General features: G+C 45.3%; 111 protein-coding genes, 15 tRNA genes, 2 rRNA genes and 4 pseudogenes (2 of these 132 cut by a window edge). 105 read left to right on the top strand and 27 right to left on the bottom strand.

The genetic code is table 11. The features are described 5' to 3' along the window. Nucleotides 1-394 carry the end of an ABC-F family ATP-binding cassette domain-containing protein gene (locus MKY16_RS20655; protein WP_013311942.1) on the top strand. The gene continues 1,235 nt to the left of window position 1, outside the view, so the window shows 394 of its 1,629 coding nt (coding positions 1,236-1,629); the start codon falls outside the window, past its left edge; the stop codon is at nucleotides 392-394. A gap of 182 nt (nucleotides 395-576) precedes the next feature. On the opposite strand, the gene MKY16_RS20650 is transcribed toward MKY16_RS20655, so the two are convergent. After that, nucleotides 577-762, bottom strand: coding sequence for a hypothetical protein (locus MKY16_RS20650; protein ID WP_029517162.1), 186 nt, complete (start codon nucleotides 760-762; stop codon nucleotides 577-579). 454 nt (nucleotides 763-1,216) lie between these two features. On the opposite strand from MKY16_RS20650, the gene MKY16_RS20645 reads away from it, so the two are divergent. Further along, on the top strand, nucleotides 1,217-2,086 hold the full coding sequence (locus MKY16_RS20645; RefSeq protein ID WP_029517164.1) for a cation diffusion facilitator family transporter: 870 nt from the start codon (nucleotides 1,217-1,219) through the stop codon (nucleotides 2,084-2,086). Between the two features lie 191 nt (nucleotides 2,087-2,277). Then, the gene (locus tag MKY16_RS20640; RefSeq protein WP_340933169.1) at nucleotides 2,278-3,444 is read left to right on the top strand and encodes a C40 family peptidase; all 1,167 of its coding nucleotides are present in this window, start codon (nucleotides 2,278-2,280) and stop codon (nucleotides 3,442-3,444) included. Between the two features lie 126 nt (nucleotides 3,445-3,570). Here the strand turns inward: MKY16_RS20640 and MKY16_RS20635 are convergent, their stop codons facing one another. Then, nucleotides 3,571-3,738, bottom strand: coding sequence for a DUF1328 domain-containing protein (locus tag MKY16_RS20635; RefSeq protein WP_029517166.1), 168 nt, complete (start codon nucleotides 3,736-3,738; stop codon nucleotides 3,571-3,573). Between the two features lie 260 nt (nucleotides 3,739-3,998). Between MKY16_RS20635 and MKY16_RS20630 the strand changes: the two genes are divergently transcribed. The 11 genes from MKY16_RS20630 (at nucleotide 3,999) to MKY16_RS20580 (ending at nucleotide 16,045) form a co-directional block, all read left to right on the top strand. After that, nucleotides 3,999-4,520, top strand: a complete 522-nt coding sequence (locus MKY16_RS20630) for a DUF948 domain-containing protein (protein ID WP_029517167.1) — start codon at nucleotides 3,999-4,001, stop codon at nucleotides 4,518-4,520. A 51-nt stretch (nucleotides 4,521-4,571) separates the two neighbouring features. Further along, complete coding sequence (locus MKY16_RS20625) at nucleotides 4,572-5,090, top strand: hypothetical protein (protein ID WP_029517168.1); 519 nt, start codon at nucleotides 4,572-4,574, stop codon at nucleotides 5,088-5,090. 96 nt (nucleotides 5,091-5,186) lie between these two features. After that, nucleotides 5,187-5,528, top strand: a complete 342-nt coding sequence (locus tag MKY16_RS20620; RefSeq protein ID WP_023990277.1) for a general stress protein — start codon at nucleotides 5,187-5,189, stop codon at nucleotides 5,526-5,528. A gap of 234 nt (nucleotides 5,529-5,762) precedes the next feature. Further along, nucleotides 5,763-6,944 carry a PP2C family protein-serine/threonine phosphatase gene (locus MKY16_RS20615; RefSeq protein WP_029517169.1) on the top strand — a complete coding sequence of 394 codons (1,182 nt, stop codon included), beginning with the start codon at nucleotides 5,763-5,765 and terminating at the stop codon, nucleotides 6,942-6,944. Continuing rightward, entirely contained in the window at nucleotides 6,928-10,647 is a 3,720-nt protein-coding gene (locus MKY16_RS20610) for a response regulator (protein ID WP_029517170.1), read from the top strand. Before MKY16_RS20615 ends, MKY16_RS20610 begins: the two co-directional genes overlap by 17 nt. Nucleotides 10,648-10,726: 79 nt before the next feature. Beyond that, complete coding sequence (locus MKY16_RS20605; protein ID WP_029517171.1) at nucleotides 10,727-11,596, top strand: CheR family methyltransferase; 870 nt, start codon at nucleotides 10,727-10,729, stop codon at nucleotides 11,594-11,596. A gap of 19 nt (nucleotides 11,597-11,615) precedes the next feature. Then, a complete protein-coding gene (locus tag MKY16_RS20600; protein ID WP_029517172.1) occupies nucleotides 11,616-13,286 on the top strand; it encodes a response regulator in 1,671 nt (556 codons plus the stop codon). A gap of 99 nt (nucleotides 13,287-13,385) precedes the next feature. Next, nucleotides 13,386-13,724, top strand: coding sequence for an STAS domain-containing protein (locus MKY16_RS20595; protein WP_023990272.1), 339 nt, complete (start codon nucleotides 13,386-13,388; stop codon nucleotides 13,722-13,724). Nucleotides 13,725-13,742: 18 nt separating this feature from the next. Next, nucleotides 13,743-14,195 carry an anti-sigma B factor RsbW gene (rsbW, locus tag MKY16_RS20590; RefSeq protein ID WP_013311930.1) on the top strand — a complete coding sequence of 151 codons (453 nt, stop codon included), beginning with the start codon at nucleotides 13,743-13,745 and terminating at the stop codon, nucleotides 14,193-14,195. Beyond that, nucleotides 14,192-14,965, top strand: coding sequence for a sigma-70 family RNA polymerase sigma factor (locus tag MKY16_RS20585; RefSeq protein WP_013311929.1), 774 nt, complete (start codon nucleotides 14,192-14,194; stop codon nucleotides 14,963-14,965). The genes rsbW and MKY16_RS20585 overlap by 4 nt, the downstream gene beginning before the upstream one ends. A gap of 120 nt (nucleotides 14,966-15,085) precedes the next feature. Then, nucleotides 15,086-16,045, top strand: a complete 960-nt coding sequence (locus tag MKY16_RS20580) for a magnesium transporter CorA family protein (RefSeq protein ID WP_029517173.1) — start codon at nucleotides 15,086-15,088, stop codon at nucleotides 16,043-16,045. Nucleotides 16,046-16,159: 114 nt separating this feature from the next. On the opposite strand, the gene MKY16_RS20575 is transcribed toward MKY16_RS20580, so the two are convergent. The 4 genes from MKY16_RS20575 to MKY16_RS20560 form a co-directional block, all read right to left on the bottom strand. After that, nucleotides 16,160-16,636, bottom strand: coding sequence for a DUF5665 domain-containing protein (locus MKY16_RS20575; RefSeq protein WP_049816975.1), 477 nt, complete (start codon nucleotides 16,634-16,636; stop codon nucleotides 16,160-16,162). A gap of 95 nt (nucleotides 16,637-16,731) precedes the next feature. Continuing rightward, entirely contained in the window at nucleotides 16,732-17,133 is a 402-nt protein-coding gene (locus MKY16_RS20570; RefSeq protein ID WP_340956819.1) for a YtxH domain-containing protein, read from the bottom strand. Between the two features lie 41 nt (nucleotides 17,134-17,174). Beyond that, nucleotides 17,175-17,432 (bottom strand): GlsB/YeaQ/YmgE family stress response membrane protein, encoded by a 258-nt coding sequence (locus MKY16_RS20565; protein WP_069011991.1) that lies wholly within the window; start codon nucleotides 17,430-17,432, stop codon nucleotides 17,175-17,177. Between the two features lie 135 nt (nucleotides 17,433-17,567). Further along, a complete protein-coding gene (locus MKY16_RS20560; protein ID WP_069011993.1) occupies nucleotides 17,568-18,272 on the bottom strand; it encodes a phosphatase PAP2 family protein in 705 nt (234 codons plus the stop codon). Between the two features lie 231 nt (nucleotides 18,273-18,503). Between MKY16_RS20560 and MKY16_RS20555 the strand changes: the two genes are divergently transcribed. Next, nucleotides 18,504-19,223, top strand: coding sequence for a pirin family protein (locus MKY16_RS20555; RefSeq protein WP_340886368.1), 720 nt, complete (start codon nucleotides 18,504-18,506; stop codon nucleotides 19,221-19,223). A gap of 192 nt (nucleotides 19,224-19,415) precedes the next feature. Here the strand turns inward: MKY16_RS20555 and MKY16_RS20550 are convergent, their stop codons facing one another. Further along, nucleotides 19,416-19,643, bottom strand: coding sequence for a DUF1128 domain-containing protein (locus MKY16_RS20550; RefSeq protein ID WP_029517178.1), 228 nt, complete (start codon nucleotides 19,641-19,643; stop codon nucleotides 19,416-19,418). A gap of 120 nt (nucleotides 19,644-19,763) precedes the next feature. Between MKY16_RS20550 and yyaC the strand changes: the two genes are divergently transcribed. Both yyaC and MKY16_RS20540 read left to right on the top strand, forming a co-directional pair. After that, complete coding sequence (yyaC, locus tag MKY16_RS20545) at nucleotides 19,764-20,354, top strand: spore protease YyaC (protein ID WP_049816976.1); 591 nt, start codon at nucleotides 19,764-19,766, stop codon at nucleotides 20,352-20,354. Between the two features lie 88 nt (nucleotides 20,355-20,442). Next, nucleotides 20,443-21,237, top strand: a complete 795-nt coding sequence (locus MKY16_RS20540) for an alpha/beta fold hydrolase (RefSeq protein WP_340956816.1) — start codon at nucleotides 20,443-20,445, stop codon at nucleotides 21,235-21,237. Nucleotides 21,238-21,391: 154 nt separating this feature from the next. Here MKY16_RS20540 and MKY16_RS20535 read toward each other — a convergent pair whose 3' ends face one another. Continuing rightward, nucleotides 21,392-21,958 (bottom strand): pyridoxamine 5'-phosphate oxidase family protein, encoded by a 567-nt coding sequence (locus tag MKY16_RS20535; RefSeq protein WP_069011999.1) that lies wholly within the window; start codon nucleotides 21,956-21,958, stop codon nucleotides 21,392-21,394. A 394-nt stretch (nucleotides 21,959-22,352) separates the two neighbouring features. Between MKY16_RS20535 and MKY16_RS20530 the strand changes: the two genes are divergently transcribed. Both MKY16_RS20530 and MKY16_RS20525 read left to right on the top strand, forming a co-directional pair. After that, nucleotides 22,353-23,009, top strand: coding sequence for a DUF6483 family protein (locus tag MKY16_RS20530; RefSeq protein WP_069012001.1), 657 nt, complete (start codon nucleotides 22,353-22,355; stop codon nucleotides 23,007-23,009). Next, nucleotides 22,996-24,210: a class I SAM-dependent methyltransferase gene (locus MKY16_RS20525; RefSeq protein ID WP_340956814.1), complete on the top strand. Its 1,215-nt coding sequence runs from the start codon at nucleotides 22,996-22,998 to the stop codon at nucleotides 24,208-24,210. Before MKY16_RS20530 ends, MKY16_RS20525 begins: the two co-directional genes overlap by 14 nt. 80 nt (nucleotides 24,211-24,290) lie before the next feature. On the opposite strand, the gene MKY16_RS20520 is transcribed toward MKY16_RS20525, so the two are convergent. Next, complete coding sequence (locus MKY16_RS20520; RefSeq protein ID WP_340956812.1) at nucleotides 24,291-24,614, bottom strand: dehydrogenase; 324 nt, start codon at nucleotides 24,612-24,614, stop codon at nucleotides 24,291-24,293. A gap of 145 nt (nucleotides 24,615-24,759) precedes the next feature. Here MKY16_RS20520 and MKY16_RS20515 point away from each other — a divergent pair, with 145 nt between their 5' ends. From MKY16_RS20515 to MKY16_RS20360, 32 genes are all read left to right on the top strand, one after another. Beyond that, nucleotides 24,760-25,374: a DedA family protein gene (locus tag MKY16_RS20515; RefSeq protein ID WP_029517185.1), complete on the top strand. Its 615-nt coding sequence runs from the start codon at nucleotides 24,760-24,762 to the stop codon at nucleotides 25,372-25,374. Nucleotide 25,375: 1 nt separating this feature from the next. Next, nucleotides 25,376-25,945, top strand: a complete 570-nt coding sequence (locus tag MKY16_RS20510) for a thioredoxin family protein (RefSeq protein ID WP_340956809.1) — start codon at nucleotides 25,376-25,378, stop codon at nucleotides 25,943-25,945. Nucleotides 25,946-25,948: 3 nt separating this feature from the next. Next, entirely contained in the window at nucleotides 25,949-26,578 is a 630-nt protein-coding gene (locus MKY16_RS20505) for an MBL fold metallo-hydrolase (protein ID WP_069012005.1), read from the top strand. A 241-nt stretch (nucleotides 26,579-26,819) separates the two neighbouring features. After that, a complete protein-coding gene (locus MKY16_RS20500) occupies nucleotides 26,820-27,029 on the top strand; it encodes a hypothetical protein (protein ID WP_069012007.1) in 210 nt (69 codons plus the stop codon). 80 nt (nucleotides 27,030-27,109) lie between these two features. Next, a complete protein-coding gene (locus MKY16_RS20495) occupies nucleotides 27,110-27,496 on the top strand; it encodes a hypothetical protein (RefSeq protein WP_025675434.1) in 387 nt (128 codons plus the stop codon). A gap of 304 nt (nucleotides 27,497-27,800) precedes the next feature. Next, nucleotides 27,801-28,088: an Asp-tRNA(Asn)/Glu-tRNA(Gln) amidotransferase subunit GatC gene (gene gatC, locus MKY16_RS20490; RefSeq protein WP_013311910.1), complete on the top strand. Its 288-nt coding sequence runs from the start codon at nucleotides 27,801-27,803 to the stop codon at nucleotides 28,086-28,088. A gap of 27 nt (nucleotides 28,089-28,115) precedes the next feature. Next, nucleotides 28,116-29,573 carry an Asp-tRNA(Asn)/Glu-tRNA(Gln) amidotransferase subunit GatA gene (gatA, locus tag MKY16_RS20485; RefSeq protein ID WP_023990257.1) on the top strand — a complete coding sequence of 486 codons (1,458 nt, stop codon included), beginning with the start codon at nucleotides 28,116-28,118 and terminating at the stop codon, nucleotides 29,571-29,573. Nucleotides 29,574-29,599: 26 nt separating this feature from the next. Further along, nucleotides 29,600-31,045, top strand: coding sequence for an Asp-tRNA(Asn)/Glu-tRNA(Gln) amidotransferase subunit GatB (gene gatB, locus MKY16_RS20480; protein WP_069012008.1), 1,446 nt, complete (start codon nucleotides 29,600-29,602; stop codon nucleotides 31,043-31,045). A gap of 129 nt (nucleotides 31,046-31,174) precedes the next feature. Then, nucleotides 31,175-31,636: a GNAT family N-acetyltransferase gene (locus MKY16_RS20475; RefSeq protein ID WP_029517189.1), complete on the top strand. Its 462-nt coding sequence runs from the start codon at nucleotides 31,175-31,177 to the stop codon at nucleotides 31,634-31,636. Between the two features lie 95 nt (nucleotides 31,637-31,731). After that, entirely contained in the window at nucleotides 31,732-32,445 is a 714-nt protein-coding gene (locus MKY16_RS20470) for an MgtC/SapB family protein (protein ID WP_029517190.1), read from the top strand. 83 nt (nucleotides 32,446-32,528) lie between these two features. Continuing rightward, nucleotides 32,529-33,182 (top strand): hypothetical protein, encoded by a 654-nt coding sequence (locus MKY16_RS20465; protein WP_029517191.1) that lies wholly within the window; start codon nucleotides 32,529-32,531, stop codon nucleotides 33,180-33,182. A gap of 7 nt (nucleotides 33,183-33,189) precedes the next feature. Continuing rightward, nucleotides 33,190-34,593: a DUF4097 family beta strand repeat-containing protein gene (locus MKY16_RS20460; protein ID WP_029517192.1), complete on the top strand. Its 1,404-nt coding sequence runs from the start codon at nucleotides 33,190-33,192 to the stop codon at nucleotides 34,591-34,593. Between the two features lie 108 nt (nucleotides 34,594-34,701). Next, entirely contained in the window at nucleotides 34,702-35,133 is a 432-nt protein-coding gene (locus tag MKY16_RS20455; RefSeq protein ID WP_029517193.1) for a Fur family transcriptional regulator, read from the top strand. A 184-nt stretch (nucleotides 35,134-35,317) separates the two neighbouring features. After that, complete coding sequence (locus MKY16_RS20450) at nucleotides 35,318-37,036, top strand: glycosyl hydrolase family 18 protein (RefSeq protein WP_069012010.1); 1,719 nt, start codon at nucleotides 35,318-35,320, stop codon at nucleotides 37,034-37,036. A 112-nt stretch (nucleotides 37,037-37,148) separates the two neighbouring features. Next, complete coding sequence (locus MKY16_RS20445; protein ID WP_029517195.1) at nucleotides 37,149-38,027, top strand: nucleotidyltransferase-like protein; 879 nt, start codon at nucleotides 37,149-37,151, stop codon at nucleotides 38,025-38,027. A 455-nt stretch (nucleotides 38,028-38,482) separates the two neighbouring features. Then, nucleotides 38,483-40,038: ribosomal RNA gene (locus tag MKY16_RS20440) — 16S ribosomal RNA — on the top strand. Between the two features lie 353 nt (nucleotides 40,039-40,391). After that, nucleotides 40,392-43,339, top strand: a 23S ribosomal RNA gene (locus MKY16_RS20435). Together the 16S and 23S rRNA genes with 15 tRNA genes alongside form the textbook arrangement of a ribosomal RNA operon. 65 nt (nucleotides 43,340-43,404) lie before the next feature. Continuing rightward, nucleotides 43,405-43,480: transfer RNA gene (locus MKY16_RS20430), tRNA-Asn, on the top strand. A 3-nt stretch (nucleotides 43,481-43,483) separates the two neighbouring features. Continuing rightward, nucleotides 43,484-43,575 (top strand) — tRNA-Ser (locus MKY16_RS20425). A gap of 17 nt (nucleotides 43,576-43,592) precedes the next feature. Further along, nucleotides 43,593-43,664, top strand: a tRNA-Glu gene (locus MKY16_RS20420). A 69-nt stretch (nucleotides 43,665-43,733) separates the two neighbouring features. Further along, nucleotides 43,734-43,809 (top strand) — tRNA-Val (locus tag MKY16_RS20415). 26 nt (nucleotides 43,810-43,835) lie between these two features. Beyond that, a tRNA-Met gene (locus MKY16_RS20410) sits at nucleotides 43,836-43,912 on the top strand. Between the two features lie 14 nt (nucleotides 43,913-43,926). Continuing rightward, nucleotides 43,927-44,003: transfer RNA gene (locus MKY16_RS20405), tRNA-Asp, on the top strand. Nucleotides 44,004-44,040: 37 nt separating this feature from the next. Next, nucleotides 44,041-44,113 (top strand) — tRNA-Phe (locus MKY16_RS20400). A 22-nt stretch (nucleotides 44,114-44,135) separates the two neighbouring features. Beyond that, a tRNA-Thr gene (locus MKY16_RS20395) sits at nucleotides 44,136-44,211 on the top strand. 5 nt (nucleotides 44,212-44,216) lie between these two features. Beyond that, a tRNA-Tyr gene (locus MKY16_RS20390) sits at nucleotides 44,217-44,302 on the top strand. A gap of 7 nt (nucleotides 44,303-44,309) precedes the next feature. Then, nucleotides 44,310-44,383: transfer RNA gene (locus MKY16_RS20385), tRNA-Trp, on the top strand. Nucleotides 44,384-44,400: 17 nt separating this feature from the next. Further along, nucleotides 44,401-44,473, top strand: a tRNA-His gene (locus tag MKY16_RS20380). A 10-nt stretch (nucleotides 44,474-44,483) separates the two neighbouring features. After that, a tRNA-Gln gene (locus MKY16_RS20375) sits at nucleotides 44,484-44,558 on the top strand. 7 nt (nucleotides 44,559-44,565) lie between these two features. Next, nucleotides 44,566-44,637, top strand: a tRNA-Gly gene (locus MKY16_RS20370). 12 nt (nucleotides 44,638-44,649) lie between these two features. Further along, a tRNA-Cys gene (locus tag MKY16_RS20365) sits at nucleotides 44,650-44,724 on the top strand. A gap of 11 nt (nucleotides 44,725-44,735) precedes the next feature. Then, nucleotides 44,736-44,814, top strand: a tRNA-Leu gene (locus MKY16_RS20360). A gap of 862 nt (nucleotides 44,815-45,676) precedes the next feature. Here MKY16_RS20360 and MKY16_RS20355 read toward each other — a convergent pair. Continuing rightward, complete coding sequence (locus MKY16_RS20355; RefSeq protein ID WP_340956806.1) at nucleotides 45,677-45,892, bottom strand: hypothetical protein; 216 nt, start codon at nucleotides 45,890-45,892, stop codon at nucleotides 45,677-45,679. A 217-nt stretch (nucleotides 45,893-46,109) separates the two neighbouring features. Here MKY16_RS20355 and MKY16_RS20350 point away from each other — a divergent pair, with 217 nt between their 5' ends. The 14 genes from MKY16_RS20350 (at nucleotide 46,110) to MKY16_RS20285 (ending at nucleotide 57,945) form a co-directional block, all read left to right on the top strand. Beyond that, nucleotides 46,110-46,631 carry a MarR family transcriptional regulator gene (locus tag MKY16_RS20350; RefSeq protein WP_340956803.1) on the top strand — a complete coding sequence of 174 codons (522 nt, stop codon included), beginning with the start codon at nucleotides 46,110-46,112 and terminating at the stop codon, nucleotides 46,629-46,631. Then, nucleotides 46,612-47,388 (top strand): Fe-S cluster assembly ATPase SufC, encoded by a 777-nt coding sequence (gene sufC / locus MKY16_RS20345; protein WP_029518161.1) that lies wholly within the window; start codon nucleotides 46,612-46,614, stop codon nucleotides 47,386-47,388. The genes MKY16_RS20350 and sufC overlap by 20 nt, the downstream gene beginning before the upstream one ends. Before the next feature lie 47 nt (nucleotides 47,389-47,435). Next, nucleotides 47,436-48,719 carry a Fe-S cluster assembly protein SufD gene (gene sufD, locus MKY16_RS20340; RefSeq protein ID WP_340957608.1) on the top strand — a complete coding sequence of 428 codons (1,284 nt, stop codon included), beginning with the start codon at nucleotides 47,436-47,438 and terminating at the stop codon, nucleotides 48,717-48,719. A gap of 43 nt (nucleotides 48,720-48,762) precedes the next feature. After that, nucleotides 48,763-50,160 (top strand): Fe-S cluster assembly protein SufB, encoded by a 1,398-nt coding sequence (gene sufB / locus MKY16_RS20335; protein ID WP_165148429.1) that lies wholly within the window; start codon nucleotides 48,763-48,765, stop codon nucleotides 50,158-50,160. Nucleotides 50,161-50,474: 314 nt separating this feature from the next. Then, nucleotides 50,475-50,714: a NifU family protein gene (locus tag MKY16_RS20330; RefSeq protein WP_013373004.1), complete on the top strand. Its 240-nt coding sequence runs from the start codon at nucleotides 50,475-50,477 to the stop codon at nucleotides 50,712-50,714. A gap of 383 nt (nucleotides 50,715-51,097) precedes the next feature. Continuing rightward, on the top strand, nucleotides 51,098-51,649 hold the full coding sequence (locus MKY16_RS20325; protein WP_029518165.1) for a TetR/AcrR family transcriptional regulator: 552 nt from the start codon (nucleotides 51,098-51,100) through the stop codon (nucleotides 51,647-51,649). Nucleotides 51,650-51,778: 129 nt separating this feature from the next. Next, nucleotides 51,779-53,029: an MFS transporter gene (locus tag MKY16_RS20320; RefSeq protein ID WP_340957605.1), complete on the top strand. Its 1,251-nt coding sequence runs from the start codon at nucleotides 51,779-51,781 to the stop codon at nucleotides 53,027-53,029. A 127-nt stretch (nucleotides 53,030-53,156) separates the two neighbouring features. Then, nucleotides 53,157-53,468, top strand: coding sequence for a LiaF transmembrane domain-containing protein (locus MKY16_RS20315; protein WP_013311898.1), 312 nt, complete (start codon nucleotides 53,157-53,159; stop codon nucleotides 53,466-53,468). A gap of 84 nt (nucleotides 53,469-53,552) precedes the next feature. Then, entirely contained in the window at nucleotides 53,553-54,224 is a 672-nt protein-coding gene (locus MKY16_RS20310) for a PspA/IM30 family protein (RefSeq protein ID WP_013311897.1), read from the top strand. Nucleotides 54,225-54,231: 7 nt separating this feature from the next. After that, nucleotides 54,232-54,720, top strand: a complete 489-nt coding sequence (locus tag MKY16_RS20305) for a PspC domain-containing protein (RefSeq protein ID WP_165148435.1) — start codon at nucleotides 54,232-54,234, stop codon at nucleotides 54,718-54,720. After that, nucleotides 54,720-55,424, top strand: coding sequence for a PspA/IM30 family protein (locus tag MKY16_RS20300; RefSeq protein WP_013311895.1), 705 nt, complete (start codon nucleotides 54,720-54,722; stop codon nucleotides 55,422-55,424). The genes MKY16_RS20305 and MKY16_RS20300 overlap by 1 nt, the downstream gene beginning before the upstream one ends. A gap of 149 nt (nucleotides 55,425-55,573) precedes the next feature. After that, nucleotides 55,574-56,221 (top strand): cell wall-active antibiotics response protein LiaF, encoded by a 648-nt coding sequence (gene liaF, locus MKY16_RS20295; RefSeq protein ID WP_165148438.1) that lies wholly within the window; start codon nucleotides 55,574-55,576, stop codon nucleotides 56,219-56,221. A gap of 16 nt (nucleotides 56,222-56,237) precedes the next feature. Continuing rightward, nucleotides 56,238-57,317 carry a sensor histidine kinase gene (locus MKY16_RS20290; protein WP_165148441.1) on the top strand — a complete coding sequence of 360 codons (1,080 nt, stop codon included), beginning with the start codon at nucleotides 56,238-56,240 and terminating at the stop codon, nucleotides 57,315-57,317. After that, nucleotides 57,295-57,945, top strand: coding sequence for a response regulator (locus MKY16_RS20285; RefSeq protein ID WP_013372995.1), 651 nt, complete (start codon nucleotides 57,295-57,297; stop codon nucleotides 57,943-57,945). Before MKY16_RS20290 ends, MKY16_RS20285 begins: the two co-directional genes overlap by 23 nt. Nucleotides 57,946-58,020: 75 nt before the next feature. Here the strand turns inward: MKY16_RS20285 and MKY16_RS20280 are convergent, their stop codons facing one another. Further along, a complete protein-coding gene (locus MKY16_RS20280; protein ID WP_340956800.1) occupies nucleotides 58,021-58,485 on the bottom strand; it encodes a hypothetical protein in 465 nt (154 codons plus the stop codon). A gap of 247 nt (nucleotides 58,486-58,732) precedes the next feature. On the opposite strand from MKY16_RS20280, the gene MKY16_RS20275 reads away from it, so the two are divergent. The 3 genes from MKY16_RS20275 to MKY16_RS20265 all read left to right on the top strand — a co-directional run bounded on the left by MKY16_RS20275 (nucleotide 58,733) and on the right by MKY16_RS20265 (nucleotide 63,129). Then, complete coding sequence (locus MKY16_RS20275) at nucleotides 58,733-59,497, top strand: YwmB family TATA-box binding protein (protein ID WP_069012592.1); 765 nt, start codon at nucleotides 58,733-58,735, stop codon at nucleotides 59,495-59,497. A gap of 187 nt (nucleotides 59,498-59,684) precedes the next feature. Further along, complete coding sequence (gene zwf, locus MKY16_RS20270) at nucleotides 59,685-61,241, top strand: glucose-6-phosphate dehydrogenase (RefSeq protein ID WP_029518173.1); 1,557 nt, start codon at nucleotides 59,685-59,687, stop codon at nucleotides 61,239-61,241. Between the two features lie 307 nt (nucleotides 61,242-61,548). Next, on the top strand, nucleotides 61,549-63,129 hold the full coding sequence (locus tag MKY16_RS20265; RefSeq protein WP_029518174.1) for a peptide chain release factor 3: 1,581 nt from the start codon (nucleotides 61,549-61,551) through the stop codon (nucleotides 63,127-63,129). 151 nt (nucleotides 63,130-63,280) lie between these two features. Here MKY16_RS20265 and MKY16_RS20260 read toward each other — a convergent pair whose 3' ends face one another. Next, nucleotides 63,281-63,514: a small acid-soluble spore protein SspI gene (locus tag MKY16_RS20260; protein ID WP_016819939.1), complete on the bottom strand. Its 234-nt coding sequence runs from the start codon at nucleotides 63,512-63,514 to the stop codon at nucleotides 63,281-63,283. A gap of 160 nt (nucleotides 63,515-63,674) precedes the next feature. Between MKY16_RS20260 and MKY16_RS20255 the strand changes: the two are divergent. Together MKY16_RS20255 and MKY16_RS20250 are read left to right on the top strand one after the other, a co-directional pair. Further along, nucleotides 63,675-64,340, top strand: a pseudogene (locus MKY16_RS20255) (potassium channel family protein); the annotation flags it as partial. A gap of 77 nt (nucleotides 64,341-64,417) precedes the next feature. Next, complete coding sequence (locus tag MKY16_RS20250; protein ID WP_340956799.1) at nucleotides 64,418-65,206, top strand: TrmH family RNA methyltransferase; 789 nt, start codon at nucleotides 64,418-64,420, stop codon at nucleotides 65,204-65,206. A 903-nt stretch (nucleotides 65,207-66,109) separates the two neighbouring features. On the opposite strand, the gene MKY16_RS20245 is transcribed toward MKY16_RS20250, so the two are convergent. After that, entirely contained in the window at nucleotides 66,110-67,051 is a 942-nt protein-coding gene (locus MKY16_RS20245) for a zinc-binding dehydrogenase (protein ID WP_029518176.1), read from the bottom strand. Between the two features lie 121 nt (nucleotides 67,052-67,172). On the opposite strand from MKY16_RS20245, the gene MKY16_RS20240 reads away from it, so the two are divergent. The 8 genes and pseudogenes from MKY16_RS20240 (at nucleotide 67,173) to MKY16_RS20210 (ending at nucleotide 72,206) form a co-directional block, all read left to right on the top strand. After that, on the top strand, nucleotides 67,173-68,051 hold the full coding sequence (locus MKY16_RS20240) for a hypothetical protein (protein WP_340956796.1): 879 nt from the start codon (nucleotides 67,173-67,175) through the stop codon (nucleotides 68,049-68,051). Nucleotides 68,052-69,335: 1,284 nt separating this feature from the next. Continuing rightward, nucleotides 69,336-70,377 (top strand): annotated as a pseudogene (locus tag MKY16_RS20235) (IS3 family transposase); the annotation flags it as partial. A 34-nt stretch (nucleotides 70,378-70,411) separates the two neighbouring features. Further along, entirely contained in the window at nucleotides 70,412-70,792 is a 381-nt protein-coding gene (locus MKY16_RS20230; RefSeq protein ID WP_029518179.1) for a hypothetical protein, read from the top strand. Between the two features lie 209 nt (nucleotides 70,793-71,001). After that, complete coding sequence (locus MKY16_RS20225) at nucleotides 71,002-71,175, top strand: DUF2281 domain-containing protein (RefSeq protein WP_080658656.1); 174 nt, start codon at nucleotides 71,002-71,004, stop codon at nucleotides 71,173-71,175. Continuing rightward, entirely contained in the window at nucleotides 71,172-71,360 is a 189-nt protein-coding gene (locus MKY16_RS20220) for a hypothetical protein (RefSeq protein WP_204366477.1), read from the top strand. Before MKY16_RS20225 ends, MKY16_RS20220 begins: the two co-directional genes overlap by 4 nt. Next, nucleotides 71,339-71,389 (top strand): annotated as a pseudogene (locus tag MKY16_RS26160) (hypothetical protein); the annotation flags it as partial. The gene MKY16_RS20220 and the pseudogene MKY16_RS26160, both read left to right, overlap by 22 nt. Nucleotides 71,390-71,410: 21 nt before the next feature. Next, on the top strand, nucleotides 71,411-71,548 hold the full coding sequence (locus MKY16_RS20215; RefSeq protein WP_340933144.1) for a hypothetical protein: 138 nt from the start codon (nucleotides 71,411-71,413) through the stop codon (nucleotides 71,546-71,548). Nucleotides 71,549-71,726: 178 nt separating this feature from the next. Then, nucleotides 71,727-72,206, top strand: coding sequence for a DinB family protein (locus tag MKY16_RS20210; RefSeq protein ID WP_069012594.1), 480 nt, complete (start codon nucleotides 71,727-71,729; stop codon nucleotides 72,204-72,206). A 172-nt stretch (nucleotides 72,207-72,378) separates the two neighbouring features. Here the strand turns inward: MKY16_RS20210 and MKY16_RS20205 are convergent, their stop codons facing one another. Further along, a complete protein-coding gene (locus tag MKY16_RS20205; RefSeq protein WP_029518181.1) occupies nucleotides 72,379-73,692 on the bottom strand; it encodes a hypothetical protein in 1,314 nt (437 codons plus the stop codon). A gap of 224 nt (nucleotides 73,693-73,916) precedes the next feature. Between MKY16_RS20205 and MKY16_RS20200 the strand changes: the two genes are divergently transcribed. The 14 genes from MKY16_RS20200 to yunB all read left to right on the top strand — a co-directional run bounded on the left by MKY16_RS20200 (nucleotide 73,917) and on the right by yunB (nucleotide 89,875). Continuing rightward, on the top strand, nucleotides 73,917-75,143 hold the full coding sequence (locus MKY16_RS20200; RefSeq protein ID WP_069012662.1) for a M20 metallopeptidase family protein: 1,227 nt from the start codon (nucleotides 73,917-73,919) through the stop codon (nucleotides 75,141-75,143). 28 nt (nucleotides 75,144-75,171) lie between these two features. Beyond that, complete coding sequence (locus tag MKY16_RS20195) at nucleotides 75,172-76,011, top strand: enoyl-CoA hydratase/isomerase family protein (protein WP_029518183.1); 840 nt, start codon at nucleotides 75,172-75,174, stop codon at nucleotides 76,009-76,011. Between the two features lie 1,010 nt (nucleotides 76,012-77,021). Next, entirely contained in the window at nucleotides 77,022-77,123 is a 102-nt protein-coding gene (locus tag MKY16_RS20190; RefSeq protein WP_081317620.1) for a transposase, read from the top strand. 887 nt (nucleotides 77,124-78,010) lie between these two features. Beyond that, nucleotides 78,011-79,450, top strand: a complete 1,440-nt coding sequence (locus tag MKY16_RS20185) for a 6-phospho-beta-glucosidase (protein ID WP_340956793.1) — start codon at nucleotides 78,011-78,013, stop codon at nucleotides 79,448-79,450. 276 nt (nucleotides 79,451-79,726) lie between these two features. Then, a complete protein-coding gene (gene licT, locus MKY16_RS20180) occupies nucleotides 79,727-80,557 on the top strand; it encodes a BglG family transcription antiterminator LicT (RefSeq protein WP_029518185.1) in 831 nt (276 codons plus the stop codon). A 251-nt stretch (nucleotides 80,558-80,808) separates the two neighbouring features. Then, nucleotides 80,809-82,698, top strand: coding sequence for a beta-glucoside-specific PTS transporter subunit IIABC (locus tag MKY16_RS20175; RefSeq protein WP_029518186.1), 1,890 nt, complete (start codon nucleotides 80,809-80,811; stop codon nucleotides 82,696-82,698). A 220-nt stretch (nucleotides 82,699-82,918) separates the two neighbouring features. Beyond that, nucleotides 82,919-84,409, top strand: coding sequence for an alanine/glycine:cation symporter family protein (locus MKY16_RS20170; RefSeq protein ID WP_029518187.1), 1,491 nt, complete (start codon nucleotides 82,919-82,921; stop codon nucleotides 84,407-84,409). A gap of 184 nt (nucleotides 84,410-84,593) precedes the next feature. Next, nucleotides 84,594-85,163 carry a bifunctional transcriptional activator/DNA repair enzyme AdaA gene (locus MKY16_RS20165; protein ID WP_340956792.1) on the top strand — a complete coding sequence of 190 codons (570 nt, stop codon included), beginning with the start codon at nucleotides 84,594-84,596 and terminating at the stop codon, nucleotides 85,161-85,163. Between the two features lie 16 nt (nucleotides 85,164-85,179). Further along, nucleotides 85,180-85,722, top strand: coding sequence for a methylated-DNA--[protein]-cysteine S-methyltransferase (locus MKY16_RS20160; RefSeq protein ID WP_029518188.1), 543 nt, complete (start codon nucleotides 85,180-85,182; stop codon nucleotides 85,720-85,722). Then, the gene (locus tag MKY16_RS20155; RefSeq protein WP_165148462.1) at nucleotides 85,712-86,527 is read left to right on the top strand and encodes an SPL family radical SAM protein; all 816 of its coding nucleotides are present in this window, start codon (nucleotides 85,712-85,714) and stop codon (nucleotides 86,525-86,527) included. Before MKY16_RS20160 ends, MKY16_RS20155 begins: the two co-directional genes overlap by 11 nt. A 63-nt stretch (nucleotides 86,528-86,590) precedes the next feature. After that, on the top strand, nucleotides 86,591-87,208 hold the full coding sequence (locus tag MKY16_RS20150) for a DNA-3-methyladenine glycosylase family protein (RefSeq protein WP_340956791.1): 618 nt from the start codon (nucleotides 86,591-86,593) through the stop codon (nucleotides 87,206-87,208). Nucleotides 87,209-87,227: 19 nt separating this feature from the next. After that, a complete protein-coding gene (locus MKY16_RS20145) occupies nucleotides 87,228-87,917 on the top strand; it encodes a DNA alkylation repair protein (RefSeq protein ID WP_340956790.1) in 690 nt (229 codons plus the stop codon). An 89-nt stretch (nucleotides 87,918-88,006) separates the two neighbouring features. After that, nucleotides 88,007-88,939 (top strand): aldo/keto reductase, encoded by a 933-nt coding sequence (locus MKY16_RS20140; protein WP_029518192.1) that lies wholly within the window; start codon nucleotides 88,007-88,009, stop codon nucleotides 88,937-88,939. A 126-nt stretch (nucleotides 88,940-89,065) separates the two neighbouring features. After that, complete coding sequence (gene yunB, locus MKY16_RS20135; RefSeq protein WP_165148474.1) at nucleotides 89,066-89,875, top strand: sporulation protein YunB; 810 nt, start codon at nucleotides 89,066-89,068, stop codon at nucleotides 89,873-89,875. 146 nt (nucleotides 89,876-90,021) lie between these two features. Here the strand turns inward: yunB and MKY16_RS20130 are convergent. Then, nucleotides 90,022-91,382 (bottom strand): IS1182 family transposase gene (locus MKY16_RS20130; protein ID WP_340954273.1). Its coding sequence is split into 2 segments (ribosomal slippage): nucleotides 90,022-90,815 and nucleotides 90,815-91,382, totalling 1,362 coding nucleotides; the frame shifts between segments, so codons are not numbered across the junction. Between the two features lie 116 nt (nucleotides 91,383-91,498). After that, complete coding sequence (locus MKY16_RS20125; protein ID WP_340956786.1) at nucleotides 91,499-92,605, bottom strand: M23 family metallopeptidase; 1,107 nt, start codon at nucleotides 92,603-92,605, stop codon at nucleotides 91,499-91,501. 246 nt (nucleotides 92,606-92,851) lie between these two features. On the opposite strand from MKY16_RS20125, the gene lipA reads away from it, so the two are divergent. Further along, nucleotides 92,852-93,754, top strand: coding sequence for a lipoyl synthase (gene lipA / locus MKY16_RS20120; RefSeq protein ID WP_029518195.1), 903 nt, complete (start codon nucleotides 92,852-92,854; stop codon nucleotides 93,752-93,754). A 24-nt stretch (nucleotides 93,755-93,778) separates the two neighbouring features. After that, the gene (locus tag MKY16_RS20115) at nucleotides 93,779-94,693 is read left to right on the top strand and encodes a YutD-like domain-containing protein (RefSeq protein WP_340956784.1); all 915 of its coding nucleotides are present in this window, start codon (nucleotides 93,779-93,781) and stop codon (nucleotides 94,691-94,693) included. Nucleotides 94,694-94,751: 58 nt separating this feature from the next. Here the strand turns inward: MKY16_RS20115 and MKY16_RS20110 are convergent, their stop codons facing one another. Both MKY16_RS20110 and ylbJ read right to left on the bottom strand, forming a co-directional pair. Next, nucleotides 94,752-95,555 carry an NAD kinase gene (locus MKY16_RS20110; protein WP_013372943.1) on the bottom strand — a complete coding sequence of 268 codons (804 nt, stop codon included), beginning with the start codon at nucleotides 95,553-95,555 and terminating at the stop codon, nucleotides 94,752-94,754. A gap of 66 nt (nucleotides 95,556-95,621) precedes the next feature. Beyond that, entirely contained in the window at nucleotides 95,622-96,917 is a 1,296-nt protein-coding gene (ylbJ, locus tag MKY16_RS20105; RefSeq protein ID WP_340956782.1) for a sporulation integral membrane protein YlbJ, read from the bottom strand. Nucleotides 96,918-97,328: 411 nt separating this feature from the next. On the opposite strand from ylbJ, the gene MKY16_RS20100 reads away from it, so the two are divergent. Continuing rightward, nucleotides 97,329-97,706: a globin domain-containing protein gene (locus MKY16_RS20100; RefSeq protein ID WP_029518198.1), complete on the top strand. Its 378-nt coding sequence runs from the start codon at nucleotides 97,329-97,331 to the stop codon at nucleotides 97,704-97,706. 21 nt (nucleotides 97,707-97,727) lie between these two features. Further along, a complete protein-coding gene (locus MKY16_RS20095; protein ID WP_340956780.1) occupies nucleotides 97,728-98,459 on the top strand; it encodes a DUF2225 domain-containing protein in 732 nt (243 codons plus the stop codon). Between the two features lie 88 nt (nucleotides 98,460-98,547). On the opposite strand, the gene MKY16_RS20090 is transcribed toward MKY16_RS20095, so the two are convergent. Together MKY16_RS20090 and MKY16_RS20085 are read right to left on the bottom strand one after the other, a co-directional pair. Beyond that, nucleotides 98,548-98,784, bottom strand: a complete 237-nt coding sequence (locus MKY16_RS20090; RefSeq protein ID WP_029518200.1) for a hypothetical protein — start codon at nucleotides 98,782-98,784, stop codon at nucleotides 98,548-98,550. Further along, nucleotides 98,781-98,951, bottom strand: a complete 171-nt coding sequence (locus tag MKY16_RS20085; protein ID WP_014277894.1) for a YycC family protein — start codon at nucleotides 98,949-98,951, stop codon at nucleotides 98,781-98,783. The genes MKY16_RS20090 and MKY16_RS20085 overlap by 4 nt, the downstream gene beginning before the upstream one ends. Before the next feature lie 97 nt (nucleotides 98,952-99,048). Between MKY16_RS20085 and MKY16_RS20080 the strand changes: the two genes are divergently transcribed. Together MKY16_RS20080 and MKY16_RS20075 are read left to right on the top strand one after the other, a co-directional pair. Further along, complete coding sequence (locus MKY16_RS20080; protein ID WP_340956779.1) at nucleotides 99,049-100,836, top strand: M3 family oligoendopeptidase; 1,788 nt, start codon at nucleotides 99,049-99,051, stop codon at nucleotides 100,834-100,836. Between the two features lie 261 nt (nucleotides 100,837-101,097). Continuing rightward, nucleotides 101,098-101,499, top strand: a complete 402-nt coding sequence (locus tag MKY16_RS20075) for a hypothetical protein (protein ID WP_013311862.1) — start codon at nucleotides 101,098-101,100, stop codon at nucleotides 101,497-101,499. 144 nt (nucleotides 101,500-101,643) lie between these two features. Here MKY16_RS20075 and MKY16_RS20070 read toward each other — a convergent pair whose 3' ends face one another. Both MKY16_RS20070 and MKY16_RS20065 read right to left on the bottom strand, forming a co-directional pair. After that, entirely contained in the window at nucleotides 101,644-101,880 is a 237-nt protein-coding gene (locus MKY16_RS20070) for an alpha/beta-type small acid-soluble spore protein (RefSeq protein WP_013311861.1), read from the bottom strand. A 90-nt stretch (nucleotides 101,881-101,970) separates the two neighbouring features. Then, entirely contained in the window at nucleotides 101,971-102,936 is a 966-nt protein-coding gene (locus MKY16_RS20065; protein WP_340956778.1) for an aldose 1-epimerase, read from the bottom strand. A 453-nt stretch (nucleotides 102,937-103,389) separates the two neighbouring features. On the opposite strand from MKY16_RS20065, the gene trpS reads away from it, so the two are divergent. After that, complete coding sequence (gene trpS, locus MKY16_RS20060) at nucleotides 103,390-104,379, top strand: tryptophan--tRNA ligase (RefSeq protein ID WP_029518204.1); 990 nt, start codon at nucleotides 103,390-103,392, stop codon at nucleotides 104,377-104,379. Between the two features lie 43 nt (nucleotides 104,380-104,422). Here the strand turns inward: trpS and MKY16_RS20055 are convergent, their stop codons facing one another. Then, complete coding sequence (locus MKY16_RS20055) at nucleotides 104,423-104,590, bottom strand: hypothetical protein (protein ID WP_007431986.1); 168 nt, start codon at nucleotides 104,588-104,590, stop codon at nucleotides 104,423-104,425. A 121-nt stretch (nucleotides 104,591-104,711) separates the two neighbouring features. Between MKY16_RS20055 and MKY16_RS20050 the strand changes: the two genes are divergently transcribed. Next, the gene (locus MKY16_RS20050; RefSeq protein WP_013311857.1) at nucleotides 104,712-104,933 is read left to right on the top strand and encodes an alpha/beta-type small acid-soluble spore protein; all 222 of its coding nucleotides are present in this window, start codon (nucleotides 104,712-104,714) and stop codon (nucleotides 104,931-104,933) included. 255 nt (nucleotides 104,934-105,188) lie between these two features. Here the strand turns inward: MKY16_RS20050 and MKY16_RS20045 are convergent, their stop codons facing one another. Further along, nucleotides 105,189-106,172 carry a metal-dependent hydrolase gene (locus MKY16_RS20045; RefSeq protein WP_029518205.1) on the bottom strand — a complete coding sequence of 328 codons (984 nt, stop codon included), beginning with the start codon at nucleotides 106,170-106,172 and terminating at the stop codon, nucleotides 105,189-105,191. A 203-nt stretch (nucleotides 106,173-106,375) separates the two neighbouring features. On the opposite strand from MKY16_RS20045, the gene cyoE reads away from it, so the two are divergent. Then, entirely contained in the window at nucleotides 106,376-107,320 is a 945-nt protein-coding gene (gene cyoE / locus MKY16_RS20040; RefSeq protein ID WP_013311855.1) for a heme o synthase, read from the top strand. 89 nt (nucleotides 107,321-107,409) lie between these two features. On the opposite strand, the gene MKY16_RS20035 is transcribed toward cyoE, so the two are convergent. From MKY16_RS20035 to MKY16_RS20025, 3 genes and pseudogenes are all read right to left on the bottom strand, one after another. Then, nucleotides 107,410-107,754 (bottom strand): toprim domain-containing protein, encoded by a 345-nt coding sequence (locus MKY16_RS20035; RefSeq protein ID WP_029518206.1) that lies wholly within the window; start codon nucleotides 107,752-107,754, stop codon nucleotides 107,410-107,412. Between the two features lie 166 nt (nucleotides 107,755-107,920). Then, nucleotides 107,921-107,989: pseudogene (locus MKY16_RS20030) on the bottom strand (YjcZ family sporulation protein); the annotation flags it as partial. A gap of 184 nt (nucleotides 107,990-108,173) precedes the next feature. Then, complete coding sequence (locus tag MKY16_RS20025; protein ID WP_029518208.1) at nucleotides 108,174-109,343, bottom strand: MFS transporter; 1,170 nt, start codon at nucleotides 109,341-109,343, stop codon at nucleotides 108,174-108,176. Between the two features lie 223 nt (nucleotides 109,344-109,566). On the opposite strand from MKY16_RS20025, the gene MKY16_RS20020 reads away from it, so the two are divergent. From MKY16_RS20020 to MKY16_RS20005, 4 genes are all read left to right on the top strand, one after another. Then, the gene (locus tag MKY16_RS20020) at nucleotides 109,567-110,049 is read left to right on the top strand and encodes a hypothetical protein (RefSeq protein ID WP_029518209.1); all 483 of its coding nucleotides are present in this window, start codon (nucleotides 109,567-109,569) and stop codon (nucleotides 110,047-110,049) included. Nucleotides 110,050-110,065: 16 nt separating this feature from the next. Further along, nucleotides 110,066-111,217, top strand: a complete 1,152-nt coding sequence (locus MKY16_RS20015) for a transglutaminase domain-containing protein (RefSeq protein ID WP_318627989.1) — start codon at nucleotides 110,066-110,068, stop codon at nucleotides 111,215-111,217. A 20-nt stretch (nucleotides 111,218-111,237) separates the two neighbouring features. After that, nucleotides 111,238-113,319, top strand: a complete 2,082-nt coding sequence (locus tag MKY16_RS20010) for a peptidoglycan D,D-transpeptidase FtsI family protein (protein WP_340956776.1) — start codon at nucleotides 111,238-111,240, stop codon at nucleotides 113,317-113,319. 180 nt (nucleotides 113,320-113,499) lie between these two features. Next, on the top strand, nucleotides 113,500-115,343 hold the 5' portion of the coding sequence (locus MKY16_RS20005) for a peptidoglycan D,D-transpeptidase FtsI family protein (RefSeq protein WP_340956775.1). 235 nt of this gene lie beyond the right edge of the window; the window shows 1,844 of its 2,079 coding nt (coding positions 1-1,844); it begins with the start codon at nucleotides 113,500-113,502; the stop codon falls past the right edge of the window.

Below are 115,343 nucleotides of genomic sequence, written 5' to 3'. Positions count from 1 at the left end.
TCAGGACGAAACGTTCCTGCGTGGCTTCTTGGGACGTATGCTTTTCTCTGGTGAAGAAGCACTTAAGAAAGCAAGTGTACTGTCCGGGGGCGAAAAGGTTCGCTGTATGCTGGCGAAAATGATGCTGAACGGTGCCAATGTGCTGTTGCTGGAAGAACCGACCAACCACTTGGATTTGGAGTCCATTACAGCGCTGAACAATGGTCTGATTGATTTTGACGGTACTATATTGTTCACATCTCATGACCATCAGTTTATTCAAACGATTGCGAACCGCATTGTGGAAATTACACCAAACGGCGTAATCGACCGTACGATGAGCTATGATGAATACTTGGAAAATGAAGAAATCGCGAAATTGCGTGAACGTATGTATCCGGTAGAAATCGGCTAAAATTCCAACCGGCTATCTTCAACAACTAGATAAACGAAAGAGGAGCTCCTTTAGGCCATTGAGATGGCAGGGAGACTCCTCTTTTTCGTTTTTGTGCCATGCCCATAGCTTACTTGGCTCTGGCCGTGAGGTAAGATAGACCTCGCCAGACCTTTGGTACCCTATAAAGGCTATGAGGTGGCTTATGATCCGCCTGTACGACGGCGTTGGTTGTTCGGCTTCTTCGTATTTTGGCTTTTAAGTGTTTTGGTGGAACCGCCTTGAAAGCCGCCCTGCTGTGAAGCGCCGGACTGCTGTTTTTTTTGTGCCAGCTTTTCCCGAATGGCATCTGCGAGATTAACTTTACGTGGTTCATTGGCATCGCTCATGAATAAATTCCTCCTGTTGCCGCCAGATTCATGTCAATCATGTTGGATTGAAGAAAAACGCGGCTGTGTCCTCATTTTATACGTTTTTAAAAGAAGGGACAAGGGCAACAATGATAACACCCATCTGGGGTGGGGCGGGAGAGAAAACGTCTGTTTTTTGTGTGAAGGAAAAAATGTTTTGTGTAACCTACAGGAATGGGGCCTGGCAATACTTTTTCGTTGTTCCTACAGCGATGCAGAGCGGAAAGACTGTTTCTCTAGACCCACACAAAGTTCGTCTGCTATCCTGAAAATAACAGTTACCCAAAGGTGAATTGTTATTTTCAGGATAGCTACGCTGCTTGTTTGAAAAGTTAATGTTGAGGGTTCAAGGCAGCGATGCTGCTATTTTTATTTTTGGGCCCGGTGAGGTCGTTCTGCTGGGAACTATATATTTGAAGGAGTGTCCTACGTTGTGGTAAATGTCTATGATGAAATCCGAAAAGGTGAGCGTGGGGCGTGGGTAAGCATTGCTGCTTATCTCTTGCTGTCCGCCTTTAAGCTGATTAGCGGGTATATATTTGCTTCTAGCGCATTGCGGGCGGATGGCTTCAATAATGTCACCGATATTGTAGTGTCGGTTGCTGTACTGGTTGGACTGAGAATTTCCCAAAAGCCACCGGACTCTGATCATGCCTATGGACATTTTCGGGCAGAAACGATCGCGGCGCTGCTGGCGTCCTTTATTATGGCTGTCGTCGGTTTGCAGGTGCTTATTGATGGGATCGGCAGCATTTTCAAGGGCGGAAAGCAAATACCGGATATCACCTCCGCGGGTGTAGCTGTGATTTGTGCCGTGATTATGCTGGGAGTGTACTTGTACAATAACAGGCTGGCACGGCAAATTAACAATAAGGCTTTGCTGGCAGCGGCCAAGGATAATCTATCGGATGCACTTGTCAGTGTTGGGGCAGCAGTTGGCATTATCGGCGCACAGTTCGGGCTACCCTGGCTGGATACTGTAGCTGCGATCGCGGTAGGATGTATCATTTGCAAAACAGCGTGGGATATTTTTAAGGATTCCACACACAGCTTGACCGATGGATTTGATGAGCAAGAACTGTCTGACTTACGAAGTACGATTGCCCGTATACCTGGAGTAGAGGGGATTCGGGACGTTAAGGCACGTGTACACGGCAATCATGCACTAGTGGATGTGGTCATTGAGGTGAATCCGCAACTCAGCCTGATTGAAGGGCATCGGATCAGCGACCGGATTGAGGAGCGCCTACAAGAGGTTCATAATACGATGCATGTCCATGTCCATGTAGAACCCAAATTATAGATTAATTATTAAATAGTTAGTATTAAAAGTGACTTTAGACCTATATGTAAAAGGCGTATACGCTTCCTTTTGTGACGTTTGGATTATATCTCTCTTCCTGCTGCTTTTACTATAATGAAGGCATGTCCGGCTATATTCGTCGGAATTGGATATGCTCTTCAAATTCGTAAAAACAGCCAGGAGGTGCAACATTGAGAAGACGCGTGATGGGAATGCTCATGACGTCAGCCGCGCTGTTGACAGCAATTCATGTGGCGCCGGGTCAGGTTGACGCAGCGGCATCAACAGCATCCACGGGACAGAAGGCGGTTATTCAGGCGGCTGTAAAGCTTAGATCCGGTCCTTCGACTACAGGGGATGTAGTCAGCTTTATGAAGCAGGGAGAGGCCGTAACGGTATTGGAGAAAACCAACAGCTATTGGTATAAGATCAAGACTTCTGATGGAGTAACCGGATACACTAGCAGCTCCGACAAGTACATAAAAGTTGGCGCTACCAGCGTCGCTGCTGCTGTCACCCCGTCTACCACTCGTAAATCGGAAGCCACAGAGTCAGTTAAAAATGTTTCAGCTAAAGAGGCTGTGGCCTCAGTGAATAGTTCTGCCGGTCAAACGAAAGCTACGATTCAAACGTCCGTTCGTTTGCGGGCGGAGGCATCCACTTCTTCCGAGGTCTTGGGCTATTTGAATGCAGGGGATGTCGTTACGATTACCGATCCAAGTAATGCCTATTGGTTCAAGGTTACCAATGCTGGTGGTACGGTGGGTTACGTCAGCTCGTCTCCACAGTATATTCGTATTGGTGAGGGCGTTGTTGTGCAGCAGCCTGTGTCTGCTCCGGTGACAACCACTCCTGATACTACTGCAATACCTGTGACAGCCTCTCCTGCGTCAACTATGAGCATATTTTCCAGTGATGCAGCGGCTGCAATAGAGCAGGTTATTAACACGGGGATGACTTATCTCGGAACTCCATATGAATATGGTTCGGATCGTAGCAGTACGGCTACTTTTGATTGCTCGGCATTTACCCGTCAAATTTTCCGTCAGGCTGTAGGTATCCAGCTTCCGGCAGATTCTCGTTCACAGGGTGAGTGGATCAAGCAAAACAGTCAGCCGAATACGGACATGACTACGCTGAAGCGTGGCGATTTGCTCTTCTTTACAAATTATAATGCATCTTCCGGGGCGTACACGTCCTTGGATAACTCCTCCCAAACGATTACACACGTAGCTGTATATTTGGGAGACAACAAGCTTCTCCATACGTTTTCTGTAGCGGGTGGCGGTGTAAAAGTTACGGATTTCAGCAAGCCTTGGCAGGACCGTTTCCTGTTTGGGGGCAGCGTGATTCAATAAAAGCGCCGCTAACTGTTAAAAAGCTGCATCAAAAAAGGATGTTCCACAGCCCTGTTGACCAGGGTGGGAACATCCTTTTTTTATAGACATTTAGAATATTGCTTTTGTGCAGCTAGCATCCGATAACTATGAAACCCGTTTTCTTCTGGTGAAGAGTGAAATGACGAACAACACCAGAAATATCACAAATAATATTTTAGCGATTGTAGCAGCTACGGACACGACGATACCAAAAAAACCTAAGATACCGGCGATCACAGCAAAAATTAAGAATAAAGCGGACCATTTTAGCATGTTCTGTATCCTCCTTTAATTGTATATAATGTGGCATACTCACGCCCCGATAGAGCATGGTTGCAGATGATGGAGACTTCTATAGAATATTCGTGTCTGTGCCATCGTTATACGTTGTTTTAAACGGTGTGAGAGTCCGTGAATCATAACGTTTGGAGCGGAGAAGAAGCCAGCCTGGACGTTGTTTCGTGTCTGAATCTAAAGGGTAACTATGCAGTAATCATAAACATCATCGTGAAAGACGAAAGAGAGGTTACGCTATGTTAACACAGGTCAGCATTTTTATTATTGCTATCGCATTTGCAGTTCTCGTTATTTTCCTCATTAAAACGTTGAAAGCAGCACAAGGCTCTTTGGATAAGGTGACTCAAACCTTGCAGGATGTACAAAAAACGATTGATGAACTGAGTTATGAAGTAAAACAAACGGTTCGACATGCGAATGACATCACCGCAGATGTTGATCATAAATTGAAGCAAGTGGAGCCAGTGATGGAATCGGTTAGAAATTTGGGGGAGGTACTCAGCGAAGTGACGTTGGCTGCCAAGCAGGCTTCAACAGCGTTAATGACACGGTTTCAGAAATCGCATAGCGCTGCGAGTAATACTTCCAGAACGGATAACGCGATCAAGGCAACGACATCGAATAGACCTTTGACCGCAACGGAGCGGACGGTTCAGAGCTACAATGCGACTTATGAGGAGCCTGCGGCCAAGCCAGGTAAAAACTGGTTGGGTTATGTAGACATCGCTGCTGGGGTGTGGCAGAAAATGCGTCAGTAGCATAGTGGCTGAACCGTAAACTACAGGAAATTCATTGAAAGGGTGAGATTTATGATGAAGACGTTATTACTAGCTGCTGGTTTGCTCACTCCCTTTTCCGGACAGGATACGGTTCAGCAAACCGTTTCCCCGCAAATAGCGGGACATGTGGTTAGGACTGTGCAGACGATACCCGCTCCACATGCTGTACCAGCAGATTTTCATACCTTAAATGGCATATCTTTGGATGATACACGTGCTGATGTATTGAAAAAGCTGGGCAAGCCACAGCGAGTCAAAAAGGATAAGTTGCTGCTTTCTACAGAATACCAATATCCAGATGTTGTGGTAGGTATGCGTGAGGACGTCGTTTCTTATGTGCATGTAGATCCTGCTGCCGGTCGAATCAAGGTGAATGATAAGTGGCTGCCGCTGCAACGGAAAACGCTCGATCAGGCGCTGGGTGGCTCGCAATTCACGGCGGAAGACGGAGAGGTATATGTACGCGGACAACGTGCAATCAAAGTGTTTATGGATGAGACGTCTGATAAACCTAAGTATGTTGAGTTTTTTGATGAAACGGAATGGTAATTGATTTTTTTAAGGCATGACATAACATGGAAGTTTCAAATGGATATGTGAAGTGTAATAGTCAGAGAAGTCAATCCTTAAAGGAGCGTGAGAAACATGAATCAGACCAATCATAAATCTTATGCCAAAGTGGTAGATAACGGTGTACAAGCCGTTGAAGCAGTAAATGAGTTGCGTAACACAGGCTATCGTTATGAGGATGTGTTCGTGCTCGCTCATGATCAGGATCGGACAGATCGTATTGCCGATACGGTGGATGCCAAGGAAATCGGGATTAAGGAAGAGGGCGTTTTCGATTCATTAGCCAACTTGTTCCGTTCCCGCGGCGATGAGCTTCGCGCTAAAATTACTTCCTTGGGATTTACAGATACGGAAGCTGACTTTTATGAAAAAGAACTGGATCAGGGGAAAGTGCTGGTCATTGCTAAAAAAGCGTGATATCGCTGTTCACTATAAGAGCAGCGTGACATTAGATTCGAAAAAGAGGAAGTTGACCGCAGCACAAGTGTTTCGCGGGTCCTCCAAAAACATAGATAAGGAATGGGGTTCAGCCTCATTCCTTATCTATGTTTTTGGAATGCCTTCTTACGGAAACACTACTACTAATCAACAAGGGTGTTGCCGTTTAAGTAGGTATAGTATAATACATGAGTTACAGATAAGGAGAAGCCAATGAGAATTCTAATTGTTGACGATAACCCGACGAATATCATTATTATTCGTGAGATACTAAAAAAAGAAAATTATCGGGATGTGATCTCTGCTAACTCGGCCGCAGAAATGTTAGAGCATCTGGGAATAGGCGATCGTACCATTAGTCTCAGGCCCCGTCCTTCAGATATTGATCTGGTGCTGCTGGATATGATGATGCCTGAAATGGACGGCATTGAAGCTTGCAGTATTGTGCAGGAATATGAGCATTTAAAAGATATCCCGATTATTATGGTAACGGCTGTAGGTGATTCTAAAAAATTGGCTGAAGCTCTGGATGTGGGAGCCGTCGATTACGTCACGAAGCCGATCAACAAGGTAGAGCTAATGGCGCGAATCCGATCTGCCTTGCGTCTCAAATTGGAGAAGGACTGGCATAAGGATCGGGATCAGCGAATTCAGGATGAGTTGAAGCTGGCCGCGATGGTGCAGCAAGCGGTACTTAGTCCTGCCATTCAGGACCCGGTGCTGCAAGTAAATGCGCTCTATCAGCCTTCCTTTGAACTGGCAGGGGATTTATATTCTTGGTATCCGTTAGGGGAGGGGCGATATGCCATCATTTTGCTGGATATGATGGGACATGGCATTTCTTCTTCGCTGTTCTGCATGTTCATTGCATCTGTACTTAAGGACACGGTGACCACGTATGTGGAGCCTGAGAAGGTCATACAAGAGCTGAATCGTCGTTTTAATCAACTGGATCTGGGCAAACAGCTGGTACAGTATTATTTTACGGCGATTTATATGGTGATTGATACCCGTGCACGGCGAATTGACTATGTAAATGCGGGACATCCTCCCGGTTTGCTGTTCAACCAGGATGGTAGCATTACCAAATTTGACCGTGCATGCAGCCCGGTTGGTTTATTTGATAAGATTGATGCAGAAATGCACACGATTCATTATGAAGGAACAGGGCATATCGCTTTGTATACGGATGGCTTGCTGGAGGCGGTGGAAGGTGAATATGAGGAGCAGTTGGAGTATCTGACTGAGTGTCTGCGTAAATATGAGCAATGGAATGAAGAAGCGATGCTGGATGCTTTTTTTCGTAAAGAGGCGCCACAAGATCGTGATGATGATAAATGCCTGATCTGGATTTCGTTGAAAGAGGGAGAGAGCTTGCATGAAAATCAGAAATAAACTGCTGATTGGCTTTGGATCGCTTATGGCGATCCTCCTTGTGCTGACACTAATCAGCTATGACCGGATGGGGAGCCTGAATGAGCAGTTGAATCAGGTTTATCAGGATCGATATATGAAAGTCCGGAAAACAACAGCTATTCGCGGGCAGGTGAACGATATGGCCAAAGTGATGGCCAATCTGATCTTGAATCCAGGTTCCTCCGTTAGTGAGGCCAAACGCGAGCTGGACGATATTTCGGCTACTGGAACGAAAGTGCTGGCTAGTCTGCAAACGAATTCCGGCACCAGTGAAGAGCAACAGCAGGTTGATCGGGTAGCCGTCGCGTGGAATGAATTTTTAAGTTACGAACAAAGACTGGTCTCTTTGTTGGGGCAAGATCGTATTGATGAGGCTAACGCTTTCCGCAATAGTACTGGTTTGCCTGCCCAAGAGGAGGCGATGGATAGTATTAATGCCCTTGCCGTTTTTCAGGATCGGGAAATTGATAGCGACATGAAGCAAGCTAATTTGGCGTATGAAGAATCTGTGCAGATTACCACAATTCTGATGGCCGCCGGCCTGATCATGGGCTTACTGGTTATTTTGTGGGTGCTCCCAAGTATTGCCAAAGGTCTAAATGTCGTGAATCTCATGATTAATGGTTTTGGCAAGGGAAAGTACAGGGCCATCAGCCGAATGAGTGTTGCCTCCAAAGATGAAATCGGTGAGGTCGCTCGTGTATTTCAACAAATGGCCGGAGACTTGGAAGAAAAGCGGAAATTTGAACATTCCGTTCTTCAAACGCAGAAGGACCAAACTTGGCTTAATGCCAATACTGCTCGGGTGACTGAGTTGTTCCGTGGCGTAAATTCACTGGAGCAAGTTGCTCAGATGTTCATTAGTGAGTTTACGCCCATCTTGGGAGGCAGTTATGGAGCCATCTATTTGCAAGGAAAAGATGTAGAAGACAACCGATTTAAGTTATACGGCTCCTATGCAAAGGTGACTGGCGAAAATTCGATTAGAGACGTTATCCAGGTAGGCGAAGGGTTGCTCGGACAATGTGTTTTGGATCGTAAGCCGATCTTGATTACAGAGGCTCCTGACGGATATTTGTCCATAGGCTCTGCCTTAGGAGAAAGTAAGCCAGTGGGAATTATGATTTTCCCTATTTTGTTCGAAGATGAGTGCATCGGTGCTATAGAAATAGCGTCACTGGATCGCTTCAGTGATCTGGAAACGAAGCTGTTTGCTCAATTAGTAGAGAGCATGGGGATTATTCTGAACAATATCAAGGGACGGATGCGTGTAGAGCAATTGCTGCGCGAGTCCCAGGCACTTACTGAGGAATTGCAATGCCAGTCCGAGGAGCTACAAACTCAGCAAGAGGAACTCAAGCGCTCCAACGAAAATTTGGAGGAGCAAACAGAGGAACTCAAGCGTTCAGAGGAATTGTTACAGCGTCAACAAGAAGAATTGGAGCATTTTAATACTGAACTAATTGCCAAAACCAGAGCGCTAGAAGAACAGGTACGAGAAGTGGAAGAAAAGAACGACGAGATTGAACATGCACGAGCTCAGTTGGAACAACAGGCCATGCAGCTAGGAATCACAAGCAAATACAAATCCGAGTTTTTGGCCAATATGTCTCATGAGCTGCGTACTCCGCTAAATAGCTTGCTCATTCTTTCTCAGCTCTTGTCTGAGAACAAGGAGGGCAATCTCAAGCCGAAGCAGGTGGAATATGCACAAACCATTTATATGTCAGGCGCGGATTTGCTGAAAATGATTGATGAAATTCTGGATTTATCCAAAGTGGACGCTGGAAAAATGGATATTAACCATGAAGCGGTCCACTTGAAGGAACTGGAACTGTTTGTGGAGCAGAATTTTGCTCCGGTCGCAGCCCAACGTGGGCTTCAACTGCATACCGAGATCGAAGAGAACTTGCCAGATGCCATTATCAGTGACGGTTATCGTCTCAAACAAATTTTACGTAATTTGTTGTCCAATGCATTCAAGTTCACCACGGAAGGATCTATTCGTTTCAGTGTATCTCGGGCAAATGGAGAACAGCTTCCGGGTCTGCTAAATCCACGAAGATCCTATCTGGCTCTATCTGTGCATGATACGGGCATTGGGATTGCTTCCGATAAAACGGATCTGATCTTCGAAGCCTTCCAGCAGGTAGACGGTACAACCAGCCGGAAATATGGGGGGACAGGACTAGGTCTGTCAATCAGCCGCGAGCTTTCCAGATTGTTGGGCGGTGTGATTACGGTGGAATCCGAGCAGGGACAGGGCAGTTGCTTCACACTGTATTTGCCGGAACAAACGCCTACGGCTGAGGATATGGATTCTCATTCGAGAGAGGAATTTAACGGTACGGATGTGAATTCGAATTTTGAGAATGTTGCAGCCTCGGCAGAAACGGACCTTCCCATGATTATGCCTGCTAAACAGTTGCCATTATATCAGATACCTTCGAAAAACAAAGCGGAGGACATTATACATCCAGGGGACGACCGAAACGAGATTACCTCGCAGGATAAAGTGCTGCTGATTATTGAGGATGATATTAATTTTGCTAATATTTTGTACGATATGGCTCGTAGCCGGGGCTTTAAGGCACTGATCGCTCTCCAAGGAGACGATGGGCTCAACATGGCTCAGTCTTATTTGCCGGACGCTATTATATTAGATATTCAATTACCTGTGATGGATGGCTGGTCCATTTTAGGCGAGCTAAAAGGAAATTCATCGACACGTCATATTCCAGTGCATGTTATTTCAGTCATAGATGATGTGAAGCAGGGCTTAATGATGGGCGCGATTGCCTATCTCAAAAAGCCTTCCTCGAAGGAAAGTCTGGATAAGGCATTTTCACATATAAAATCGTATACAGACCAAATGGTCAAACGTCTTCTTGTGGTTGAAGATGACGATAATCAGCGTAAATCCATTATTGAGCTGATCGATCATGATGATGTTGCCATTACGGCGGTATCGACAGGTCAGGAAGCACTGAATGAGCTGGCCACTCAGCGGTATGACTGCATGGTACTGGATCTGATGCTGAGCGACATGACTGGTTTTGAGCTGCTGGATCGTATTCGAGAGAACGAGCAGCTAGCTGATCTGCCGATCATTATTTATACAGGCAAAGATCTGGATAACAAAGAAGAAACGCAACTTCGCAAATATGCAGAGTCTATTATTATTAAAGATGTTAAATCGCCGGAACGGCTTTTGGACGAAACAACGCTGTTCTTGCATCGTGTAGAGGCGAATCTTCCTGAGGACAAACGCAAAATTTTGCAAAAGCTATACAACAAGGAAGAGCTGTTTGAAGGTAAAAAAATATTGTTGGTAGACGATGATATTCGCAATGTATTTGCTCTGTCCAGTGTGCTGGAAAGCTATCGTATGGATGTTACCTTTGCGGAAAATGGAAGAGAAGCACTGGAACTGCTGGAACAGACACCTGATTTTGATCTGGTGCTGATGGATATGATGATGCCGGAAATGGATGGATATGAAGCGATGCGACGTATCCGGCTAATGCCACAATTCGAGAAGATGCCTATTATTGCCCTGACAGCCAAGGCCATGAAGGATGATCGTTCCAAGTGTATTGAGGCAGGCGCTTCCGATTATGTGAAAAAACCGATTCAAACCGAACAACTTTTATCATTAATGCGGGTGTGGTTGTATTCGTAACCCAAAAAAATGGGTAATATAAATCGACACATGATGGGAGCGGCACAGGCAAAACCTATTTAGGAATTGGAGAGAGATTATGACATCTAAGGATATGGCGGATAATGCTGCTAATGAAGTGAAATCGAATGATGCCGAGCGGGAATTGATTGAGATTGAGCTGTTGCTGGAAGGTATACATCGGCTGTACGGCTACGATTTCCGTAACTACGCTCTGCCTTCGATTAAGCGGCGTGTTTATTATCATGCGCAGTCCGAGAATGTAAGCACGATATCAGGACTTCAGGAGAAGGTGCTGCATGATCGCAGCGCCTTCGATAGGCTGGTACAGAGCCTTTCCATTCCGGTGACCGAGATGTTCCGTGACCCGGAGCTGTTTCTGAATTTCAGACAGAAAATCATTCCTATTTTGCGAACGTATCCGTATATTCGAATATGGCATGCAGGTTGCTCCACGGGTGAGGAAGTATATTCTATGGCGATCTTGCTGCATGAGGAAGGCTTATATGATAAGGCCCGCATTTATGCGACGGATATGAATAACCTGTCTTTACAGCAGGCGAAGGAAGGCGTATACGGGATCGACCGAATGAAGCTGTATACCAAAAATTATTTGGAGTCCGGGGGCACACAATCGTTCTCTGAATATTATACAGCCAAGTATGATTCAGTGATGTTTCATCCTTTTTTACGGAAAAATATTATTTTTGCGGAGCACAACTTAGCGACAGACCGGTCCTTTAACGAGTTCAATGTTATTTTTTGCCGGAATGTCATGATCTATTTTAACGACGAACTTCGCAACCATGTACATGGGTTGTTTTATGATAGCTTGAGTCATTTTGGCGTGTTGGTGCTTGGGGCCAAGGAATCCATACATTTTACCGATTATAGTGATTCCTACGAGCCGCTGGACCGGATAGAAAAAATATACCGGAAGATTAAATAGAGATGCTTAGGAGGATTCCATGGGGCTTCATGAACCGATTCATATATTGCTGGTAGATGACAGACCTGAGAACCTGCTCGCTCTTGAGGCGGTGCTGGAGAGTGAACAATATAATCTGGTAAAGGCCACATCCGGGGAAGAAGCGCTGCGATGTCTATTAAAAGATGAATTTGCACTCGTAGTCCTGGATGTGCAGATGCCGGGTATGGATGGTATTGAGACCGCAAAGCTAATCAAGGCCAGAGAGAAAACGAAGGATATTCCGATTATCTTCATTTCAGCTAACAGCAAGGAAGCGGAGCATTTATTTGCGGGATATTCAGCAGGCGGTATTGATTATATGGTTAAGCCGTTCATCCCTCAAATTCTCAAGTCCAAAATTGAAGGTTTCGTGCAAATGTATCTGACAAATAAGCGTTTGAAGACACAGTCCCATCTGCTTCATCAGAAGACCCAGCAGCTGGAGAAGATGAACAGCGAACTGATTGCCGCCAAGGAGGCAGCGGAGATTGCTGCCAATGCCAAAACGGAATTTCTGGCGATGATGAGCCATGAGATCCGCACACCTATGAACGGCGTCATTGGAATGATTGATTTGCTGATGGAGACGGAGCTGCAAAGCGACCAACAGGAATATGCCGATATCATCCGTCGTAGTGCAGATGCACTGGTAGCAGTCATTAATGATATTCTGGACTTCACTAAGCTGGAGTCAGGCAAAATGGAGGTAGAGGAATATCCTTTTGATCTGGTTTCCTGTATCAAGGAAGTTTTCAGCCTATTTACGGTAGAAGTGAACCGAAAGAACTTGGAACTGGTTTATTTTCTCGATGAACAGATGCCTCCTGTGTTATATGGAGATATGGGAAGATTGCGTCAAGTACTGATTAACCTGATATCCAATGCTGTCAAATTTACAGACCGGGGCGGGGTGTATGTTTTCGCATCTGTCAAAGAGCAAAGCGATAATGGACTTACCGTTGAGTTTTCTGTGAAGGATACAGGCATTGGTATTGATCCGGCTAAGGTTGGAAGGTTGTTTCAGCCCTTTTCCCAACTGGATTCTTCAATGACACGTAAATATGGTGGAACCGGGTTAGGACTCGCCATTTGTAAAACCTTAGTGAATATGATGGGCGGAGATATCCGTGTAGATACGAGCGGAGAACAGGGCGTGACGTTTCATTTCACAATGAAGCTTGGCTTTGCTCAGGAAAATGAACTGGAGGGAGAGTCCAGCCACGATTGGGAAATTCCACATCAGGAATCTCCAAGTCGTAGACCTGTACTGGTCGTTGATGATCATCCGATTAACCAGAAGCTGATGGTTAATATACTGGATAAGCTCGGACTGGCTTCAGATGTGGCAGCAGATGGACAGCAGGCGCTTGATATGGTCACGGCTAATCAGGACTATGACTATATCTTTATGGACTTGCAGATGCCTGTGATGGACGGTCTGGAGTGTACGGGTAGAGTGCGTGAACAATTGGCGGGAAGATCGCAACCTGCCATTATCGCCATGACGGCTAACGTCATGGAGGGTATTCAGCCTCGATGTATTGAAGCGGGGATGAACGATTATATTAGTAAGCCCGTTAAAATCAGCAGTGTAAAACAGGCATTGCTACGGCATTCTCCGGACCATTTTCCAATGCAACCGGGTAAAGATCAGATCAATGAAGCTTAGATGGTGGCATTTGGTAGTGTTTAAAAAGTTATACCGTGATTCAAACGCTCGTATAATGGGTTAGTATGTAGGGAAATCTTTTTTTGGGAGAGTAGGCCTATGAATACAAATAAAAATGAGAAGTTTAATGCAATTACGGAAACAACCGATGGCGTAAATACCGTTTATCTGAGTGGAGAGTTGGATCTTTCGGTAGCACCTGATTTTCGTCTGGTGATGGAGCCTTTGGTGGGGGAATCCAGCCAAGATTTGATTATTAACTTGAGAGACCTTAAATACATTGACAGCACAGGTATTGGAATCTTGTTATCCATTTTAAAAGCAAGGCATGGGATGGAGTCTCGCTTTGCTGTTCAAGAGGTACCGCCTCAAATTCAAAAGCTATTTGATATGACTGGTATTGCCAAATTCTTTGTCCCCCAGGAGAATTCCCAATAGGAAAGGAAAGAAAAAGAAATGAACGCTCAAATTCAAAAAGTAGTTCTTAATTTGCCGGCAACTGCTGACTTTGTTGATATTGTAAGATTAAATTTATACGGTATTGCCGCGAAAATGGGATTCTCTTATGAGGATATTGAAGACATGAAAGTGGCTGTATCGGAAGCCTGTAATAACTCTGTCCTTTATGCATATGGTCATGAGGGGGGAGTCGTGGAAGTGACATTCGAATTTGATGAAGTTTCGCTGTCCATTCGTGTCAAAGATGAAGGGGAGAGCTTTGAACGCGTGGAGGACCCGTCCCGTATCGCATCCTTGCATGACAAGGAGTTGAATGATGCACAGATAGGCGGATTAGGCTTTTATCTCATGCAGGCGCTTATGGACGATGTCCATATCTTGAATGAGACAGGAAAAGGCACCGAAGTGGTGCTGGTAAAGCGCTTGACCAGAAGTGAGGAAAGAGTATGAATGAAAAGGTAACTCCCCCGGAGTCGATGGATGAAGCCGTTGGTCTAATCTGGGAGTACCAGCAAACCAAGGATAACGAGATTGCTACCGTGCTGATCCGCAAGTATGAGCCGATGGTCAAGATGGCTGCCGGGAAAATCTCCCGTAACCGTCCGGACTTATACGAGGATTTATATCAGACCGGTCAGATGGCTTTGATACGTCTGCTTCAGCAATACGATATCAGCTTGGGTATCCCATTTGAACCGTACGCTATGAAAAGTATGCTGGGACATATGAAAAATTATTTGCGCGACAAATCCTGGTACATCCAGGTTCCTCGCCGCATTAAGGAAAAGGGTGCGCTTGTTCAACATGCTATTGATGAACTGACCGTTAAGTTGGAACGCTCACCCAATGTGGACGAGATTGCGACCTATTTGGATCTAACCGTGGAAGAAACGATCGAGGTGCTTGCTGGTCGTGAGTGCTATCACTATGTTTCACTGGACTCGCCTTTATCCCAGGAAGAGAGTGCAGCTACGTTAGGCGAGCTCATTAGCTCGGATGCTAACGATTATGACACTGTGGAAAAACGAATGGATTTGCAGCAGGCTTTAAGCCAACTGAAGGAGCAGGAACAGAAGGTGCTTCTTCTGGCATTTCAGGACGGTCAATCTCAACGTGCGATTGCCCAGACGTTGGGCGTATCACAGATGAGCGTTTCCCGTATTCAGAAGCGGGCTACGGAAAAGCTGAAGCAGATTATGTCTAATTCCTCTATTTCATGAGAAAAACGCGGAATTCTTGGTTTAACATATTTGATGTCACATCGTAAGGACACGTTATTCCGATATGGGAAACGTGTCCTTTTTATAAAGCGAAAAAGGTTGGGAGGAAGGTTGGAATCCATGACAGCATTTGAACAGATTTCTTCCTTTCGTGGAGGATGGGAATGGTGGGACATCAGTGCTGGGAATTGGCAAGATTCGGTCATACAGCACTTGAAGGAGAAGCTCCCAGAAGCCGCAGAATGGCTGGACAAGGTAGAGGACATTCCATCCAGCTTTATATCTGTGCGCTTTCCAGATGGCAATCAGCCCTTAATGTACGGGTCGCTGATCTACTCCGTTCAAGAGGAAATCGATAGTCAACGCAATTGCAACAAGTTTTATTTTCTGGTTCTAAACCAGAAGTTGGTGACGTTAAATTTGGATCAAAATACCCGTGAAATTATGCACACCGCGGAACGCCAAAAAATGCTGGAACAGTGTGAGGATGCAGCTGACGGCATGTTTGTATTGGCGAGAGCCGTGCTTCATTATTTTCATACAGGTATGGATAAGTTCGAGATCAACCTGAGAAGACTGGAAGAGGACATGGAGAAAAGAAATGCCCGTACACTGATGGATTCTATATTGAATGCACGTTTCGAGCTGTTGTATTGGAGCAATATGTTCATTCCTTTTTCAGAGCTGGTAACGGCTTCTCGGGAGGCATATTTGGATAAACTGGAGGAGAATCGCTTTTTTAAGCAGTTACTTTACCGTGTGACTCGGATGGAAGGACTTTTCCTGCATTATGAAAAGGAAATCGACACCCTGATCTCTATTGACGAGGCCATTTCCGCTTTTAGGGGCAATGAGATTACGAAGACGCTCACCATTGTGACCGCCGTTTTTACACCTGCCACTGTAGTGGGGGCCATTTGGGGCATGAACTTTGAAAATCTGCCTTGGATTAAAACAGGCTGGGGTTTTACCGCCGTGATTATTGCCACATTGCTAAGTATGGCGGGAATGTACGGCTGGCTGATGATGAAGGGGTGGACAGGTGACTTATTGAAAACTAACAAGCGCAACAAATTGTAGCGGCTGATTACGGCTGTTATAATTTACAAATAAAAAACGATCCATCGTAACAGGAGGCTCTTTGGGGAGTCTATATCGGTTACGATGGATCGTTTTTAAATGAGATAGGGACAATTACTTAGTACCTTGGCTCATTTTGATATATCCTAATAATTCGGCGATGAAATCTCCGATGACCGGAAGATTTAACTGTACCAGGAAACTGAGCAACCAAGCGAGCAAGGCGAGTATGACCACTGTACCCAGCGTAAGGCCGAGACCACGTGCAATCCCTGCAGTCAGATTGCTCATAATTCTTCTTTTCGTGCTGGAGTAGTTCTCTATAATATCTTTGAATTCTGCTTTTTCCAATGTATCTGCGATTTGATCTAGGCGTTTGTTAAGCCGCTTGACCTCATGGCGAAGTTCAAAAGGATGCTCATTTACATCAAAGTCTCTCTCCGGATCATGTGTTTTAACATGATGATGAGTAGAAGAGGTCTGCTTGGATGAAATCTCATCTGGCTGATCTTGAGCCTGGAGGGGGTGAAAGGTTCTCTTGTTGTTCCGAGCAAGATCATCTCCATAGGAGTTTGGTTTGTTCATTGTCATCCCAGCCTTTCTATCATTTAAAAACAGCCAGCTTCTTGCATGCTGGCTGTTCAGTGTTTGGATATTATTTTGGTTGTAATCGGAATGTGTTCCTATTAGGAATTTGCATTTAATTGTTTTTGAGTGTCCTTGGCTGCTTGAGCGGTTGCATCCATAACTTCTTTATCCGCTTTGGCCGCTTCATTAGCGACATCGGCAGAAGCTTTGGTTACGCTGGATACGATGTTGTCTTTACTCTCGGATACCGTTTTGGCTACATCTGCTGTTTTAGTGGAAACGGTTTTGGCCAAATCTGTCGCTTTGCTGCTAACTACAGATGCGACATCCTTCGTTTTATCGGAGACAACAGTCATTTTTTCGGACAGATCACTACGTAAATCGCGACCCGGCTTTGGAGCGAACAGCAGGGCTGCCGCAGCACCAATCAAACCTCCAATGAATAAACCCTTTGCAAAACCTGAAGTGCTTGCCATTTTTTGATTGTCAATGTTACTCATGATATATCACTCCTTTTATAGAATAAAAATATATATAAATGTTAGGTAGCCCTTCTCAATAGCCTGGACGCAAGTCCGAGCAAGAATACGAACAATGCGGTTCCAAGTATGGCTGGAATGACTGCAAAATCTCCGATGACCGGGCCCCAGTCTCCCAACAGCATGACACCTAGCCAAGCTCCTACAAATCCAGCAATCATAGAGCCTGCAATGCCGCCAGGCATTTCATGTCCAGCTAGTGCATCGCCAATCAATCCGATAATAATGGCCATTACAATACTTAGTACAATTCCCCACACAAGGATCGCCTCCCTTATCCTAAGTTCACAAACGATAACGTTTTTGATAAATGCTGAGCTTCGATATTGCTGTGCCTTGCTTACTTCGTATATAAACGTCATGACCCGGAGTGAAACAAAAAGCCGAATCGGACGTTATGGGCGGGGGGGAGAAGAAAGTTGCATTTTCGCTCGCCAATAGATCATAGGAACGGTAAACGCCAGCCAAATGATGCCTGCAATATAACCACCCACAATATCTGTAGGAAAGTGAACTCCTAAATATATACGGCTTAGTCCAATCAATATAATGAGCAGTGCACCAAGAACGCACGGGAGGAAGAGCGAACGCTCACGAATCTTTCGTTCTATAGCCCAGATGGCAAATATCATGCCGTAAAATCCCATGGAAATCATCGCATGACCGCTGGGAAAACTGTAGCCCCCGGCTTCAACCAAATGTTGAAGTGACGGGCGTTCCCGTTGCAGAATTTCTTTAATGAGCGTATTCAGCACCCACATCGCCGTAAAGCTGCTTAGGATCGCAAAGGAATAAGCTTTTGAACGAAGAAAGACCCAGCATAAGGTAGCAGCACCGAGGGCGATAATTAACGACATGCTGAATGAACCGAAAGACGTAATGAATATAGCGATGGTTAGCAATTGGTCATGAGTAGCTGCTGTGTCTGGAAAAATAGCATCCTGTATACGCTCATCCCAATATAGAAAAGGAGCCGTGCCAATCCATTGCACAGAGTAGGCGATGAGAAGCATCACAGCGATCATGATAATAGATGCATACAGACTACGACGCAAATAGCTTGGTAGGAACCGGGATGGTTGGGGTTTATGGGATAGCATATGTAATAAATCTCCTCCTTATGGCTGTAATAGATTTAATTTTTCGTACTATTAACTTAACTAATAATGAACTTAAGAGCAAAACTCGACGGAGACGACAGGCTGATTGAGGCATTTAAGCCCGGGGTAAAGGGATCGTATCACAGTGTTTGTAATGCCAGGGCCGAAAGTGGAATAATCATCACGAAGCAAGGCTGCTTTACGGAACTGTAATCCATGGAGGTGTTAAGGATGATTAAAATAGTGACATCGGCAGAAAGACATACCTCAAATAAAGGATGGATTCATAGTGAGTTTAGCTTTTCATTTGCCGATTATGAAGATCCGAGCAATGCCCATTTTGGTTGTATGCTAGCCCATAATGATAACAAACTTGAACCGCAGCAAGGCTTCAAAAGACATCCGCATCACGATTTGGAAATCGTCACTTATGTAATTGAAGGCCAATTGCATCATAGCGACAGCTTGGGACATGAGCAGGATTTAAAAAGCGGCTCGATTCAGGTTCTGAGTGCAGGCACTGGGATTGAACATGAAGAGCGAAATACTGGGGATGAAAGACCGGTTCGCTTTTTGCAAATGTGGTTTTTACCCGAGAGCCCTGGCATTCAGCCTTCTTATCAGGTGCAAAGATTCAAGCACAGTGAACGCCTAAATCGGCTTCAGCCTGTTGTGTCTGGTTCAGAAGTGGAGGGAACGTTATCCATCGCGCAGGATATAAATCTGTATCTGAGCAGATTGGAAAAAGGCCAGCAGCTTGAATATCCGCAGCAAGAGGAGCGCCGCACCCACATTTATGTAGTTAGCGGTCATGTGGAAGTTACGTGCCAGGATGGAGATTTTCAGTTAGGGCCTGGTGATGCTGCACGAATTCAAAAAAGTTGTGCATTAAAGATACTAGCTACAGGTAATGAGGATATATCTGAACTGGTGTTAGCAGATTTACCTTGAAGCATCCTTGAGTGAAGAAGTGTATGAAAATGCGTATATGCAATCGAAAAATAAAGCTCGTATCCCCGTTGCGCGTCTGTTGAAGCGAGCGGAGGTACGAGCTTTATTTACGGTGACAGGGCCACTGGCATGAAGGCTGTTGCTCATGATGATAGGTTGTAATACAGCTAAGCTGTATTCCTATAGGCTGATTCAGGAGGACTTACGCAATCTACCCAGTTCAGAAACAATAGCTTCAACCTCGGAAATGCTCAGGTTAGGCTTGTTTATCACCATATCATAGACATCATGGATGTCCTCGTATTGCTCCAGCGAGAAAGCGGAAGCTTGCATAGCAGCACCACTCGCCATACGGAGCTTGGTTTTAATGCCCTCAATCATATACTCAATGTTGGCATGAGACGGTACAGACAAATCCATCGTTAATTTTCCATCCTTTCATAACAGGGGAAGTTGCCTGTATTGTATCATGTTTTTGTTGTAGAATGTACTGAAAGCCAGATTACCAATATACAACCGAATCAAGGAGGATGGGCAAAGTTGTCTTTGTATAATCGAGCTCCCGCACCCGGACGCTCGTCCTTAGAACATAATGTAAAGAAAACAGATCGAGATGGACTCGCGCCGTTTTTCCGAGAAATTCATCATCAGCATGCTATAGATAAGTTGACTTTTGTTTGTATCGGTACAGATCGCTCGTCGGGTGATTCACTGGGGCCACTGGTAGGCACCATGCTCAAGGAGCAAGGTTTTCCGCACGTGATTGGGACAATGTCGGAGCCCTGTGATGCGGATCATCTGGTTCCATACTTGGAGTGCATTCCCCAAGATCATCATGTGATCGCCATAGATGCTTGTCTTGGACAGCACGGCTCAACGGGAATGTTTCTTATTGCGTGTGAACCGCTAACTCCTGCGCGATCGGTAGGTCTGTCTCTGCCGTCTGTGGGTCATTATAGTGTTGCAGCGATTGTGAATGAGCGCAGTCCCAAACCCTATTGGACACTCCAAATGACGTCGCTTCACTTAGTCATGACAATGGCTGCGCATATTGCTAATGCGGCGGCTTGTGAATTTGGCTTAAAAACAGCTTCGCAAGATTTTCCAGAGGGTTACCGTTTCAGATATTGATCGTCTGCTTAATAATATACATCAGCATGTTCTACTCACTAATATATTCAGATCTAATAGATTATATACAGAGAAGGAAGGGTTCCACATGGAAAAGGTATTATGCGAAGGAACGACGATCTGCTATGCCGAACAGGGGAAAGGAGATCCGATTATTCTATTGCACGGATTTTGCGGAAGCTCCTCCTATTGGGATGAGGTTGTTCCCTTGCTGTCCCCAAGCTATCGTTGTATTGTTCCAGACTTGCGTGGACACGGACGCAGCGATGCTCCACTAGGAGCCTATACGATTGATCAAATGGCAGATGATGTGCTTAAACTTCAAGAACAATTGGACATCCCTCAGACTGCCTGGTTTGGTCACTCCCTAGGAGGCTATTTAGCCCTTTCGGCAGTGCAGAGACATGCAGAGCGCCTTACAGCCTTTGGACTGATTCATTCCACAGCTTATGCAGATACGGACGAAGGTAAAGAAAAGCGTAACAAGGCTGTATCTACCATCCAAACGGAGGGGATTACCAACTTTGTAGATGGACTCGTACCGGGACTGTTTGCTCCTGATCATGTGGAGTCGATGTCCAGCCAATTACTTAAAGTCAAAGAAATTGGCTACAAAACACCTCCGCAAGGAGCTGTAGGAGCATCATTGGCTATGCGCGAGCGTCCTGACCGACGGGATGTGTTGTCGGCTTCTGCCTTGCCAGCTCTTTTAGTAGCGGGGGAGCAGGATCAGGCGGTTCCTCCAGCGCGGACGTTTACAACAGATCGGGCCGGAGTAACTCAGGTTACCCTGCCGGAAGCAGGTCACATGAGCCTGTTTGAGGCACCGGAGCTATTAGCTAATGCTATCTTGGCGTTTTTGGAGCAAAACTTGAAAAAGTAGACTAAGGTAAGCCCAAAAACCGGAACCCTTTGATGTGATCGTCAGAAGGTTCCGGTTTCTTGTATGCAAATTGTTTTTAGATGTGGTCACTATACATTCAGTTTATTTGAATTTTGCTGACTTGTTGTATCATATCGGTTAATGTGCAGAATACCTAAGTCATATTATTTTTGTTCAAGGCAAACGCCGTCGGCAAACCATCAATACTCTCTAAACTTTTCTCGTATGCATACTTTTTAAGTACTTCTTCGCCCATCTGAATCGCCACGTCCTTCAGCTTTTCCCGTTCGCTCGTGTAAGTCATGAAGGGAACTGCAAAACCACATGAATCCTGCACCATATGAACATCAACTACTATGATTTGTCTTGCTCCAGGAAGTGGATTAAAGAGAGGATACAGCTCATTCCAACGCTTTGTATTGGGCAACACGACTGTGCCAGTACCATAGAGTCTTAATACACTGGGCTCGCCTTCAAATGCACAGAACATGATGGTTACCCGTCCGTTCTCTATAATGTGCGCACTTGTTTCGTTGCCACTTCCCGACAAGTCGAGATAGGCTACCTCCTGATCTGACAAAATACGAAAGGAATCATATCCCTTGGGGGAAATATTCACATGCCCCGTCTCGGATATCGGTGCTGATCCTACAAAGAAAATATGCTGTCGCTGTATGAACTCTTTATATTCCGGTAGTATCGCACTGAATTTTTTTCCCATACTTAAACGTCCTCCCCTGTAAAATATCAATGCATAATTTTGTTTCGAATGAAAATAAATATTTTATTTTATTATATGAATCAATAAATAATAAAGATTATTTTTGTTTCGCATGAAACAAAAATAACACGAGACTAACGGAGAATCAATATCAAATTTTCAAATACTCTATTTCGTTAGTCCATGATCGGCTACAAAACACTGTACTAACGGAATGTTACGTGCCATACGTGATTTCTGAGTGTCGAATCTTTGATGCTATAAAGTATTTGTAATTGTGTTAAATGAAATTGCGGCATGGCGGTGGCATTTGGCTTTTAGACAAGGATGTCATACAATCAGAAGACAGAAGTTTCTGGTTGTCTAGGCATCGGGATGAAAGGAAGGGAACGGCTTGCTTAGAAAAGACTATTTGCTCAGTATGATGGAAGAATTGACATCCGCAGTAGCATCGGTGCTCGGTCTTAGGCGCGAAAATAAACACATCGAAGCGCTGAAACAGCTAGATGACCTGCTCAACAAGCAGTTTCGTCTTCGTTCAGATCTGCTCAGACGATTGCCGCCGGAACAAATTATTGAGCTTTTCCGATTGGGCCCTGGAATTGAAGCGGATAAGCTTCAGCAGGTGGCTCGCATTTTGGAGGAAGAAGCCGCGATTTACCTGGAAACCAGCAGAACAGACGAAGGTATACGAATCTTGATGAAATCTCTTCATTTATATTTGTACAGCGATACGAATGGCGCGACTCGTGATCTGCAGGTCCTGCCTGAACGAATAGCGTGTATCGTGAAGCTGGTGCGCGAATATGAGCTCCCCCCTGAAACCAGCAAGCTGCTGGCTGTTCATTACGAGCGAGAAAACAGGTTGGACGAAGCCGCCGATGTCTGGTTTGGATTGGCATGGGAGCAGCCAGAGCTGCTAGCGGAAGCGGAGACGTTTTATAGTCAATTACTGGATAAGACCAATGCAGAGCTGGAGCTGGGTGGAATTTCACGCCAGGAAGTCACCGAGGGTTTGACCGAGATCACCCAATTACATGAAAGAAAGTGAGATGTACCTTTTGGATTCACTGCGCGAACTTATATACCAATTGACCACGGGAGGATCCCTCATAACAGCGACGCTGAGTCAGCTTCGCAAACGGGAGGATGCTTCTTTTACTAAAGTACAAATTAAACCTGTAGAATTGAAAAACAAACTGCATTACCAGTTTGCTTTTCATTACAGCAACAAAGTCATTCATGAAAATCTGACCCCTGACGAGGCTAACGAGCGTATGACTGCCTTGTTTGAGGACACGTTCCGCCAAGGACTTTTATGCGCCAAGGATGCAGACTACCAAGTGCTGATCAGTAAAAAATATAAAGTATCCATTCTGACAAAGTCACCGAGCAAAAGTAAAGCCGACCTGTCTCATAATCGCAAAAAGCAATATGTGCTCGAAGAAGGGGAACGAATTCCTTTCCTGATTGAGCTGGGAATTATGAATGAGGATGGTAAGGTACTGGCCCGCAAGTATGATAAGTTTCGTCAAATTAACCGGTTTCTCGAAATGGTGCAGGATGTATTACCTAGCCTTCCGGTAGGCCGCCCATTGACGATTGTAGATTTTGGCTGTGGCAAATCGTATTTGACCTTTGCGTTGTATCACTATTTGGCTGTACAGCAAAAGCGACCACTGCAGATCGTTGGTTTGGACTTGAAGGCAGATGTCATTGAAACCTGTAATGTTCTGGCTCAAAAGCTGCAATATCGACAGTTGGAGTTTCTGGTCGGTGATATCGCAGACTATAATGAACTGGAACAGGTGGATATGGTTGTTACCTTGCACGCTTGTGATACTGCAACAGATGCGGCGCTGGAAAAGGCTGTTCGCTGGGGTGCTTCCGTCATTTTGTCGGTTCCGTGTTGCCAGCATGAGCTGTTTAACCAACTGGAAAATCCGGTATTGGAGCCGTTGCTTTCCCACGGCATTTTAAAGGAGCGTTTTTCTGCACTGGCAACGGATGGAATCCGGGCCAAACTGCTGGATATGATGGGATATCGGACACAGCTATTGGAATTTATCGACATGGAGCATACACCTAAAAATATTCTGATTCGTGCCGTCAAAGGGCAAGCGGGAGAACAATCCGTTCTGTGGCGTGAATACACAGCATTTCGGGATTTTATTCATGCTGATCCTTATTTGGAACGCGCTTGTGCGGACTTGCTTCCCGAAGGAGCGGGGAAAAAGCAGACACATAGCTAGGAATATAGTAAAAGTGGAGCCACTGCGGGGTGGCTCCACTTTTTTGTAGTTCACAGTTCATGGTTGCAGTACGCAAACATCTATCCGCCATAGGCATTTCTAAAAGCGGTGCACAAGACATCGCGATCCACCTTCCACAATGCCGCGAGCTCCTCGCTGACATCTTCATCCCACCAGTCGCACAGTAGTTTGCGATTACTATGGTTTTCCGCAATCCAGATAAGGTGTCCGACGACCTTGCGGGAGTATAGTTCTTCGCCCTGCTTGACCAGATCAGGAGCAATGTGAACAGGCAGACGTTTGCAGGTTCGATACAACTCTTTGGTACATGCGCGGCGGATACCACGAGCCGTGGGTAATCGGGATTGTGAATTGTCATGTTTGGGGAATTTGCCGGGAGGCATATTGTACCCCCTCCTCTCTCTCACAACTTATGCGGGCAGAGGATCCGGGGTCACTGACTTCCCTTTTTGGACGAAGTGGCGACTTGTTCTGCCGCTGTGATACACTAAATGAAAATAGAGAAACAGGCAGGGAGTGGGAAGAGAGATGGACCAAATATCTAGTATCATTAATTATTTGTTTGAGATCATTCGTAGTCTTGGGTATTTTGGTATTATGCTAGGCTTGATGGTGGAGGTCATTCCAAGTGAAATAGTCCTCGCTTATGGCGGTTTTTTAGTGTCCTCGGGTCATATTAATTTTTTTGGCGCAGTCGTGTTTGGAACGATTGGCGGGGTGCTGGCCCAGTTGTTCATTTACTGGATTGGACGCTATGGCGGCAGACCCGTTTTAGATAAGTATGGGAAATACATACTCATCAAAAAAAGTCATGTTGACCACGCTGAAGCCTGGTTCAATAAATATGGCACAGGGGTCATTTTTACAGCTCGCTTTATCCCTGTTGTTCGTCACGCGATCTCAATCCCTGCCGGGTTGGCTCGAATGAACGTATGGCGCTTTATTATTTTGACAACGCTGGCGATTATACCTTGGTCTGTTTTGTTTATATATTTAGGTATGCTGTTGGGAGACAAGTGGGAACAAATTGACGAAGTGGCAGCACCTTACATCAAACCGATTTTGCTGGTTGCTCTTGCGCTCTTGATCATTTATTTTGTTATCAAATGGATTGTAGCCAAAAACAAAAAAGGAAGTGTATAACATGAGCCGTACTAACGTATCGCAATATTTCGGAAAGGGCTTGAGTCCTGAACAATTTATGGAGGGCATGGAAAAGAACAAAGAAGCCTTCCGCTCTGGATACGATCAGTTTGTGTGGAGCAACGAAGAGGATCGGGAGTTTTTTGAAAGCCTGAACCATCGTGATGATCTGCGTGTGCTTATATTGGCTGCCGACTGGTGTGGGGATGTAGTACGCAATGTGCCAGTTGTGTTCCGCGCGTTGGAGAATAGCGGGATTCCAACCGAAGTATTGATTCTGGAAAATCATCAGGCGCTGATGGACGACTTCCTGACAATGGGCGGACGTGCTGTGCCGATTGTGATTTTTGCGGATACGGGAGGTCATGTACTTGGCCACTGGGGACCACGCCCTGCACATGTCCAACAAATTATGATCGCATTCAAACGTGAAAATCCAGATCGGGAAGCCGATGATTATCAAGAAAAAATCGCAGTTGCTCGTAAAGAAATGGCTGGAAAATATGGGGAGGGAACCGAGGTCCATCCTGTAATTGTTCAGGAATTACGCGAGCTGATCTCGGGATTTTAACTTATGACATTATCTATTCGCAGTTTTAATCTCGGCCCGCTCCAGACGAATGCTTATTTGCTTCAAGGAGATGATCCGAAGCGCGCTGTTATTATTGATCCAGGGATGAATCCGGGTCCTTTGCTGAGAGCCATTGAGCCACTGACGATTGAAGCTATCCTGCTGACGCATGCCCATTTTGACCATATCGGAGGAGTAGAGGAGATTCGCAATGCCAAAGACTGCCCGGTTTATCTGCACGCCTTGGAGCAAGACTGGCTTACATCTCCTAAGCTGAATGGCTCCTTGATGTGGCCAGAGGCATCCCCTCCGATCTCGACGGAACCAGCCGAATATGACTTGGCAGAAGGTCAACAATTGAACCTGATCGGTCACACGTTCCGGGTTTTCCATACACCGGGCCATTCACCCGGAAGTGTCAGCTTTTTATGCGGCAAAGATCTTTTTTCCGGGGATGTGCTATTTCGTCAGGGCGTTGGACGCACGGATCTGGCGGGCGGCCGCGAACGGGATCTATACGATTCTATTCAGAACAAATTGTTTCCACTCGGAGATGACGTTACAGTCTATTCCGGTCACGGTCCCAAAACGTCCATCGGTTATGAGAAAGCTAACAATCCGTATATCCGGTAAATGTGATGAATGTTCAGTAGGGGCAAAATCAAAGGTGTGACAGGTTTTGCCCCATTTCGACAACAAATTATAAATTATGTATAGACAAAGGTTTTTATTTTTGTTAACATAAATTTATTGAAGTTACATACTAAACTCGCGAAGCACGCAAGCTGTGGATGAATCCCGGTTTGCGTTCTTTTTTTTGCCCATTAAGAGGATAAAGAGGCATGAGGCCGTCAGATCACAAGGGGGAGCAAGAATGAAAAGAAAACATATATATGGGGTACAACGTGAGATTGGAGGTAGTTTCCGGGTTCCCAATATAATAGATATTGAAGATTCTGTGGCAGATTCCGAGCCGAAGATCATAACATGGAAAAAGGTGAAACGACGGGGCGGAATCCCTACACAAAACTGGCATGTGAGGCTGAATGAACACAGGTTGGGACGTGGAGACGGTCGATTATGAAGATACATAGATGATATAGACAAGCTACTTTTTTTTTAGTAGACTTAGCAGATAAGTTCAGACAAACGGGGGGGCTAACGATGCATCATTTAGGAGCTAGAATTATGATCGTCGCGGATGCTTTTGAGCAGAATCTTCCTGTGGGCGAACATGGTTATATCATTGCTTACGACCGTAATGCGGACAATGCTTTTGACTATGTCATTCGCGTACCGAAGGTGAACCGCAATTTTTTTGTACCATCCGGAGACATCGAGCTGGAAGAGAGTATTCTCAAGCTGGAAGCCGAGCGGATTGAGCGTGAAGCGCTGATAGATTACGCCCTTGCTACCCATAATGAGCAACTGTTCATGCATGTGATGAACGGTGGTATTGATTCGGTAGAGACTGAGGAAGAAGAAACCGCGGCGGAGTTGTTGTCACAGGCTGATTTTATCAGACAAGTCAATTTGCGTGCTTGGATATAGAAGTCGGCTACGGTCGATTCTTTTTAAGAATATATAAAGGGCACAATCTCAGCTCCTATAGTTTTCACGAAAGAGCACCGAAAGGTGCTTTTTTTATATTCTTTTAGCAACATTTACCTCATCGAAGTGCAGTTTGCTTCTGTACCGCGTCAAAGATTGAATTGTAAAGGGTTCTATCCTATAATTAAAAACGTTATTTCAAAGTTCGGTGCAGCATTTTTTAATATCAGGATTTTGCAAAATTCGATTTCAGTCGCTTATTGGATTTTTTGCAAAATCCTCATATACATGAGGAGGGTTTTGTATGAACATTTCCACGGAAGATGTCCGTCACGTAGCCAAGCTGTCCAGGTTGAATCTGACCGCGGCTGAGGAAGAAACGATGACAGGACAATTAAACGCCATTCTCCATTATGCGGAGAAGCTGAATGAGCTGGATACGGAGCAGGTAAAGCCGACCACTCATGTGCTGCACGTCAGCAATGTCATGCGAGACGACGAAGTTCGCGAAAGTTTGACACATGAGCAAGTGATGCGCAATGCACCTGAAGAAGAAGACGGACAGTTTAAGGTTCCTGCTGTTCTGGAATAGATCTCATATTTGAAAGGAGGATGCAAATTGAGCTTGTTCAATAACACATTGCCCGAGATACATAACAAGCTGCATCAAAAGGAAATTTCCGTGAGTGATCTGGTAGGACACGCTCTGGAGACAATTGGTGCGCGGGAAGACAAGATCAGAGCTTATATTACCGTTGACGAGGAACAGGCCCGTGCATCCGCACGTCAGCTGGATGATCAACTGATTTCCGGAGAGGAAAGAGGGTTGTTGTTTGGCCTGCCAGTTGGCATTAAGGATAATATTGTGACAGAAGGGCTGCGTACAACATGTGGCAGTCAGTTTTTGAAAAATTTTGATCCCGTTTACGATGCCACAGTTGTTAGCAAGTTACGCGCAGCGCAAACCGTGACACTCGGTAAAATGAACATGGACGAATTCGCCATGGGCGGCTCTAACGAGAACTCCAGCTTTTTCCCTGCACGTAACCCTTGGGATTTAGAACGTGTTCCCGGTGGTTCCAGTGGCGGCTCGGCTGCGGCTGTTGCAGCGGGTGAGGCTTATTTCACGCTCGGCTCGGATACAGGGGGTTCCATTCGCCAGCCCGCTTCTTACTGCGGAGTAGTTGGCCTGAAACCAACCTATGGTCTAGTATCCCGCTTTGGACTGGTGGCTTTTGCCTCCTCTTTAGACCAAATTGGACCCATTACTAAAAATGTTCAGGATTCGGCCTATGTCCTACAAGCCATTGCAGGTTATGACCAGAAGGACTCCACTTCTGCAAAGGTAGACATTCCTGATTATTTGAACGCTTTAACCGGGGATGTAAAAGGACTACGTATCGCTGTGCCTAAAGAGTATCTTGGTGAGGGCGTCGATCCTCAGGTCAAGGAGAAGGTGCTGGATGCACTGAAAACGCTGGAAGGATTGGGCGCTGTATGGGAAGAGGTATCTCTTCCACACACGGAATATGCGGTTGCGACATACTACCTGCTGGCTTCATCCGAAGCGTCATCCAATCTGGCACGTTTTGACGGCGTGCGCTATGGTGTACGTTCTGACAATCCAGACAACCTGCTTGATCTATACCATCAGTCCCGTACGCAGGGTTTTGGTCCTGAGGTGAAGCGTCGGATTATGCTAGGTACCTATGCGCTCAGCTCTGGGTACTACGATGCTTATTATTTGAAAGCTCAAAAAGTGCGCACACTGATTAAACAGGATTTTGATCGTGTATTTGAACAATATGATGTGATTATCGGACCTACTGCACCGACAACTGCTTTCAAAATCGGCTCGCAAGTGGACGATCCATTAACAATGTATTTGAACGATATTTTGACGATTCCGGTGAGCTTGGCTGGTGTGCCAGCCATTAGCATTCCGTGTGGTCTAGCGGATGGAATGCCAGTCGGACTACAAATCATCGGAAAAGCCTTTGACGAGTCTTCCGTGCTACGCGTAGCTCATGCTTTTGAACAAAATACCGAATTTCACAAGCAGCGTCCGCAGCTGTAATTTGCCAAAAAGGAGGGAACCTATTCATGTCTACAACTACATCCAAGTATGAGACGGTCATCGGACTTGAAGTGCACGTGGAATTGCATACGAAGTCTAAAATATTCTGTGGATGCTCGACATCCTTCGGAGCACCACCCAACTCTCATACATGTCCGGTCTGTCTCGGTCATCCAGGGGTATTGCCGGTATTGAACCGTCAGGCCGTTGATTATGCGATGAAAGCAGCAATGGCGCTGAATTGCACCATTGCTGATGTGAGCAAGTTTGACCGCAAGAACTATTTTTACCCCGATTCACCTAAGGCCTACCAAATCTCACAATACGATCAACCCATTGGCGAAAATGGCTGGATTGATATTGAAGTGAATGGTGAGACAAAGCGTATCGGTATTACTCGACTGCATCTGGAAGAGGACGCAGGGAAATTAACACATGTTGATGGTGGCTACGCATCTTTGGTCGATTTTAATCGGGTCGGCACACCATTGGTCGAGATCGTTTCGGAACCGGAAATATCTTCGCCGGAAGAAGCCAAGGCCTATCTGGAAAAAATACGTGCCATTATGCAGTATTGTGACGTATCCGATGTGAAGATGGAGGAAGGATCACTTCGCTGCGACGCGAATATCAGTCTTCGTCCGCATGGACAAAAAGAGCTAGGAACTAAAGCGGAACTGAAAAACATGAACTCCTTCCGTGGCGTACAGCGCGGACTGGAATATGAGCAGTTCAGGCAGGAGCAGACGCTGGACGAAGGCGGAACAATTGTACAGGAGACACGTCGTTGGGATGAAGCACAAGGTAAAACTTTATCCATGCGTGGTAAAGAACAGGCCCATGACTATCGTTATTTCCCAGACCCGGATCTCGTTACTCTTCATATAGACGAGGAATGGAAAGAGCGCATCCGTGCTTCGATTCCTGAATTGCCTGACCAGCGTAAAGCACGCTACACTTCCGAATATGGATTACCTGAGTATGATGCCCAGGTGATTACGTCCTCCAAGCCATTGGCCGATTTGTTCGAGGATAGCCTTCAATTCACCAAGGATGCCAAAGCAGTATCCAACTGGATTATGGGGGATCTACTCGGTTATTTGAACAGTGCCGGTATTGAACTGTCGCAGGTTAAATTGACCGGTCGGGGCTTGGGTGAAATGATCGGACTGCTGGAGAAGGGAACGATCAATAGCAAAATCGCTAAAACGGTCTTCAAGGAAATGCTGGAAAGTGATAAACTGCCACAGCAAATTGTCGAAGAAAAAGGGCTTGTACAAATCAGTGATGAGGGTGCGATTCTTACAATTGTCGAACAAGTTGTAGCAGCTAACCCGCAATCGGTCGAGGATTACAAAGCTGGCAAGCAAAAGGCCATCGGCTTCCTAGTCGGTCAAGTGATGAAGGAGAGCAAGGGGAAGGCAAACCCTGGCCTTGCTAATAAGTTGCTGACGGAAGTGCTGAACCGCTAATGGCATAGATTTGACAGGGGCTTGTCTTTTAGGGACAGGCCCCTTTTGCATAGCCGCTAAGAATGGTTGGCGCGAACAAGCTTTAGAACCTGATGGCATTTTATGAGTTTCCTTAGGAGGGAAAACAGCATGGTTACCCTATGTTCATTGGAAGATGATGATATCGTCAGTCAGATATGGCGTCTACAGCATGTTGCCTATAGGCTGGAAGCTGAGCTGATTGGGTTTGATGAAATTCCTCCACTGATGGATACATTGGATACGCTGAGAAGCTGTGGAGAGTCTTTTTATGGGTGGCTGGAGGACGGTGAATTGCTAGGAGCACTGGCTGTGCAGTCCGAATCGCCCGATTCGCTTACCCTTACACGTATGATGGTTCACCCAGATCATTTTCGTAAAGGCATTGCAGATTCTTTAATGAAGCATGTTTTGAATGAATATCAAAATATCCCGTTGTTTATCGTCTCTACAGGAACTCTAAATACTCCTGCGGTGGCGTTATATCGAAAACATGGCTTTCGTCCCGTATCTGCGGCTGAGGTCGCTCCAGGCGTGGAATTAACTACCTACCATCTGCATAAGGTGGAATAGCATTGAGGTATCAAATTGACATTAAAAATGCACATAAGCCCACAAACCGCGCACCCGGAGTGGGAAGCACGACATAACCGGGAGGAGAGACTCGAATGAATAATCCGTGGATTATAGACGATTCACATATCATTTTACGGCTTTTACTGTCCATGCTTCTCGGTGGATTCATTGGGTTTGAACGCGAGCGTTCCAATCACGCAGCTGGTTTGAGGACTCATATTATGGTCAGCCTTGGTTCGACGCTGATTATGCTACTCTCCATTTACGGCTTTGCCGATTTTATTAAAGAAGCTAATGTACGCATAGATCCCGCTCGTTTGGCTACCGCTGTGATCACTGGCGTAGGCTTTTTGGGTGCAGGAACGATTATGTTCACAGGTAAATCCATTACCGGACTAACGACTGCGGCTTCCATTTGGGTCGTGGCTGCTATTGGCCTTGGGGTTGGAGCAGGGTTTTATTTCCCATCTATAGCGGCGACAGTGCTCGTATTTTTAAATTTATGGGTGTTTAACAAAGTTGAACTTCGGTATATGCGTGGACGCAAGCGCCATCTTATTACATTGTACGGATTGGCCTCTCACGGATTGCTGGATCAGATTTCGACTTATTTAGAGCAAGAAAAAGTGGAAATACGTAAAATAATGATTAAAGAACATGAAAATGTCCCATTTCACGAATTACATCCAGATCGGCAGAGTATGGAGGTTTCCCTAGAGGTGCTGGCCCGTCATGATTTTAATCCTGTACGTATTGCAGCAGATTTACGACAATGGGAAGATATAGCTGCAGTCTCTGTTGAGTAATAGGGTACCTTTTTTTAACAGTTACTCTTAAATCTGATTGGGGTACTATGTAAGCATTGAAATGTTTTTCAGCGGAACCACGTATGGGATTCAAAGGGGAGGATGGCATGAACTCGGAACAACCGTTACCGTCTGGAGAGGCTGGACAGCTACAAGCATCGGAACAGCTGGAACAACCCAGACAGGGGAAGCGTCTAAAATACGCTAAATTTCGCAAAGTGATTGCCATTATCATGGCGGCATTGTTACCCGGACTGGGACATCTTTTTTTAGGACTGTTTATCAGGGGGCTTAGTTTTATTGTATTGCTCCTGCTAGATATTTTTGCGATGCTGTATGTTTCCTCTGACGGCTTAAGGATCAACATTCCATTACTTATTTTGCTTGGATTGTTCATACCTGTTTTATATTTTTATAATGTATATGATGTCTTACAGTCTGCAGATTATATGGTTCGCTATCGACGTAAGCCTGATCGTTATGTACGAATGGATGCTAGAGGCCAGCAAAGTAGTCCTTTTTATGCGTGGGAGAGAGGCTTTGCTTTTGCTGTGCTGATGGTGGCAGGCGGTGGGCTTATGATTTTGTTTCGCATGAAACCTCGCTGGTTGAGCAATTTCTTTGAGGATTATGGATTCCTTACGCTGGCTATTTTATTAATGATGATCGGTTTATTCCTTTTTCTAAGGGAAGCCTTTCTGACCTTTAAGCGTAAAAAGTTGAAAGAAAGAGGGTGAAGCTGGCGTGCACCGTAAAATAAGAGTCGGGCGCTACACCTCTTCGCTTCTGTTGATGGCTGTAGGCATTTTGCTTATTGTAGATGTGTTTCAAAATACTGAATATATGCTTCAACTCCTCGTTTGGTGGCCCGTAATCTTCGTGCTTTGGGGACTGGAGTATCTAATTTTTTTTGCTGTGTACTTTCGGAAAGAAGGCAAGTCTGACAATGGAAGGCGATTCAGACCTGACCTAAAGGGGATTCTGTCCGCTTTGGTAGTGGCAGCCTCGGTTTTTATCGTGACCCAGCAAAATCATTATATGTATCTGTGGAATCGGGTCAGTCTCAATCTGACGTCAGCCTCTATGGATTTTAGCCAGGCTAAAGAGAATCGGTATGATATGGGTGGTGTGCTGGTACCTGTAACTATGCAGACGTCCGATTTAATAGTTGATTCGGTTAATGGTGATGTAACACTGATCAGACGACCTGTGTCCAATATAGAGGTACGAGGGACTCTATGGGTGGATCAAGCGCCTGCTGCCGAAGCGGACAAGATTGCTCAAGCTTCTTCACTGACTTCTACCGACGGCAAGACTATCCAGATTCGTCCGGAGGCACAGTCATACGGAGCATCAAGCAAACGTCAGCCCCGTGTGAACATGCTGATCACCGTGCCTGAGGACCGACGGTTCAATATGCAGATTAGAACCTCCAACGGGAATATTACCTTGAATGGAGTTGATGCTATTGACAGCATTAGACTCGAGAGCGGTAATGGAAATCTCATCGTTAATGACGCTATCGGCAATGTCAAGGGAGGCACGCTGAACGGTCAGGTTAAATTGCATCGGATTTCTGGAGATGTGGATGTGCGCACGAACCGAGGCGACATGCAGGCAGGCGATATTGAGGGAGCTGTCACACTACATACCATGGTAGGTGACATTCAGCTTGCTCGTTCGGAAGGAGATATCACTGTTGATACTCAGAATGGGGACATGAATGTGTTGAATTCTACAGCCAAGCTGAATGCTAATTCGCTTAATGGCTCTATCAAAGTGCATAGCGAACAGGTGAGCGGAGATTGGAAAATATACAGTGCTGTCGGTGATATCGTATTGGATCTTCCGTCGAATGGAGATTTTCAGTTAGAGGGTTCAAGCAGTTATGGTAATCTTCAATCCGATTTTCCATTTAAAATAGACAGTAAAAGTATTTCAGGCCAAAACGGGACAGGCAAGTATGCGATCAACGTGGAGGGCAACAGTAATTTAACCATTAAAAAGTTACTGATGCCGTCGTTACCCGACTTGGAAGATTCCGGGGGTACGACTGCGCCCGATACATCTGAAATCTCTCCGGCTGAACCTAGAGCTCCCGAGACAGATACCTCTATAGGAGCATCCGGCGACAATACGGCGCGTTGACAAGAAACTTGAGTAGACCGTACAATGTGAGTAGGTTTAGAAGTAAGTTGTAAATAGATGCGTGGTAATTGATAGGATCGTAAGTAAGGGATAAGGCGGTGGACATATATGGCAGCACGCGTCCAGCATGCTTTGGAACTTCTAAAGAAGACAGGTGTACGCATAACACCCCAGCGTCATGCCATATTAAACTATTTGATGGAAACCATGGGGCATCCGACTGCAGATGAAATATATCGAGCGCTTGAGTCCAAGTTTCCAAGTATGAGTGTGGCTACGGTTTATAATAACTTAAAGATGTTTATAGAAGCGGGTATGGTACATGAGTTGACCTATGGAGATAACGCCAGTCGTTATGATGCCAATATTTCGGAGCACTATCACATCATTTGCGAAAAATGCGGAAAAATTGAAGATTTCAGTTATCCCTATTTGGCTGATGTGGAACGTCATGCTGCGTTGGAAACAGGCTTCGAAGTGCATGGACATCGTATGGAGTTACACGGAGTATGCAAAACTTGTAGTAACAAACAAACGTAACGAAACAAGGAATAGAGTTTTTTTGTGCGGTATGTATATATTGTAATGGATTGGAAACGTGAGCAATTCTCCGTAAGCGGGGATTTACCGCGTTTTTTTGTTTAAATCACTTTACTTTTGTTTCAAGTAATCTGTTGAGGTTACAAAATACGGAATTCAAAGTTCATACAATGGAGGTTCAATATTGGCCAGAAATCATTCCAGACGCCGCCGTAAACGTTCACGATTCAAAGGAGCGGCAAGCCTGCTATTATTTGCAGCGATTATATGCGCAATTACTGTCGTATGGTTTGGTAATCCCCTTCATGAGAAACCCGATTGGCAGGGCAGTGTCCGTCCTATTTTTATGCAGGGCAAGTTGACTGGGTATGAAGCTCAAAGCTCCGGCAAGAACATGCTGATGCCGCTTAAATTGGTGCAAAGTCAAATTGATCCTTCGGTTCGCTATGAGGATGACAGCCAAACCGTCATTATGGCGACGAGACAAAGCTTGCTCTATATGAAGGTTTCGAAGGCACAAGGGGAATTGAATGGTAAAACATATGCGCTGAGCGCAGCCCCCCAGGTGATCAGTGGAGAGGTATATATCCCGATAGAGGCTGTACGTGAAGTATACGGCGTTTCTATACACGAAGACTCTGTAACGGGTGCCGTTATCTTGATGAAGGCCGGCGAGAAGGTCAGGCTGGGTAATGTAGAAAAGAAGGATGGGCAACAGGATGCTAGAATTGCCTTACGTAAAGAAGCCTCTAGCCTATCTTTTATTTTGACAGATGTACCTCAGCGGACGAAAGTACGTATCTGGTCCCAACAGGGTGATTGGTATTTTGTGCAGTTAGACAATGGCTATGCAGGATACATTAAATCAGACCATATCGCTGAAGGAGAAGAGCTTGTGATTCCTTCGGTTAAGGACGATTTGTCCATATCGGAGAAGCATTGGGAGGGTAGACCAGTGAATCTCGCTTGGGAAGCCGTCTATAATCGCAAGCCCGATCCTTCCAAGTTTGATCCTATGCCTGGAGTAAATGTGGTGAGCCCTACGTGGTTCAGTGTCGTCGATCATGAGGGCACTGTAGAAAGCAAAGCGGATCCTTCTTATGTCAGCTGGGCACATCGCAAGGGTATGGAGGTTTGGGGGTTGTTGAGCAACAGTTTTAATCCCGAACTAACAACAGAAGCTTTGTCTACCTTTGAACGTCGAAAGTCGATTGTAGATCAGATGATTTCACTTGCTCAACAAAATGATCTGGACGGTATTAATATCGACTTTGAAAATGTTCATACAAAGGATGGCCCCAATGTCACCCAATTTTTGCGTGAACTTAAACCGATGGCTCGGGAACATGATTTGATACTGTCCATTGATGTTACGCCTAAATCTCAAAGTGAGATGTGGTCTGTTTTTTTGGATCGAAAAGCATTGGGGACTATAACAGATTATCTCATGGTAATGGCGTATGATGAGCATTGGGCGGCTAGTCCAAAAGCTGGTTCCGTCGCCTCGTTACCATGGACGGAAGCGTCAATTAAGCGAATTATTCGGGAAGATGAAGTGCCGTCTCAAAAAGTGGTTTTAGGTATTCCGTTATATACTCGCGTGTGGTCCGAGACTCCCAAAGAAGGGAAGATTAAGGTCACCTCCAAATCACTTGGTATGGAGTCAGCAGCCAATATCATAGCCCAATTTAAGTTGAAGCCCAAGTTTAGAGCTTCCGAAGGCCAGAATTATGTCGAGTATACAGAAGACGGCGTAGTCAAAAAGATTTGGCTGGAGGATCAGGTATCTCTGAAGGCAAGAGTAGAACTTGCCAAATCGCTGAAGCTCGGAGGAATTGGTGTGTGGAATCGAAGCTTTGCAGATAAAGACGCTTGGATAACACTGAAAAAAATAAGTGAATAAGATAAAAAAATTTACAATTGAAGAAGGAAGTTTCTTATTTATGTAGAAATGATCACATGTATCCAAATATCCAATTTGCGGTCATAGCCGCCTTGCAGGTATGGAGGGAGAAGTGCAGCTAACCAAATTAAACCTGATATATGATGAATTGTTGCAGGAGGATTCGATAGGTATTATTTCGTACAGAAAACCGGGAGAGTATTTTCACGGTTCGATGTTGTATGACTTTGATGAACTCATTCTAATTATTGGAGAAGGCACCAAGCCAGTCCGTTCTATTCAACACTTATTTATGAATGGTTTAAGATGCCAAGTGTTGTACGCAACGCTCAGTTGTCTGAAGGAATGGATTATCGCTGGTGAACAAGCCAACATTATAGATTATGTGCTAGAAGGGCGTATTGTCTGGGAAAGGGATGACAGGGTTCGCTTTTTAAGACAGGAAATTGTTGATTTTAACGATCCACTGCGGGAGCAGAAGCGATTTCATGAGTTCTCCCGCTTTCTGGTCAATTACGTTCATGGTAAAAGAGCGGTGCGAGAAGGGCGGATCATTGACGCTTATCAAAGTGTTCTGAAAGCATTGGATCATTGGGCATCTATTGAACTCATTGAACGGGGGATTTATCCAAAGGTTCACTTATGGGTTCAGGTACAGCCTCTGGATCGAACAATTGACAAACTGTATAACGAACTCACATTAAGTACGGAAACCTTGGAACAACGGGTTGAACTAGTACTGCTTGCTTGTGAATTTTCAGTTATGTCAAAAATGGAGGAGTGCTCCTCTCCGCTATTCCGTATATTAGGCAGCAGACGGGAACCTTGGTCTATAAATGAACTTATTAACCATCCTGAGCTAAAGAATCTCCAATTGGATCTTACCGTCGTGCTCCGTAAACTGGTATATCGTTCACTTATTAGAGAAACAGCTGCCGGGGATTTTAGGGATCGCGGGCAAAATCGTGAACTGCGTTACTCCCTTATTTGATGTACAGGGGTTGATTTGTCAGGAAGAAAGGTTGTTAAACCGACTTTTCTTCCTTTTTTTGCACATGATCTAGTATTTATAAATAGTTAAAAAATATAAATTATTAATTTAGGTTGACGAGTATATAAAATATGTGATAAGTTATAACTCGCCCCATTAAGCAGCATGAATAGTTTTGAACTGTTTAAAGCAGGATAAACGTGTTGCATCAAGCGGAAAAAATAAGTTTTCAAAAAAAAGCTTGACGAAAAATGAGGTTATGTGTTACATTATTTAAGTCGCCGCTGAGACGCGGTGGTGAAACAAAGTAAGATGTTATGTAGGTTTGATCTTTGAAAACTGAACAACGAGTGAGTAAAACGATTTTGCTTGCAAAATCAAACAAGAGATATTTTTATCTCGTCAGTTTCAACATGAGCTTATCGCTCTTTCTATAAACCAACTTCGGTTGGTCTTTAATGGAGAGTTTGATCCTGGCTCAGGACGAACGCTGGCGGCGTGCCTAATACATGCAAGTCGAGCGGGGTTATGTAGAAGCTTGCTTCTACATAACCTAGCGGCGGACGGGTGAGTAACACGTAGGCAACCTGCCCACAAGACAGGGATAACTACCGGAAACGGTAGCTAATACCCGATACATCCTTTTCCTGCATGGGCGAAGGAGGAAAGACGGAGCAATCTGTCACTTGTGGATGGGCCTGCGGCGCATTAGCTAGTTGGTGGGGTAAAGGCCTACCAAGGCGACGATGCGTAGCCGACCTGAGAGGGTGATCGGCCACACTGGGACTGAGACACGGCCCAGACTCCTACGGGAGGCAGCAGTAGGGAATCTTCCGCAATGGGCGAAAGCCTGACGGAGCAACGCCGCGTGAGTGATGAAGGTTTTCGGATCGTAAAGCTCTGTTGCCAGGGAAGAACGTCTTGTAGAGTAACTGCTACAAGAGTGACGGTACCTGAGAAGAAAGCCCCGGCTAACTACGTGCCAGCAGCCGCGGTAATACGTAGGGGGCAAGCGTTGTCCGGAATTATTGGGCGTAAAGCGCGCGCAGGCGGCTCTTTAAGTCTGGTGTTTAATCCCGAGGCTCAACTTCGGGTCGCACTGGAAACTGGGGAGCTTGAGTGCAGAAGAGGAGAGTGGAATTCCACGTGTAGCGGTGAAATGCGTAGAGATGTGGAGGAACACCAGTGGCGAAGGCGACTCTCTGGGCTGTAACTGACGCTGAGGCGCGAAAGCGTGGGGAGCAAACAGGATTAGATACCCTGGTAGTCCACGCCGTAAACGATGAATGCTAGGTGTTAGGGGTTTCGATACCCTTGGTGCCGAAGTTAACACATTAAGCATTCCGCCTGGGGAGTACGGTCGCAAGACTGAAACTCAAAGGAATTGACGGGGACCCGCACAAGCAGTGGAGTATGTGGTTTAATTCGAAGCAACGCGAAGAACCTTACCAGGTCTTGACATCCCTCTGACCGCTGTAGAGATATGGCTTTCCTTCGGGACAGAGGAGACAGGTGGTGCATGGTTGTCGTCAGCTCGTGTCGTGAGATGTTGGGTTAAGTCCCGCAACGAGCGCAACCCTTATGCTTAGTTGCCAGCAGGTCAAGCTGGGCACTCTAAGCAGACTGCCGGTGACAAACCGGAGGAAGGTGGGGATGACGTCAAATCATCATGCCCCTTATGACCTGGGCTACACACGTACTACAATGGCCGGTACAACGGGAAGCGAAGCCGCGAGGTGGAGCCAATCCTAGAAAAGCCGGTCTCAGTTCGGATTGTAGGCTGCAACTCGCCTACATGAAGTCGGAATTGCTAGTAATCGCGGATCAGCATGCCGCGGTGAATACGTTCCCGGGTCTTGTACACACCGCCCGTCACACCACGAGAGTTTACAACACCCGAAGTCGGTGGGGTAACCCGCAAGGGAGCCAGCCGCCGAAGGTGGGGTAGATGATTGGGGTGAAGTCGTAACAAGGTAGCCGTATCGGAAGGTGCGGCTGGATCACCTCCTTTCTATGGAGAATCGTTTCCTGCGATGGAAACATTCAAATATGAAGCGTAAGCTTCAAAACTCAGGTTTAGGCCTGTTACTCACTCGTTGCTCAGTTTTGAGAGTTCAAACTCTCAAGCTTCGACGAATACTTCATTCACACATTCGTGTGGAACCGAAATATTCATCGGGTTTCGCTTCGATGAAGCGAATTGCACCTTGAAAACTGGATACCGAAACGAAATTGCGTTTTAGAATATTCCTTTAAGCTGATCTTGTGTAAACAAGTGAAATAAAGGTAGCTGCCTTGAATTTCATTCACACGTAAGTGTTGAACCGAAATTCAAAGCAAATCGTATTTACGATGTAAATACTAGGTTAAGCTACAAAGAGCACACGGAGGATGCCTAGGCGCCAGGAGCCGACGAAGGACGTGGCGAACAACGATAAGGCCTCGGGGAGCTGTAAGCAAGCTTTGATCCGGGGATGTCCGAATGGGGAAACCCGGCTGTCTTCATCGACAGTCACTTTCTGCTGAATACATAGGCAGAATAGAGGCAGACCAGGGGAACTGAAACATCTAAGTACCCTGAGGAAGAGAAAACAATAGTGATTCCGTCAGTAGCGGCGAGCGAACGCGGATTAGCCCAAACCAAGGAGCTTGCTCCTTGGGGTTGTGGGACGTCTCACATGGAGTTACAAAGGAACCGGTTAGATGAAGAGGTCTGGAAAGGCCCGCCAGAGAAGGTAAAAGCCCTGTAGTTCAAAACTTGTTCTCTCCGAGACGGATCCCGAGTAGTGCGGGGCACGTGAAACCCCGTATGAATCCGGCAGGACCATCTGCCAAGGCTAAATACTCCCTGGCGACCGATAGTGAAGCAGTACCGTGAGGGAAAGGTGAAAAGCACCCCGGAAGGGGAGTGAAATAGATCCTGAAACCGTGTGCTTACAAGAAGTCAGAGCCCTATGATATTTTCCTTTGGAAAAATCACGGGTGATGGCGTGCCTTTTGTAGAATGAACCGGCGAGTTACGTTCCCGTGCAAGGTTAAGGTGAAGAGCTGAAGCCGCAGCGAAAGCGAGTCTGAATAGGGCGACTTGAGTACGTGGACGTAGACCCGAAACCGGGTGATCTACCCCTGTCCAGGGTGAAGGTGCGGTAACACGCACTGGAGGCCCGAACCCACGCATGTTGAAAAATGCGGGGATGAGGTGGGGGTAGCGGAGAAATTCCAATCGAACCCGGAGATAGCTGGTTCTCCCCGAAATAGCTTTAGGGCTAGCCTCGGAAAGAAGAATCGTGGAGGTAGAGCACTGATTGGGTGCGGGGCCCGCAAGGGTTACCAAGCTCAGTCAAACTCCGAATGCCATAGATTTAGTTCCGGGAGTCAGACAGTGAGTGCTAAGATCCATTGTCGAAAGGGAAACAGCCCAGACCATCAGCTAAGGTCCCCAAGTGTGTGTTAAGTGGGAAAGGATGTGGAGTTGCACAGACAACCAGGATGTTGGCTTAGAAGCAGCCACCATTGAAAGAGTGCGTAATAGCTCACTGGTCGAGTGACTCTGCGCCGAAAATGTAACGGGGCTAAACACACCACCGAAGCTATGGCTTGATGCTTGCATCAGGGGTAGGGGAGCGTTGAATGCGGGTTGAAGGTGTACCGTAAGGAGCGCTGGACTGCATTCAAGTGAGAATGCCGGTATGAGTAACGAAAAGATCTGTGAGAATCAGATCCGCCGAAAGCCTAAGGGTTCCTGAGGAAGGTTCGTCCGCTCAGGGTAAGTCGGGACCTAAGGCGAGGCCGATAGGCGTAGTCGAAGGACAACAGGTCGAAATTCCTGTACCACCGTAATCCGTTATGAGCGATGGGGTGACGCAGTAGGGTAGTGACGCGGACGGATGGATGTCCGTCTAAGCAGTGAGGCTGGTGTGTAGGCAAATCCGCACATCGTAAGGCTGGGCTGTGATGGGGAGCGAAAATTGTAGTAGCGAAGGTCATGATCTCAGACTGCCAAGAAAAGCCTCTAGCCAGGAGAAGGTGCCCGTACCGCAAACCGACACAGGTAGGCGAGAAGAGAATTCTAAGGCGCGCGGAAGAACTCTCGTTAAGGAACTCGGCAAAATGACCCCGTAACTTCGGGAGAAGGGGTGCCTCGGTAGGGTGAATAGCCCGAGGGGGCCGCAGTGAAAAGGCCCAAGCGACTGTTTAGCAAAAACACAGGTCTGTGCGAAGCCGCAAGGCGAAGTATACGGGCTGACGCCTGCCCGGTGCTGGAAGGTTAAGGGGAGTGGTAAGCTCGCAAGAGCGAAGCTATGAACCGAAGCCCCAGTAAACGGCGGCCGTAACTATAACGGTCCTAAGGTAGCGAAATTCCTTGTCAGGTAAATTCTGACCCGCACGAATGGCGTAACGACTTGGGCGCTGTCTCAACGAGAGATCCGGTGAAATTTTAATACCTGTGAAGATGCAGGTTACCCGCGACAAGACGGAAAGACCCCATGGAGCTTTACTGCAGCTTGATATTGAATTTGGGTACGATCTGTACAGGATAGGTGGGAGCCGTAGAACTTTGAGCGCCAGCTTGAAGGGAGGCATCCTTGGGATACCACCCTGATCGTATCTAGGTTCTAACTTGGTACCGTAATCCGGTGCGAGGACAGTGTCAGGTGGGCAGTTTGACTGGGGCGGTCGCCTCCTAAAGAGTAACGGAGGCGCCCCAAGGTTCCCTCAGAATGGTTGGAAATCATTCGAAGAGTGCAAAGGCAGAAGGGAGCTTGACTGCGAGACCTACAAGTCGAGCAGGGACGAAAGTCGGGCTTAGTGATCCGGTGGTACCGCATGGAAGGGCCATCGCTCAACGGATAAAAGCTACCCTGGGGATAACAGGCTTATCTCCCCCAAGAGTCCACATCGACGGGGAGGTTTGGCACCTCGATGTCGGCTCATCGCATCCTGGGGCTGAAGTAGGTCCCAAGGGTTGGGCTGTTCGCCCATTAAAGCGGTACGCGAGCTGGGTTCAGAACGTCGTGAGACAGTTCGGTCCCTATCTGTCGTGGGCGTAGGAAATTTGAGAGGAGCTGTCCTTAGTACGAGAGGACCGGGATGGACGTACCGCTGGTGTACCAGTTGTTCCGCCAGGAGCACCGCTGGGTAGCTATGTACGGAAGGGATAAGCGCTGAAAGCATCTAAGCGTGAAGCCCCCCTCAAGATGAGATTTCCCAATTAGTAAGACCCCTTGAAGACGACGAGGTAGATAGGTTGGGGGTGGAAGTGCAGTAATGCATGGAGCTGACCAATACTAATCGGTCGAGGGCTTATCCTAAGATAAAGCGCAATGAGTTTCGGATCCAGTTTTCAGGGTGTAACCTTGAAACAAATACTTAATATTCCCTGATAGCTCAGTTGGTAGAGCACTCGACTGTTAATCGAGTTGTCACAGGTTCGAGTCCTGTTCGGGGAGCCATATGGAGAGGTGTCCGAGTTGGCCGAAGGAGCACGATTGGAAATCGTGTAGGCGCCAAAAGCGTCTCGAGGGTTCGAATCCCTCTCTCTCCGCCATAATTAATTTGTAGCATGGCCCGTTGGTCAAGGGGTTAAGACACCTCCCTTTCACGGAGGTAACAGGGGTTCGAATCCCCTACGGGTCATAAAAATATCATAAAAAAAACTTGCAATAAAAAGTTTATTATGGTATAATATGAAAAGTGTTTCGGTGTGGAGGCTTAGCTCAGCTGGGAGAGCATCTGCCTTACAAGCAGAGGGTCGGGGGTTCGAGCCCCTCAGCCTCCACCATTTGAAAATTTAATATTTATTATTGTCGCGGGGTGGAGCAGTTCGGTAGCTCGTCGGGCTCATAACCCGAAGGTCGCAGGTTCAAATCCTGCCCCCGCAACCAATTAAAATTATTATGGAACTGTGGTGTAGAGGCCTAACATGCCTGCCTGTCACGCAGGAGATCGCGGGTTCGAATCCCGTCAGTTCCGCCATTAGTATTATAACGTGTAATGAAAAGCCTTATTCTAAGGCTCGGTAGCTCAGTCGGTAGAGCAGAGGACTGAAAATCCTCGTGTCGGCGGTTCGATTCCGTCCCGAGCCACTTTTAATTGAATATTTTATGTGCCGGTGTAGCTCAACTGGTAGAGCAACTGACTTGTAATCAGTAGGTTGGGGGTTCAAGTCCTCTCGCCGGCACCATTTTTGGAGGATTAGCGAAGTGGCCAAACGCATCAGACTGTAAATCTGCTCCCTTACGGGTTCGGTGGTTCGAATCCATCATCCTCCACCAGTTTTATAGGGGCATAGTTTAAAGGTAGAACAACGGTCTCCAAAACCGTTGGTGTGGGTTCAATTCCTGCTGCCCCTGCCAATTATTCATTACTTGCGGCGGTCGTGGCGAAGTGGTTAACGCACCGGACTGTGACTCCGGCATTCGTGGGTTCAAGCCCCATCGGCCGCCCTTTACTTATTGGGGATTAGCCAAGCGGTAAGGCAACGGACTTTGACTCCGTCATGCATAGGTTCAAATCCTATATCCCCAGCCATCTTTATGCGGACGTGGCTCAGCGGTAGAGCATCGCCTTGCCAAGGCGAGGGTCGCGGGTTCGATTCCCGTCGTCCGCTTTGTTACACTCTGGCGCCATAGCCAAGTGGTAAGGCAAAGCTCTGCAAAAGCTTTATTCCCCAGTTCAAATCTGGGTGGCGCCTCCATAATTGAATACGCCGGCGTGGCGGAATGGCAGACGCGCTCGACTCAAAATCGAGTGGGAAACCGTGGAGGTTCGAGTCCTCTCGCCGGTATTAACTAAAAGAGTTCATTAGAGACATTCTCTAGTGAGCTTTTTTTATTTGAGCTTTAGTACCCCCTCATTGCTTGAGCTGAAGACACCTTTGAGTTGTATTCCAAATGCGAATAAATATTTGCCGTTGTTGCATAATCGCTGTGGCCTAACCATTCCTGAACTTCTTTCATGCTTACCCCTAATACATCTACATAAATATACATAAATATACTCCAGGTATTCAAGACAATAAGAATTGTCAGAAGATAAGCGATAGGATTCCTGTTATTCCTTCATACGAATCAGAAGCTCATAGAACGTGTCCACCAGTGGCAGATTACCGGATAGAGTAGCCGCTTTTACTCTTACAGCATATCTTCGTTTTCAACCGCGAGTGCTTGTCCTTCCATATGATAATTCTTCCTGGCTTCCTGAAGCAAGATTTCGGCTCTTTTCTTGGTTCCTTTTATCTTAAGCCCCGTAGGGATCCATTTCGGTTATCGTTTACCATTCTCATCTTTACAGTTAGGCGGATGTCCCGTTGCGCTTTCTCCTCTTCCAACAACTCCAGAGGGTGAACCCGATCCTTTTTCAAATACCGGTTGAGCTTCGAAATGGATTTGCTACAAAAGTGGTAGCTGAATCCGCCGATGGATTGCTTTAGCTCCCAGAAGGTGCATTTGATTTTGAACCGGGCGGTATAAAGTTCGATGATCTAGGTTGTCTCCAGTGTCAGATCGGTGCTGGCTAAAATGGAGCACCGCCTGTTCTGATTCACCAGCAAAAACCACAGTTTTTGGTATACTCTTTGGCCCCATAACATATCCAGACACAGGTAACTGACGGATTATTTTTTGCCATACATGCTCACGATAGCGTACTCAAACGCGGCGATACGGCTTTAAAACAGCTCGGTCAAGCACCACCTTTGTCCTCTTTTTACGGTAGCGACCCCGGTCTGTGGCAGGTGTACCATGACGTTCATAGGCAACGGTATTGGACTTGGCTTCGGTTACCAGATCCATCCGGATGCTGCCGAATTGGTTCCATTGTTCAACCCCCGCAAAGCAGGATTGATCAGAGGTATTCAAAACCATTTCCGGGTCGTGCCCTAGTCAAAACACAGCATGAGGCCGATGACAATGACAACAAACCCATGAAAAGCGCCTCCAAAATTGCGTCACATTTAACACAATTGATATTGATTATCAATATCAATTGTGTTAATATAATTTTGTTTACTAGTGAACAAAAAAATCTAATGGAGACACTGAACTTGGTCTCAACTACTACAAGAGAGGGGAGATTGGGAAATTGGAGTTTCAAAATCATTTTAAAGGTCATCTTTACGAGCAATATATTAAAATGCTACATCTGAATGAGCTGTATACTGAACAAGAATTTAACTCGTTTCGGCAACAGGCCAGAAAGTACCAGATTGACATGCTTTCCAACAATATTACTAGTGTGCACGTTATTGATTGCATTGGTGATTATGAACCGATAAATCATACCGGGATTGTGGAGAAGATGGGGTTGTCCAAAGCTAGCATTACTAAAATTAGTGCAAAGCTGCTGGAAATGGGCTTCATTATGAGAAGTCAACTGAACAGCAATCGTAAGGAGATTTACTTTAGTTTAACGGATAAGGGAAGACACGTTTATCATTTGCATAAAGAAATGCACAAAGAAAAAGAAGAAAGGTTTTACCAATTCATTGAATCCTATTCAGAGGTTGAGCAGCAGACTATTGGAAAATTTATGAGTGATTTGGTGGCGCGTGCCGAAGAATACTCCGAAGGGAAGTTTACGATAAATGACGACATTAAAGATTGAGGAATTAAGATCCAAGATTGAAGGGAAAGAAATTTTAAAAGGGCTCACACTGGAGATTCATGGCGGAGAGATTCATGCGATTATGGGGCCTAATGGGACGGGAAAAAGTACATTGGCTTCAGCTTTAATGGGCCATCCCAAATATGAGGTTACTGGCGGTAAGGTGACATTGGACAATGAAGACCTTCTGGAGATGGAGGTGGATGAGCGTGCCCAGGCAGGCTTGTTCCTCGCAATGCAATACCCAAGTGAAATTGCTGGCGTGACCAACTCGGATTTTCTCAGAAGTGCCATCAATGCACGGCGTGAAGAAGGCGATGAGATATCCTTAATCCGTTTTATCCGTGAAATGGAGAGCAAAATGAAGGGGCTGGAGATGAACCCGGAATTTGTGCATCGTTATTTGAATGAGGGATTCTCTGGCGGTGAAAAAAAGCGGAATGAGATTTTGCAAATGATGCTACTTGAACCCAAGTTTGTGATCCTGGATGAAGTGGACTCAGGGCTTGATATTGATGCACTGCGTATTGTGGCCAATGGCGTAAATGAGATGCGCAGCCCGGATAGAGGCTTTTTAATCATCACCCATTATCAACGACTGTTGAATTATATTACCCCGGATTTTGTGCATGTCATGATGCAAGGCCGGATAGTTAAATCTGGCGGTCCGGAGCTTGCCCACCGTTTGGAGGCTGAAGGGTACGATTGGGTGAAGGAGGAACTTGGGATTACGGATGAGACGGTAAGGGATGCTTAAAAGCCGGAGAGGAGGAACAGCACGTGGATATACAAGCTAGAGTTTCAATGAATGTGGACGATTTACGCGCATGGTCAAGCGCTAAGGATGAACCTCGTTGGCTGATTGAACGCCGCGTTCATGCACTCGAACTGGAAGGGACGCTGGAGTTGCCTAAAGTGGAGAAAATCAATCTTGAAAAATGGGATATCTACGAAAGTGGAGATTACAAAGCTGAGAATGCGTGGTCTAGTTTGGAGGAAGCGCCGGAGGTTGTTCGAGGTTTGGTTGCTTCTCCGGTGAAAGGCGGACTAATCGTTCAGTTCAACTCGGATGTAGTGTATACGAAATTGTCCGAGAGCTTAGCCGCCCAGGGAGTCATTTTAACGGATCTGCATACTGCGGCAAAAGAGCATGAGGAGCTGGTTCAACGTTATCTCTTTCAGGCAGTAAAGCCAGAAGAACATCGTTTATCTGCTGCACACAGTGCCTTATGGAGTGGTGGCGTTTTTCTATATGTCCCAGACGGTGTAGAGGTTGAAGCACCTATTCAAGCGATCTTTCTTAACGATACAAGCGGTGTGTGTTTTGCTCCTCACGTCTTAATTGTGGCAGGGAGCAACAGCAAGATCACTTATGTGGATAATTGTGTATCGAGTGGTGATGATGTCAAGGTATTGCATAACGGTGTGACGGAGGTCTTCGCGGGGGCGGGCTCAAAGGTGCAAGTAGCTTCGGTTCATCAGCTTGCTGTAACTACAACAGATTTCACCCAGCGACGGGCGGTCGTTCTTGCTGATGGGGGTGTGGAATGGATTATCGGTGAGATGAACAATGGTTATACCGTGAGCGATACCAAGACTTTGCTACAAGGCAACGGGGCGGTCTCCGACAATAAGGTGATTGCTATTGGCACGGGCAATCAAAAATCGAGCTATACAGCTCAAGCTCAGCATTTTGGCAGAAGCTCGGTAAGCCAGATGATTACGCGTGCAGTCATGCTTGAAGAAGCTACGGCCATTATCAACGGCATTACAAAGATTGAAAAAGGTGCAACCCATTGTGATGGTCAGCAAACAGAACGCGTGCTTATGTTAAGTCCTAAAGCTCGCGGCGATGCCAATCCGATCCTGCTGATAGATGAGGATGATGTAACCGCGGGTCATGCTGCATCCGTGGGGCAAGTAAATGCAGAGCAAATCTATTATCTGATGTCGCGCGGGATATCACGGAGTGAAGCCGAACATCTTGTTATTTTCGGATTTCTCGCTCCTGTCATTTCGGAGATCCCGCTGGAAGGTGTTCGCAGTCGCCTAAAAGATTTAGTGGAAAGCAAGCTCGGCAGATCATAGCAAATCAAAATGAATCTTGAAAGGTTAAAAAGGAGTGATACCAATGGCTAAAAAAGCACCAGATATGGGCGAATATAAATATGGGTTTCGCGACAAGCACCAGTCTATTTTTCAATCTGGAAAAGGTCTGACGGAAGAGATTGTCCGGGAAATTTCCCGAATCAAGGAAGAGCCGGAGTGGATGCTCAATTTTCGGTTGAAAGCTTTGAATCAATTCTACAAAATGGCGATGCCTGAATGGGGAGCGGATTTGACCGAGCTAAATCTTGATGACATCCAGTATTACGTTCGCCCTTCTGAAAAACAGGGAAAGACCTGGGAGGAGGTTCCTTCCGAGATCAAAGCAACCTTTGACAAGCTGGGAATCCCTGAAGCGGAGCAAAAGTTCCTGGCGGGCGTATCCGCTCAATATGAGTCGGAAGTAGTTTATCACAGCATGCGGAAAGAGCTGGAGGATCAGGGCGTTATTTTCCTTGATACGGATAGTGCATTAAAGCAATACCCCGAAGTGTTTAAGCAACATTTTGGGACGATCATCCCTCCCGCCGACAATAAATTTGCGGCGCTTAATAGTGCGGTTTGGTCAGGCGGTAGCTTTGTATACATTCCGAAGGGTGTTCAGTGCGAGGTACCTATACAAGGTTATTTCCGTATTAATTCTGAAAATATGGGTCAATTCGAGCGGACATTAATTATTGCCGAAGAGGGCAGCTTTGTCCATTATGTTGAAGGATGTACAGCACCTATTTATAGTACCAGTTCTCTGCATAGTGGAGTTATTGAAATTATTTGCCGGAAAGATTCCCGTGTCCGTTACACGACCATTCAGAATTGGGCTCCTAATATCTACAACTTGGTAACCCAAAGGGCTGTGGCAGAAGAAAATGCCACAATGGAATGGGTGGACGGCAACATCGGCTCCAAGGTAACAATGAAGTATCCGGCAGTATTATTGAAAGGACGGGGAGCCAAGGGGTCCATCCTGTCTATTGCCGTAGCCGGTAAAGATCAGCATCAAGATGCTGGCGCGAAGGTAATTCACCTTGCTCCCGAGACAACATCTACGATTATATCCAAATCCATCAGCAAGCAGGGCGGAAAAGTAAACTACCGAGGGTTGTCCAGCTTCAGCCGCGATTCCGCAGGGTCCAAGTCCAATATTAAGTGCGATACGTTGATATTGGACCACATGTCAACATCAGATACGATTCCGTACAATGAAATTAAAAACGACCAGATTACTTTGGAGCACGAGGCAACAGTATCCAAAGTGTCCGAGGAACAATTGTTTTACTTAATGAGCCGCGGGCTTACAGAACAAGATGCTACACAAATGATTGTAATGGGCTTTATTGAACCGTTTACCAAAGAATTGCCAATGGAATATGCCGTTGAAATGAATCGGTTGATTCAATTTGAGATGGAAGGAAGCATCGGTTGATTCATTAATTTAATAGATCAAACCTTTATCATTCTTTAAAGAGGTGCTAGTAATGAAGAAAAATAATTCGGACGATTCAGAACTAGCTCAAATTACCCGAGAGATACGAAAACTTCAGTTCTGCTTCAATATGCTGTCAGGATTGAGCGCAAGTTGTGGTGTGATGATACCTTTAGACTCTATTCTTACGCTTATAAGGGAACTTTCGGATCAAGAGGTCACTCTTAGGCAAAAAGCAAAGGATCACTCAGACGATCTAGGGTGAAAAAAGGTATGAATGACGGTTGGTAAAGAAAATGGGAGGAATTGACATAATGGATGAAAATGGAGTTTTATTCGATGAAGTATCGGAAGTTCTTCTCAAACTACGTCCTTTCTTACTGCGTGACGGTGGAGATGCTGAACTGGTCGAAGTTGAGAACGGTATAGCAAAATTAAGATTTTTGGGAGCTTGCAATGGTTGCCCAAGTGCTACGATTACGTTAAAGGTTGCTATTGAGCGCGCAATTCTTGAGGAAATTGATGATATTAAAGAAGTTGTACAAGTGTTCTAAATTCCTTGATACTGAGCAACTGAGTTAGTCCTGTCGCAGACCATAGCTACGGAAGTTGATCCCGCTGCTCAATACCAAAGTACATTGACAGATTACCTTGCGGGTCGAAATCGACGAGCAGCGCTTATCTCCCTTCATTAAACAAGGTATTATCAATATTATATTCGGTATCGAGTGGGAAACCGTGGAGGTTCTAGTCCTCTCGCTCATACACAAAAGGGTGATAAAATGCTTAAAGGCATTTTATCATCCTTTTTATTATATATTCATGATTTTGGCAACAAGGTTAACATGGATTTGACCAGCGCTTTGATCTTATCGTAAGATGATGGTACTGAAAAAACTTTTCTAGTTTACCGAGCGCGAAAGAAATGAGGAAGAATATGCAGGAAAGAATTTTGGAGGCTTTTGTAGATGAAGTTCATGAAAATGGATTGAAATTTACGATGGATGATCTTGCGAAAAGACTCGCTATTAGCAAGCGTACGTTGTATGAAAACTTTTCGTCTAAGACGCTTATTTTAGAAACACTTATTGAGCGTACAAATGATGATATGATTCGAAAAACTGAGCAGATTATCCAAAATAATGAGTTATCTTTGTTAGACAAGATTAAGCAGTCGATTAGGGTCATGCCTCTGTATTATAAGTTTTACGATTTAAGGATATTGGACCAGATGAAAAAGTATTATCCTGAACAATGGAAAAGGGTACATGCCGATTTAAATGATTGGTCTCCGATTAGAACATTAATTCAGGAAGGCATCCGAGAAGGAATTATTGTGAACAAAAATGAGGCTCTGATCATGAAGCTTATTATTGAATCTGTAAATTTAACGCTTGATCAGCGTTTCTTTCTGGATAACAGTGTGACGGTAGAGGAAGCTACTTATTCTATTGTAGATATTTTGTTGTTCGGTTTGGTCGAGAATTAAAAAATAGCCTCAACAATATGCTGCATATTTGAAGAGGCCACTTTTTTATATGAAAACTAAGAAAACATTTTTAGTTTCAATTGTTTTTTGAAAAGGGATAATGAAGTTTACCTGATATCGAATAAAGAGATACGGAAAAGGAAGGGTGGAAATATGTCTATACTCACAAGAAATCGAGGAGCAATGCTGTTATTGATGCTTAACATTTTTTTGGCGTTCATGGGGATTGGCTTAGTTGTCCCTGTATTACCTAAATTTATAAGTGAGCTAGGGATGAATGGTTCTTCGATGGGACTGATGGTTGCAGCTTTTGCGTTGACTCAGCTTTTATTATCACCATTGTCAGGAAAGTTGTCTGATCGTTATGGACGTAAAAAATTGATTGTTTCTGGGATGTTCATCTTCATGTTATCAGAGCTTGTTTTTGGACTGGCTCATTCCATTCCTACCCTGTTCATAGCACGAATCATGGGTGGAGCAGGGGCAGCGTTGCTGACTCCTTCTATAATGGCCTATGTCGCTGACGTGACCTCGTTCGAAGAAAGAGGCAAGGGAATGGGCATGATCAATGCGGCGATCAACACAGGCTTCATAATCGGGCCAGGGATTGGCGGATTGCTTGTCACATATGGAATACGCATTCCCTTCTTTGCGGCAGCTGGAGCTGCGGGAATAGCAGCTATCTTGTCTCTGTTAGTGCTGCCTGAGTCTTTAAGCAAGGAAAAGCAACAATATAATAGAGAGCTTCCACGTCAAAAAGAAAATCTTTTGCAGCAATTTGCCAAGTCATATCAATCTCCATATTTCATGGGTTTACTCATTGTATTTGTCGTTGCTTTTGGGTTAGCGAACTTCGAAACCGTATTTGGACTGTTTGTTGACCATAAATATGGTTTCACACCGATGGATATTGCCATCATCATAACGACAGGCTCCATTTTGGGAGCAGTTGTCCAAGCGACTATATTTGGATGGATCATTAATCGTTTTGGAGAGAAAAAAGTAATTCACCTCTGTTTGGCCATTGGGGGCCTGTTCATTTTTCTAACCTTATTTGCTGAACAGTACGTGATGATTATGCTGACGACCTTCATCATTTTTCTGGCTATGGATATCCTTCGCCCGGCAGTAAGTACTTCTCTATCGCGGCAGGCCGGAGATGAGCAAGGCTTTGTGGCAGGCATGAACTCATCCTATACCAGCTTGGGTAATGTGATTGGACCATTAATTGCAGGACTGTTGTTCGATGTTCATATTAATCTGCCTTATATGGTTGCAGCTATAGCGTTACTGGCTTGTCTCGTCCTTTCACTACGTTCCAAGCAAGCGGGTGAGCAACATTCGATAGCCCGTGCAGCAGAACAGCATAGAGGAGGATAGCCGCAGGTCTATACTCATCCCCGACTTAGGTCTAGGTTCAAAAACCGTCTGGGGTCCGTTTTGTCAAACGCTTGTTCAGCGTACAATAAGGACATAAGCAAGACACAGTGAAAGGCGGTGAGAGATGATGAGAGTTAACAAAGGGAATGGGTTAGCCATTGTACTGATCGTGTTGGGTTCGATTATGCTGCTCGGTAAGTTTACTCCGTTTTTCGGTCACTTTTTAGGACATCTGATTGGTTACTTAATTCCGATAGCTATGGTTATGCTAGGCTACTACGGTGTGAAAAAAGGAAATGCGCTCTTCGGCTGGATCGTACTTGTACTTGGGGTACTGATTTTGCTCGGCAAACTGTCCTGGCTTCTGGGACCACTACTGGCAATCGGGTTGATTATATTTGGTGTTTCCCTGCTGAGTGACCGCAGAAGACGTTACTGATTTTAGCAGTTTAGCGAATGAAGAAATATTGCAGTAACGAAGTTTTAATTATGGGGATACGAATTGTGAAAGGAGCAGATGCAAATGAGTGTTTTTCGAAGAATGCGCGATATTACGGTAGCGACCTTCAATGAGCATTTGGAACAAAGCCAAGACCCAGTGCAACTGATTGACCAGTTCTTGTATAATACCCGCCAGGAAATTGCCGAAGCGGAAAAACTCCATCAACAGTATGCGATGCATACAAGACAGATGAAGCAGCAGTTGGATCATGCATTGTCCATGCAGACCAAACGGGAGGAACAGGCGCTACTGGCTTTGAAAGCTGATGAAGAACATATTGCGAAGCTGGCCCTACAGGAGAAAATGCTATATGCAGAAAAAGAAGAGCAGTATAGAGAATTGTGGGAGCAGAGCCGTGAATCACTACGTGAGCTAGAACAACAGCTAGATACGTTAAAGACAGAATATCAAACGGTACACAGCAAGCGTCAGTATTATGCGGCACGTGTACAGACGTTGAGACTCCAGCAGCAAATGAACGAACGGGCTGGTACATACGGTGGACGAAATGTTCCCCGAATGTTCAACCGCTTGGAAGACCGGGTAGCCGATATGGAAGCAGAAACGATGAGTCTGCGTGATTTACGTCGGGGTGAGGGCGACCATGCACAGGATGCCCAAGGCGGTGGATCGCTGCTCGAACAAGAGTGGGCGAGACTGAAAAGCAAGCTGAACAACAGCGGGAAGGAGTAATTTGATAATGACCCGAATTTACAGATCAAGCCGGGATAGAGTAATAACAGGTGTATGTGGCGGTCTTTCTGACGCAACAGGAATGGACTCAACATGGATTCGTATTCTGGTTGTGATCAGTTTCTTTATTACAGCAGGAACCACATTTATGATTTATGTGATTGCGGCACTGGTTATCTCCAAGGAGCCGAGATCTCCTTTCGATGGAGGATTTGGCCCTGACAGCGGGCCCTACCATCAACAGGATCCACGCTATTATGGCAGTCACAATACAAGATCGCAGTATGGGCAGGGAACTGGTTACAACCAGGGCGGTGCATATGGCAATTCGAACCCGTTTTTTGGTCAAGATGCCCGCAACTCATCCAAATTTAACACAGGTCAGAACAATGACTTGGATTCCATGATGGAAGATATTGAGAAAAAGGCAATGAAAAAAGAATTGGCAGAGTTACGCAAAAAAGTAGAGCAATTTGAGAAGGGAGATCGTAAATAATGGGGATCTTTAAAAGAATGAAGGATATGACAAGAGCATCGGTGAATGAAGTGTTGGATAAAGTGGAAGATCCGATTATTATGTTGAATCAATATCTGCGCGATATGGAGGCGGAAATTCACGAGGCTGAGGTAACGGTTGCCAAGCAAATGGCGAATGAACGACGTATGAAACAGCGTTTAGAGGAAGCGGTACGTGTATCCAATGAGCGTGAGAAGCAAGCCGAATCCGCATTGCGAAATGGTCAGGAAGAAGTAGCGCGCAAGCTGTTGGGAGAGAAGATTTATTTTGTGCAAAAGCAGGACGAATACCGCGACTTGCATACACAAGCTGAGCTTCAAGCAAAAGAATTAGTACAACAGCTTCACGACATGAAAGATGAGTTCTATAAAATGCGCAACAAGCGCAATGAGTTAGTATCCCGTGCTCAAATGGCGAAAGCCAAAAAGCAAATGTCTCAAATCAATAGTTTGCATACGATTGAAAGTGGGTCTGCTTCATTGGGCTTCCACCGTATGGAAGAAAAAATTATGCAAATGGAAGCTGAAGCTGACGTACTGCGTGCTCCTTACCGTCAAGCTCCAGGAGAAGCATATGTTAATCCGGCTGAGGCTGAAAAACAGTTTAAAGTGGATGAGCAGCTTCAACAGCTTAAGTCCAAAATTCAGACAGGTGTTAAACCAGTCGATATGAAGAAGGACTGACTACTCGGAAACAAGACATTATGATATGCTGTATGGAATGGACATTGGTCGATGATCGTGCCTAATCTGTATGGTTCAGGAAAGCCATATGGCGGAATGTTGCGCCACTATGGCTTTTCCGTCCTGTATAAACAAAAAGGGGGTGCAGCATGGAGAGAAGAAAATCAGCCTTGGCACTGGCAGGGATTGGCATCGGGATTATCATTTTATTCGGTCAGTGGATTGGGTTCCTCTCCGTGGTTGCACTGATTCTAATGTTGGCCGGAATATATAAGATCCGCAATTCCAAAATCAAAAAGGGTTACACGATGCTCGCGATTGGTGCTGGATTGCTAGTGCTGGATCATTTGTTCCTGTTTGTGGTAGTTACACTAGCATCATTAGCTATATTCTATTCACGTTCAAGGAAGCTGCATAAAGGTCAAAGCTCCATATTCAAGCACAATTTTATATCGAATCATAAATGGGATGAAGTGCCGTGGAGCCTGCGTAGCACAAGCATATGGCATGTGGTTGGCGATGTGGATGCCGATCTGACGTTGGCTCTACCAGAGGAACGTGAGTCCGTCATATTTTTACAAGGGATCTTCGGTGACATTGATATCACGCTACCGGATAATTACGGTGTAGAGGTGGAGATGTTCGTCCTGTTCGGACAGATTCAGTTTGACCGGGATCATGAGGCGGGGATGCTCAATCGACTGGTTTGGAAGTCTCCCCATTTTGAGCAGAGTGAATATAAAGTGAAGTTTGTCGTTTCGTACTTGGCGGGCGATGTCCGCGTCCGATTTTATTGAATCAGGAGGAGCCGGGATGAATCATAAAAAAACGTCCAACATGGTAACCCGCAGTATGGGTCAAGGTATCCTCCTGTGTGTTGTTGTAGGCGTAGTTGTCTTTTATATGCTGTATACATATGGATATGTGAAGTCGTTTCCAACCTGGGGAATGATATTGAAAGTTGCAGGAGCCGTTATACTGGTGTTGATTGGTACAGGGGCAATGTACGGATTTTATGAGAGCTACCGCTTTAAAAGCAGACTGGAAATGTTGAGAGAGACGTTGCTGATGTGGGAAAAGGGAACCCCTGCACGTGAGTTGCCGCCCCTAGGGCATGATGAACTTGGTAGACTGGGAGAGCAGCTGGAACGGATTGGACGTAAATGGCAGGAACAAGTTACGTCTTTACAACGCTTATCCACGGATAATGCTCAGTTGGCGGAACAGGCACGGATGACTGCGATTGTGGAGGAGCGGCAGCGGCTGGCCAGAGAGTTGCATGATGCCGTATCACAGCAATTATTTGCTATTTCAATGACCGCGACGGCTGTGGGGAGGACGCTGGATAAGGATTTTGATAAAGCACAGCGTCAAGTTGCACTAATTGAAGAAATGTCTTCTGTGGCACAATCTGAAATGCGGGCGTTACTACTTCATCTACGGCCTGTCTATCTGGAAGGGAAAAGGCTTGAGCAGGGGTTGCGTGATTTGGTACAGGAGTTGCAGGCAAAGGTACCCATGGAGATTGATTTTGAGATTGAAAGCGGAGTACAGTTGGTTAAAGGCATTGAGAACCACTTGTTTCGTATTGTTCAGGAAGCGATGTCTAATACATTGCGCCATGCCAAAGCAACCCGCATGGAAATTCGTATCGTGCAACGCCCGGATTCCATCAGGCTGACGATTCGGGATAACGGTATTGGTTTTGAACTGGATGAGAAAAAGCAGACTTCATATGGATTATCCACCATGCAGGAGCGGGTCAGTGAAATTGGAGGGGCTATTCAGTATATAACGGCTCCGGGAAAAGGTACACGGATTGAGGTGTCCGTGCCAGTTATTAATGATGAAAGCGGAAGGAACGATGATCATGGAAACGGAATTACCGATTAGCGTACTGCTGGTAGACGACCATGAAATGGTACGGATTGGTCTTGCGGCGGTGCTGGGGACGGAAGAAGGTATTGAAGTGGTCGGCGAGGCCGGAAGCGGAGAAGAAGGCATACGGTTGGCTTCTGAATACAAGCCAAATGTGATTTTGATGGATCTGGTCATGGATGGCATGGATGGCATCGAAACGACACGCCAGGTAACTCGTCTGCTTCCAGAGACAAAGGTGATTGTGCTGACGAGTTATTTGGACGATGAGAAAATGTATCCGGTCATTGAGGCAGGGGCATTCAGCTATTTGCTTAAAACGTCTCGCGCTTCCGAAATAGCGGATGCGATCCGTGCAGCTGCACGTGGACAGTCCGTACTAGAGTCACAGGTGGCCTCCAAGATGATGAATCGATTCCGCCAGCCACAGGCTGAAGCGCCCGCCCATACGGAGCTGACTGATCGTGAGATGGAGGTACTTCGCCTGTTGGCACAAGGGAAGTCTAATCAGGATATCGCAGACGAGCTGATTATCGGGATTAAGACGGTAAAATTCCATGTCACGAACCTTCTCGCTAAATTAGGAGTGGAAGACCGTACACAGGCGGCGATCTATGCCTATAAGAACGGATTAGCAGAGTAGAATGTAGAATAAACGAATACAAAGAACCGGAGACGATAATAGTTCTCCGGTTTTTTGTGTTCTATAACAAGGTGTTTAGATCAGGAGGAATAAAAAGGCGATTAAAGCCAGATCTAGTGCAAGCCCTGCACCGTATCCATATCCGCCGTACCCACCGCGATAGCCTGCTTTGCCATTTCCATAACTACTATAGCCATTTCCAGCAAATCCGCCTGCGTCATAAGGAAAGGATGGACTCAGAGGTGCATTGGGCGGCTTAATTAAGGCATTTAGTTTGGCAGAGGTGCGAACTTTGTTTTTAGGATTCCTTTTTTTCTTTTTAGAGGAAATCTTTTTAGGGGTTTGTTTTCCTTTGTTACTGTAGCTCCCGGCATAGAGACTGCCAGGAAAGGAGGGTGGATATCCGTTCAACATCAGCTTGCCTTTGCTACACCCACTTAAGATGCCGATGTGTCGTGTACCATCACGCATAACGGCACAGACCAGACGTCCACCATGAGGTGCCACACTGGCTTCATTTACAGGATAAATCGGAAACATGATTTCACCTCTTTTGGTGTAAGATGCATTGTGATCATAGTCTATTCTTACGGTGCCTACGATGTATGGTCGAACACCCAGTAGGCAGATGAATATTTTAGAAGGGCTTTGCCGTATTGCTGTGTGTATAAAACCTCTGACAACGGGAATGCTATTAATAGATTCATAGATTTCAAACCAGCCGAAAAAGAAAGTATTCAGAGCGTAGGTGTGGGAATCGGATGGTTGTGGAGCGGGAGGAACGATAATGCTAAAAGCAGAGTTGATTAGAAAAGGGATTATTACGATTTTGGTAATAGGAACGGTGCTGGTACTGGCTGGCTGGCGTTACGGAACCCTTCAGACAAACCGATATGATTCCCGCGAGGCAGAAACGGCTTTACGCTCATTGTTAACCATCTCGGACCAGGCCCCGGGTACGCTGGATAAGCTGGTTGTGAAGTGGCAAGGCGATTGGATTTCTAACCATGAAGAGCCGGCAGATGTAGCGGCACAGATAGCTGATCAGCTGAATATACCCACAGTAAACAAACTCGTGGAAAATGGACACACGGTTTATCGTTCTGTTCGTAATAGTGAGGATCTAAAAATCCGCTTAAATGTAATGGAACGTCAAACTGGGCAATGGTATGTAGTCGTTCAACTGGAGAGCAACGATGCAGGACGTGAGCCGTTGATTCAGCTTCATAAACTCTGTGCTGAGCAATTAAAGTCTATGGGGATTCAAGCGCAGTGGAACACGGCCCTTCAGCGTTCGCTGCATACAAAGGAATCCAAAGATCAACTGTTGAAACTGACAGAAGCGAGCTTAACAGGGAACATCTCCATGCAGGCCAAAGAAAGATATACGGATGCGACTACTGTGGCTATATCCTATGAAGCTCCAGAGCTGCCGTTAATGATTCAAAGCGGTGAGCATCAGGTCCAGATGCAGATGGCTGTACATGAAGATAAGGAGCAACAGGATACACGTATAACGCTCGGTTTTCCGCTCATCACGATTGAATACTGACTTATAAGGTAAATTGATGATTCATCGGATAGCTTATCCATGTAGGATATGCTAAAATATCATCAAATCTTTAGTTCCATGTTTTTCGAAAATCAAGTATGATCTTGTATAAATATACACAATACTACATGCGGATTTCGGGGATTGTGGATTGCGGAATCTTGACATGGGAAGAATGAGGTACTACATGGCTGACATACCTGCTAAAGAATCTGTTGTGACGCAAGGCGCAGTTCTGTTTATTTTTGGCGCTACGGGCGATTTGGCTCGTCGCAAGCTTTTTCCTGCTATTTACAGCTTGTACCGCGAAGGCAAGCTTGCTGAGGATTTTGCCGTTATTGGTGTAGCAAGGCGTCCTCGCACAGAGGAAGAATTCCGTAATGACCTGTACGCTTCCATACAGGAGTTTAGTCGCTACAAAGCAGAAAATGATCAAGATTGGCAGGCATTTGCCGAGCATTTTGAATATAAATCGCTTGATATCAACAATGTCGAAGGGTTCCATGAGTTGAGACAGCAGACGGAGTCTATAGAAAGCAAGTTTAACATACCGGGAAATCGGTTGTTTTATTTGGCCTTGGCTCCTGAATTATTCGGAAGCGTGTCTAAGAGCTTGAAAGATGGCGGCATGATGGATGGCAAGGGGTGGAATCGTCTTGTCATTGAGAAGCCATTCGGTTATAACCTCGAATCTGCACAAGAATTGAACGTTGAAATACGAGAAGTATTTGCCGAAGAAGAAATTTATCGAATTGATCACTATCTTGGCAAGGAAATGGTACAAAATATTGAGGTGATCCGCTTCGCGAACGCCTTCTTTGAACCACTGTGGAATAATAAGCATATTGCCAATGTGCAAATTACGCTTAGTGAAACGGTAGGGGTGGAGGAACGCGGAGGTTACTACGATCATTCCGGCGCCTTGCGGGATATGGGACAGAACCATATGCTTCAAATGCTAACGATGATTGCGATGGAGCCACCTAGTCGTTTGTTGCCTGAGGATATCCGTGATGAAAAGGTGAAAGTGCTGCGTTCGCTGCGCCCTTTTGAAACGTCTGACGATGTGAAAACCAATGTGGTGCGTGGTCAATACATCGAAGGCAGTTATCGCGGTCAGCAGTTGCCGGGATATCGCCAAGAAGACAAGGTTGATCCGCAGTCAAACACAGAGACTTATTTTGCTTCACGCGTGTTTGTTGATAATTTCCGTTGGGCTGGCGTACCGTTCTATATTCGTACGGGCAAACGTCTCCCTGTAAAAACAACGGAGATTGTTGTGGAATTTAAGAGCATGCCAACGAACGTGTACCTCGGTCAAAAGCATAAGCTGGAACCGAACTTGCTCGTAATTCGGGTCAATCCAATGGAGGGCATTTACATTAAAATTAATGCCAAGAAACCTGGCTCGGAATCAGATATTGAGCCATTGGCTATGGATTTTTGCCAAAGCTGTATGGTGGGCATCAACTCACCGGAGGCTTATGAACGGTTGCTGATGGATGCGATTGAGGGTGATTCGACGTACTTCACGCGTTGGGATGAGGTTGCCACGGCATGGGGATTCGTCGATCGAATCGCCAAAGCATGGCAGCAGACCCCGGATACGCTGGAAACCTATGCTGCAGGCTCATGGGGACCGGAAGGTGCTCACAAGCTATTGGAGCAGGATGGCTTCAAGTGGTGGCCGGTTAGCGGTCAGGATGAAGATAATGTCATCTGGCGAGTAGGCGGCGTTCAGTAATCCCGTTTTGTCCTGCATCCCCCTATGTCCTGTTTAGGACGTAAGGGGATGCTTTGCGTTCGGAGTGTGCTATAATAGCTTAGTCTCAGGTTTTCAGTTTGCAACTGATTATAAGTTAAAGGCAGGCTAAAACATGTAAATAGATCGTATTTATAATGAATATGGTAACGGGGTACGCCGAATAATGGGGCTAACGGAAATGAGCCGATAGAGCCGATGATTTTATGAAAACAGGCGTGCATCATGGCCTTTTTATGAATAGCTTGAGCAGGAATGCAATGGATTTGATCATGAAGGGATATGTGAAATGAGTAAAACAACAGATATACTTCAACAGGAAGTCGACAAACGGCGTACGTTTGCGATTATTTCTCACCCGGATGCGGGTAAAACGACACTAACGGAAAAGCTGCTGCTGTTCGGGGGCGCGATTCGTCTTGCTGGTTCAGTTAAAGCGCGTAAAGCAAGCAAACACGCCACGAGTGACTGGATGGAGATTGAAAAACAGCGGGGGATCTCTGTAACATCCTCAGTGATGCAATTTGATTATAATGGTCACCGCATCAACATTCTGGACACCCCAGGTCACCAGGACTTCAGTGAAGACACGTATCGTACATTAACAGCAGCAGATAGTGCAGTCATGCTGATTGACGTAGCGAAAGGTGTGGAAGCGCAAACGATTAAGCTGTTTCAAGTTTGTGCGAAGCGTGGAATTCCGATTTTCACCTTCATTAACAAACTGGATCGTGAGGGACGCAGTCCTTTTGATTTGATGGAGGAGTTGGAGCAGGTACTTGGCATCCGTTCGGTGCCTATGAATTGGCCGATTGGTACAGGACGCGAGCTGTGCGGTGTCTATGACCGTGTCAAAAATCAGGTCGAGCTGTTTCAGGGAGATGACCATTCCACGATTAAAGTACAAAAAGTGGAAGATTACAATGATCCGATCATTCGTGAGATGGCGGGCGAATATTTGCATGACCAATTATGCCAAGACTTGGAGTTGCTTGATGTCGCGGGTGACCCTTTTGACATGGAGAAAGTACAGCGCGGAGAATTAACACCGGTATTCTTCGGCAGTGCGATTAATAATTTCGGTGTACAAACTTTTTTGGAAAACTTCCTTCAGCTTGCTCCTAAACCGGAGCCACGCCGTAGTACAGCTGGGGAAATTGAGCCAACAAACGAAAAGTTTACCGGCTATGTATTTAAAATTCAAGCGAACATGAACCCGGCTCACCGTGACCGTATTGCATTTTTGCGTATTGTGTCTGGTAAGTTTCAACGCGGGATGAGTGTTAAGCATGTACGGATGGGCAAGGAGATAAAGCTGTCTCAGCCACAGCAGTTCCTGGCACAGGACCGTGATATTGTTGAGGAGGCTTTTCCTGGCGATATTATTGGATTGTTTGACCCGGGTATTTTCCGTATTGGTGATTCACTCAGCCAAGGTAGCGAGGTTGTGTTTGATGAATTGCCGACCTTCTCGCCTGAGATTTTTGCCAAGGTAACGGTGAAAAATGCCTTGAAGCACAAACAGTATCTGAAGGGTATTGACCAGTTGACCGAGGAAGGTATGATTCAGGTTTTCCGTACGGTAAGCTTTGACGATACGCTATTAGGTGTTGTCGGCCAACTGCAATTTGAAGTATTTGAGTACCGCATGAAGGGTGAGTATGGAGTTGATGTACAGCTTCAGCGTATGCCATTCCAATTTGCACGTTGGATTGTGGATGAGCAGATTGACCCGAGCAAGTTCCGTATTAACTCTACGCTGGTAAAGGATAAGAAGGGCAATTATGTCGCCTTGTTCGAAAACGAGTATGCCATGCGTACGGCTATGGAGAAAAACCCGACAGCTAAGTTTCTAGAAATGGCTCCGTAAGATTGAATAAGCAGAACAGTTTGATCTCAGTCATTTAGTGTATACAACGAATAGTCCACTCGATGTGAATGCGAGTGGACTATTTTCATTTTCGAATACGGGTAAAATAATGAGCACAATTAAATTGGAACAAAAAGTTAAATAGCTAGAGCTAGGTTAAAGGCACGGGTTTGATTTTATCGATTTGTTCATGTGCCAAATGGACGAAATCGTGCTGTTGATTTGGGCTCATATGCTTCCAAGCGATTTCAAGAATGACACCCAATCCAGGCAGAGCGGCTTCAGGTCCGTCCACTGACCCAATAATCATATCCGTAAGATCAGCTTCTGATTTGCCGTGTACTTTGTGAACAATTGCTTGTCGTAAATCCATTGTAATGGGCATGTGTACCTCCCGTATGTTGTAGTAGTGATCGAATGTATTATGGCTTGGGCTGTTGTCCAGTATACATGGAGAAGCATTTGGCATAAGTATGTCAAAATTTATGTTTGTAGCATGATATGCTATACTATGACGGACAGTATGGTGATCGGGAGGTAAAGAAGGAATGGCAAAAAAACAGTATGCGGTTATTGGCATGGGACGTTTTGGTTCCAGTGTTGCCAGTGCGCTGAGTGAGATGGGTTTTGATGTGCTGGCTATTGACTCGGACGAGCAGCGTACACAGGAAATGTCGAATATTGTGACGCATGCGGTGTCTGCCGACTCGACGGATGAGGAAGCGCTGCGAGCGCTGGGTATCCGTAATTTTGACGTAATCGTAGTTGCGATTGGCGAAGATATACAGGCCAGTATTCTGACGACATTGATTCTCAAGGACATGGGCGTACCAGCTCTTGTGGTCAAGGCACAAAATGAGCTGCATGGAAAAGTGTTGCAAAAGATAGGTGCAGATAAAGTCGTTTATCCTGAACGGGATATGGGGTTACGGGTAGCCCATCATTTGACATCCCCCAACATTTTGGATTATATCGAGCTGTCCAAGGACTACAGTATTTTGGAGATGAGAGCCGCCGATTCCATGATTGGAAAAAACCTGAAAGAGTTAGACATACGTGCACGCTTCGGCTGCAATGTGATGGCGATTCGCAGAAATCAGGAAATGAACATTTCACCTTATGCCGAGGATCGTCTGGAGCCGGGTGATGTACTGGTCATTGTGGGCCACAAGGATGACCTGACCAAGCTGGAGCTGGCATTTGCAGCCTAATGAGGGCTTGTGTTCAAGTGCAAGTGATACATCATTTATTTTTATTGAAACGGACAAAGAAACGGAAGGTTAAACGAATGGAAATCATTTCACCGAATAATGCGCGTGTAAAAGAGTGGGCGCAACTGCTGGAGAAAAAGCATCGCACACGGCAGCATAAATATATTGTCGAGGGTATTCATCTGGTGCAGGAAGCGCTGCGTTCGGACGCGGCTGTCGAAACCGTCGCCTATGATTTGGACAAGGGCATTCCCGCCGAGCTGAATGGCCTGGATCCAGCAGACCAGCCGGTGGAATGGGTTCCCGTGTCAGCGGCGGTCATTGCAAAATGCACCGATACGAAGACGCCGCAGTCGGTCTTTGCCATCGTGCGTAAGGAGGAGCGCAGCGCATTCCAGGCATTGCTGGAGCAGCCGGATGCACTGGTAATGGTGCTGGACGGGGTGCAGGACCCCGGCAATGTAGGCACTATCATCCGCAGCGCGGACGCTGCTGGAGCCGCAGGCGTAATATTGGGTCATGGCTGCGCCGACCTGTACAATCCCAAAACGATCCGCTCCACGATGGGATCGTTGTTTCACCTGCCGGTGATTGAAGGCAGTCTGGAGGAGCTTTTGCCGCAGGCCAAAAGTAAAGGTGCCCGCTTGCTCAGCACCTCGTTGGATGCGAGCTTGTCATGCTATACCATAGATTTGCGTGCTTCCACTTGGCTTGTGATCGGAAACGAAGGCCAAGGTATTTCTGCTGCTACCGCGCGCATGGTGGATGAGTCGGTATTCATTCCGATGCAGGGGCAAGCGGAATCACTGAACGCGGCGATGGCTTCTACGGTGCTGTTATTTGAGGCCATGAGACAACGAAACTAAGAGAGTGAACATGGGGCTGTGGTTTATAACATCAATTGAGACTGTTTATACCATCTAAATGAGACAGTCAATGTCCCCGAAAACCCAATAAAACCGGTAATTAAGGCTAACCAAATACAAAATTATCTGTTAATGATTAATCTAAGTTTTCTTATTTTATGGTGAAAAAGGACAGAAAATTTTTTATAACAAGAAGTAAGACAAACATTATCTAAAGGGAAAATAACCTCTTCTCGGCTACAATAAAATTTTGTTATATATATTCTTACCTACAGGACATTTTAATATCTAACCTAAACAGTCCCGATGAAAAGCTTTCTATTTCGGGGCTGTTTTTACGTTATAGATGGTAGGTGAAATGATAACCCGTTTTTGGGAAATTGCTATTCCCATTCAAATCTCTTTCTGCTTTTTGGAGGATTACATCCGTCGATACTCAGGCAAAGTTTGTCTTTAGCTTTCGAGGATATTTAGATAATTAGCAAACCTGTTTTTAGATTGTATTGTTAAGCTGAGGCGAAACGGTACCCATCATTTATCTCATTTGTTGATTAATTCTGAGAAATATTAAATTGATATTGTCCGAAGAAAATAAAGTGTTAGACTGAAAAATAAAGTACCAGACTTAGAAAATAAAGTATTAGACTGGTGAGCATTTCATTAAGCCAACTGGCAGAATAGTGAGAGAAAATGAACATTCTTAAAGCGGTGCCACTGAGGGCAGAGGAATAACTGTGTTGATATTAAAGCTGGATGGATTACTATACGAAATATAAAGGTCAAATAGCCGGGTTCATTGAAAGGCAGCGGTACTCCCACTCAAACGAGTAAGGGTGTACTACTGCCGTTTCTTTTTCAGATTCGTTTTTAGATTCCTGGGATTATAGTTGCAAACTTATATAATCAATCTAAGTGAAGCACGGCTTTGCCCGAGAATTTCCGTTCCATAAGATTACGGGCAACGGTGTCAATTTCGGTCCAAGGCGCCTCCACTTGGATTCGTGGGATTAACCGCTCATCTGTGACCAGCCGGGCCAGCAAACTCAGATCGTCCGCGGCTGATTGACGAGTGAGTTCCTCACCTAAAAAGAAGCTGTACAAGGTTCTTCCTCCGCTGGTCACCATATTCTTCATATCGATCATTACGGTATTTGAAGAGGAAAATCCTACCGCAACGCAAATCCCTTGGGGCGCTAGCTGCGGCAGCAACGCCGCCAGTGCATTGCCGCCTACTGAATCGATGATCAGATCGTACGGCCCAAATTTGCTGGCTGATGAAATTGCGGAATATCCAATGATCACTTCGTCGGATCCGACCTCCCGAACAAGCTCAGCCTTCTCTTCCGTGCTTGCCGTACCTACAACGTATGCGCCGGATTGGACTGCAAGCTGATGGGCGAATAACCCAACTCCGCCGCTAGAGCCTGTAATGAAAATCCGTTTGCCAAGCAGCATGCCGCCTTTTCGAAGTGCATAAAGAGCCGTGAGCCCTGCTACGGGGAGGGTAGCCGCCTCCGTAAAAGTGAGTTTGTCTGGGATTTCGGCCAACAACGATACGGGAGCAGCCACTTGCTCGCTCCAGGCTCCCATCGGGAGCAAACCAACAACCCTGGCCCCTTTTTGCGGTCCTGCGCCGTTCTCTGCCGGCTCGATGACAATCCCGGCGAAATCCCAGCCAGGACGGCTAGAAATTTCCTGATTTTTAGCGTCACTCACTTCACCGCGGTTGAGTGAGACGGCCTTCACTTGCACAAGCGCTTCCCATGGCTTAGGCTGCGGGGCGTCAACTTCCTTGAAGGCCAAAAGAGACGGGGCATGCGGATCAATAACAATAGTACGAATCATATCGGTTTTCCTCCATGTTGGTTATGGTCATTAGATGACCTTCATTTCAATGAGGAGTATACTTTAAATAAAGGTTCGGCCCAAGTGCAGAACTACACTTCATAAGAGAAGGGAAGAGAAGATGGATATAGATACGGAGAATTCCAGACATAGAATCGTAATGGGAGAAATTGAAGCCCTGCGGATAAAACGCCAGCAAAAGCTTGTCGATCAACCTCAACCGTCCTTGAAACGATTTACTCAACAAGAGCTAAACGACGAGGCTTTTCCTTCGTATAAAAATTTGCTGGTTGGACGTACCCGCCGCATACCGACCCGCCAGACGATAATAAATATTGCAGAATATCTTGAGTGTACATCCAACGAGCGTAACGATTTGCTTTTGGCAGCCGGTTTTCTTCCAATTCAGACCGAATTGTATGGACGGTCGTTGGAGCGTGCATTAGAGTGGGCTCAGCAAACGATGAGGAGTATTCCTTTTCCCGCCATGGTCGTAACACATACTCAGGACATCAAGGGATTAAATGAGCCGTTTCATCAATTGTTCGAAATCCCTCTGAACCGTTCATATGACGGTTTAATGAATAGGGTCGATTTACATTTTAATTCTGGTTTTCCTATCCGGTCCCGCTCCACGTTTGACAAGGCGTCGTTTAGGCAGTGGGAGGAGCACATCATAAACGGAATACAATCCTTTAAGAGTGAGCACATGCTCTCGCGTTATGATGCGTGGTATCAAAAATTGCTGGATAGAGTTCAGAAATATAACGCGTGCGAATATCTGAGTGTGCCGGATGTAGGGGGAAATGTTGATCAAATACAAACAATTCTAGCCAGAATGGAAAGCTCCGGAGACCTTATTCCCGTACGCTACAGACAGGTTTCGATTTCCGCAGGCGGCCGCTTATATCCGCAAATTGAGGTTTTCCTGCCAGTAGATTCTGCTGCGCGCACAGTTTTCGAGAACCTGGGATGTCCAGCTGATTGTGCATTTGTCTAATCCGACACTTACAAGAGGATGGAATCGAAAAGTTATTGGTAGCTGATAATTCAGAATAGGTGGTTGTTAGTTGAATGACAACAGCGGCAGTCTAAGGCTTTATTTATCAAGTCTTGGTCTGCCGCTGCTTTATATTAATTGTTCAGTCGAAAACCTATTTTTCAAAAGCTGACGATTCTTCAGTTCAAAAACCTCGCTAAATCAACAACTCTAGTCTAATACTTTATTTTCACCGAACAGATATCATATGTCTATTTCGTTTGCTATATGGCTATGCTGGTTATAAAATAAAAAGGGAGGAGATTAAGATTAATTATAAAGATATATATAATTTACATATTCAGCTTCTTAATGTATATGAGAGGAACCAAAAGGATCGCCATCCTTATATGGATTCATACTTTGATTTATCTCTTGTTTCACGAGTAAACCCTAACTAAAATAATGAATTAACAGCTTCATTATCTAGAATAATGTTCGAATATGGGGACTGTTATAGAAATTCACAACAAAAATTACCGCTAGCAGCAGGCAAAATTGCTGCCTAAGAGCCTGTTTCAGTAAGCACTCACCATAGTTTAGACCTGCGGGAGAAGTTTCTCGTATGCAAAAAGATTGGATCGGATCCACAACTATCTAGAAGGGTGATAGATCAATTCATCGCTTATAAATGGGCGAAAGATTTGGCTCTTCAACAACACACTGCGAGTGCGAAAAAAAGTACTCTAATTTAGAGTGGGATTTGACAGCCAAGGAAACAGTTTGTTTCTGTTCCACTATTTGATGTACCTGTTTGTGCTGTTTTCCCAATTCCTGGATATTGAAGATCGAAAAGCATTTGATTTCCTTGTTGCCACTTTTTCAAACTTGGATATATTCTAGCTCTTCTCCCATCTGATTTATAGATAGGGGCTATTTGGCGTTTTTACGTATCCCGAAACTCAAGGAAAACTCGTTTATTAGTGCAATTCTTGGGAGAAGAAATGTTTAAAAAGAAATTGATACTGAAAAGAATGAATAAATGTTTAATTTCCTGGTAAGGATTATAATAAATCTATCATTTTTATGAGTTTTTTTACTCTGTTTTATCCTTAGGTAGTTATAAATATGGAGATTTAATATTCGGCATTGGCGTGCTTTTTTAGGGGGGCTAATGAAGAAGGAAGAAATAATCAGCTATCTATTAGATGATTTTTCTCAAGGGTGGATCGGCTACACTTAGTTGGGCAATAAAAATGAGGGCTTGTAGAATAAACCTATTATCCTAAGGAGCGGATTTCTACAATGCCAAAACAACAACGACGTACCTTTACAGCAGAGTTCAAGAAGCAAATGGTGCTATTATATGAGAACGGAAAGTCCAGAGCGGATCTGGTGGAGGAATATGACCTCACCGCCTCGGCTTTGGATCGCTGGATTAAACAAGGCCAAACGACAGGCTCTTTCTCAGAGAAGGACAATCGCTCGCCAGAAGAGAATGAGCTAATCACTTTACGCAAAGAAGTTCAACGCCTCAAAATGGAAAATGATATTTTAAAGCAAGCCGCGCTGATCATGGGACGAAAGTAGCTATCATTCAGAATAATCGGGATAAATACTCGGTATCAGCATTGTGTGACGTCCTGCAAATCGCAAGAAGTACGTTTTACTATGAAGCCAACGAAGAGTCGCCAGAAGACGAAGTGACCACAGCCATTGTGGACATTTTTCACAAAAATCGAAAAGCGTATGGCACCCGAAAGATTAAAGTTAAGCTTCACGAGCGAGGGCTCGTGGTTTCCAGACGTCGAATCGGTCGGATCATGAAAGAGCAGGGACTGGTTTCGACATACACTGTGGCACAATATAAGCCCATAAAGCCGCTTGTAATGAAGCGGCTATAGCCCATACACTGAACTGCAAGTTCAACCAAACGGAAAGCAAACGCGTGGTGGTCAGTGATCTAACCTATATGAAAGTCCAGAACGAGTGGCACTATATTTGTGTGCTTATCGATCTGTTCAATCGAGAAATGATCGGTCATAGTGCTGGCCCTAATAAGGATGCAGCACTGATTTCTCGCGCCTTTGCGACCGTGAAAGGCGATCTGCATCAGATTCAGTGGTTTCATACCGACCGTGGCAGCGAGTTCAAAAATCAAAAGATGGATGAGCTTTTAGAGACGTTTGAAATCGGTCGATCGCTGAGTGCGAAAGGGTGTCCGTATGACAACGCCGTGGCCGAAGCCACCTATAAGATCATGAAAACGGAGTTCGTGAACCAGATGAACTTTCAAAATCTTCGTCATTTGGAGTTGGAATTATACGATTATGTTCATTGGTTCAACCAGCAGCATCGAACTGATAGAAGATCCATTTTCATTGAGCGATAAATTTACATTTAACAATCTGATTACCTATTTAGAAAAACAAAAAGTATATAATAAAGATGTAATTGATAATTTGAAGAAAGTTAAAAATCTTAGGAATAAAGTTACGCATGGAACTCTCCCATTAATAACAGAATGGGATCCAGATGATCCAAGAAGTAGAGAGGAGAAATTGAATCTGCTAAGAGGAGTAAGTGAAATCCCAGAAGCAAACAAGATTAGTTTGAGAAGTGGTTCTGTGTATTTTGATTGTAGGGAATACGATCTGTCATTAAGATCACTCGATCCTGCAAGCAAGATTGCAGTTATTCAACTAGTATATATTCGAGAAATTTTGATGAGTATATTCAGTGATGAAATGCCCATCGTATAACATAATATTCACGCGGCGGGCATGCCCCTGGGCCCGGCAGAGGGGTTTTATGGGAGTGGGAGCTGCCAGACACCCAGCATACGCTGGGTCGTAAATACAGAAATGTTATCTGAAATACCAGCAACACCAAACAACATAGGAAGCAGATGTTAGTTCCCTTCAGACTTTAGTGTATAATAAAGAACAAAGAAGTGCAGGAAGTATGCATAGTGAGCATTGAAGAGAAACTTATTCAAGACTTTTTGGCATTGCCTGATGACAAGAAAATTGAAGTGATTGATTTCGTTGAATTCCTAAAGAATCGTAGCAATAAGCAAATGGAGTCGATCATGGACGATATTGTGAATGAAAATATTGAGGCACTTAGGGAGTTAGCTAAATGAAGAGTCTTAGTCTGGGACAAATTCTTGAATTCCATACTAAGATTATTAAGGCAACTAGTGGCTCCGATGGAGTTAGAGATCTTGGACTAATTGAAAGTGCTCTAAAGAAAGCAGAAGCAGCTTTCGATGGACAGGAACTTTACGAAGGAAGTATAAAGGAAATATCTGTCATTACATTTGCTTAATAAAGAATCATGGATTTATTGATGGGAATAAACGAATAGGGGTAGCAACAATGCTGCTTTTACTACGTTTAAATGAGATTTCTGTAAAGTACGAGCAAGAAGAATTAGTTGAATTGGGATTGAAGACTGCAGAAGGTAAATTCACAGAAGAGAACATACAAAAATGGATAGAAGAGCATCAAGTGTAGAAGTGGCTTGGTGTTCTTCTTTTGTAAGAACGACTGAAGGTAATTCAAAGTAGGCTGTTACATCTAACATAATATTCATGCTGCGGACTTTCGTCCTGGGTCCGGCATTCGCTGAGTCGTGAATATAGGAACGTTATCCGAAAGAACCCTAAATCGATTAAGAGATGAGGAGCATTTGATGACCTATAAATCAATTTTAATAGATCAATTAACTGCATGTTATAACGATAAGAGTTGGTTCATTCCTCTTGCGGATATACTGGATGATCTAACAGCAACGGAAGCAGTTACTGAGAATGACAATAAACAAACCATATGGTCCATAGTGAATCATCTTATTTATTGGAATGAAACATGGCTTGAGCGTTTTAAGGCAGGAGAATTTATATTAAATAATGCTATTAACAATGATGAGACATTTTCTTTGACTCAAGATCAATTGAATGATTTAGGCTGGAAGGAAACATTAAATAGACTTGAGAATGTATTTAGCAATTGGAGAGTTATTTTAGAAGAAACAGATGAATCAAAGCTCACAAAACAACTTCCAGAATATTTTAATGCTCCTTGGTGGGGAGTTGTTTCTAATTTAAGTATTCATAATGCATATCATATCGGACAAATCATGTTGTTAAAGAAACAAATTCGAGTTAAATAATGTTTTTAGGTTGTTCCCAGATGAGGGGGCAGCATATGCAGAGCTGGTCGTCCGGCCAGGAAGTGATTTGGCTTGGTAAATCAAGCTCAAAAAAAAGGCACGTTTTCAGTTTTGAAAATGTGCCTTTTTTGCCATTAATTTAAAGTCGAAATGGCAAACGTAACAATGAGTGTCATCTGCTTAATTTGCGCCCTTCTTTGTCAAGAAACAACAGTTCGTAGTATTTTTTGGGTCGCCCTTTACTGTTGTCTCGTTTTTCAAATACCGTTTGTACGTATTTACTTTCTTCAATTTTGTTAAGGATACGGTTTGCACCTCTGACGGTCATGGACAGGCACCCAGCAACATCCTCAGAGGATAATTTATTTGTTCTCATGATTTCTGCATAAGACATGATTTTTTGCAAGTTGATGTTGTTTATTCCGATAGTTTTGGCTAACGCGATGATTTCCGGGTCCCCCTGTTCAGAGAACTGTATGACATTCATGCTCCGCATTGGGCCGATAACCTTCTGATCCTCGTTTATAAAAAAGCTGCAGCTGCCCGTAAAGGCTTCCGCCTGTCTGTGAGCTTTGGTGGCGTTAATGTTAGCTTGAAAATATTCATGTCCCGAGCCCCACCCGATCTTCACCTTGTCGCTTATGCGCTCTTCCAGATACTCCAGTAGGGTGCAGTTATGCGCGTTAGTGGTGATTTTCATGAAATTTCCGTAGGTGGTGTATAGTCTGACAAAGCCTTCCGAAATTTGGGCCGTGTCTGCCAGATTCACGCTGCGCAGAAACCTGCCGACAAGGACCTTTAGCTCATGAAGCTGCTCTTCAGATAGCGGATCCGCCGTTCTGGTCGATAAGCATGCGACAACTGCCCTCTGACTCTTAAGCTTGAGGATAGTAATCTCGTTGATGATCTCTCTTATGGTCTCTTTAACGTTTTCCAAAGTGGGCCGGATTAAGATATATCTGACTCCGTGCTTTTTGAGTTCTGGAACAAAGTGGCCGAACGCGGTGATGGACAAGTCTATTTTCTTGTCTTCCCATAGAGTGATATGGTTCTCCAGCATTGTCTCCACCCGTTCGAGCAGATCACCGCTGTCAATGGGCTTTCCCTCATGAGTCAGGTATTGCTGGAATTCGCTGAAAGACTTGATTATATACGCATAATCCACATAGATCCGGGATATATCAAGCCCAGGTTCTGTAACCAGCAGCCGGAAAAGTTCCCTGTAAAGCAGGTTTTCATCATCCTGCAAAATGTGAACAGGTACTTTTTCATCCAGGCATTCCTTATCGATTGACTCGTAAAGCATCCTGCCACTGATCACAAATCCATCCACCGAATCTAAGTTTTTGAGATAGATGTCTGTTGTTTCCCGGAAGTTACTGATTGTAAGAAACCTGAACTGACATAAGGGCCGCATTTCTTCTTCAATGGCGCGGAAATAGTCCATATGGGTCTCAGGCGTGATAATACCCAGCTTGATTTTCATGATAGATTCCTTTCATAAACAGTTCAATCAAAAGAGTTATATCACAATAAATGTGATATTTCAATGTTCCGGCAGCCTCTAAAATAATGTTCTTAAAATGTCTTATTTTCTCTTGACAGCGAATGGATTTAAAAGTACGATAAAAGTGTTCTTAAAAAGTCTTAAAATATGAAGGGGGGAATGTTTACCCTGTTCTTACGTTCATTCAATTTGTGCTTTGGGAGATGTTTATTGTGATTGAAGAAGCTGGAGATTTTTTGAGTATGGCCCATCAGCTGCAGGACAAATTGGTCAAGCACAGGCATCATCTTCATGCGGTTCCGGAACTTGATTTAAGTTTGCCGAGGACAACTGCCTACGTAAAAGAGGTGTTGGAGTCGATGGGGCTTGAGCCTACTCCCGTAGGAGAGTCAGGTCTAATGGTTACGATCGGCGGACAACATGCCGGGAAGGTGATTCTTATCCGTGCGGATATGGATGGGCTGCCCATTCAAGAAGAAACGGAGCTTTCTTTTGCGTCGTTGAACGGAAACATGCATGCATGCGGTCATGACTTGCATACTTCCATGCTGCTCGGAGCTGCGGAGATCCTGAAGGCCAACGAAGAGCAGCTTCGCGGGACGGTTAAGCTTATGTTTCAGCCGGGTGAAGAGACTCTGCACGGGGCAAAGATGATGCTTAAGAATGGGATTCTTGACAATCCTAAGGTGGATGCATCCATGATGCTTCATGTGTTGACCGGAATGCCAATTCCTATCGGGCAATTTGTAGTGCCTGAGGCCGGTGGAGCTATCTCAGCTTCCTCTGATTGGTTCGAAATCATCATCCGCGGAAGGGGTGCACATGGAGCAATGCCGAGTGCCGCGGTCGATCCGTTAAATGTGGCTGCTCATCTTCATCTGGCGCTGCAGGGTATTCTCAGCCGTGAAATTCCGCCAGTTGAGAGTGCCGTCCTTACCATTGGCGTGATGGAAGGCGGAAGTACAAACAACGTGATTCCCGATACGGCCAGAATGAAAGGAAGCGTACGCACATTTAACGCCGCATTGCGGGACAAAATGGAAACCCGTATCCACGACATTTCTGCAGGTATCGGAGAAACTTTTCAGGCAAAGGTGGATGTGATCTATACCAGGGGATGTCCTGAGGTGAAAACGGACAGCGGGCTTAACCGTCAAATGAGAACTACGATTGCAAACACTTTTGGCGCCAGTTCCTTAATCGGTATAACCCAATTGATACCCGGCGGGAAATTAATGGGATCGGAAGACTTCGCATTTGTCTCACAAGCGGTGCCAAGTACCTCAGTATTTCTTAACGCAGGCAATACCGAGGAAGGCTATGGTTACCCTGTGCATCATCCAAAGACGATGTTCTCGGATGAGGTGCTGTACAAAGGGGCTGCGGCTTACGCTGCTTTCGCCAGAGATTGGCTTGAAAGTAATAGATAATATCTCAACAAAACCAGGAGGAATTGAAATGACAGAGAGACGTATGATTGGACCAACCAAATTTGAAGAGTACTCGGAGAAATACAAGGAATTTCTATTAATGACCCGCCGTGACGGAATCATCGAAGTACGGTTGCATACCGACGGAGGGCCGTACAAGCATTCTTGGGAAGCCCATACGGCATGGTCCCATGCATGGTCAGATATTGGCCGCGACCCTGAGAACGAGGTAATGATTATTTCAGGAACAGGGGATAAATGGGTAATAGGGGACCCTGAGGTCTGGAATACAAAATTTATGGACTGGCCGAAGCAAAAGAAGCTCGAACAGTATCATGAATCGCTGAGACTGCTTGAAAATTTGATATTCTGCATTGACATCCCCACCATCGGGGCGATCAACGGGCCGGGAACGCACTGTGAACTCGCAACTCTCTGCGATATTACCATTTGTACTGAAGACGCGGACTTTTTTGATCCTCATTATCTGGGAGGCACACCTCCCGGAGATGGAATGCTGCTCACACTGCAGAACATGATCGGTTTCAAGAAAGCAGCATATTACGCATACACCGGCAAGAATATCAATGGTCAAACCGCCTTGGACCTGGGCATCGTTAGTGAAGTCCTGCCCCGGGAAAAGCTTCTTCCTCGCGCATGGGAGCTTGCGGAGATGATCATGCAGGCACCGCGTTCAACGAGACATCTGTCCCACTCCATTATATCCCGTCCATGGAAACAAGCCCTGGTCAGTGATCAAGGGTTCCAGCTTGCCCACCAAATGTACGACATGGCCATTGATGAAGAAGGAGCTCTGGAGCGGCTGAAAAAAATGCAAGGACGTCTAATGGGCAAAGAAGTTCATTAGAGCTATGGCGGGACCTACACGATTCGTAGAATACTCGGAGAAGTACAAGGACTTGTTCTTCATGACAGAAATTGATCAATACCGCGAAGCTAAAAATATATCTACCGGATACATTTACACTGTGCTCTATAAGAAAATAAAAGGCATGAATTATTAAAAGATAAGAAAGATTATTGTCTGAATTGAATCCGTATCGTTAAATTACTTTAGATATTCTGAGGACGTTTTTAATTCAAGCTATATGTGGTTAATAACTGCCATAAGACACTTTGAAACAACAATTAAAAATAACACTAACGAGACGACGCTGCAGAAAATATGTAGTGTCGCTTTTTTAGAGGTTACATGTGAAAATCTCTATTCTTAATTTTATTTATGAAAAGATAAAAACTAGATCAGCTAATTAATTTGTTACCCGAAAGGAGAAGGGGATATATTCCTAAAGAGGAAAACCGCATTTTCAGCACGGTGTTTCTTGTCGAGCAACCGTATCTGATAACGGACTGTGGGCCAGAAGTCAAACTTAGCATTGCATTATAGCCGAGTGATTTACGCTTTGGAGGTTGGTAATATTGATTACCAGGAAGGGAGGTTTTCTACATGGAATCTTTAATGTAGAATAATAAAAACTGGCTACAAGAGACCAAGAATTCTCACCAAAACGGAGAGTAGATAATAAAATCAGCTGGCAAAGGCCTCACATCATCGGAAGTTTTCACAGTAGAAAGATGAAGCGTACTGTCGAGTGCCACTCATTGAATGAGTGTTTATTTTATTATTTTCTAGAGGTGGATGTTTCAACATTATATTACTATGTTCAACCCGTTGAAGTCCCCATCCCATATAAAACAAAAAAATTAGAGAAAAAATTTTGGTTACATGTGCCTGATGTTCTGGTATTTCGAAATGGTTATCCTCCTTTGTTATATCAGATAAAAGAGGCACCAGATGTGGTTCATAACATTAAATGAGACTAATTATATTGTCAAATGAGATAGGAACATCTACGCCTGCACCTGGTCTTTCTTCCGCCCTATAGTCCCAACCTAAATCCAGTAGAGGGGCTATGGCTGTGGCTTAAATCCAATGTGGCGAATAACGTGTTTTTTTAGAGGTTTTATAAGATTAAGCTTCATGTCGGCCAGTTTATGAAACGGATTAACAACTGGAAACAATTCGAGTTTTGAATATTTTGGAAGATACTATTTAAAATGTCATTTCATTTGAACATCCAAATAGAAAGGTATTTGATTATGATATTCATTAACAAAAAAACTATTAATAAGCTAACTGAATCGCATAGAGAACCTAACATGCTTATCTGCTATTCAACTCCTCAAAGCCTTTCGGCTTGGACAAGTCGAGCTATATTACTCCTAAATAATAGTAAAATTATTATCCTTTTCCTCAATCTATTTTCCACTAAAGTAGTACAGAAAGTTGAATTTGAAGTAGCTGATTTACAAGAACAAAAATATCATTCCATATATCTGTCTTCTGCAATATGGTCATTTAACATTAAAGGACAGCATTGGAGGTTCAAGATAATCAAAAAAATTCTTCCTCTTGGCTCTATGCAAAGGGATTTTCTAAATTTCTTGCAACAAAATATCTTAAAATAGCGACTGAGTAGATCGGCGATCTTCGAAAACACGTGCCCTTCCAGACAAAGACGAACAGCCAGGTATCTTTCGTAAAGTCGTTTATCTGGGGTTTCCTTCATGGTTCAATTCATTACCCAATAGGCATTTGAATTAATGCTGTTGTATGATATAACCCACAGGGGCTGCGTGTCATTTATCAAATGAATTTGACAGGTTCCCAAATCTTTGTTAGAGTTTCAAACAAATACGTATAACCTTTTCATGGGATGTTACCGATAGGGCATAACCTGAATTGGCTTGTTTACACTGTAAGTGTACACAGGCTGGTTTGGGTTTTTTTATTGTCTGTCACCCTTCGCTACCCCTTTTATTGCACATTTGGAAGGAGAATGTTTATGTCCAGTTATATTTTTCCTAAAGACTTTTTATGGGGCGGTGCTCTTGCTGCCAATCAGGCCGAGGGTGCTTATTTGGAGAACGGTAAAGGATTGAGTCTGGTGGATCTACTGCCTACCGGAGAGAAGAGAAGAAGCATAATGAAAGGGAATGTTCCTTCACTGACTCCACTTGAAAGCGAATTCTATCCTTCCCACCAAGCCATTGATTTCTATCATCACTATCGTGAGGATATCGCGCTATTTGCAGAAATGGGATTTAAGGCGCTGCGTGTTTCCATTGCCTGGGCTCGTATTTTTCCAACAGGAGAAGACGCTACTCCCAATGAAGCAGGTTTGCAATTCTACGATGATTTGTTCGACGAGTTGCATAAACATGGCATTCAGCCAGTCGTTACTCTCGCTCATTTTGACGTGCCAGTGGATCTGGTCGAGAAGTATGGAAGCTGGCGGAGCCGGAAGCTGGTAGGTCTGTTTGAAACCTATGCCAAAACAGTATTCACCCGCTATAAGGATAAAGTGAAGTACTGGATGACATTTAACGAGATTAACATGCTTCTCCATTTGCCGTTTCTCGGCGCCGGTCTTGTTTTTCAAGAAGGTGAAAACGTTAAACAAATTCAGTACCAGGCTGCACATCATCAGCTTGTTGCAAGTGCGCTGGCTGTAAAAGCGTGTCACGAGATTATCCCAGATGCGAAGATTGGCTGTATGCTTGCTGCCGGCAGCTTCTATCCGTATACGTGTAATCCCGAAGATGTATATCAGGGCATGGAAAAAGACCGCGAGTCCTACTTCTTCATTGATGTTCAGTCACGCGGCGAATATCCTGGTTATGCGAAGCGCTTCTTTAAGGATCATGGATTAAACATTGAGATGGAATCAGGCGACGCAGCCATTCTGAAAGATCACACCGTTGACTATATCGGATTCAGCTATTATTCAAGCCGGACGACCAGCACAGACCCGGAAATCGTCAAGAATATGACCAGTGGTAATGTATTCGGCTCCGTAGCCAATCCATATTTGGATAAGTCCGAATGGGGCTGGACGATCGATCCCAAAGGATTCCGCATCACAGCCAACCAATTGCATGATCGTTACCAAAAGCCTCTGTTCGTAGTGGAAAACGGTTTTGGTGCCAATGATGTGGTTTCGCCTGAAGGAGAAGTTAACGACGATTACCGGATCGACTATCTCAAGCGGCATATTGCCGAAATGGGTGAGGCTCTTCAAGACGGAGTCGAAATTATCGGTTACACAAGTTGGGGACCTATTGACATTGTCAGCGCTTCCTCAGGAGAGATGAAAAAACGTTACGGTTATATTTATGTGGACCGCGACAACGAAGGCGAAGGTTCGTTGAAACGGATTAAAAAGAAAAGCTTCCACTGGTACAAAAACGTAATTCATTCCGACGGAGAAAATCTGGGCGAATAATCGTACCACAAGTAAATAGGATCGGACATCCCGGGCCCACGGGGATTTCCGATCTTCGTTTCTTCATTGAAAGCGTTGACAATCGTTCCTCTTCGGGCTATACTTGACGCAATTCCATCATTTTTAGGATTGTTACTGCGTAGCAGGCAAAACCTAAGCCACAAATAAGAAGATGTTACAGTCTTGTTTATTTGGCGTGCTTCGGTTTTTTTCTGTTTACAATAAAGAGGATGGAGCAAGTGTGGCTCTTGCTGGCATATGGAACGGGGGATCAAGATGAACATAGCAAAGGTCATTAACAACAATGTAATCAGCGTCTACCAGACGGACGGTACCGAACTCGTGGTGATGGGTCGGGGGATTGCTTTTAAGAAAAAGCCTGGAGACAAAGTAGACGAAACCAGAATTCAGAAGGTATTTGCTCTGAAAAACAAACAGACGTCCGATAACTTTAAAATGCTGTTACGTGAGGTACCGCTTGATTTGATCATGATTGTAGAGGAAGTCATAAATGACGCCAAGCATAATCTGAATAGAAAGCTGAACGAAAATATTTATGTTTCGCTGACCGATCATATCAATTTCGCTGTTGAAAGATACCGGGAAGGATTGGAAATCAAAAACGCGTTGTTGTGGGAAATCAAGCAGCTATACAAAGAAGAATTTGCGATAGGTCTGAAAACGCTGGAACAAATCAAACAAAAGCTTGATATTGAACTGCCTGTGGATGAAGCAGCTTATATTGCCCTTCACATCGTAAATGCTGAAATGAACGAGGAAGTCATTACAACCATGAGTATCACGAAGTTTATCCAGCAAATTATCAATATCGCAAAGTACCATTTTAAGGTTGATTTTGACGAGGATTCTTTGAGTTATTTCCGCTTTATTACGCATCTGAAATTTTTCGCCCAGCGCGTATTTAAGGGAAATCACTATGAAAATAACTATGACCATTTGTATGACATGATTAAGGAAAAGCACAAGGAAGCAGCCGCTTGTACTGAGAAAATCGGAACCTTTGTAAAAAAAGAATACAATCACGAATTGACGAACGAAGAAAAGCTGTATTTGACTGTGCATATTGAACGAGTGGTGAACAGATAAGTTGAACTTTTTTAGTAAAAAAGAATCGAAAATATATATTAAAATGTTTTTGTTGACAAATATGGTAGATTAAATGTATTATGTGAGTAACAGGAATTTAATAAGTTTTAACTGGGATTGTTACTGGTTATGCAGGCAAAACCTAAGTCATGAAAAATTGCGGGACTCAAGTGCCCACCATTTTTCAAGGCTTAGGTTTTTTGTGTGCCTAAATATGGTAAAAAGCCCCTTAGAACATGGAGGTGTCCATCATGAGTTATGAACAACTGGCTAAAGAAATTGTGCACCTGGTAGGCGGCGAAAAAAATGTAGTATCGCTCGTACACTGCGCCACGCGCCTGCGTTTTGTACTAAAAGATGAGGCAAAAGCAGACAAGGCAAAGCTGGAGAAAACTGATGGAATTATTACGGTCAAGCAGAGCGGTGGCCAGTTCCAGGTTGTGGTCGGCAACAAAGTACCAGAAGTGTATAATGCCATCGGCCAAGTATCCAACATTTTAAATGAAACTGGAAAAGAAGATCATTCAGCTAAAGGCAAGAAAGGGTTTGGCGCTGTAATCGACGTAATTTCCAGTATTTTTGCACCGTTGCTCGGAGTTATGGCGGGGTCCGGTATTTTGAAAGGTCTACTGCTGATTGCGAGTAACCTCGGCTGGTTGGTTCCGAAAGACACTACTTATATGATTTTGTATGCTGCGGCTGACAGCTTGTTTTATTTCCTGCCGCTCTTGTTAGCGGTTACAACGGCACGGAAATTTGGAGGTAATATCTTCGTTGCTCTGACCATCGCCGGAGGGCTGCTTTACCCGACCATTGTCACGTTGAAAACAGAAGGTACACCTACAGACTTTTTCGGTATTCCTATTGTGATGATGAGTTATTCATCTACCGTTATTCCGATTATTTTAGCCGTTATCGTCATGAGTAAGCTGGAAAAATGGTGCAATCGCGTGATCCATGAGAGTGTCAAAAACTTTATTACACCTTTGATTCTACTTGTAATTATGCTTCCTCTGACCCTGATGGTTTTTGGTCCAGTCGGGGTGTATGTGGGCAACGCAATCGCTACCGCGCTCGTTGCTGCGTTCAGCTTTAGTCCGCTGCTGGCTGGAGCAATTCTTGGTGCTTGCTGGCAGTTGCTCGTTATTTTCGGTGTTCACTGGGGTCTTGTACCTGTATTCATTAATAATATTGCTGTTAATGGCAGAGACGGGATCAAACCTTCCGCTGCGGCATCCATCTTTGCTCAAACCGGCGCTTCGTTCGGTGTTATGCTGAAAACGAAAAATAAAAAGCTGAAAACACTAGCGGGTTCCGCTACACTTACCGCTTTGTTCGGCATCACGGAGCCAGCAGTTTATGGGGTTACGCTGCCGTTGAAACGTCCGTTTATTGCAGGTATTATCGGTGGTGCTGTCGGTGGTGCCATTATCGGTCAAGCGGGAACGCAAGCATTTGCCTCCGGCGCACCTGGATTGCTGACCTTGCCGATCTTTTACGGTCCTGGCGGACAAGGCTTCCCAGGATTGATTTTAGGGATTACCGTTTCATTCCTGGTGTCGGCCATTTTGACTTATATTTTAGGTTTTGAAGATCCAGTTGAAGAAGAGGAAACTACTAACAATTCGGCTAAAGAATCGACATCTACAGTTGCAGTTTCTAATGAAGAGGTACTAAGCCCGATTGAAGGAACGGTGGTCGCTCTGTCGGAGGTTCCCGATCCAGCATTTGCTTCGGAAGCTATGGGTAAAGGTATCGCCATCCAACCGACAACGGGCAGAGTCGTAGCCCCGTTCGATGGAACCATCACCGTGGCGTTCAAGAAAAAACATGCGCTTGCAGTTGTTTCGCATCATGGCGCAGAAGTTCTGATTCACGTCGGAGTAGATACGGTCAAGCTGGACGGTAAACATTTTACGTCCCATATCAAAGAAGGCGATCAGGTGAAAGCTGGGGACCTACTGCTTGAGTTTGATGTTGAGCAAATCAGGGCAGAGGGTTATCCTACGATTACGCCAGTTATCATTACGAATTCTTCCGAATATACTGAAGTCCTTCCAATCGCTCAAGGAGAGGTAACGGAGCAGGCCCCGCTGTTGAAACTGTCTAGCGCTCTGAATGAGAAAGAAAGCATTGCCTAAATGTCTTAAGGACAAGGCTCTGATGATCCATATTCCCGGATCATCAGAGCTTTTTTGTCGTCCTTTCAGGTAGCAGATAAGTCGATTTGTAATTGACAATATGTCAATTAAATTAGCTTGTACGGTTGTAAAAACTATTCTATAATTTCTTGTAAATATGAAAAATTTTCTGAAAACATTAACTGAATATGAATTGATGGATCAGGGGGAAATGCAAGGAATGTTAGAGAAGTGGGCAGAGGCAGTAAATGGCGTCATTTGGAGCAATCCTGTGGTATATGTCTGTTTGAGCGTGGGGCTATTATTTTCAATTATGACTCGATTTCTGCAAATCAGACATTTCAAAGAGATGATTCGCCTTGTCTTTAAAGGGAAAAGTTCTGAGGCAGGTGTATCCTCATTTCAGGCCTTTACGATGGCGTTATCAGGACGTGTAGGAACGGGGAATATTGCGGGGATTGCACTGGCAGTCGGTATGGGAGGACCCGGGGCAATATTTTGGATGTGGGTCATGGCTTTTATCGGATCGGCCACTGCGTTTGTTGAATCTACACTGGCTCAGATCTATAAGGTAAAGCGTGATGGTCAGTATCGAGGCGGCCCGGCCTTTTATATTGAAAAAGGGACAGGCTTAAAATGGTTTGCGGTTATTTTCGCAGTTGTAGCGTTGGTCGCTATGTGTTTACTGTTGCCGGGAACTCAATCGAATTCGATTGCGGTAGCTTTTCATAGTTCGTTTGGTATGGATATGAAGGTTTCCGGGATAGTAGTTGTGGTGTTGCTGGCGCTTATCATATTTGGTGGTGTAAAAAGAATTGCCAATGTGGCACAGGTAGTCATACCCTTTATGGCACTTGGCTACATCCTTGTCTCTTTCTATATTATGATGACGAACATTACTGCGCTTCCCGATGTATTTGCCCTTATTTTTCGCAGTGCCTTCGGTATCGATTCAGTGTTCGGTGGTATAGCAGGGACAGCCATTGCCTGGGGGGTAAAACGAGGCATTTATTCGAATGAAGCAGGACAAGGCTCTGGTGCCCATCCAGCCGCCGCCGCAGAAGTGTCTCATCCGGCAAAGCAAGGACTGGTTCAAGCATTTTCTGTATATGTAGATACCTTTTTAGTCTGTACGTCTACGGCTTTCATGGTCTTGTTTACAGGGATGTACAATGTGAAGGGACCAGGTGGGGGCTATATTGTGCAGCATCTTCCGGGTGTTGAAGAAGGAACTCAATATACACAATCTGCCATCGAATCGGTATTTCCGGGTTTTGGGTCGAGTCTTTTGTCCATTACATTGTTCTTTTTCGCCTTTACCACCATTATCGCCTATTATTATATCGCTGAAACGAATATGGCCTACCTGATTGCCGATCGTAAAGCCAAATGGCCTATGTTCCTGTTAAAGCTGGTTATTCTGGGTTCGACATTCTATGGAACGGTTGTCAAGGAATCTGCGTTGGCGTGGACACTGGGGGATGTGGGGGTCGGTATTATGATGTGGGTGAATCTGATTGCTATGATCCTCCTGGCCAAGCCTGCGCTTCTGGTGCTTAAGGATTACGAACGGCAACGGAGGCAAGGGATAGACCCGGTATTTGATCCGAAGAAGGCAGGGATTTCAAATGCCGATTACTGGTCAAAGGAATATCAGCCTCCTTCAGATGAGTTGACGATCACCGCTAAACCAAGCAAGCTTCAAGCCTAATAAGATAGAGAAGTAAGATCAAAGGTGGCTCCGCGGGGAGTCATCTTTTTTTCGTTATCTTGCCTTTACATTCCAAGAAGGGTACATATGTTCACTATTTAGTTTATAATTTAGACAGAGGGATTTTGAATAATCCTGCCATAGATATGTGGGAGGTCACATTTGCATCAGAGAGGTGATTTGAATGAGTACATCCGATTTATCCATAACTGACGACAAGTGGAGAGCTATCGTAGAAAACGACAAGTCTTATGACGGGATATTTTTGTACGCCGTGAAGACAACGGGAATATTTTGTCGCCCCTCCTGCAAATCCCGACCTCCCAAAAGAGAGAACATCCGTATATTTAAAACAGCGGAACAGGCATTGGCTGAGCATTTCTGTCCATGCAAAAGGTGTAAACCGACAGGACAACGATTGCCTGATCATGAATGGATCGCACGGGTTACAGAATACGTGAATTCTAACTATATGAAGGACTTAACATTGCACATCCTAGCTGAGATAAGTCATGGAAGTCCGTATCATTTACATCGTACCTTCAAGCGGGTCATGCATCTAACCCCGATGGAATATATACAGCAGACCAGGTTGGAACAAGCGAAGGAGCTGCTCATCTGCTCAGATATATCTGTTGCGGAAGTGGGGGAGAACGTAGGTCTGTCCAATGCACCTTACTTTATTACGTTATTTAAAAAGAATACAGGCTACACCCCATTGCAATATCGCCAACTCAAATCGAAAGCAACATAAAATGGAGGTACACAGCATGGCACATCAAATAAATAAAACGATCTATTGGTCATTGTTGACACATGAGGATTGGAATTTATATATTGCAGCTACATCGGAAGGATTATGTTATGTGGGCTCGCCCAATCATCCTGTAGAGGAATTGTTTTCATGGGCAGGAAGTCGATTTCCCGGTAGCCCTTTAGTTGAAGAGGATGCCGCTTTACAGCCCTATGCCAAGGAGCTGATTGAATATTTCCAAGGGGAGCGCACCCAATTTACATTGCCCTTTGACTTTCAGGGGACTGCATTCCAGCTGGCGGTTTGGAATGCGTTGTGTGATATTCCGTATGGGGAAACACTATCCTATTCAGATATTGCCAACGCTATTCAAAAACCAGCCTCTGTTCGTGCGGTGGGGGCCGCCATCGGTGCTAATCCGATTTTGGTTACGGTCCCTTGTCATCGGGTCATTGGTAAAAATGGAGCTATGACCGGATATCGTGGTGGTTTGGACATGAAGGTTAAGCTTTTGCAGCTCGAAAAGGAAAGAGTGGCGTTGGTTCAGTATGAAAAATGAGTATTACAAATCCCCAAAGACACTTCTGAATAAAGGGACCGGCTTCTTGTCAGGGTATACACACTCGTTGAACCCGTATACAGGTTGTACCTTTGGTTGCTCGTATTGCTATGTACGCCAATTGCCAGTCTCCACATTTCGGAAGGAAGCGTGGGGGACATGGGTTGATATTAAAAATCAGGCGGCAGATATTCTTCGCAAGGAACTTCGTAGAGCCAAATCCAAAGGTAAAGTCACGATTTTCATGTCGTCAAGCACAGATCCTTATCAGCCTGCTGAGTACAAGGAAGAGGTGACCCGGTCTCTGCTGGAGGTGATGGTGGATGAGCCACCAGATTTTCTCTTTTTACAGACGCGCAGTCCACTGGTACGGCGGGATACCGATTTACTGCTCCGATTGGGGGATCGTGTTCGTGTAAGTATGACTGTAGAAACAGATCGAGAAGATATACGCAAACATTTTACCCCGGAAGCTCCTCCCATCCAGGCTCGTCTCCAAACGCTGCATCTCTTAAAGGAGGCAGGTGTACCGACGCAAGCTACGATTGCTCCGATGCTTCCAAGCAGTGAACATTTTGCAGACAAGCTCGTGCCTCTGGTCAACCGTGTCTGTATTGATGATTATTTTATGGGAGATGGCAGTGGGGGGAGACGAACGCGTAGCTTAAAAATAGGTGCGCTGTACGAGTCATTGGGGCTGGAAGAATGGTATCATCCTGCTGCCTATAAGACGGTTTATGAACGTTTTCTCCATGTTTTCCCGAAAGAACAGCTCTACGTGAGCAAAGAAGGATTCGAACCTTGATGGAACAGAAGTCTATGCCATTGAACCAAGAGTGAACCATATAAGGGGGCAGCGGGAGAACGAATGCAAACCGTAATGACCAAAAACTTTGATTATGGGGACAAGGAAATCAATTATCTAAAAAACGTAGACACCGTACTTGGTGCAGCGATGACGCAAATGGGCAAGGTAGAACGGGTGATCATTCCTGACCTGTTTGCGGCGCTCGTTCATGCAATTGTGGGACAGCTTATATCGGCCAAGGCGGTTCAGACCATATGGGCAAGGATGCAGGAGAAGTTAGGCGTGATCACTCCACAAAATATAGCTGTTCAGACGGCTTTAGATATTCAAAGCTGTGGCATCACCATGAAAAAGGCCAAATGTATCCTTAATATAGCCCAGTCGATCGAGCAGGGCCTGTTGGATTTACAGAAATTATATGAGCTTTCCGATGCACAGGTGATCGAGAAATTGTCCTCGCTGCAAGGGATAGGACCTTGGACGGCTGAAATGATGCTGATGAATTGCATGGAGCGTCCAGATGTCGTCAGTTGGGGTGATATGGCTATTCGACGGGGAATGATGAAGTTGTACCATCTGGATACATTGACCAAGCAGCAATTCGAGGAGTACCGCCGAGTCTATTCGCCTTATGGTTCGGTGGCCTCCATTTATTTGTGGAGTATTTCATTTCGTTAAAAATCAGGGAGTGGAAACGATGGAGAAAACAATCAGAGAACAAATACTGTCATATGTGGATGCGGATTTTCAGAAATTCACGGCTGCATTGCTTCCGACGATTAATAATGTGCTGGGTGTACGTCTGCCAATGCTGCGTAAGCTAGCTCAAAATATCGCCAAAGGGGATTGGCGTCTCTATCTGGAGACTGCTGAAAGTGATCACTTCGAAGAAGTCATGCTGCAAGGCATGGTGATTGGTTCTGTAAAAACGGGTATAGAGGAAGTTTTGAGTTATACCGCCAAGTTTGTTCCTAAAATTGATAATTGGTCCGTATGTGATAGTTTCTGTGCCGGATTGAAAATCACCAAACATCATAAAGAACGGGTGTGGGAGTTTATTCAACCCTACTTGCTCTCCAAGAAAGAATATGAAATTCGGTTTGGTGTAGTTATGCTTCTGAATTTTTATATTGAGGAACAGTATATGAACCGGGTGTTTGCTCTGCTAGATCAGACCCATCGTGAGGATTATTATGTACAAATGGCGGTAGCATGGGCGATATCGATCTGTTATATCAAGCTGCCTGAGGCAACGATGGCGTATTTAAGTCATAATACATTGGATGATTTTACTTTCAATAAAGCTCTGCAAAAAATCACGGAATCATATCGGGTGGATCAGGCCACAAAAACGACCATTCGTAGTATGAAGCGAAAAAGAAAATAGGATGGGGCTCAGCAGCCAGGTACGCACTTTGCCTTTTTTGGAATTTAATAATAAAATGGAAGTAACTTTCGAAAAGGAGATGACGTGAATTGGCAGAGCAAGTGCGTCTTGGTAAAACAGATTTATATGTAAAACCAATCGGTTTGGGTGCAAATAAGGTGGGAGGACATAATCTCTTTTCCGATTTGAACAATGAAACGGGCAAAGAAGTCGTTCGCACAGCTTTGGACAATGGCATCAACTTTCTGGATACGGCTTTTATTTATGGACCTGAGCACTCGGAACGATTAATTGGTGAGGTATTGAAAGAGCGTGGTCAGCGTGATAAAGCTGTTATTGCCACGAAGGGTGCACACAAATTTGTGAACGGAGAGATTGTTTTTGACAACTCGCCTGCTTTTTTACGAGAATCCGTCGAATCTAGTCTGAAAAGATTGCAGACCGATTATATCGATCTGTTCTATATCCATTTCCCCGATGAAGCTACGCCGAAGGCAGAAGCAGTCGGAGAACTGAAGAAGCTTAAGGACGAAGGCAAAATCAAGGCTATTGGCGTATCTAACTTTTCCATTGAACAACTTAAGGATGCGAATAGCGACGGTTATGTAGATGTGCTCCAATCCCAATATAATTTGTTTCAACGGGAAGCTGAGAAGGATCTGCTGCCTTATACCAAGGAAAATGGCATTTCGTTTGTGCCTTATTTCCCGCTAGCTTCAGGATTGCTGGGTGGTAAGTATACGAAAGACATGACCTTCACGGACATCAGAGCGAATAATCCACTGTTTCAGGGAGATACATTTGCTCGTAATTTGGACAAAGTGGAGCAGGTACGGGAGATTGCCAATGCGTTGAATGCAGAGGTTGCTCACGTAGTGCTCGCATGGTATTTGACACGCGATTCAATTGATGCCCTCATTCCAGGTGCGAAGGGGCCGGAGCAGGTGCTGGCGAATCTGAAAACGCTAAATGTCCAATTGAGTCAGGCTGATATCGAAAAGATTGACCACATTTTTAAATAATGAGTGCACCTGAAATTTGCAATTGTATATGTATTCCATCTAGAGAAGCTGCCGGACGGGCAGCTTCTTTTTCGTCCCTTCCTTGCATATCCTTGTAGGGTAAGTTCAACGCTGCGGGGGGATCGGATGATGAGAAGACCGCAATGGCACAGCGCGCCCAACAGAAGGCGACGCGGCAGACGTAGAGTATTTTTGATTGTGGTACTGGCGCTGCTGGTAGGAATCATACAGGTGGCTGCTTATGTGGAGCAGCATTTGAAGCCGCCTATGATGCATCTGGCAAAAGTGCGGGTCAAACAAATGGCGACGGAGGCTATTAATTCAGCAATTACAGCACAGGTAGAGCAGGGGAAGACAGCTGATAATTTGATCGAATGGAGAACGGATGCACAAGGAAGAACCTCCGGCTTTGTTCTGAATTATGCAGAGCATATGAAAATTACGTCAGACACGCTCAAAGCAGTTAAGGCAACGATGGACAGCATGAGCCATTTTGATGAGAGCGTTCCGATTGGTCAGGCATTGGGCAGTCCATTGTTGGCAGCTTATGGCCCCAAGATTCCTCTAAAGGTGGAGCCGCATGGAGCGATCAAGGTGGATTTAAATACGCGGCAACAGGATGCGGGCATAAACATGATCTTGGTTGAAGTGTATATTCGGATTACGACGGAAGTGTCTGTGGTTATACCGTTTGAGATGCAACCTCAGATTGTGGAGACGGAAATCCCCGTTTCTTATTTGCTGGTGGTGGGCAACGTTCCGATGTACTACTATGACAATCAGGGAAAACCAGTAGGTAAAAATGGTGCAGCCGCTCCGCAGTTGGCGTTGCCTCCCCATTCCATAGAGAGTAGCGGCGCTATAGATTCCAGCATAGTAAGTGTTCCAGAGGTACAGGAAGACCCAAACTCCTCTAGTCAGCCCCCAACGCCATAGAGCAGAATGGAGTGACGTGAGTTGCTCTGGAAAAATAAAAGGGACCCTATGAGGAGGTCCCCAGATTGTCGAGAAACCCCGTCATTTTGAGACGTGGGTTTCTTTTTTACATCATAATGCTCTGGTCTCTGGAGAAGCAGGGGGGGTTACCCCTGTTTCTCCAGGCGATCTAGGTGGATCGCCATCTTCTTCATGTTCTGCACGGCTGCCGTCATAAGGGCTTGTTCCCTGACGTTTGGAAGACCGCGCAAACGGCAATAGCGAAACCCATGGAGCTCTTTGGCATCCGCGAAGCTTCGCTCAATCGTCTCTTTTCGTTTGCGGTACAGCTTTTTACCAGATGGGCTCAGCCGGTTGCTCCGTACCCACTCTTTGCTGTCTTCCCAGACATGCCGAGTCACCACTTTGCGGTGGTTTCGAGACTGGGTACACTGACTTAGCAGTGGGCAATGCTGGCACTGAGCTGGGTCAGAGGCATACTGCCGGTATCCCTTACGGTCCGTCGTTCGGTAGGGCAGTTCCTGTTGGGCTGGGCATCTATACGCATTGCGTTTGGCATCGTATTCAAACTTCCATTTCGGAAACAGTCCTTGTCTGGGATGGAATCTTCGGTGAGCAATCACGGCAAAAATCTTTCGGTTCTGCAAACCTCGGCAAATCGGCGTTGTTAAATAACCTGAATCTAGTGCAACAGCTTCTACTTGAAAACCAAAACGTTCTCTTTGGCGATCCAAACGGGACAAATAGGGGACAGAATCATGTACATTCCCTGGTGTCACATGCACGTCCGTAATCAGATTGTACTTCATATCCACCGTGCGGTGGTCCAGATAGAAGAAGCCTTCGGGCTTGCCATCACGGATCATATAGCCGCTGTCCGGGTCTGTTTTGCTCACTTTAATTTCTTTTTCTTCGTTCACTTCCTCTCGGGATTTTAAGGCTTTTTTCCGTGGTTTCTCCGGTCATCCTTCACCGCTTCGTTCAGCTCGTCCATATAGTCTTTAGTATTCTGCAACACTTGTTCTTTGATGTACTGGTGCCTGTTAGCATTGGCTTTGACGTGTGTGGAATCGGTGACGAGAACACGCCCACCCACCATTCGGTGAGAGATCGCCTGCAGCACAATTTCATCGAAGATATCTTGAAAGATCGTGGTGTCTTTAAAGCGAGTGCGACGATTCCAGCTAATCGTCGTATGGTCCGGAACTTTATCCGTTAAGCCCAACCCCAGAAACCAACGATAAGCTAGGTTCGTCTGAATTTCTCGCTCGAGTTGCCGTTCTGAGCGAATGCCATAGAAATAACCGAGAAAGATCATTTTAAACAATACGGTAGGATCAATGGCAGGACGCCCGTTGTCTGCACAATACAGTGGTCGAACTTTATCATCGATAAACGAAAAATCGATATACTTATCTACTTTGCGGAGCAAGTGATCTTGAGGAACCAGATCTTCGATGGAAACAAATTCGTAGGATTGTTGTTTTTCGCGGTTGGAGCGTAGCATATCAACACCATCCGTTCTACAATAGTTACCTATATTATACAACATTAACGCGGTGTCGTCTTAAACAAAATTAACATAAAATAGGCTGTCGAGACTTTCTCGACAGCCTGGGGACCCTATGAGGAGGTCCCTTTTGTCTTTCCTTTTTTGAGCGCTTTGCGTTCGGACTGCTCCCACTGTCTTAATAACGGATACGGGTCAAAGGACCAATCTGCCCAGCCATTGTCCCGATATATACCATAGTGCAGATGCGGTGGAAACTTGCCTTGGGTACCAGGTTTTCCATAGCCCGAGCTTCCGACCCAGCCAACCGTCTGGCCAGGTGTAACGACGTCTCCGTTGTGAACGGTTTTGTCAAAGCCGGAAAGGTGCGCATAGTAGTGATAGCGGTTGTTGAGATCTCGGATTCCGATGCGCCATCCTCCAAAGGGATTCCAGCCCTTCATTTCAACTACACCGTAGCAGGTACTGCGAACTGGAACTCCGTAGCCAGCAAACAGGTCAGTTCCTTCATGTATACGGTAGCCCCCCCAGCTGCGACGGCTTCCCCATGTGCTGCGGTAGCTATAAATGCTGCCTAAGGGAAGGGGGAAAGCTTGGCTGACCAGATCCAGCTTGCCATACGTCCGATACAGCTTGGCAAACTGCTGAACTCTTTGAACTGCGCGGCTGTTATGGTAATATTCCCAAACGGCAATACCAAATTCATCCTCGTTGTTTCCATACTTTCCGAGATAAGATGCGATGCTGAACAGCAGATCCTTGTCATTATTGCGGTCAGCAATTCCATCACCCGAACCGTCTTGTCCCAGCCCGGAAAATAGTTCTATGGAACGTGGATTTTGATCCTCCGAATCAGGGTTCATCAAGCCGGACCAGATCGGTCCCGTAATGAAAATACCTATGGTTCGTTCTGCATGCTTGCGATCTTTGGGATGGGCCACCGTAAGTGTACGTTCATACTGGTCGATGGCGGCCAGCCTGTACCAAGGGACTCCTGTCAGGGCTTCGATGGAACGATATAAAGCAAGCCTGGAAATATACATTGAAGACTGTGCATGTTCAGCATCTACATTAACTGTCAGGCTGCTTCCGGCGGACGAGGACTGTAAGTGATTGGCAAGGGCATGGGCAGGAAGCGGACAGGCCGTTGTCAGTGTAGCAGCGCATATCAGCAGCGATAACAGACGAACAGCGCGGGCTGTCCGCGTAGGGTAAGGCACGTGAACCGACCTCCTATAGAAGGGCTTAACCGCCCAGTAAATTCTAGACCCTATTCAATAGCGTGAATAGGGCGCTTTTGTTTAGATTGAGCCATATCCGCCGCTTTTATCCATATAAAAAGTTTACTTTTTTCGGCATCAATGTCATATCAAAAAGGGAACAATGAATGGAGGTTTTTCCATGGCTTTCATGTTATAATGTATGACAATGACAGCTTAAGCTTATCAGAAAGAAGGTCTATGCCATTGTCTAGAAAAGAGAAGGAAGCTAAGCCCGACTGGATTCGTATTAAACTTACGACAGGCGATAACTATCAAGAAATCAAGAGCATGATGCGTTCCAAGACATTACATACCGTATGTGAGGAGGCACGATGCCCTAATATATATGAATGCTGGGCCAATAGGACAGCTACATTTATGATTTTGGGTGATATTTGTACGCGTGCGTGTCGTTTTTGCGCAGTAAATACGGGGTTGCCTACGGAACTTGACTTGCAGGAGCCTGATCGCGTCGCGGAAGCGGCTGGGAACATGAATTTGAAGCACTGTGTCGTAACCAGTGTGGCTCGCGACGATTTAAAAGATGGGGGCGCTACTATATTTGCAGAAACGGTTCGTGCGATTCGCGGCCGGTTACCTTTGTGCAGTGTAGAAGTATTGATTCCCGATTTTATGGGCGATATTGAATCGCTGCGAATCGTCATGGATGCCAAACCAGATATTCTGAATCATAATATTGAAACGGTGGAGCGCATGTCCGACAAGGTTCGGGCTAAAGCGAAATACCGTCGCTCTCTGGAGCTGCTTCAACGTGCGAAGCAATTAAATCCGGCTATTCCAACGAAATCAAGCATCATGCTAGGTGTCGGAGAAGAGTGGGACGAGATCTTACAAGCCATGGATGATCTGCGTAAAGTCGATTGTGACATTCTGACAATTGGTCAATATTTGCAGCCGTCCGAGAAACATTTATATGTGCAAAAATATTATCCACCGGAAGATTTTGCGAAGTTAAAGGAAGAGGGATTACAGCGGGGATTCAGCCACGTCGAATCTGGACCGTTGGTCCGCAGCTCCTACCAAGCGCATGAGCAGGTGAAGTCAGCCGCTCAGCATAAGGAAGAAAGCGCCCTTTCGCAGGCTTGATCCGGGAAAGGCGGTCAGAATAGCTTGTTTCAAATCGGTGGTAAAAACTATGAATTGTTGCAGGATCACAAGAACGGATGGAATCCCGAAGCGTTTCGTGATCGGTATAGTGAAGTGCTGGATCGCTATGATTACATTATTGGTGATTGGGGTTACAATCAGCTGCGTCTGAAGGGCTTTTATCGAGACGGCCATCCCAAAGCAAATAAGGATACATCTATAGTGGTACTGGACGATTACATTAATGAATACTGCAATTTTGGCTGTGCCTATTTTGTGCTGCAAAAAAGCCGTGAAGTGATTAATAAAAACGGCGTCAATGATGAAATCGTTGCTCCAGATATTCAGCAGTTGGTAGATGCTCAAAGGGAACAAGCGGGAACGTTAGAAACCGAAGAGCAGCAAGAAGTATTGCAACATACAGCTGGAGAACAGGAGTGGCCGCAACCACAACAGGATTCCACAGCTACGGAGGAATCGCGAGTGGAGCAGCCTCGAGAATTCCGAGAACCACGCGAGTTGCAACGTCGGGAACCGAAGGATGCCCAGGAAGTACGTGAGCGACAGCCGCGTGAAGCTCGTGAAAGTCGTTCATCCAGAGAAGGACGTGAAGGAAATCGGCAACGTGAGCCACGTGAAGCACGTGATTCGCGCCAGCCAAGAGAACCACGTGAAGCGAAGGATGGACGCAATCCGGGTGAAGGGCAGCAAGCCCGCGAACCGCGTAGACAGCGCAATCAGCAAGGGAATTTCGATAAAAAGGAATCACGTGGACCACGCTATGAGCGTCAACCAAAGGAAAATCGGGAGGGACGGCAAGTTCGTGTCTCACGTGAACCTGAGGGCCAGCGTCAGACCCATCCAGCTGCTAAAGCCGAAAAAACTGAGGGTAGTAAAAAGAATAAAACATTTACTGCTCCACAACAAAACGGTTCCTGAATTTTCAGGAACCGTTTTGTTTGTAAAAAAAGAGCCAGAGTCGGCTCTTTTACAGGTTCTAATTAAGAAAGGCGTTGCGTACTCGATCCCAAAATGGGAAAGGACGGTAACGAGCGAAGCTGATCTTCTGACTTGCGACCTGACATCGAACAGAGATTAAGTCATCCACAGGAAAGTTCAGGTGATCTACTGTCAATAAAAGACGCTGATCTTTCCGTGAAAAAATATCACAATGATGATGTTTGGGCAGTAGCAATGGCGATCCTAGTGTCCGATACACGCGGTTATTAATGGAAGCGATCTCAGTCAATTGCAATGCTTCAATGGTGGGATGAACCATAGCTCCGCCAAGTGCTTTATTATAGGCGGTCGTCCCTGAGGGGGTAGAAACACATATACCGTCACCGCGAAACATTTCAAAGGTGATATCGTTAATATCTACTTGGGCAACGACAGTGCCATCCACCCCTTTTAACGTAAACTCATTCAAGGCAATAAAAGAAGCATTGCCTGATTTCTTGTGAATTTCCAACTCAATCAGTGGATACTTAACGATTCTCGGGTTAAGCGGTCCCTCAGATCCGCTTTGGCTCATCAGGTGGATTAGCTCCTCCAGCTCGTCCGCACGCCAATCGGCGTAAAAGCCTAGATGACCGGTATGTACACCAACAAAGGCAATATCCGGAATGCGGTCGATGAAGGTATGAAACGCATGAAGCATTGTACCATCGCCTCCAATAGACACGACGATTTCCGGCGATTCGGCATCCAGCTTGAAATTCTTTTCTTGGGCAAGACGGTGAAATTGCTGACTCAAGTCCATGGAGTGCTGATCCCCGCGATCCAGAACATAATATCTCAAGATGAAAAGCTCCTTTGTCATGGGTATATATCGATCATAATCAATTATGAGCAAGAACACAATCGTTCATTGCCTGTGTGTTCTTCTCAAACGTACGTATAAGCGACGGGTACCCACACTCAACCATGAGAGACTAAGCATTCCAGCCAGTATAAAGCCAAGAAACAGCAGACTTTGCAACAGCATGGCGGACGAGAAGCCAGGGGACCATACGATGTCGTATATTGGAAAAAAGACTGGAGAGCTTCCCTGTCCCATCAGAGGCTGCCATAACACGAGAGCGAGCAGTGCCGAGATGAAGCCGTGCGCAGCCCGGGCCAACAAAAATGGCATATAACGAAGATCCGTCATATTTAAAATACTTGCAACCTGCGCATGAACCGATAGCCCGCCCCAGGAGAGCACAAAAGCGGCTGCGGCTACCTTGAATGGTATCGCTGCCGTGGCTTTACCTGCGGCCTGCACTCCTAAAGTGACTTCGAAAATACCACCCACAATGGACTCCGTTAACGTAGGAGGAAGACCACATGCAGTCAAGAGGTTTGCCGTAAGCAGATGAAGCCCGCTCATTAAACCGGAGTTCGTCAAAGCTTCTAAAATGACGCAGAAGAATACAACTAGCCCTCCTACGACAATAATAAGGCGTAGGGAGGAAGTAATCGCCTCACGGAGTAACTCACCCAATGGACGACCATCTTCCAAACGAGCTGTATGCATGGCATATAATGCTTGGCGTAGGGGTCCAGGCTGTCTATTGCGACCAGCAGCTTTTGTATTTGTGGACTTCGACCAGGCTTTTGGAGTAGGTTGAGGGCGGTCGCTGCGAGTATCTGTTTCCCCTGAACGGGAACCGTGGAAGCGCATAAGTAGCCCGATGATGAGCACACCACCATAATGAGCCACGCCCAGTACGAGTGCAATTTCTGGTTGATGGAAGAAGCCAACGGAAACCGCACCGATCAAGAATATCGGATCAGAGGAAGTCGTAAATGCGACCAAACGCTCTCCTTCAATGCGTGTGATCCATTTTTGCTCCCACAGCTTGGCTGTTAGTTTAGCTCCAATCGGGTAACCGGATGCACAGCTGACCGCAGCGACAAAACCTCCACAGCCAGGTACACGGAATAGAGGCTGCATCAGCGGATCCAACAGCGCACCTATGAAATGAACAATTCCGAAACCGAGGAGAAGCTCGGAAATAACGAAAAACGGGAATAAAGACGGAAACAGCACGTCCCACCAGATGGCAAGCCCCCGAAGCCCGGCATTCAGAGAAGATTGCGGGTATACAGCCATAAGTATAAATAGGAATAGCAGTGAAAGGATGAGCAGAGGAAGCGAGTAACGACGGTATAGCGACATAGAGGCCCCTCCTTTGGAGTTGTACTATTATACCTATGTCGGGGATGGACAAAGAGTACAAAAAAACAAAGAAAACGGTTACATTTGTTGCTGTATTTTTGTAAAGAGTATGTTAAAATAGGAAAACAACGATCCATAACCTTAAGGATGGAGTGATCAGGATGAGTATCGTTGCCGGTCTGTTCGTATGTGCTTTTGTGTATGTTATTCGTGCCTCTCTCGTCCATTCCGGTGAAGAGGATTGGCGGAGTTATTAATTGTATTTATAGAATGACGAAGTTATGTGCAACGAAGCACATCCTCTTCATATGTTAAATTGATAAAATGGCGCTTATTTTTAGCGTCATTTTTTGTTTTTTGTTATAATACGGGTGTATATTTATTACCATAGCACAGAAAGTTGGAGGAAAAGTGAACCCTAGCCTGAGCATTTATGACAACCTTGGGGGCGCGGAAGGTATTCGTGCTATTATTGAGGCCTTCTACCCGAGAGTTTATAAAGATCCGTTGTTAAGTCCCCTGTTTCCTAAAGACATGGAACCGGTTAAGGAAAAGCAGTTTATGTTCCTGAGCCAGTTTTTTGGAGGACCGTCCCTTTTTTCTGATGCATATGGTCATCCAATGTTACGTGCGAGACATATGAAGTTTCCCGTAACGGAGGAGCGAGCAGAGGCATGGTTGTCTTGTATGGCAGGTGCGTTAACGGATACGGGCATTGAGGAGCCGCTTCGTTCCATCATACTTAACCGTTTGTCTGGTCCTGCGCATCATTTTGTAAATACCCCGTAAGCTTGCGGGGATTGCCGAATTTTGGAGAGGGTTGTAAAAACATTGGAACTTGAACCGTTATATCAGATTAAAATCACCTGCACACATTGTGAAGAAGAATTTCAGACATCTCGTGTCAGACCAAGCCTAAAGAAGGCCATTCGTACAGATTCAGATTTTTGCGCTTATTATAAGAATGAAAATCCGGATTTTTATGTCGTAAGGGTCTGTCCTCATTGTGGGTTTACCTCGACAGAGCACTCTACCGTTCAGTTAAGCGATCAGCAAACCAAGATTTTTAGAGATAGAATCGGTAATCGCTGGCAGTCTCGCGAATATGGCGGGCATCGTAGCTGGGAAGAGGCATTAGAAACGTATAAACTGGGTTTACTCTGTGCCCAGGTCATCGGAGAAAAGGAACGCGTAGTAGCCAGTCTATTACAGCATATCGCATGGATGTACAGATACCAGGGAAATGAGGAGCAGGAGCTTCGCTTTCTCAAATTTAGTCTGGATTCTTACGTTCGGGTTTATGAGCTGGAGGGTGTCGGGGCGAATAATGCCAAACTGCTGTATCTGATTGGTGAATTGCATCGACGTACAGGGAACTTTAACGAAGCGGTACGCTGGTTTTCGCGTGTCATTAATGACAAAAAGATTATGGATGCAGCCATGATCCGGGCTTCCCGCGAACAGTGGTCTGTACTGCGAGAACAAATGATGGCTAAAAATTTCCAACTGCCGGAGGAAATGCAAGACGCAAGCTCCTCCTGAAGAAATAAAGGTGTGCACTATGGCCGATTTAGGCTCATGGTTCACACCTTGTTTGTAAAACGGGTTATATTCTCTTACAACTCATGAATTAATGATGACGCAATGTGGTATCTGACAGCAAATAATCGTCATCACAATCCACTAAAGTAACCTTGTTATGGCAACATGGAAACACAAGCAGCTTTTTCATACCTTCGTGTATGAGCTTAAGTTCTTTAGGCTTCAGGGGCAGCAATACATTATCCTGGTCGCAAAACGGACAAGACTGTACATAAACGTCTCCCATGACGATGTCATAAGGCCAGGTTTTATGAAAAGGGATCATGATTTGTCCGATTCTCCGCCGTTCGGGTCAGCGGTTTCTTCTTTAGCCAGTTCGGCCAGCTTTTGCATCAAAATGTGCTGGGGTGTATGCATAAGGTGTTCCAGCGGAATACCGAGCTTTTCGGATAATTTCACAGCCGTTTCCGGCGAAATTTGTAAGGGTCTCATTCTGTTTTCCTCCCAATTGTAGTGATTTACTATCACGATGTAGCTTTATTGTATATGAAACCACATGAATTCGCCAAAAAAGAAAGGTGGAACTATTATGAAAACACCGTTAAAGCAAACATGGGATCTGGAATCTATTTTTAGCGGAGGGTCTTCCTCTGCCTCATTCCATGCATTTTTGGAAGAATTGGAAAGCAAGGTCCAACAGCTGCAGTCCCAGCTTAAAGCAGCTAAAGTACCACAAACGGCATTGGATACCGAGCGTCTGGATAGTGTATTGAGTAGCATCCAGGAGCTGTTTAATGGCGCGTCGCAGGCGGGTTCCTTTGTCTCTTGTCTAACTGCTCAAAACCAGCACGACAAGCTGGCTGTTCAACTGGGAGCGCGTGTCAACACGCTGTATGCCCAAGGGAAAAGTGCTTTAGTATCTTTCCAGAACTTGCTGGCACAAACCAGTGAAGACATTTGGCAGAAATGGATGGAGCGCGAAGCTATCCAGCCGATTTCTTTTGTCCTGAACGAATATCGGAACGAAGCACGTGAAAAAATGGCTCCTGAGCTGGAAAGCCTTGCATTGGATCTGGCAGTGGATGGCTACCATGGATGGGGCGACTTCTATGATACCATTGTCAAAAATATGACGATCCCTGTACCAGAAAATGGCGAGATCGTAAACCTGTCTGTAGGTCAAGCAGCTAATAAGCTGGATGAAGCAGATCGCAGCGTACGTAAAGATGTGTTTGCACGTTGGGAAGAGGCATGGGCTCAGGTAGAGGACTATTGCGCGGATACATTGAATCATTTGGCAGGCTTCCGTCTGAAGCTATATGAAAAACGAGGCTGGACAGATGTGCTTAAAGAACCGCTGGAAATCAGCCGTATGTCCGCACAAACGCTGGATACGATGTGGCAGGTTATTAATGAAACAAAGCCTATTGTAGTTAAATACTTGGAGCGGAAAGCAAAGCTGCTGGGCTTAGAGAAGCTGTCCTGGCATGACGTTGAAGCTCCGCTGGGAACATCAACCACTAAAATCCCATACGACGATGCTGCTGTAACGATTGTTGAGCAATTTGGTAAATTTAGCTCGAGAATGGCTGACTTTGCCCAAATGGCTTTTGAGAAAAGTTGGATTGAAGCAGAGGATCGTCCTGGCAAACGTCCGGGTGGTTTCTGTACATCTCTGCGTCTAAGCAAAGAGACCCGTATTTTTATGACCTATGCCGGATCACCATCCAACGTTTCGACACTGGCCCATGAGCTCGGACACGGTTATCACCAGCATGTGATGAATGAATTGCACCCATTGAATCAGAATTATGCCATGAACGTAGCTGAGACGGCGTCGACGCTGGCAGAACTTATTGTATCAGATGCTTTGCTGGAAGCTGCCGAGGGTCAGGAGAAGGTAGCTTTGCTGGAGGATAAAATTCAGCGTGGTGTAGCCTTCTTTATGAACATTCATGCCCGTTTCCTATTTGAAACCCGTTTTTACGAGTTGCGGAAAAAAGGAGTCGTAGGAGCACAACAATTAAGCGAGTTGATGGAACAAGCGCAGCGTGAAGCGTTTAGTGGTATCCTGGATGAGGCTCATCCTCATTTTTGGGCATCCAAGCTGCATTTCTATATTACGGACACTCCTTTCTACAACTTCCCGTACACATTCGGGTATATGTTCAGTGCAGGAATTTACGCTTTTGCGAAGGAAAACCCTGACGGCTTCGCCGACCAATATGATGCCTTGCTGCGTGATACAGGTCGCATGACAGTCGAAGAATTGGCTTCCAAGCACTTAGGTACCGATTTAACACAGGCTGACTTCTGGCGTAATGCTGCGCAAGTTACTGTTCAGGATATTGAGCAATTTTTACAAATGACAAAATAACGGATTTACACTTTTGAAAGGTCTCCTATAAGGGAGGCCTTTTTTGTAATTTTTGCAGAAGATGATGAACAAAGTCGCAAAATGTCGAAGTGTAATTAACATTACCTGTTGGCGAAATTTAAAATGATGGATATACTTAGAAAATAGTTATAAATACCCAATTATGTTGGTTTTGATTGTAAGGTTAAAAATCTTCGCATATAATTGAGTCGTAAGACCTATTAATTATTTTTGGACAAGGTATATAGGAGGGTTTTTGTAATGGATGAAGTAGGTCAATTGTCGTTGGCAAGGCAGATGGATATCGTTTTAAAAGAACTGGATAATGAACTGGCGGGTTTGTCGTCAGGCATCGTATTTGTACAAATACGTAACAATGTAGTTGGGAAGTTTGGGATTCGCCATAATCCGCTTGCAGGTAAGGGTGGCACGTTTGCAGCAGTAGAACCGGGGTTATCAGCAAAGCATCGGGAGGATTTTCGGCGTATGGCCCTAGAAACGCTAAATCATAAGCGTAGCTGGACTCATGGTGAGATTGCTTTCGATTTTGCTATCAGACAAGGAACGATTTTGGTAGATGCAACACTGGAGTCCAACTACAACATGGCGAATCTCATGATCCGCTACAACAAGCCTACATACCGAGCGGCTAATTCGGAATAATCATCAATATGAGGATTTTGCAAAATCCTAATTTAAAAAAGAGAAAAGGCGGCCTTCCTAGGGAAGACCGCCTATGTTATATGCCCGTTATAACGCATTTTGGTAAATTACGATGAACGGAATGCTCATGTGGAATAATGACGCTTATTGACCTGAACGTCCTGATAATTGCTGTTCGGCCAGCTGTACCAAGCGTTTAGTGATATAGCCTCCCAGAGAACCAGCTTCACGGGATGGCATGTCACCGTAGTAACCGTCTGCCGGAATGGTGATGCCCAGCTCTTGTGCAGCTTCATATTTCAATTGTTGCAGTGCGTTGTTGGCTTGAGGAACAACAAGGTTGTTACTGCGACGACTTCTGCCTTGATTAGCTTCATTCATGTGTAGTCACCTCCTTCGGCTGTGATGAGGTTAGTATGCGACAGAGTTATGAAAATATGCGCCGAAGGAAGGAAAGTGACTAGAGGGAAATTACGGATATATGATATGAATCTGAGTTTTGAGATCGATGGATTGCTTAGGCTCCAGACGGATCAGCCCGCCTCCTTCAACAGGATCAGGTAAATTAGGAGCATCTGACAGCCAGGTATAAGGCTCAATGCAAAGATACTGATCGCATTCACCTTTGGTGTATAACACCCAATACTTAAAGCATTGCTCATCTGCTGTGTAGCGGATTTGATAACCATCATCACGAGTCAAAAGAGCTACAGCAGGGCCTTCCGTTGCCCGCAGCAACGTATCTAGATTCGTTCCTTTCAGAGAAAGACCCGAAGAGAGCTGTTCCAAGTCATTCAACGAAGTAATGATACCTGTAGGTAGCTGTTCAGCATCCTGTTCATATACGCCGTTTACAGGTAGCTTTAGGCGCCAGCGCTCAGGTTCTCCGTCCACCATAAACCAAGTGTGATATCCCAAGCCAAATGGGGCTGCTTTTTCACCCAAATTGGTTACGCGCAGTGTTTGACTTAATATAGCACCCTGCAAGCGATACGTCATCTCCAGACGCAAAGGAATGGGGAATTGTTCCATCCAGTGCGGATCACTTTCTGTCAAAAGCTCGGTAGTGACACTGCAACCTTCTTCATCCTCTTCAATATCACTGCAGCGCCAGGATTGATTACGATGCAGACCGTGTATATGGTTGTCATTGGCTGTATTTCGGTCGAACTGGTAAGGAACACCGTCAAACTCAAATTGTCCTTTGCGAATTCGGCCAGGAGGAATCAAAATGGGCAAGCCAAAATGATAAGGCTTTTGTAAATAAAAAGCCAATTCTTCCTCACCGGGCCGACGTACGATATCCCTGTCGAGCTTCAGATCACGCACTGAGATAATATTATTCCCGAGGCGAGGGATCATCGTAACCTCCAGTTCACCACTATGTAAAACATACGTGTCGTAACCGTTCCAGTGTTCTTTGGTCACTTGTTTCATATCCATGCTCCTTTGTCCACTATAATCGGTTGAAGCTTCGTGTCATTATGATAACAGATTTTTGATCGTAGGGCACAATCGTCATTTGACAATAACATTATGCGGAATTATCATTAATGTAGTTTAGAAAGTAATGACATGGATAACGCGATGATGAGGACAAGTAAGCTTTCGCATAAGCTCTTCAGAAAGCCGGTGGTGGATGGGAACCGGTGAGCCTGCATTGCTGAATGGACCTTGGAGTGCCGCACAGAACAGGATTTTACAGTCCTCAGTATGACGGCCGATTGCTCCCCGTTAACGGAGCTTTAAGATTGCAATCAGTCATGGCGCATAGCTCCGATAAGCAAAGGCTGACGGCAATGAATAAGGGTGGTACCACGGTCTCGCGTCCCTTGAGGATGCGGGGCCTTTTTGCGTTCTAAATATTGAAATAATCGGAGGAGGAAGAGTATGAAAACTGTACTTTCAGGTATTCAGCCTAGTGGACAACTTACTTTGGGCAACTACATTGGTGCAATGAAAAACTTTGTCAAATTGCAAGAGGATCACCAATGTTACTTTATGGTTCCAGATCTTCATGCGATTACCGTACCGCAGGAACCAGCTCAATTACGCGAGCAGTCGGAGGCGGTAGCGGCATTATTTATTGCAGCGGGTATTAACCCAGAGAAATCCAACGTCTTTTTACAATCCCATGTTCCTCAGCACGCTGAGCTGGGATGGTTGATGACAACACTGACGAATATGGGCGAGCTGGAACGTATGACTCAGTTTAAGGACAAGGCTGCTGGCAAGGATTCCGTAGGAGCAGGGTTGTTCGTATATCCGTCGTTGATGGCAGCTGACATTTTGCTCTACAACGCGGATCTCGTCCCGGTGGGCGAAGATCAGAAACAGCATCTGGAACTGACACGGGATTTGGCTGGCCGCTTTAATCATCGTTATGGAGATTATTTTACAATTCCCGAGCCGTATATCCCTGAAGTAGGGGCAAGAATTATGTCCCTGGATGATGCATCCAAAAAAATGAGCAAGAGTAATCCGAATGCAGGCAGTTTTATTGCGCTACTGGACGAACCGAAAGTCATACGCAAGAAAATCAGCCGCGCTACGACCGATTCTGGCAGTGAGGTTAGATATGATCTGGCCAATAAACCTGAAATTAGTAATCTAATGAGCATTTACAGCCAGTGTTCCGGTTTGTCGCTCCAAGAAGTGCAGGATCGTTATGAAGGCCAAATGTACGGGACATTTAAAAAAGAACTGGCAGAGACGGTTGTGGCTATGCTTGAACCGATTCAGCAGCGCTATCGCGATATCCGGGAATCCGGTGAAATTGGACATATTTTGGCCCAATCCGCAGAGCGTGCACAAGAAGCTGCTGAAGTCACGCTGTCTGCGGTCAAAGAGCGCATGGGCTTTCTGCCACGTCTACGCTAAAGCATATTGAGGCGAAACGAATTAGGCCTTTTATAGGATTGGATTAGGAGCGGCGTTGTCGGGCTTTGACCACGAAACCCCAGCCAATATTGCCGACAGATAATAGCCCCAGTAGAATGGCAAGCCATGCGGAATAACTGATGGATATAGCGGCTGCGGTCAGCAGGACAATGGATGAAACGGCGAACCATAGGGATAAACCTTTGCTCATTGGTAAAAACCTCCAGTGTTCGAATGTTGAATTTCAGGAATAAGTAGTTGTAAGCGAGCCATAATAATCTTGCAAGCTTGCAATGAACCTCACTCACAAAGAACTGAAAGGAGATTCAAATATGAGCAGACGTCGTTCAAACAACCTGCAAGTACCGCAGGCCAACGCCGCTTTACAACAATTAAAATATGAGGCAGCTCAAGAACTTGGCATCACCATCCCTCAGGACGGTTACTTCGGTAATGTTGTTTCCCGCGAAACAGGTTCTCTTGGGGGATATATTACGAAAAAGCTAGTCCAACAAGCAGAACAATCCTTGTCGGGCAGCAGCCGTTTGCAGTAATACACATAAACACTCCATCTTGGAAGCTGTATTATGAGCAACTGTCATGAAGAAAATCCGGAGCGATCATGCTCCGGATTTTTTTTACGCATGGCTTATGACCATTGTGAATCACGCAAGTCCGCTTCGTCAAGAGGGCGCTTTCATGAGATGTGATTTTTGGCGCGAATGGCCAAAAAAACAGCAAGCTCCCAGATTAAGGGGGAACTTGCTGTCTCTTGTTCATACGGCTGGTTGTTAGCTTGTAAGCAGATTTTAATTCGTATGCAGGGAAAGGCGTTTTTGCATCTTTTCGTCACTGAGCCATCCGATATAACTGTTGATCAGCCCAAACTGCTTATCCATCGCGACCACAGCCACGAATGGATATTGTCTCCGGTGTCGATACCTGACGTCTCCCCATCGCACAATATAGCCCCATTCCAGTTCTTCCACCTCGGCAACGGCAAAGGAGGAAAAATAGCGAAATGCCTGCACATCGCGATAGGATTTGGATGCTTCTACGGCAGGATGTGTGGATGGAATTGCGTGTTTCGTCCAAAATAAGTGCGAGCCATTTAATCCACCGATGTCATAACTTCCATTCTGATGAGCTTTTACCACATGCCACCGGTTCCATGATACGGTGGGAATGATATAATAATTGTCGCCCTCCTGACGCTCGTTGTCCATATTACGTACCGCTTTTCTGGTAATAAAATGACTCCAGGTTCGCCAAATGTAATACAGGCCAATAATGACGTACAGCGTAATAAATAAGGGAGCGGGTGGAATCAATCCGGTGATCCACAGCATAATCGCAGCAACATGGGTGCCAAAAATAAAGGGATCGAAAATATGGATGATATTCCAAGATATCCACTTGTTTGTAAACGGCCGGAATGCCTGTGTTCCGTACGTATTAAATAAATCTGTGAATACATGCAGGCAGACGGCAATCGTTACCCATAATGCTACATGACCTGGGGGCACATCTCTGAAGATCAGGCAAATTAGCCCTGTTATGGACAAGATCCATATCAACCAGAAGGGAATTGAATGCGACAGTCCACGGTGATTGCGAATGTAGGCTGCATTATTTTTCAACCGAAGCAAAGTGTCAAAATCCGGAGCTTGTGACCCTATAACTGTAGCGAGCAGCACCACTGCGGCCAACTTTGGATCTCCGGCGACGACAGGGTCAGTGTAGGCCAGACCGGCCAATCCGATTCCCATGACAAAGTGTGTGGCTGTATCCATATCTGTCGCTCCTTTTGTATTGTTTCCTGTACTTATTACTACCCAAATTTACTGTAAACGATCAGCAGGGGCGATTTGCCATCGGAATTGTGAACGTTTTGTGCGTTTTCTGTCAAACTTTTTGGGGTAGGTATATGATAAAATTTATATCGGAGTTCAACTTACTCCCGAATTCATACATCTCTAAGGGGGAGTTACTCACAATGGATAATATAAGTTATAAGACTTCTTCGGATGCGGCTACCTATTCTGTAAAATCTAAACCACCCGGCAAAGCGGGCACTTGGAAAGATTTTATTACAGTTACCAAGCCAGGCATCCTTCGTACCAATCTGGTTGCAGCCTTTGGTGGTTTTTGGTTAGCATCGCAATGGGACGTTGACTATATAAAGCTAATTCTTACACTTTTAGGTACAATGCTAGTTATGGCGTCTTCTTGTGTTTTTAACAACTATTTTGACCGTGAGCTGGATTTGAAAATGGAGCGTACACGTAATCGCTCACTGCCAACAGGGCGTCTGACCCCTACAACGGTGTTGTCATACGCTATTATTTTGGGTGTTGTAGGGTTAGCTGTTCTATTCTTCTTCTCTGGTGTAAAGGCAGGGTTACTGGGATTACTTGGTATGTTCGTCTACGTCGGTATTTATACACTTTGGTTAAAACGTTCATCTACATGGAGTACATCCATCGGCGGTATTTCTGGTGCAATGCCTCCTGTAATTGGTTATGTGGCCGCTTCGGGTCGTATTGATATGGGCGCTTGGCTTTTATTCGCTCTCCTGTTCTTATGGCAGCCGCCTCACTTCTGGGCACTTGCTATTCGCAGAGTTGAGGAATATCGCGCAGCAGGATTTCCGTTGTTGCCAGTCGTAAAAGGTATCCATCGGACAAAGATTCAGATGATTCCTTATATTGTATTGCTGATTCCGGTACCCATCCTTATGTATGCTTATGGATATGCCGGTATGATTTTTATGATCGTGTCCGTGTTACTGTCCGTGCTGTGGGCATTCTATGCCTTTAAAGGTTTTACGATTAAGGAAGAAGAAACGGATTCCTGGGCCAAAAAAGTATTTTTCTTTTCCATTAACCATCTGACACTCAGCTTCTTGCTGATGATCGTCGATACGGTTCATAAATTCTAATGTCATTTTAGAGGCATTTTATAGTACACCATATAGCTGTCCAACAGGCATGAAAGCGGCCTGAGGACAGCCTTTTTTGTTATTCAAGACTAAAGAACAGGTGGCGGGTATATAATGTATTCTTCCAATCCTGCTTTTTCCAATTGAGCGATCACATATTCGTCTGGAGTCCCTTCTACGCCAGCGTATCCTTTGCGGGTATACATATGGTAGGCATCTGGAAAAGAGTCTGCAAGCACACCCCTTATTTTTTTCCCTGAGCTGTCATTGTCCATAAATAAATATATTTCGTCGTGCTTGGCTCGCTTGTGGAGGGATTCCAGTTTTATAGAGTTTAGTGTGCCGAAGGTGCATAAAATGTGAACCTCCGGGTCAAGTAATCGGCGAAGTTTGCTGCGGTCATTTTTCCCTTCGACGATCACGGTTATCGCCATTTAAGCTCACCCCTTGTCTGATACATATGCTCGAAATTCCCCGGGAAATGAAGAATATGAGTATAGTGTAGCTCCAAATAGGGTTCTCATGCAAAAAATAACAAAATAGCCTGCCAGAAGTGGCAGGCATGGGTACAAGGGACAACATGTTAGGGCAATTTAGACATTAAAACCAGCAAGTACGGAGAATGATGACGAGCAGAATATAAAGAACAAGAATGGTGCCAGTTGAAGTTCCAAAAACAGGGCAAGGGCTTACAGGATGACAGTGGCTCACAGGCTGCACCTCCCTTTATTAGTGAATGTTCAGTCAAAATAGTCTATGTGGATAGGGGTATAGTGTACTGTGCATCTGCCCTCTGGAACGGCATTTTGGGCTTTAAAGATAGCATTTTAGCATACCCACTGCCTCAGACTAGCTAGGAATGATAAGGTCCTGTGGCAGACAGTGGCGGCGTCGGAGATATGCGCTTAACGGGAACGAATAGCAGGCCAGCCATCAGAATCAGAAATGCGATAAAAAAAGGGGATATGTGATCCGGAAGCTGACCCGCCAGTACAGGCCCGGCAAAGGAGCCGATTGACGTTGCAATGGATTGCAGGGCAAAGGTTTTGCCCAATCGAGCACCTCCAATTCGTATGAAGAGAGAGGCCAGCGCTGGAAAAATGATGCCTTTGGCTGTTCCCAAAATAAACAGGATGATGCCTATTGTCGCTTCGGGCGTGGTGGCGAGTGCATAGAAGCTTAAAGACATCAGAATAATGCCACAAAGTAGCCTTACCATCGGTGAATATTTGTTCAGAAAAAGCAAACTAAGCGTACAGAGTGCTCCCAAACTGATGATGGAAAAAAGCAATCCGGTGGACATCATGGACGCAGAACCGTTATTTCGTAATGGGATCTCATAAAATAAAATGCCTTGTGCGCACGCCAAAACAAAAGGTAAAAGCAGGTAACGCCAATTGAATGGTAACCGCGTCTGTGCTGCCGAGAGTGGAGCAGGTGTCGTATGACCATCAGATAATTGGGCCTGCGGAGCGGGTGCTTTTTTGGGTAAGGTGAAATAAGCCATAAGCCCCGTGATTACGAGAATGATGCCAAGGGAACTAAATGTCTCGCTAAAGCCAAAACTGGCTACGATAAATGCGCCTGCGGCTGGAGACAGAACAGAGGCCAACGTATGGACGACACCATGCCCCGACATATATTTACCCTGCGTAACCGGATGATCAGACAGTTGCGCCAGCATGGCCAGACAGGCTGGAGATAAAAAAGCCAACACATAGCCACTAATCGCACGCAGAAAAAGTAATTCCCACGGTGTATGGATGTACGATTGAATGATCAGGATCAGGCCTGCAGCTGTCAGGCTGAACATAATATATCGGCGACTGCCGTGTTTGTCGACTTTGGGACCTGCCATCAAATTGCCAGGCAGGTGAGTCAGAGAGTAAATCCCCATCATCCAACCGATAAAGGTAGGAGCTGCCCCCAGAGAGATGGCGAATGGCGTCAAAATAGGATATTGCGCATGCAGATCAAAAAAGGCAATGAACAAAAAGAGATACAGCCAGAGGGCTGTTTTCATGTGAATGACCCCCTTTCCCTAATGTAAACTTTCATGTTACTTCGTATTGGCCCTTCCTAAGTTGTACGCTGGATTGGACGAACATAGACCACTTTGTATGGACAAGAATTGAAAGACAAGGTATGTATAAGACCTAAGCTGACAGGACATTGCGTAATCATGTATAATTACAGAGACAATTTTGCAATTCGAATCATGTAGTTGAAAACGGGAGTGTAGCGAAATGGATAAGGGCGTCTGGAGAGAGTTTTTGGAACATAATTGGCAGATTGTTCAAGATAATTGGCTGTATATATTAATTGGGCTTGTCCTATTGTTAGTCATATTGAAGGTTGTAAGAACTCTCATAAAATGGCTGATTGTCATCGTCGTAATTGCAGGCTTGCTTATCTACAGTGGCATTTCCTTTGAACAGGTCGGCAAGGTCGTTACTCAGGCAAAGGATGATGCGATTAACAAGGTTCAGAGCGAGGCCTTGAACATGATGATCAAAGAGGGACGGGATGCCCAATACACATCCAACGCGGATGGTACGTTTTCGGTAACCAGCTCCAACTTGGAAGTGAAAGGTCCATTTGATGGTGACAAGGTCAAGGTATGGTTTCAGGGGATGTCGCTGGGCGAGTGGAGTATGGGCGATACCGTCAAGAAATATATCGAAGGTGCGAAAGGCTCGGCTGTAACACAGTCGCCACAGTCGCCGTAGAGACAGGAGGAACACAATGAAACCATCCTGGCTGGAGCCTATTCTTCATTGGAATGGCGTGACGGTGTTTTTAATTGTCATTGTACTGCTGTCGTTGATTCAGGGCTGGAGACGAGGAGCTTCCAGATCTGTAGGGGCGCTGTTTAGTCTTATTGTGGATGGCATACTGACTGTAGCGGGTATTTTGTGCTCGCTCGGATTAGCCATGTGGCTTTCACCGAAGGTGCAACAATGGCTGGCAGCTTACATGGAGCATTTGCCACAGCGAAAACTAAGCGGGATTGAGCAATTTTATTATACGCTTGTGGCGGGGATAGAGGGTTTTCCGCTGCTGCGATTCGCCGTATTGTTCATGCTCAGTTATGCTATTGCCCAGTTTATACTGCGTGCCATTTATGTGTTGATGGTAGGTGGAAAATCAGATTCCTCTCTCCATGAGCATCCCCAAAAATCGGGCTTTTTCAGCAGGGTGGCAGGGGCTGGAATAGGTACTCTTATTGGTGGAGCTCGCGCCATGATAATCATAGCCCTGCTGTTCATAGGCGTAAGTCTGTACCCAGACAGCGGGTTTAGCAGCTACGTACAAGCTTCACCGATTTATAAGCAAGGTGCGCAATCGGTCATTGAGCCGTTGTCCGGGACTCTGATTAAGGATAAGCTGCCCGTATTTACGCAGGCTGTTACCAAGGAATTGAATGGTATCATGCAGCGCAAATATGAAATAATCGACCGGGACATTCCAAGCGATATCGTTCAGGCAGCGGCCAAGATTACAGAAGGGGCTAGCGGTGACGAGCAAAAAGCTAGAGCGTTGTATGAATGGGTAGGCACCCGTATTAGCTATGATTACAGTAAGGTTGAAGCCTATGAGCAACGTGGTGACTGGCATGAACAGACTCCCAGAGATACGTTTGATACACGTAAAGGAGTGTGCATTGATTATGCCCGCCTTTACTCAATGATGGCTCGTTCGCAGGGGCTACAGGTCAAGGTTGTAACAGGCCTTGGGTACAACGGACAGGGAGGATACGGGTCCCATGCCTGGAATGAGGTATATTTGAGCGGACAGAATCAGTGGGTACCGCTAGACCCGACCTGGGCGCAAAGTGGGGACTGGTTTAATCCGCCTGGTTTTGCCCAAACACATATCAAGGATAAAGTGATTTAATAAGGAGTGGAAAAGGGCACATGAGAAAGATAGACAACGAGCAGGGAACAGACAATGGGACGTCTGATCGAAAAAGATTCAGCTTTCGGATCAATCTGTTCTTTTTCAGCTCGTTCATTATATTTACAGTCATCATTGTAAGATTGGCGATACTTCAATTTGTAGATGGACCTCAGCTTAAGCAGCAGGAGGCCAGTAATGTTACCAAAAATGTACCACTTACGCCGATTCGCGGAACGATTTATGATTCAACCGGACAGAACAGACTGGCGTATTCTACACCAGTACAGTCGCTCTATATAACGCTCTCCAAGAATTACAGTGATGGTATGGAGCAGTTGCGTAAGCCTGATAAAAAGCTGTTGCCTGAGCTGGAAAACATGACACAAAAGCTGGCAAATCGATTTGCACAATATGGTAATAAAGATGAGCCGAAAATGACGGCAGAACAAATTATGGACGCTATGGATCGGAACTATCAGCGATTTAGCGGTTTTACGCCGCGTTTGATTAAAACGAATCTTAACAAAGATGAAGTGGCCTATTTTATGCAGCATAAGAGTGAGTTTCCGGGCGTAGATGTCGTTGAGGAAACGGTACGCCATTATGATCCTGATACGGTAGCTGTCCAAACGGTTGGCTACATTAAAAGCTATAAAAGTGCGCGTGAAACGTTGGCTAAATATAAAAACATCCAAAAATCCATGTCAGCTGAAAATGATCCGGGCCTCATTTATATGGATAATGAATCTGTTGGCTTTGATGGACTGGAATTTCAATATCAGGAACAGTTACGAGGGAAAAATGGTTATAAAACGGTCCCGATTGATCCGCGCAATATGCCTGAAGGCGTAGATTCTGTTACACCTCCGCAAAAAGGGGATAATGTCTATTCCACGATTAACAAAGAAATTCAGGTGAAGACTGAAAATGCTATTATGGATCAATTGAGATGGCTTCATACACACGCTGTATCTGGCAGGACTCATCCTTATGCTAAAACAGGCTTTGCTGTGGCTATGGAAGTGGATACAGGAAATGTGGTGGCGATGGCTAGTATGCCGGATTATGATGCGAATTATTGGCAAACGGGTACGATTTCAAAAGACAAATATGAAGAAATAAAACATGTGTATCAAAATGCTACAATTAAGAATGTTGGCTCAGGCCAATCTGGACAGCACCCAGATTCTACCGTGCTTCTCGGATCAACTATTAAACCGCTGTCTGTTCTTATTGGATTGGAAGAAGGACTGTTTACAACAAATACGTATTATCAAGACACAGGAGCAGCCTATTTCGGACGTAACAACTCTGCACGGGTGCGGAACTCATCTGGTCATGTGTACGGTTCAATGGACCCGGCTACCGCTATACGTCATTCCTCTAATGCTTTCATGGTCGATATGGTTGGCAAGCGCTTATATAATAAATACAGAAATAATGCTACAGAAGACCAGGGCGTTAACGTATGGGATCGTTATATGAAGGAGTTTGGATTAGGTGTTTCTACTGGAGTAGACTTGCCCGGTGAGTTCAAGGGGCTTTTAGAATATACGAAAAAAGACGAGTCAGCCCTCTCCAAACTGGCATATGCTTCCTTTGGTCAACAAGGTAAATATACACCTATGCAACTTGCCCAGTACACAACAATGATCGCTACCAAGGGTAAACGGATGGAGCCGCATTTGGTCAGTCAAATTAAAGATACCAACGGCAATGTAGTTCAAACGTTTAAGCCGAAAGTACTAAATGAAGTAAAATTTCCGGATGCCTACTGGAATGAAGTCATACGCGGGATGGCAACAGATGTCAGCGCATTTAAAGGTTTCCCTTACGACTTTGCTCGCAAAACGGGGACATCGCAGCAAAGTGTAGGCAGAGAATTGAAAGATAATGGAGTATTTATCGCCTTTGCACCACGTCAGAATCCTAAGCTGGCCGTAGCCGTTGTCATACCGGAAGGAGGCTTCGGGGCTTGGAGCGCCGGACCTGTGGCACGTAAAATCTTTGATGCCTACGATGAAGTTTATGGATTGGATGGGGTACCTAAGAAAAAGGATGCCACAGCAACCGATCCTAATACAACCAAACAGCCATAATCATTTTATACGATATCATTTCATGAAAGCTTCTCTTAGCCTTTAGGCTGCGGGAAGCTTTTTATGCTTTTTCTACGTTTTCTTACAAAATTGTCATCTGGGAATTCATCGTTTATTGCTTTGGATATGGTAGGATCAGGAATATAAAAACCTAACTGAAAGGAGTAATGACCAGCTAATATGGACAGAGGAAGTTTGGATAAAAAGTTTTCATTTAAAAAGAAAAATGTTGAAGAGAATGAAGGGTCGCGAAAAAAACAGACGGTTTTACGAACCAACCTACTGTTTTTTGGTGCTTTTGTGCTGTTTGCCCTGATCATTACCAGACTAGCTGTATTGCAGTTTGTACAATCGGAGGAGCTGAAAGGGCAGCAGCAATCCGTAAATACGAAAAATGTCCCGTTAGCCCCGAGTCGCGGCACGATTTATGACTCTACAGGTACGGTTAAGCTGGCGTATTCGACTTCAGTACAGTCCTTGTATGTAACTTTATCTAAGGATTATAGCAAACGTACGGAGAAAGATCGCAAGCCGGGGGAAAAGCTGCTCCCTGAGCTCGATGCTTTTGCTACCAGACTTGCTGCCAAATTAAACGAACTGGGGCATACCGAAGGGGAGCAACTTAATGCAGAGGAAATAAAAAAGCGACTGGACCCGGACTATAATCAATATAGGGGATTTACCCCGCGATTGGTCAAATCCGACTTGAGTCGGGAGGAAATCGCTTATTTTCTGGAACATCGGACAGAGTTCCCTGGTGTAGAGGTTGTAGAAGAAAGTGTACGCCATTATGACCCGGATCGGGTGGCGGTACAAACGATTGGATATATGTACAAGTTCAAAGGAGCTCGAACGAACCGGCCCAAATATAAAGAGCTCTATGAAGCGAATTCAGAGGTTTTAAAACCGGCACAGGTTTATTCGGAAAGTGAAACGGTCGGATATGATGGCTTGGAGCTTCAGTACCAGGACGAGCTGAGAGGGAAAAACGGATATAAAACGGTAGAGGTCAATCCTCGCAGCATGCCGGAGGGCATTGAATCCATTACTCCTCCTGAAAAAGGACATCATTTATATTCCACCATCAACAAAGAAATTCAGCAGAAAACCGAACAAGCCATTATGGATCAGCTTGGCTGGCTTCATACTCATGCCGTATCGGGGAAGCTTCATCAAGACGCAACCACTGGCTTCGCTGTAGCGATGGAGGTAGAGACCGGAAATATCGTGGCAATGGCCAGTATGCCGGATTATGACTCTAATGTATGGAAAAGTGGAAGTACCTCACCTTCGGTATATGACGAAATTCAGCATAAAATGGGAAATGGAACCATTAAATCCGTGCCTAGCGGAAAAGCGGGTCCACATCCAGAATCCTCAGTGCTTCTGGGTTCAACCATTAAACCACTGACCGTGCTGATCGGGTTGAAGGAAAACTTTTTTTCTCCCGGACAAACTTATCTGGATACGGGAAGTGCGTACTACGGCAAAAATCGCTCCAGCCGGGTTGGAAATTCTAGCGGGCATGTGTATGGTTCTTTGACACCTAGCAGGGCAATTGAGGTCTCGTCAAATACGTTTATGGTGGATATGATCGGCAAGCCGCTGTATGCCAAATACGGAAGTAATGCAGGGATGCATCAGGGAATTGACGTATGGGACAAATATATGAAGGAATTTGGATTAGGCGTACCGACAGAAGTAGATCTGCCGGGCGAGTGGGCAGGCAGACTTGAGTATACGAGCAAGCATGAAAGTGCACTGACACGTTTGGTACAGGCATCCTTTGGTCAGCAGGGAAAGTATACGGCCATGCAATTGGCCCAGTATACGACTGTGCTGGCAACAAAGGGCAAGCGTATGCAGCCTCATTTGGTCAGCAAAATTGTAGATGATCAGGGGAATCTTGTACGTGAATTTAAGCCGAAGGTACTGAATGAGGTCGCTTTTTCAGATACGTACTGGAATACAGTGATTCGGGGTATGGCTACCGATGTTAAAGCCTTTAACGGATTTCCTTATGA

Source organism: Paenibacillus sp. FSL L8-0641 (assembly GCF_038006265.1).
GTDB classification, from domain to species: Bacteria; Bacillota; Bacilli; order Paenibacillales; family Paenibacillaceae; genus Paenibacillus; species Paenibacillus polymyxa_D.
The sequence above is the reverse complement of the archived record's forward strand: the minus strand, read 5'-3'. Positions and strand labels throughout refer to the sequence as shown.

Coding starts and splice junctions, on each gene's coding strand:
- MKY16_RS20650 (WP_029517162.1), bottom strand. CDS start 762: ATGAGCGATGCCAATGAACCACGTAAAGTTAATCTCGCAGATGCCATT.
- MKY16_RS20635 (WP_029517166.1), bottom strand. CDS start 3,738: ATGCTAAAATGGTCCGCTTTATTCTTAATTTTTGCTGTGATCGCCGGT.
- MKY16_RS20630 (WP_029517167.1), top strand. CDS start 3,999: ATGTTAACACAGGTCAGCATTTTTATTATTGCTATCGCATTTGCAGTT.
- MKY16_RS20625 (WP_029517168.1), top strand. CDS start 4,572: ATGATGAAGACGTTATTACTAGCTGCTGGTTTGCTCACTCCCTTTTCC.
- MKY16_RS20620 (WP_023990277.1), top strand. CDS start 5,187: ATGAATCAGACCAATCATAAATCTTATGCCAAAGTGGTAGATAACGGT.
- MKY16_RS20615 (WP_029517169.1), top strand. CDS start 5,763: ATGAGAATTCTAATTGTTGACGATAACCCGACGAATATCATTATTATT.
- MKY16_RS20610 (WP_029517170.1), top strand. CDS start 6,928: ATGAAAATCAGAAATAAACTGCTGATTGGCTTTGGATCGCTTATGGCG.
- MKY16_RS20605 (WP_029517171.1), top strand. CDS start 10,727: ATGACATCTAAGGATATGGCGGATAATGCTGCTAATGAAGTGAAATCG.
- MKY16_RS20600 (WP_029517172.1), top strand. CDS start 11,616: ATGGGGCTTCATGAACCGATTCATATATTGCTGGTAGATGACAGACCT.
- MKY16_RS20595 (WP_023990272.1), top strand. CDS start 13,386: ATGAATACAAATAAAAATGAGAAGTTTAATGCAATTACGGAAACAACC.
- rsbW (WP_013311930.1), top strand. CDS start 13,743: ATGAACGCTCAAATTCAAAAAGTAGTTCTTAATTTGCCGGCAACTGCT.
- MKY16_RS20585 (WP_013311929.1), top strand. CDS start 14,192: ATGAATGAAAAGGTAACTCCCCCGGAGTCGATGGATGAAGCCGTTGGT.
- MKY16_RS20580 (WP_029517173.1), top strand. CDS start 15,086: ATGACAGCATTTGAACAGATTTCTTCCTTTCGTGGAGGATGGGAATGG.
- MKY16_RS20575 (WP_049816975.1), bottom strand. CDS start 16,636: ATGACAATGAACAAACCAAACTCCTATGGAGATGATCTTGCTCGGAAC.
- MKY16_RS20570 (WP_340956819.1), bottom strand. CDS start 17,133: ATGAGTAACATTGACAATCAAAAAATGGCAAGCACTTCAGGTTTTGCA.
- MKY16_RS20560 (WP_069011993.1), bottom strand. CDS start 18,272: ATGCTATCCCATAAACCCCAACCATCCCGGTTCCTACCAAGCTATTTG.
- MKY16_RS20555 (WP_340886368.1), top strand. CDS start 18,504: ATGATTAAAATAGTGACATCGGCAGAAAGACATACCTCAAATAAAGGA.
- MKY16_RS20550 (WP_029517178.1), bottom strand. CDS start 19,643: ATGGATTTGTCTGTACCGTCTCATGCCAACATTGAGTATATGATTGAG.
- MKY16_RS20540 (WP_340956816.1), top strand. CDS start 20,443: ATGGAAAAGGTATTATGCGAAGGAACGACGATCTGCTATGCCGAACAG.
- MKY16_RS20535 (WP_069011999.1), bottom strand. CDS start 21,958: ATGGGAAAAAAATTCAGTGCGATACTACCGGAATATAAAGAGTTCATA.
- MKY16_RS20525 (WP_340956814.1), top strand. CDS start 22,996: ATGAAAGAAAGTGAGATGTACCTTTTGGATTCACTGCGCGAACTTATA.
- MKY16_RS20520 (WP_340956812.1), bottom strand. CDS start 24,614: ATGCCTCCCGGCAAATTCCCCAAACATGACAATTCACAATCCCGATTA.
- MKY16_RS20515 (WP_029517185.1), top strand. CDS start 24,760: ATGGACCAAATATCTAGTATCATTAATTATTTGTTTGAGATCATTCGT.
- MKY16_RS20510 (WP_340956809.1), top strand. CDS start 25,376: ATGAGCCGTACTAACGTATCGCAATATTTCGGAAAGGGCTTGAGTCCT.
- MKY16_RS20505 (WP_069012005.1), top strand. CDS start 25,949: ATGACATTATCTATTCGCAGTTTTAATCTCGGCCCGCTCCAGACGAAT.
- MKY16_RS20500 (WP_069012007.1), top strand. CDS start 26,820: ATGAAAAGAAAACATATATATGGGGTACAACGTGAGATTGGAGGTAGT.
- MKY16_RS20495 (WP_025675434.1), top strand. CDS start 27,110: ATGCATCATTTAGGAGCTAGAATTATGATCGTCGCGGATGCTTTTGAG.
- gatC (WP_013311910.1), top strand. CDS start 27,801: ATGAACATTTCCACGGAAGATGTCCGTCACGTAGCCAAGCTGTCCAGG.
- gatB (WP_069012008.1), top strand. CDS start 29,600: ATGTCTACAACTACATCCAAGTATGAGACGGTCATCGGACTTGAAGTG.
- MKY16_RS20475 (WP_029517189.1), top strand. CDS start 31,175: ATGGTTACCCTATGTTCATTGGAAGATGATGATATCGTCAGTCAGATA.
- MKY16_RS20470 (WP_029517190.1), top strand. CDS start 31,732: ATGAATAATCCGTGGATTATAGACGATTCACATATCATTTTACGGCTT.
- MKY16_RS20465 (WP_029517191.1), top strand. CDS start 32,529: ATGGGATTCAAAGGGGAGGATGGCATGAACTCGGAACAACCGTTACCG.
- MKY16_RS20455 (WP_029517193.1), top strand. CDS start 34,702: ATGGCAGCACGCGTCCAGCATGCTTTGGAACTTCTAAAGAAGACAGGT.
- MKY16_RS20355 (WP_340956806.1), bottom strand. CDS start 45,892: ATGGTTTTGAATACCTCTGATCAATCCTGCTTTGCGGGGGTTGAACAA.
- sufC (WP_029518161.1), top strand. CDS start 46,612: ATGACGACATTAAAGATTGAGGAATTAAGATCCAAGATTGAAGGGAAA.
- sufD (WP_340957608.1), top strand. CDS start 47,436: ATGAATGTGGACGATTTACGCGCATGGTCAAGCGCTAAGGATGAACCT.
- sufB (WP_165148429.1), top strand. CDS start 48,763: ATGGCTAAAAAAGCACCAGATATGGGCGAATATAAATATGGGTTTCGC.
- MKY16_RS20330 (WP_013373004.1), top strand. CDS start 50,475: ATGGATGAAAATGGAGTTTTATTCGATGAAGTATCGGAAGTTCTTCTC.
- MKY16_RS20325 (WP_029518165.1), top strand. CDS start 51,098: ATGCAGGAAAGAATTTTGGAGGCTTTTGTAGATGAAGTTCATGAAAAT.
- MKY16_RS20315 (WP_013311898.1), top strand. CDS start 53,157: ATGAGAGTTAACAAAGGGAATGGGTTAGCCATTGTACTGATCGTGTTG.
- MKY16_RS20310 (WP_013311897.1), top strand. CDS start 53,553: ATGAGTGTTTTTCGAAGAATGCGCGATATTACGGTAGCGACCTTCAAT.
- MKY16_RS20305 (WP_165148435.1), top strand. CDS start 54,232: ATGACCCGAATTTACAGATCAAGCCGGGATAGAGTAATAACAGGTGTA.
- MKY16_RS20300 (WP_013311895.1), top strand. CDS start 54,720: ATGGGGATCTTTAAAAGAATGAAGGATATGACAAGAGCATCGGTGAAT.
- liaF (WP_165148438.1), top strand. CDS start 55,574: ATGGAGAGAAGAAAATCAGCCTTGGCACTGGCAGGGATTGGCATCGGG.
- MKY16_RS20290 (WP_165148441.1), top strand. CDS start 56,238: ATGAATCATAAAAAAACGTCCAACATGGTAACCCGCAGTATGGGTCAA.
- MKY16_RS20285 (WP_013372995.1), top strand. CDS start 57,295: ATGGAAACGGAATTACCGATTAGCGTACTGCTGGTAGACGACCATGAA.
- MKY16_RS20280 (WP_340956800.1), bottom strand. CDS start 58,485: ATGTTTCCGATTTATCCTGTAAATGAAGCCAGTGTGGCACCTCATGGT.
- MKY16_RS20275 (WP_069012592.1), top strand. CDS start 58,733: ATGCTAAAAGCAGAGTTGATTAGAAAAGGGATTATTACGATTTTGGTA.
- zwf (WP_029518173.1), top strand. CDS start 59,685: ATGGCTGACATACCTGCTAAAGAATCTGTTGTGACGCAAGGCGCAGTT.
- MKY16_RS20265 (WP_029518174.1), top strand. CDS start 61,549: ATGAGTAAAACAACAGATATACTTCAACAGGAAGTCGACAAACGGCGT.
- MKY16_RS20260 (WP_016819939.1), bottom strand. CDS start 63,514: ATGCCCATTACAATGGATTTACGACAAGCAATTGTTCACAAAGTACAC.
- MKY16_RS20250 (WP_340956799.1), top strand. CDS start 64,418: ATGGAAATCATTTCACCGAATAATGCGCGTGTAAAAGAGTGGGCGCAA.
- MKY16_RS20245 (WP_029518176.1), bottom strand. CDS start 67,051: ATGATTCGTACTATTGTTATTGATCCGCATGCCCCGTCTCTTTTGGCC.
- MKY16_RS20240 (WP_340956796.1), top strand. CDS start 67,173: ATGGATATAGATACGGAGAATTCCAGACATAGAATCGTAATGGGAGAA.
- MKY16_RS20220 (WP_204366477.1), top strand. CDS start 71,172: ATGAAGAGTCTTAGTCTGGGACAAATTCTTGAATTCCATACTAAGATT.
- MKY16_RS20215 (WP_340933144.1), top strand. CDS start 71,411: ATGCTGCTTTTACTACGTTTAAATGAGATTTCTGTAAAGTACGAGCAA.
- MKY16_RS20210 (WP_069012594.1), top strand. CDS start 71,727: ATGACCTATAAATCAATTTTAATAGATCAATTAACTGCATGTTATAAC.
- MKY16_RS20205 (WP_029518181.1), bottom strand. CDS start 73,692: ATGAAAATCAAGCTGGGTATTATCACGCCTGAGACCCATATGGACTAT.
- MKY16_RS20200 (WP_069012662.1), top strand. CDS start 73,917: ATGTTTATTGTGATTGAAGAAGCTGGAGATTTTTTGAGTATGGCCCAT.
- MKY16_RS20195 (WP_029518183.1), top strand. CDS start 75,172: ATGACAGAGAGACGTATGATTGGACCAACCAAATTTGAAGAGTACTCG.
- MKY16_RS20185 (WP_340956793.1), top strand. CDS start 78,011: ATGTCCAGTTATATTTTTCCTAAAGACTTTTTATGGGGCGGTGCTCTT.
- licT (WP_029518185.1), top strand. CDS start 79,727: ATGAACATAGCAAAGGTCATTAACAACAATGTAATCAGCGTCTACCAG.
- MKY16_RS20175 (WP_029518186.1), top strand. CDS start 80,809: ATGAGTTATGAACAACTGGCTAAAGAAATTGTGCACCTGGTAGGCGGC.
- MKY16_RS20170 (WP_029518187.1), top strand. CDS start 82,919: ATGTTAGAGAAGTGGGCAGAGGCAGTAAATGGCGTCATTTGGAGCAAT.
- MKY16_RS20165 (WP_340956792.1), top strand. CDS start 84,594: ATGAGTACATCCGATTTATCCATAACTGACGACAAGTGGAGAGCTATC.
- MKY16_RS20160 (WP_029518188.1), top strand. CDS start 85,180: ATGGCACATCAAATAAATAAAACGATCTATTGGTCATTGTTGACACAT.
- MKY16_RS20155 (WP_165148462.1), top strand. CDS start 85,712: ATGAAAAATGAGTATTACAAATCCCCAAAGACACTTCTGAATAAAGGG.
- MKY16_RS20150 (WP_340956791.1), top strand. CDS start 86,591: ATGCAAACCGTAATGACCAAAAACTTTGATTATGGGGACAAGGAAATC.
- MKY16_RS20145 (WP_340956790.1), top strand. CDS start 87,228: ATGGAGAAAACAATCAGAGAACAAATACTGTCATATGTGGATGCGGAT.
- yunB (WP_165148474.1), top strand. CDS start 89,066: ATGATGAGAAGACCGCAATGGCACAGCGCGCCCAACAGAAGGCGACGC.
- ylbJ (WP_340956782.1), bottom strand. CDS start 96,917: ATGTCGCTATACCGTCGTTACTCGCTTCCTCTGCTCATCCTTTCACTG.
- MKY16_RS20090 (WP_029518200.1), bottom strand. CDS start 98,784: ATGATCCCTTTTCATAAAACCTGGCCTTATGACATCGTCATGGGAGAC.
- MKY16_RS20085 (WP_014277894.1), bottom strand. CDS start 98,951: ATGAGACCCTTACAAATTTCGCCGGAAACGGCTGTGAAATTATCCGAA.
- MKY16_RS20080 (WP_340956779.1), top strand. CDS start 99,049: ATGAAAACACCGTTAAAGCAAACATGGGATCTGGAATCTATTTTTAGC.
- MKY16_RS20075 (WP_013311862.1), top strand. CDS start 101,098: ATGGATGAAGTAGGTCAATTGTCGTTGGCAAGGCAGATGGATATCGTT.
- MKY16_RS20070 (WP_013311861.1), bottom strand. CDS start 101,880: ATGAATGAAGCTAATCAAGGCAGAAGTCGTCGCAGTAACAACCTTGTT.
- MKY16_RS20065 (WP_340956778.1), bottom strand. CDS start 102,936: ATGAAACAAGTGACCAAAGAACACTGGAACGGTTACGACACGTATGTT.
- trpS (WP_029518204.1), top strand. CDS start 103,390: ATGAAAACTGTACTTTCAGGTATTCAGCCTAGTGGACAACTTACTTTG.
- MKY16_RS20055 (WP_007431986.1), bottom strand. CDS start 104,590: ATGAGCAAAGGTTTATCCCTATGGTTCGCCGTTTCATCCATTGTCCTG.
- MKY16_RS20050 (WP_013311857.1), top strand. CDS start 104,712: ATGAGCAGACGTCGTTCAAACAACCTGCAAGTACCGCAGGCCAACGCC.
- MKY16_RS20045 (WP_029518205.1), bottom strand. CDS start 106,172: ATGGATACAGCCACACACTTTGTCATGGGAATCGGATTGGCCGGTCTG.
- cyoE (WP_013311855.1), top strand. CDS start 106,376: ATGGATAATATAAGTTATAAGACTTCTTCGGATGCGGCTACCTATTCT.
- MKY16_RS20035 (WP_029518206.1), bottom strand. CDS start 107,754: ATGGCGATAACCGTGATCGTCGAAGGGAAAAATGACCGCAGCAAACTT.
- MKY16_RS20025 (WP_029518208.1), bottom strand. CDS start 109,343: ATGAAAACAGCCCTCTGGCTGTATCTCTTTTTGTTCATTGCCTTTTTT.
- MKY16_RS20020 (WP_029518209.1), top strand. CDS start 109,567: ATGGATAAGGGCGTCTGGAGAGAGTTTTTGGAACATAATTGGCAGATT.
- MKY16_RS20015 (WP_318627989.1), top strand. CDS start 110,066: ATGAAACCATCCTGGCTGGAGCCTATTCTTCATTGGAATGGCGTGACG.
- MKY16_RS20010 (WP_340956776.1), top strand. CDS start 111,238: ATGAGAAAGATAGACAACGAGCAGGGAACAGACAATGGGACGTCTGAT.